97 protein-coding genes, 2 tRNA genes, 1 rRNA gene, 2 pseudogenes, 2 riboswitches and 1 other annotated feature are annotated in these 102,621 nt (G+C 41.2%); of the genes and pseudogenes, 70 read left to right on the forward strand and 32 right to left on the reverse strand.

What is annotated here, in order from left to right:
* The 8 genes from rrf to tsaD form a co-directional block, all read left to right on the forward strand.
* A 5S ribosomal RNA gene (gene rrf / locus ACTJKA_RS14785) occupies nt 1–96 on the forward strand; the annotation flags it as partial.
* Nucleotides 97–113: 17 nt separating this feature from the next.
* Nucleotides 114–190 (forward strand) — tRNA-Met (locus tag ACTJKA_RS14790).
* 49 nt (nt 191–239) lie between these two features.
* Nucleotides 240–316: transfer RNA gene (locus ACTJKA_RS14795), tRNA-Asp, on the forward strand.
* A 278-nt stretch (nt 317–594) separates the two neighbouring features.
* Entirely contained in the window at nt 595–1,572 is a 978-nt protein-coding gene (gene thiL, locus ACTJKA_RS14800; RefSeq protein WP_035703481.1) for a thiamine-phosphate kinase, read from the forward strand.
* Between the two features lie 12 nt (nt 1,573–1,584).
* Nucleotides 1,585–2,061: a tRNA (adenosine(37)-N6)-threonylcarbamoyltransferase complex ATPase subunit type 1 TsaE gene (gene tsaE, locus ACTJKA_RS14805; RefSeq protein ID WP_007496038.1), complete on the forward strand. Its 477-nt coding sequence runs from the start codon at nt 1,585–1,587 to the stop codon at nt 2,059–2,061.
* Entirely contained in the window at nt 2,042–2,731 is a 690-nt protein-coding gene (gene tsaB, locus ACTJKA_RS14810; RefSeq protein WP_144626126.1) for a tRNA (adenosine(37)-N6)-threonylcarbamoyltransferase complex dimerization subunit type 1 TsaB, read from the forward strand. Before tsaE ends, tsaB begins: the two co-directional genes overlap by 20 nt.
* A 25-nt stretch (nt 2,732–2,756) precedes the next feature.
* A complete protein-coding gene (gene rimI / locus ACTJKA_RS14815; protein WP_048002240.1) occupies nt 2,757–3,185 on the forward strand; it encodes a ribosomal protein S18-alanine N-acetyltransferase in 429 nt (142 codons plus the stop codon).
* On the forward strand, nt 3,178–4,206 hold the full coding sequence (gene tsaD / locus ACTJKA_RS14820; protein WP_017366705.1) for a tRNA (adenosine(37)-N6)-threonylcarbamoyltransferase complex transferase subunit TsaD: 1,029 nt from the start codon (nt 3,178–3,180) through the stop codon (nt 4,204–4,206). The genes rimI and tsaD overlap by 8 nt, the downstream gene beginning before the upstream one ends.
* 458 nt (nt 4,207–4,664) lie before the next feature.
* Here the strand turns inward: tsaD and ACTJKA_RS14825 are convergent, their stop codons facing one another.
* A complete protein-coding gene (locus ACTJKA_RS14825; RefSeq protein ID WP_322536252.1) occupies nt 4,665–6,587 on the reverse strand; it encodes an ABC-F family ATP-binding cassette domain-containing protein in 1,923 nt (640 codons plus the stop codon).
* Nucleotides 6,588–6,725: 138 nt separating this feature from the next.
* Between ACTJKA_RS14825 and moaC the strand changes: the two genes are divergently transcribed.
* From moaC to tatC, 4 genes are read left to right on the forward strand one after another with little or no spacing between them, the layout of a single operon-like run.
* Nucleotides 6,726–7,217, forward strand: coding sequence for a cyclic pyranopterin monophosphate synthase MoaC (gene moaC, locus ACTJKA_RS14830; RefSeq protein WP_026050052.1), 492 nt, complete (start codon nt 6,726–6,728; stop codon nt 7,215–7,217).
* A 15-nt stretch (nt 7,218–7,232) separates the two neighbouring features.
* A complete protein-coding gene (locus ACTJKA_RS14835) occupies nt 7,233–7,886 on the forward strand; it encodes a redox-sensing transcriptional repressor Rex (protein ID WP_008355687.1) in 654 nt (217 codons plus the stop codon).
* Nucleotides 7,887–7,913: 27 nt separating this feature from the next.
* Nucleotides 7,914–8,093 (forward strand): twin-arginine translocase TatA/TatE family subunit, encoded by a 180-nt coding sequence (locus ACTJKA_RS14840; protein ID WP_008344374.1) that lies wholly within the window; start codon nt 7,914–7,916, stop codon nt 8,091–8,093.
* A 6-nt stretch (nt 8,094–8,099) separates the two neighbouring features.
* On the forward strand, nt 8,100–8,864 hold the full coding sequence (tatC, locus tag ACTJKA_RS14845; RefSeq protein ID WP_096881072.1) for a twin-arginine translocase subunit TatC: 765 nt from the start codon (nt 8,100–8,102) through the stop codon (nt 8,862–8,864).
* Nucleotides 8,865–8,903: 39 nt separating this feature from the next.
* Here tatC and ACTJKA_RS14850 read toward each other — a convergent pair whose 3' ends face one another.
* From ACTJKA_RS14850 to ACTJKA_RS14860, 3 genes are read right to left on the reverse strand one after another with little or no spacing between them, the layout of a single operon-like run.
* The gene (locus ACTJKA_RS14850; RefSeq protein ID WP_008344370.1) at nt 8,904–9,530 is read right to left on the reverse strand and encodes an NUDIX hydrolase; all 627 of its coding nucleotides are present in this window, start codon (nt 9,528–9,530) and stop codon (nt 8,904–8,906) included.
* A gap of 57 nt (nt 9,531–9,587) precedes the next feature.
* A complete protein-coding gene (locus tag ACTJKA_RS14855; RefSeq protein ID WP_008344368.1) occupies nt 9,588–9,782 on the reverse strand; it encodes a YdiK family protein in 195 nt (64 codons plus the stop codon).
* On the reverse strand, nt 9,779–10,513 hold the full coding sequence (locus ACTJKA_RS14860) for a CPBP family intramembrane glutamic endopeptidase (RefSeq protein WP_008344365.1): 735 nt from the start codon (nt 10,511–10,513) through the stop codon (nt 9,779–9,781). The genes ACTJKA_RS14855 and ACTJKA_RS14860 overlap by 4 nt, the downstream gene beginning before the upstream one ends.
* A 229-nt stretch (nt 10,514–10,742) precedes the next feature.
* Between ACTJKA_RS14860 and groES the strand changes: the two genes are divergently transcribed.
* The 4 genes from groES to ACTJKA_RS14880 all read left to right on the forward strand — a co-directional run bounded on the left by groES (nt 10,743) and on the right by ACTJKA_RS14880 (nt 14,182).
* On the forward strand, nt 10,743–11,027 hold the full coding sequence (gene groES / locus ACTJKA_RS14865; protein ID WP_003214120.1) for a co-chaperone GroES: 285 nt from the start codon (nt 10,743–10,745) through the stop codon (nt 11,025–11,027).
* Nucleotides 11,028–11,083: 56 nt separating this feature from the next.
* Complete coding sequence (gene groL / locus ACTJKA_RS14870; protein WP_007496015.1) at nt 11,084–12,718, forward strand: chaperonin GroEL; 1,635 nt, start codon at nt 11,084–11,086, stop codon at nt 12,716–12,718.
* Between the two features lie 377 nt (nt 12,719–13,095).
* Nucleotides 13,096–13,548: a MarR family winged helix-turn-helix transcriptional regulator gene (locus tag ACTJKA_RS14875; RefSeq protein ID WP_440607823.1), complete on the forward strand. Its 453-nt coding sequence runs from the start codon at nt 13,096–13,098 to the stop codon at nt 13,546–13,548.
* Between the two features lie 22 nt (nt 13,549–13,570).
* Nucleotides 13,571–14,182, forward strand: a complete 612-nt coding sequence (locus ACTJKA_RS14880; RefSeq protein ID WP_008344362.1) for an FMN-binding negative transcriptional regulator — start codon at nt 13,571–13,573, stop codon at nt 14,180–14,182.
* Nucleotides 14,183–14,216: 34 nt separating this feature from the next.
* Here the strand turns inward: ACTJKA_RS14880 and ACTJKA_RS14885 are convergent, their stop codons facing one another.
* Nucleotides 14,217–15,095, reverse strand: a complete 879-nt coding sequence (locus tag ACTJKA_RS14885) for a D-alanyl-D-alanine carboxypeptidase family protein (protein WP_197197298.1) — start codon at nt 15,093–15,095, stop codon at nt 14,217–14,219.
* Nucleotides 15,096–15,302: 207 nt separating this feature from the next.
* Here ACTJKA_RS14885 and ACTJKA_RS14890 point away from each other — a divergent pair, with 207 nt between their 5' ends.
* The gene (locus tag ACTJKA_RS14890; protein WP_039170032.1) at nt 15,303–15,728 is read left to right on the forward strand and encodes a hypothetical protein; all 426 of its coding nucleotides are present in this window, start codon (nt 15,303–15,305) and stop codon (nt 15,726–15,728) included.
* 45 nt (nt 15,729–15,773) lie between these two features.
* Here ACTJKA_RS14890 and ACTJKA_RS14895 read toward each other — a convergent pair whose 3' ends face one another.
* The 3 genes from ACTJKA_RS14895 to ACTJKA_RS14905 all read right to left on the reverse strand — a co-directional run bounded on the left by ACTJKA_RS14895 (nt 15,774) and on the right by ACTJKA_RS14905 (nt 17,529).
* Complete coding sequence (locus ACTJKA_RS14895; protein ID WP_017366717.1) at nt 15,774–16,124, reverse strand: DUF4064 domain-containing protein; 351 nt, start codon at nt 16,122–16,124, stop codon at nt 15,774–15,776.
* Nucleotides 16,125–16,262: 138 nt separating this feature from the next.
* A complete protein-coding gene (locus tag ACTJKA_RS14900; protein WP_017366718.1) occupies nt 16,263–16,730 on the reverse strand; it encodes a hypothetical protein in 468 nt (155 codons plus the stop codon).
* A 124-nt stretch (nt 16,731–16,854) separates the two neighbouring features.
* Nucleotides 16,855–17,529 carry a hypothetical protein gene (locus ACTJKA_RS14905; RefSeq protein ID WP_048002244.1) on the reverse strand — a complete coding sequence of 225 codons (675 nt, stop codon included), beginning with the start codon at nt 17,527–17,529 and terminating at the stop codon, nt 16,855–16,857.
* A gap of 209 nt (nt 17,530–17,738) precedes the next feature.
* Here ACTJKA_RS14905 and ACTJKA_RS14910 point away from each other — a divergent pair, with 209 nt between their 5' ends.
* Together ACTJKA_RS14910 and ACTJKA_RS14915 are read left to right on the forward strand one after the other, a co-directional pair.
* On the forward strand, nt 17,739–18,107 hold the full coding sequence (locus ACTJKA_RS14910) for an RlpA-like double-psi beta-barrel domain-containing protein (RefSeq protein ID WP_003213878.1): 369 nt from the start codon (nt 17,739–17,741) through the stop codon (nt 18,105–18,107).
* Nucleotides 18,108–18,180: 73 nt separating this feature from the next.
* Nucleotides 18,181–19,230, forward strand: a complete 1,050-nt coding sequence (locus tag ACTJKA_RS14915; RefSeq protein ID WP_046526946.1) for a TolB family protein — start codon at nt 18,181–18,183, stop codon at nt 19,228–19,230.
* A 214-nt stretch (nt 19,231–19,444) separates the two neighbouring features.
* Here ACTJKA_RS14915 and ACTJKA_RS14920 read toward each other — a convergent pair whose 3' ends face one another.
* The 3 genes from ACTJKA_RS14920 to gabP all read right to left on the reverse strand — a co-directional run bounded on the left by ACTJKA_RS14920 (nt 19,445) and on the right by gabP (nt 23,098).
* The gene (locus ACTJKA_RS14920; protein WP_007496965.1) at nt 19,445–19,819 is read right to left on the reverse strand and encodes a carboxymuconolactone decarboxylase family protein; all 375 of its coding nucleotides are present in this window, start codon (nt 19,817–19,819) and stop codon (nt 19,445–19,447) included.
* Nucleotides 19,820–20,081: 262 nt separating this feature from the next.
* Complete coding sequence (locus ACTJKA_RS14925) at nt 20,082–21,611, reverse strand: multicopper oxidase family protein (protein ID WP_017359847.1); 1,530 nt, start codon at nt 21,609–21,611, stop codon at nt 20,082–20,084.
* Between the two features lie 98 nt (nt 21,612–21,709).
* Complete coding sequence (gene gabP, locus ACTJKA_RS14930; protein ID WP_008344350.1) at nt 21,710–23,098, reverse strand: GABA permease; 1,389 nt, start codon at nt 23,096–23,098, stop codon at nt 21,710–21,712.
* Between the two features lie 482 nt (nt 23,099–23,580).
* Between gabP and ACTJKA_RS14935 the strand changes: the two genes are divergently transcribed.
* From ACTJKA_RS14935 to guaA, 5 genes are all read left to right on the forward strand, one after another.
* A complete protein-coding gene (locus tag ACTJKA_RS14935; RefSeq protein WP_008344349.1) occupies nt 23,581–24,480 on the forward strand; it encodes a cation diffusion facilitator family transporter in 900 nt (299 codons plus the stop codon).
* A gap of 102 nt (nt 24,481–24,582) precedes the next feature.
* Nucleotides 24,583–25,545 (forward strand): AAA family ATPase, encoded by a 963-nt coding sequence (locus ACTJKA_RS14940; protein ID WP_041506686.1) that lies wholly within the window; start codon nt 24,583–24,585, stop codon nt 25,543–25,545.
* Nucleotides 25,542–26,732, forward strand: a complete 1,191-nt coding sequence (locus ACTJKA_RS14945; RefSeq protein WP_440607824.1) for a DUF58 domain-containing protein — start codon at nt 25,542–25,544, stop codon at nt 26,730–26,732. Before ACTJKA_RS14940 ends, ACTJKA_RS14945 begins: the two co-directional genes overlap by 4 nt.
* 11 nt (nt 26,733–26,743) lie before the next feature.
* The gene (locus ACTJKA_RS14950) at nt 26,744–28,942 is read left to right on the forward strand and encodes a transglutaminase TgpA family protein (RefSeq protein WP_440607825.1); all 2,199 of its coding nucleotides are present in this window, start codon (nt 26,744–26,746) and stop codon (nt 28,940–28,942) included.
* A 185-nt stretch (nt 28,943–29,127) separates the two neighbouring features.
* Nucleotides 29,128–30,669: a glutamine-hydrolyzing GMP synthase gene (gene guaA, locus ACTJKA_RS14955; protein WP_025206841.1), complete on the forward strand. Its 1,542-nt coding sequence runs from the start codon at nt 29,128–29,130 to the stop codon at nt 30,667–30,669.
* Between the two features lie 79 nt (nt 30,670–30,748).
* On the opposite strand, the gene ACTJKA_RS14960 is transcribed toward guaA, so the two are convergent.
* The 4 genes from ACTJKA_RS14960 to ACTJKA_RS14975 form a co-directional block, all read right to left on the reverse strand.
* A complete protein-coding gene (locus ACTJKA_RS14960) occupies nt 30,749–31,234 on the reverse strand; it encodes a YbaK/EbsC family protein (protein WP_144610705.1) in 486 nt (161 codons plus the stop codon).
* A gap of 15 nt (nt 31,235–31,249) precedes the next feature.
* Nucleotides 31,250–32,332, reverse strand: a complete 1,083-nt coding sequence (locus ACTJKA_RS14965) for a helix-turn-helix domain-containing protein (protein WP_116307550.1) — start codon at nt 32,330–32,332, stop codon at nt 31,250–31,252.
* Nucleotides 32,333–33,994, reverse strand: a complete 1,662-nt coding sequence (locus ACTJKA_RS14970; protein WP_025206844.1) for a 2-isopropylmalate synthase — start codon at nt 33,992–33,994, stop codon at nt 32,333–32,335.
* Nucleotides 33,995–34,049: 55 nt separating this feature from the next.
* Nucleotides 34,050–34,314: a binding site (T-box leader), on the reverse strand.
* A 347-nt stretch (nt 34,315–34,661) separates the two neighbouring features.
* On the reverse strand, nt 34,662–35,429 hold the full coding sequence (locus tag ACTJKA_RS14975) for a helix-turn-helix domain-containing protein (protein ID WP_225310541.1): 768 nt from the start codon (nt 35,427–35,429) through the stop codon (nt 34,662–34,664).
* A 101-nt stretch (nt 35,430–35,530) separates the two neighbouring features.
* On the opposite strand from ACTJKA_RS14975, the pseudogene ACTJKA_RS14980 reads away from it, so the two are divergent.
* The 4 genes and pseudogenes from ACTJKA_RS14980 to ACTJKA_RS14995 all read left to right on the forward strand — a co-directional run.
* Nucleotides 35,531–35,803, forward strand: a pseudogene (locus tag ACTJKA_RS14980) (GMP synthase (glutamine-hydrolyzing)); the annotation flags it as partial.
* A gap of 235 nt (nt 35,804–36,038) precedes the next feature.
* Complete coding sequence (locus tag ACTJKA_RS14985) at nt 36,039–37,055, forward strand: SIR2 family protein (RefSeq protein WP_205687773.1); 1,017 nt, start codon at nt 36,039–36,041, stop codon at nt 37,053–37,055.
* Nucleotides 37,042–38,925: an ATP-binding protein gene (locus ACTJKA_RS14990; RefSeq protein WP_135226963.1), complete on the forward strand. Its 1,884-nt coding sequence runs from the start codon at nt 37,042–37,044 to the stop codon at nt 38,923–38,925. The genes ACTJKA_RS14985 and ACTJKA_RS14990 overlap by 14 nt, the downstream gene beginning before the upstream one ends.
* Nucleotides 38,926–39,210: 285 nt before the next feature.
* Complete coding sequence (locus ACTJKA_RS14995; protein WP_135226964.1) at nt 39,211–39,801, forward strand: DUF6037 family protein; 591 nt, start codon at nt 39,211–39,213, stop codon at nt 39,799–39,801.
* Nucleotides 39,802–40,364: 563 nt separating this feature from the next.
* On the opposite strand, the gene ACTJKA_RS15000 is transcribed toward ACTJKA_RS14995, so the two are convergent.
* The 4 genes from ACTJKA_RS15000 to ACTJKA_RS15015 form a co-directional block, all read right to left on the reverse strand.
* Nucleotides 40,365–41,120, reverse strand: a complete 756-nt coding sequence (locus tag ACTJKA_RS15000; protein WP_052321114.1) for a CPBP family intramembrane glutamic endopeptidase — start codon at nt 41,118–41,120, stop codon at nt 40,365–40,367.
* Nucleotides 41,121–41,214: 94 nt separating this feature from the next.
* Nucleotides 41,215–41,625, reverse strand: a complete 411-nt coding sequence (locus ACTJKA_RS15005; protein ID WP_052321115.1) for a hypothetical protein — start codon at nt 41,623–41,625, stop codon at nt 41,215–41,217.
* Between the two features lie 5 nt (nt 41,626–41,630).
* Complete coding sequence (locus tag ACTJKA_RS15010) at nt 41,631–42,083, reverse strand: LytTR family DNA-binding domain-containing protein (protein WP_035391468.1); 453 nt, start codon at nt 42,081–42,083, stop codon at nt 41,631–41,633.
* A gap of 15 nt (nt 42,084–42,098) precedes the next feature.
* Nucleotides 42,099–42,674 (reverse strand): GNAT family N-acetyltransferase, encoded by a 576-nt coding sequence (locus ACTJKA_RS15015; protein ID WP_079919688.1) that lies wholly within the window; start codon nt 42,672–42,674, stop codon nt 42,099–42,101.
* 134 nt (nt 42,675–42,808) lie between these two features.
* Between ACTJKA_RS15015 and ACTJKA_RS15020 the strand changes: the two genes are divergently transcribed.
* Nucleotides 42,809–43,378 carry a hypothetical protein gene (locus tag ACTJKA_RS15020; protein WP_440607826.1) on the forward strand — a complete coding sequence of 190 codons (570 nt, stop codon included), beginning with the start codon at nt 42,809–42,811 and terminating at the stop codon, nt 43,376–43,378.
* 44 nt (nt 43,379–43,422) lie between these two features.
* On the opposite strand, the gene ACTJKA_RS15025 is transcribed toward ACTJKA_RS15020, so the two are convergent.
* Entirely contained in the window at nt 43,423–43,596 is a 174-nt protein-coding gene (locus ACTJKA_RS15025; RefSeq protein ID WP_050827016.1) for a hypothetical protein, read from the reverse strand.
* Nucleotides 43,597–43,775: 179 nt separating this feature from the next.
* Between ACTJKA_RS15025 and ACTJKA_RS15030 the strand changes: the two genes are divergently transcribed.
* Together ACTJKA_RS15030 and ACTJKA_RS15035 are read left to right on the forward strand one after the other, a co-directional pair.
* Nucleotides 43,776–44,321 (forward strand): sigma-70 family RNA polymerase sigma factor, encoded by a 546-nt coding sequence (locus tag ACTJKA_RS15030; RefSeq protein WP_440607827.1) that lies wholly within the window; start codon nt 43,776–43,778, stop codon nt 44,319–44,321.
* On the forward strand, nt 44,290–45,735 hold the full coding sequence (locus tag ACTJKA_RS15035) for a DUF4179 domain-containing protein (protein ID WP_052320603.1): 1,446 nt from the start codon (nt 44,290–44,292) through the stop codon (nt 45,733–45,735). The genes ACTJKA_RS15030 and ACTJKA_RS15035 overlap by 32 nt, the downstream gene beginning before the upstream one ends.
* Nucleotides 45,736–45,753: 18 nt before the next feature.
* Here ACTJKA_RS15035 and ACTJKA_RS15040 read toward each other — a convergent pair whose 3' ends face one another.
* Nucleotides 45,754–46,941 (reverse strand): MFS transporter, encoded by a 1,188-nt coding sequence (locus tag ACTJKA_RS15040; RefSeq protein ID WP_052320604.1) that lies wholly within the window; start codon nt 46,939–46,941, stop codon nt 45,754–45,756.
* A 100-nt stretch (nt 46,942–47,041) separates the two neighbouring features.
* Here ACTJKA_RS15040 and ACTJKA_RS15045 point away from each other — a divergent pair, with 100 nt between their 5' ends.
* From ACTJKA_RS15045 to ablB, 21 genes are all read left to right on the forward strand, one after another.
* Entirely contained in the window at nt 47,042–47,920 is an 879-nt protein-coding gene (locus tag ACTJKA_RS15045; protein ID WP_046342856.1) for a LysR family transcriptional regulator, read from the forward strand.
* A 126-nt stretch (nt 47,921–48,046) separates the two neighbouring features.
* Nucleotides 48,047–48,148, forward strand: a riboswitch (purine riboswitch).
* A 145-nt stretch (nt 48,149–48,293) separates the two neighbouring features.
* Nucleotides 48,294–49,619 carry an NCS2 family permease gene (locus ACTJKA_RS15050; protein WP_035703624.1) on the forward strand — a complete coding sequence of 442 codons (1,326 nt, stop codon included), beginning with the start codon at nt 48,294–48,296 and terminating at the stop codon, nt 49,617–49,619.
* A gap of 206 nt (nt 49,620–49,825) precedes the next feature.
* On the forward strand, nt 49,826–49,987 hold the full coding sequence (locus ACTJKA_RS15055) for a hypothetical protein (protein ID WP_008344307.1): 162 nt from the start codon (nt 49,826–49,828) through the stop codon (nt 49,985–49,987).
* A gap of 18 nt (nt 49,988–50,005) precedes the next feature.
* Complete coding sequence (locus ACTJKA_RS15060; protein ID WP_008344304.1) at nt 50,006–50,188, forward strand: YezD family protein; 183 nt, start codon at nt 50,006–50,008, stop codon at nt 50,186–50,188.
* A 217-nt stretch (nt 50,189–50,405) separates the two neighbouring features.
* Nucleotides 50,406–51,203 (forward strand): hypothetical protein, encoded by a 798-nt coding sequence (locus tag ACTJKA_RS15065; protein WP_407968904.1) that lies wholly within the window; start codon nt 50,406–50,408, stop codon nt 51,201–51,203.
* Between the two features lie 304 nt (nt 51,204–51,507).
* The gene (locus ACTJKA_RS15070) at nt 51,508–52,062 is read left to right on the forward strand and encodes a DUF2179 domain-containing protein (protein ID WP_008344300.1); all 555 of its coding nucleotides are present in this window, start codon (nt 51,508–51,510) and stop codon (nt 52,060–52,062) included.
* Complete coding sequence (locus ACTJKA_RS15075; RefSeq protein ID WP_017359825.1) at nt 52,059–52,259, forward strand: NETI motif-containing protein; 201 nt, start codon at nt 52,059–52,061, stop codon at nt 52,257–52,259. Before ACTJKA_RS15070 ends, ACTJKA_RS15075 begins: the two co-directional genes overlap by 4 nt.
* A 79-nt stretch (nt 52,260–52,338) precedes the next feature.
* Nucleotides 52,339–52,440: riboswitch (purine riboswitch) on the forward strand.
* Nucleotides 52,441–52,609: 169 nt separating this feature from the next.
* Nucleotides 52,610–53,098 carry a 5-(carboxyamino)imidazole ribonucleotide mutase gene (purE, locus tag ACTJKA_RS15080; RefSeq protein ID WP_017359824.1) on the forward strand — a complete coding sequence of 163 codons (489 nt, stop codon included), beginning with the start codon at nt 52,610–52,612 and terminating at the stop codon, nt 53,096–53,098.
* Nucleotides 53,091–54,233 (forward strand): 5-(carboxyamino)imidazole ribonucleotide synthase, encoded by a 1,143-nt coding sequence (gene purK, locus ACTJKA_RS15085; RefSeq protein WP_025206860.1) that lies wholly within the window; start codon nt 53,091–53,093, stop codon nt 54,231–54,233. Before purE ends, purK begins: the two co-directional genes overlap by 8 nt.
* Nucleotides 54,230–55,525: an adenylosuccinate lyase gene (gene purB, locus ACTJKA_RS15090; RefSeq protein WP_148780533.1), complete on the forward strand. Its 1,296-nt coding sequence runs from the start codon at nt 54,230–54,232 to the stop codon at nt 55,523–55,525. The genes purK and purB overlap by 4 nt, the downstream gene beginning before the upstream one ends.
* Nucleotides 55,526–55,597: 72 nt before the next feature.
* On the forward strand, nt 55,598–56,320 hold the full coding sequence (gene purC / locus ACTJKA_RS15095; RefSeq protein ID WP_007496901.1) for a phosphoribosylaminoimidazolesuccinocarboxamide synthase: 723 nt from the start codon (nt 55,598–55,600) through the stop codon (nt 56,318–56,320).
* Nucleotides 56,313–56,567 carry a phosphoribosylformylglycinamidine synthase subunit PurS gene (gene purS / locus ACTJKA_RS15100; RefSeq protein ID WP_008344293.1) on the forward strand — a complete coding sequence of 85 codons (255 nt, stop codon included), beginning with the start codon at nt 56,313–56,315 and terminating at the stop codon, nt 56,565–56,567. The genes purC and purS overlap by 8 nt, the downstream gene beginning before the upstream one ends.
* Nucleotides 56,564–57,247 carry a phosphoribosylformylglycinamidine synthase subunit PurQ gene (purQ, locus tag ACTJKA_RS15105; protein ID WP_008344292.1) on the forward strand — a complete coding sequence of 228 codons (684 nt, stop codon included), beginning with the start codon at nt 56,564–56,566 and terminating at the stop codon, nt 57,245–57,247. Before purS ends, purQ begins: the two co-directional genes overlap by 4 nt.
* The gene (purL, locus tag ACTJKA_RS15110) at nt 57,231–59,462 is read left to right on the forward strand and encodes a phosphoribosylformylglycinamidine synthase subunit PurL (RefSeq protein WP_345912084.1); all 2,232 of its coding nucleotides are present in this window, start codon (nt 57,231–57,233) and stop codon (nt 59,460–59,462) included. The genes purQ and purL overlap by 17 nt, the downstream gene beginning before the upstream one ends.
* Nucleotides 59,438–60,868 (forward strand): amidophosphoribosyltransferase, encoded by a 1,431-nt coding sequence (purF, locus tag ACTJKA_RS15115; protein WP_039168587.1) that lies wholly within the window; start codon nt 59,438–59,440, stop codon nt 60,866–60,868. Before purL ends, purF begins: the two co-directional genes overlap by 25 nt.
* A 96-nt stretch (nt 60,869–60,964) precedes the next feature.
* Entirely contained in the window at nt 60,965–62,005 is a 1,041-nt protein-coding gene (purM, locus tag ACTJKA_RS15120) for a phosphoribosylformylglycinamidine cyclo-ligase (RefSeq protein ID WP_216099551.1), read from the forward strand.
* Entirely contained in the window at nt 62,002–62,571 is a 570-nt protein-coding gene (gene purN, locus ACTJKA_RS15125; protein WP_008344288.1) for a phosphoribosylglycinamide formyltransferase, read from the forward strand. Before purM ends, purN begins: the two co-directional genes overlap by 4 nt.
* Before the next feature lie 15 nt (nt 62,572–62,586).
* Nucleotides 62,587–64,125: a bifunctional phosphoribosylaminoimidazolecarboxamide formyltransferase/IMP cyclohydrolase gene (purH, locus tag ACTJKA_RS15130; RefSeq protein WP_008344287.1), complete on the forward strand. Its 1,539-nt coding sequence runs from the start codon at nt 62,587–62,589 to the stop codon at nt 64,123–64,125.
* A gap of 12 nt (nt 64,126–64,137) precedes the next feature.
* Complete coding sequence (purD, locus tag ACTJKA_RS15135) at nt 64,138–65,412, forward strand: phosphoribosylamine--glycine ligase (protein WP_249476479.1); 1,275 nt, start codon at nt 64,138–64,140, stop codon at nt 65,410–65,412.
* Nucleotides 65,413–65,532: 120 nt separating this feature from the next.
* Nucleotides 65,533–65,727 carry a hypothetical protein gene (locus ACTJKA_RS15140; protein ID WP_035703540.1) on the forward strand — a complete coding sequence of 65 codons (195 nt, stop codon included), beginning with the start codon at nt 65,533–65,535 and terminating at the stop codon, nt 65,725–65,727.
* Nucleotides 65,728–65,742: 15 nt separating this feature from the next.
* A complete protein-coding gene (gene ablB / locus ACTJKA_RS15145; protein WP_345912085.1) occupies nt 65,743–66,588 on the forward strand; it encodes a putative beta-lysine N-acetyltransferase in 846 nt (281 codons plus the stop codon).
* Here the strand turns inward: ablB and ACTJKA_RS15150 are convergent.
* Entirely contained in the window at nt 66,583–68,241 is a 1,659-nt protein-coding gene (locus ACTJKA_RS15150) for a PucR family transcriptional regulator (RefSeq protein WP_165378775.1), read from the reverse strand. The two genes, ablB and ACTJKA_RS15150, sit on opposite strands and share 6 nt — an antisense overlap.
* 191 nt (nt 68,242–68,432) lie before the next feature.
* On the opposite strand from ACTJKA_RS15150, the gene ACTJKA_RS15155 reads away from it, so the two are divergent.
* The 4 genes from ACTJKA_RS15155 to ACTJKA_RS15170 are packed head-to-tail and all read left to right on the forward strand — an operon-like array spanning nt 68,433 to nt 72,417.
* Nucleotides 68,433–69,797 (forward strand): aspartate aminotransferase family protein, encoded by a 1,365-nt coding sequence (locus ACTJKA_RS15155; RefSeq protein WP_326110569.1) that lies wholly within the window; start codon nt 68,433–68,435, stop codon nt 69,795–69,797.
* Nucleotides 69,798–69,809: 12 nt separating this feature from the next.
* Entirely contained in the window at nt 69,810–70,496 is a 687-nt protein-coding gene (locus tag ACTJKA_RS15160) for a CoA transferase subunit A (protein WP_008344277.1), read from the forward strand.
* Nucleotides 70,472–71,137 (forward strand): 3-oxoacid CoA-transferase subunit B, encoded by a 666-nt coding sequence (locus tag ACTJKA_RS15165; RefSeq protein ID WP_025206868.1) that lies wholly within the window; start codon nt 70,472–70,474, stop codon nt 71,135–71,137. The genes ACTJKA_RS15160 and ACTJKA_RS15165 overlap by 25 nt, the downstream gene beginning before the upstream one ends.
* A gap of 14 nt (nt 71,138–71,151) precedes the next feature.
* Entirely contained in the window at nt 71,152–72,417 is a 1,266-nt protein-coding gene (locus ACTJKA_RS15170) for a peptidase (protein WP_440607828.1), read from the forward strand.
* Between the two features lie 227 nt (nt 72,418–72,644).
* On the opposite strand, the gene ACTJKA_RS15175 is transcribed toward ACTJKA_RS15170, so the two are convergent.
* Nucleotides 72,645–72,866 (reverse strand): YgaP family membrane protein, encoded by a 222-nt coding sequence (locus ACTJKA_RS15175; protein WP_008344274.1) that lies wholly within the window; start codon nt 72,864–72,866, stop codon nt 72,645–72,647.
* 125 nt (nt 72,867–72,991) lie between these two features.
* On the opposite strand from ACTJKA_RS15175, the gene ACTJKA_RS15180 reads away from it, so the two are divergent.
* Nucleotides 72,992–74,734 (forward strand): adenine deaminase C-terminal domain-containing protein, encoded by a 1,743-nt coding sequence (locus ACTJKA_RS15180; protein WP_268390440.1) that lies wholly within the window; start codon nt 72,992–72,994, stop codon nt 74,732–74,734.
* Nucleotides 74,735–75,265: 531 nt separating this feature from the next.
* Complete coding sequence (locus ACTJKA_RS15185) at nt 75,266–75,580, forward strand: YerC/YecD family TrpR-related protein (protein ID WP_007496879.1); 315 nt, start codon at nt 75,266–75,268, stop codon at nt 75,578–75,580.
* A 64-nt stretch (nt 75,581–75,644) separates the two neighbouring features.
* Here ACTJKA_RS15185 and ACTJKA_RS15190 read toward each other — a convergent pair whose 3' ends face one another.
* A complete protein-coding gene (locus ACTJKA_RS15190) occupies nt 75,645–76,175 on the reverse strand; it encodes a DUF3916 domain-containing protein (RefSeq protein WP_265154400.1) in 531 nt (176 codons plus the stop codon).
* 93 nt (nt 76,176–76,268) lie between these two features.
* Complete coding sequence (locus ACTJKA_RS15195) at nt 76,269–77,849, reverse strand: FMN-binding glutamate synthase family protein (protein ID WP_265154399.1); 1,581 nt, start codon at nt 77,847–77,849, stop codon at nt 76,269–76,271.
* Between the two features lie 139 nt (nt 77,850–77,988).
* Here ACTJKA_RS15195 and ACTJKA_RS15200 point away from each other — a divergent pair, with 139 nt between their 5' ends.
* On the forward strand, nt 77,989–78,219 hold the full coding sequence (locus ACTJKA_RS15200; RefSeq protein WP_265154398.1) for a hypothetical protein: 231 nt from the start codon (nt 77,989–77,991) through the stop codon (nt 78,217–78,219).
* Nucleotide 78,220: 1 nt separating this feature from the next.
* Here ACTJKA_RS15200 and ACTJKA_RS15205 read toward each other — a convergent pair whose 3' ends face one another.
* Nucleotides 78,221–78,622 carry a DUF2283 domain-containing protein gene (locus tag ACTJKA_RS15205; RefSeq protein WP_234898371.1) on the reverse strand — a complete coding sequence of 134 codons (402 nt, stop codon included), beginning with the start codon at nt 78,620–78,622 and terminating at the stop codon, nt 78,221–78,223.
* A 252-nt stretch (nt 78,623–78,874) separates the two neighbouring features.
* On the opposite strand from ACTJKA_RS15205, the gene ACTJKA_RS15210 reads away from it, so the two are divergent.
* From ACTJKA_RS15210 to ACTJKA_RS15230, 5 genes are all read left to right on the forward strand, one after another.
* A complete protein-coding gene (locus ACTJKA_RS15210) occupies nt 78,875–79,567 on the forward strand; it encodes a heptaprenylglyceryl phosphate synthase (RefSeq protein WP_008344257.1) in 693 nt (230 codons plus the stop codon).
* A 57-nt stretch (nt 79,568–79,624) separates the two neighbouring features.
* The gene (gene pcrA, locus ACTJKA_RS15215) at nt 79,625–81,847 is read left to right on the forward strand and encodes a DNA helicase PcrA (protein WP_017366764.1); all 2,223 of its coding nucleotides are present in this window, start codon (nt 79,625–79,627) and stop codon (nt 81,845–81,847) included.
* 44 nt (nt 81,848–81,891) lie between these two features.
* A complete protein-coding gene (ligA, locus tag ACTJKA_RS15220; RefSeq protein ID WP_017366765.1) occupies nt 81,892–83,898 on the forward strand; it encodes an NAD-dependent DNA ligase LigA in 2,007 nt (668 codons plus the stop codon).
* Between the two features lie 15 nt (nt 83,899–83,913).
* A complete protein-coding gene (locus ACTJKA_RS15225) occupies nt 83,914–85,101 on the forward strand; it encodes a CamS family sex pheromone protein (RefSeq protein ID WP_008344253.1) in 1,188 nt (395 codons plus the stop codon).
* Nucleotides 85,102–85,264: 163 nt separating this feature from the next.
* Nucleotides 85,265–86,272: a phosphotransferase enzyme family protein gene (locus tag ACTJKA_RS15230; protein ID WP_046527516.1), complete on the forward strand. Its 1,008-nt coding sequence runs from the start codon at nt 85,265–85,267 to the stop codon at nt 86,270–86,272.
* Between the two features lie 44 nt (nt 86,273–86,316).
* On the opposite strand, the gene ACTJKA_RS15235 is transcribed toward ACTJKA_RS15230, so the two are convergent.
* Both ACTJKA_RS15235 and putP read right to left on the reverse strand, forming a co-directional pair.
* Nucleotides 86,317–87,009, reverse strand: a complete 693-nt coding sequence (locus tag ACTJKA_RS15235; RefSeq protein ID WP_008344247.1) for an MgtC/SapB family protein — start codon at nt 87,007–87,009, stop codon at nt 86,317–86,319.
* Nucleotides 87,010–87,177: 168 nt separating this feature from the next.
* The gene (gene putP, locus ACTJKA_RS15240; RefSeq protein ID WP_017359800.1) at nt 87,178–88,659 is read right to left on the reverse strand and encodes a sodium/proline symporter PutP; all 1,482 of its coding nucleotides are present in this window, start codon (nt 88,657–88,659) and stop codon (nt 87,178–87,180) included.
* Between the two features lie 413 nt (nt 88,660–89,072).
* Between putP and gatC the strand changes: the two genes are divergently transcribed.
* From gatC to gatB, 3 genes are read left to right on the forward strand one after another with little or no spacing between them, the layout of a single operon-like run.
* Nucleotides 89,073–89,363: an Asp-tRNA(Asn)/Glu-tRNA(Gln) amidotransferase subunit GatC gene (gatC, locus tag ACTJKA_RS15245; RefSeq protein ID WP_003213898.1), complete on the forward strand. Its 291-nt coding sequence runs from the start codon at nt 89,073–89,075 to the stop codon at nt 89,361–89,363.
* A gap of 14 nt (nt 89,364–89,377) precedes the next feature.
* Nucleotides 89,378–90,835, forward strand: a complete 1,458-nt coding sequence (gatA, locus tag ACTJKA_RS15250; RefSeq protein WP_007496857.1) for an Asp-tRNA(Asn)/Glu-tRNA(Gln) amidotransferase subunit GatA — start codon at nt 89,378–89,380, stop codon at nt 90,833–90,835.
* A 13-nt stretch (nt 90,836–90,848) separates the two neighbouring features.
* A complete protein-coding gene (gene gatB / locus ACTJKA_RS15255) occupies nt 90,849–92,279 on the forward strand; it encodes an Asp-tRNA(Asn)/Glu-tRNA(Gln) amidotransferase subunit GatB (RefSeq protein WP_007496855.1) in 1,431 nt (476 codons plus the stop codon).
* A 182-nt stretch (nt 92,280–92,461) separates the two neighbouring features.
* On the opposite strand, the gene ACTJKA_RS15260 is transcribed toward gatB, so the two are convergent.
* The gene (locus ACTJKA_RS15260) at nt 92,462–93,307 is read right to left on the reverse strand and encodes a TetR/AcrR family transcriptional regulator (protein ID WP_345912087.1); all 846 of its coding nucleotides are present in this window, start codon (nt 93,305–93,307) and stop codon (nt 92,462–92,464) included.
* A 131-nt stretch (nt 93,308–93,438) separates the two neighbouring features.
* Here ACTJKA_RS15260 and ACTJKA_RS15265 point away from each other — a divergent pair, with 131 nt between their 5' ends.
* The gene (locus ACTJKA_RS15265) at nt 93,439–96,648 is read left to right on the forward strand and encodes an efflux RND transporter permease subunit (RefSeq protein ID WP_098680483.1); all 3,210 of its coding nucleotides are present in this window, start codon (nt 93,439–93,441) and stop codon (nt 96,646–96,648) included.
* A gap of 227 nt (nt 96,649–96,875) precedes the next feature.
* Here ACTJKA_RS15265 and ACTJKA_RS15270 read toward each other — a convergent pair whose 3' ends face one another.
* Nucleotides 96,876–97,829 (reverse strand): nucleoside hydrolase, encoded by a 954-nt coding sequence (locus tag ACTJKA_RS15270; protein WP_098680482.1) that lies wholly within the window; start codon nt 97,827–97,829, stop codon nt 96,876–96,878.
* 181 nt (nt 97,830–98,010) lie between these two features.
* Between ACTJKA_RS15270 and ACTJKA_RS15275 the strand changes: the two genes are divergently transcribed.
* Both ACTJKA_RS15275 and rlmD read left to right on the forward strand, forming a co-directional pair.
* Nucleotides 98,011–98,919 (forward strand): diacylglycerol kinase, encoded by a 909-nt coding sequence (locus tag ACTJKA_RS15275; protein WP_007496845.1) that lies wholly within the window; start codon nt 98,011–98,013, stop codon nt 98,917–98,919.
* A gap of 61 nt (nt 98,920–98,980) precedes the next feature.
* Entirely contained in the window at nt 98,981–100,354 is a 1,374-nt protein-coding gene (rlmD, locus tag ACTJKA_RS15280) for a 23S rRNA (uracil(1939)-C(5))-methyltransferase RlmD (protein WP_440607829.1), read from the forward strand.
* A gap of 298 nt (nt 100,355–100,652) precedes the next feature.
* Here rlmD and ACTJKA_RS15285 read toward each other — a convergent pair whose 3' ends face one another.
* Complete coding sequence (locus ACTJKA_RS15285; RefSeq protein ID WP_035703576.1) at nt 100,653–100,988, reverse strand: hypothetical protein; 336 nt, start codon at nt 100,986–100,988, stop codon at nt 100,653–100,655.
* Nucleotides 100,989–101,013: 25 nt separating this feature from the next.
* A pseudogene (locus ACTJKA_RS15290) lies at nt 101,014–102,571 on the reverse strand (T7SS effector LXG polymorphic toxin).
* Between the last annotated feature and the right edge of the window lie 50 nt (nt 102,572–102,621).

Genomic DNA, 102,621 nt, shown 5'->3' on the forward strand with positions numbered 1-102,621 from the left:
GGTCACACCCGTTCCCATACCGAACACGGAAGTTAAGCTCTTCAGCGCCGATGGTAGTTGGGGGTTTCCCCCTGTGAGAGTAGGACGCCGCCAAGCTTGTCATTTTATATCGTCGCGGGGTGGAGCAGTTCGGTAGCTCGTCGGGCTCATAACCCGAAGGTCGCAGGTTCAAATCCTGCCCCCGCAACCAAATTATTTTACCTATTAAGTAGCGAGTGCTCATTGAGTACAGCCAAAATGGTCCGGTAGTTCAGTTGGTTAGAATGCCTGCCTGTCACGCAGGAGGTCGCGGGTTCGAGTCCCGTCCGGACCGCCATTTTTATGACTTGTAAACGAAAACGTATAGTTTCGTTTTTTTTTATGTCTTTTTCTTTCAATAAGTATCCTAGATGCAATGAAACTCCTTGTGTTTGGCTACACTAAATGTGATAAGAAAAGATCATGACTTCAATAAACAACGCCTGGTTTTTTTATACCAGGCTTTCTTTATATCGTTTTTAGTTGGAACCGAGGCTCATATTCGCTACACTAATACTAACTGTGTCTGACATCATGTTTGCTCAATCAGTTGATTGTATGAAGGGGCTGTCTTTTATGGATGAATTTGATCTTATTCGCCGAATTACACCAAAAGAAACGCATCAGCGTTCTTTGGTCATGGGCATCGGTGATGATGCTAGTGTTTATCAACCTCATTCACATTGTGAAGAGGTCGTTTGTGTTGATACAATGGTAGAGCATGTCCATTTTCGATTTGATTTTTCCACACCCTTTGAGGTTGGATTTAAAGCGCTGGCAGTGAATATCAGTGATATTGCAGCCATGGGAGGAACCCCTAAGTATTATCTTGTATCAATTGCGATCCCGCCTCATGGGGATGAAGCAATTGTTGCAGCTTTTTACGAGGGAATGAAAGCATTGGCTGACAGATATCATATGGATTTAATCGGTGGAGATACAGTAGCCACCCGCAGTGACTTTGTCATCACAGTAACGGTCATTGGTGAGATTCCAAAGGGAACAGCCTGTTACCGTCATAGTGCTCAGACAGGAGACGTTGTCTTTGTCACAGGTGAACTAGGTTCATCAGCTGCTGGGCTATCCCTTTTAATGAATGAAGTAAATGCTGCACATTCGATTGACACTGCTTTTTTTCTAGAGCGACACAAAATGCCGCAGCCGCATATTGCTGCTGGCCTTATTTGTTCAAGCTTCCCCCGGGTGACCTTGAATGATGTAAGTGACGGATTAGCGAGTGAGTTAAACGAAATAGCGGAAGCGAGTCGTGTGACTATTGAAATTGAAGCTGATCAGCTCCCAAAACATCCACATCTACCGTTGTTACATAAAGAATGGCTTGAATGGGTCTTGTTCGGTGGAGAGGATTTTGTCTTAACTGGTACGATCCCTGAAACGGATTGGAAGCGATTTGAGACGCAATGTAAAAAAGAACACATTCAGGTCACGCGTATTGGACAAGTCAAAGATGATCGAGCGTCCAGCGTTATTTTAAAAGACCATGATCAACAAACAATTTTAATGAAAAAAGGATATAATCATTTTAAGAAATGAGGTGACTCCACCATGAAGTTAACGTGGACAACAAAAGGTGCGGATGAGACGAAACGAATTGCTGCTGCCTTGGCTACACTTGTGATGCCCGGCGATGTCTTAACATTAGAAGGAGACTTAGGCGCAGGTAAAACGACTTTTTCAAAAGGTTTTGCAGAAGGCTTAGGTATTACCCGTATCGTCAACAGCCCTACTTTTACAATTATTAAAGAATATACGGATGGCAGACTGCCACTTTATCATATGGATGTGTATCGTATGGAAGATGCGGAAGAAGATATTGGACTGGGCGAATATTTTGAGGGGGAAGGTGTATGTTTGGTTGAATGGGCACATCTCATTGAACCTCAATTGCCTTCATCGTATTTAAAAATTGAAATGCTGAGAACAGAACGTGAAGAAGAACGTCATCTTACGTTTTATGCAAAAGGGGAGCGCTATGAGGCCCTTTGTAAGGAGATGAAAGACATTGACCATACTGGCAATTGATACGTCAAACCATACACTCGGAATAGCTCTTGTCCGTGATGACACTGTGGTTGGGGAAAGTATTACGTACTTAAAGAAGAATCATTCAGTACGTGCAATGCCGACAGTTGAAGCACTGATGAAAGAATGCGGCGTAGCACCGAGCGAATTAAGCAAAATTGTTGTAGCCAAAGGGCCCGGTTCTTACACTGGCGTTAGAATCGGTGTGACCATTGCAAAAACACTTGCTTGGACGCTGTCTATTCCGATAGCTGCTGTTTCAAGTTTAGAGACGCTGGCGGCAAATGCTCGATATTTTGATGGAATGATTTCTCCTATATTTGATGCAAGAAGAGGACAAGTTTATACAGGGTTATATACATTTGAAGGTGGAAAGATAAAAGAAGTGAAACCAGATCAAAATATCCTGCTCACTGATTGGCTTCAAGAGCTGAAAAAGGAAGGGAACCCTGTTTTATTTCTTGGACATGATGTGCATCTTCATCAAGAGAATATACTCTCCATACTTGGAGAAACCGCCGTTTTAGCAGACGAGGCATTTCACAACCCAAGACCTTCAGTGCTCGCATTTTTGGGGGCAGACCGCCCTGCTGAAGATGTCCATCAGCTTGTTCCTAATTATATTCGTTTGGCAGAAGCGGAAGTGAAATGGCTTGAAGGACAAAAATAATCTCAACACAGTAGAGATGCGAAGAATGACAGTAGAGGACATCCCAAAGGTATATACGATTGAAGTGCATTCATTTACAGCGCCTTGGAAAAAAGAGTCGTTTGTCTATGAAATTCTCCATAACCAATACAGCCATTATTTCCTCATTGAAGAAGATGGTCAGCCTGTTGGGTATTGCGGCGTTTGGATTGTCATGGATGATGCACAAATTACGAATATTGCGATTCTCCCTGAGCACCGGGGAAAAGGATACGGGGAAGCGCTGCTTCGATATGTCATGGAATTTTGCAAAGAAAAAAAGACAGATCATCTTTCACTAGAAGTGCGGGTATCAAATACGCCAGCACAATCCCTTTATGAAAAGCTAGGTTTTAAACCAGCTTCTATTCGAAAGAATTATTATACGGATAACGGGGAAGATGCATTAGTCATGTGGGTGAAGATAAATGAGTGAAAAAAAAGATCGATTCATATTAGGTATAGAAACAAGCTGTGACGAAACAGCTGCGTCCATTGTGAAAAATGGGAAAGAGATCGTAGCGAATGTTGTCGCCTCACAAATAGAAAGCCATAAACGATTTGGCGGCGTGGTACCAGAAATCGCTTCAAGGCATCATGTGGAACAAATGACGATCGTATTAGAAGAAGTCATGACGCAGGCCAATATGACCTTTCAGGATTTAGATGCCATTGCTGTGACAGAAGGTCCAGGCTTAGTTGGTGCACTTTTGATAGGTGTCAATGCAGCCAAAGCACTGAGTTTCGCACATCAAATTCCGCTTGTAGGTGTTCATCATATTGCTGGACACATTTATGCGAACCAGCTCGTTGGTGAACTGGTGTTTCCTTGTTTAGCTCTAGTCGTCTCTGGTGGGCATACTGAGCTTGTTTTGATGAAAGAGCATGGGTCTTTTGAGGTTATTGGTGAAACGTTGGATGATGCGGCTGGAGAAGCGTATGACAAAGTAGCTCGGACAATGGGTCTGCCATATCCAGGGGGACCTCACATTGATCGATTGGCACATGAAGGGGAGCCAACGATTAAGCTTCCTCGAGCATGGCTTGAAGAAGGATCCTATCATTTTAGCTTTAGCGGTTTAAAATCAGCGGTCATCAACACATTACACAATGCGTCTCAAAAGGGTGAAACCATTGCGCCAGAGGATTTGGCTGCAAGTTTCCAAGAAAGCGTGATTGAGGTGCTGGTTGGAAAGACATTAAAAGCGGCTGAATCGTATGGTGTGAAACAAGTCGTTCTAGCTGGCGGGGTTGCTGCCAATAAAGGTCTTAGAGAAGCCCTTACTTCAGCATTTGCGAAGCTACCTGAAGTGAATGTCATGATTCCGCCATTGTCTCTTTGTACAGACAATGCAGCCATGATTGCTGCTGCGGGAACCATTGCATTTGAAAAGGGAATAAGAGGCGACATGGCAATGAACGGTCAACCTGGACTGCCGCTTGTTTCCTATGAATAAGAACTCCTGTGGATATAGAGGAGTTTCAGCGTGTAGACAAACCCTCGCATTCGGTGTCAGTCCTGCGTGCTGGTGCTCACGACTATCAAATTCGCTCCGCGCCACTACTCGTCCTTCCTAGACTGCAATCACGCTGAAAAGAAGACAAAGGGCTAAAATAAAGTTCATTTTAGCCCTTTGGCAATAATTTGGAACTCCTGTGGATATACGGGAGTTTTTTCTATTGAAATGAAAGCGATTTATTCACATGTAAACGTTATATATCCACAATTGTTAGAAAATTCGTTTTAAAATGAAGAGAATGTGTATAAATGTGATCTTTTATGTGGATATGTGATTAAAATACTGTGGATAAAGTGGATAACTTTAAAATATTTAAGAATAATCAAGATGTTATTGTGGGTATCATTGTGGATAAAGATTCTCACCTTAAAAAAGAGCACCCGTTAGGGCACTCTTTATGCATCTGATAGATCTTCCCATTCCGCAAAAAGTGATTCCATCTCTTGATTGAGCGCATCATTTTCTGTTTGAATGGCTTGTACCTTCTCGTGATCTTGGAAAATAGCAGGATCACATAGAAGCTCTTCGTTTTCACCGAGCTTGTCTTCGATGACAGCGATACGCTCTTCAATTTCTTCAATTCGGCGCTGCTTTTGTCTTTCTTTCTTTTTGAGTTCTTTCTCTTCTGCATAGGAAAGTTTTGCTGTTTCTACTGGTTTTTCTGCTTGTTTTTTATGCGTCTCCTGAGTTTGGAGTGCTTCAAGCTCTAATTGTTCGTTTTTCTTTTCAAGATAATAGTCGTAGTCACCGAGGTATTCTTTTGTTTCATTTGGTGACAACTCGAGAACTTTTGTTGCCAAGCGATTGATAAAGTAACGGTCATGCGAAACAAACAAGATGGTGCCTGGATAATCAATTAGTGCATTCTCTAATATTTCCTTACTGTCTAAATCAAGATGGTTCGTCGGTTCATCGAGAATGAGGAAATTGGCTTTTTGGAGCATCAGCTTTGCCAGTGCAAGTCGTGCTTTTTCTCCACCACTTAAAGCATGTACAGGCTTTAAGACGTCATCACCTGAAAAAAGGAAGTTTCCTAAACAAGTCCGAATGTCTTTTTCAGTCATATGGGGATAATCATCCCAAAGTTCATTTAACACTTTCTTGGAGGATGTCAGCTTGGCTTGTTCCTGATCATAGTAGCCAATCGTCACATGAGAACCAAAGCTGATATCGCCTTTTACTGGTTTTAACGTATCCGTTAAGGTTTTTAAAAGAGTTGATTTCCCGATACCGTTAGGACCGATGAGTGCCACGCTATCTTCACGTTTAATATGAAAAGATAGGGAAGAGAGGAGCGGCGTTTTTTTATCGTAACTAATATCGAGATCATGCACCTTCAGCACGTCATTTCCGCTTTGCCTCATAATATCGAAATGGAAGTTTGCGGATTTTTCATCTCCTAACGGCTTATCTAAACGATCCATCCGTTCCAGCTGTTTCCGTCTACTTTGAGCACGCTTTGTGGTGGATGCTCTTGCTAAGTTGCGATCCACGAAATCTTGAAGCTTCGAAATTTCTTCTTGTTGTTTTTCATACAGCTTCATATCACGCTCTAGCTGCTCAGCTTTTTGGTCAAGATACTTACTATAGTTCCCTGCGAACTTTTTCATCGCTGTTCTCGACACTTCATATACATGGTTCACGACTTTGTCTAAGAAGTATCGGTCATGGGAAACGATGAGGATGGCTCCTGTATAATTTTGCAAATACTGCTCAAGCCATGATAAGGTATCAATATCTAGATGGTTGGTTGGCTCATCCAAAATCAAGAGTTCTGGTTTCATTAATAATAGCTTTCCAAGCGCTAGACGTGTTTTCTGACCGCCGCTTAAGGATTGGACGGTTGTATGGTCTTCAAAATGACTAAAGCCGAGTCCGTGTAAAATGGAGCGGACATCCGCTTCATATTGGTAGCCGCCTTGATCTTTAAATGCTTGCTGCAGCCTGTCATAGGTTTTCATTAGAGAATCTAATTCTGTTCCTGTGGAAGAAGCCATTTTCTCTTCTATGGTTCTCATCTCTTGTTCCATTTCTTTTAAATGATCGAAAACGGATAGTAGTTCGTCTTTTAGCGTACGTGTAGACGTCACATCTGTATGCTGTGCTAGATATCCAATGGATAGGTCTTTCGGTTTGATGATCTCACCTTGTTCGTAAGACATTTGACCGGCAATGATTTTTAAAAGCGTGGATTTTCCTGCACCGTTACGACCGACAATGGCAATACGATCCCTCGCTTTGACTTCCAATTTTATATTCGTTAAAACGGTATCAGCGCCAAACGATTTGGACAGCTGATTCACTTGTAGAATCATCATGTAACTTCACCTCTGCTATAATATGTTAAGTGTAGCTTATCAGCAGTAAACCGGCAAATCTTACATACGGCTGCCATGGTCAAATGAAAGACAGATAGGAAAAAATAGTGTATGATTTGAGTGAGGGAGCGTTGAAAGATGAGTCAATTTAGCCACTTTAACGAACAAGGAAGAGCAAAGATGGTCGACATTAGTGACAAATCGTCTACAGTGAGAACTGCCGTTGCTGTTTCAAGCGTTCGTATGATAAAAGAAGTATTTCATCAAATACAAAAGCATGACATTGGAAAAGGGGATGTACTATCTGTCGCACAGGTAGCTGGCATTATGGCAGCAAAGCAAACGTCCAGCATCATTCCAATGTGTCATCCGCTTGCATTAAAAGGTGTCGATATCTCCTTTGATTGGGAGGAAGACGGAAATGCGTACATTCTGAACATACAAGTACAGGTGAAAACAAAAGGAAGTACGGGTGTGGAGATGGAAGCGCTCACTTCTGCCTCAGTATGTGCACTGACCGTTTATGACATGTGCAAAGCAATAGACAAAGGGATGATCATCGGCCCGACCTATCTAGTAGAAAAAACAGGCGGGAAAAACGGTGATTTTCACAGAGCATCTGATATTTAAGTTGGAGGATCTTATATGAATATAGACCAGTCAAAAATTCCACAAGCGACAGCCAAACGTTTGCCGCTTTACTACCGTTTTTTAAAAAATCTGCATGCATCAGGAAAACAAAGGGTGTCATCGGCAGAGCTTAGTGATGCAGTCAAAGTGGATTCTGCCACGATTCGCCGAGATTTTTCTTACTTTGGTGCACTTGGGAAGAAAGGGTATGGCTATAATGTCGATTACCTCTTGACCTTCTTTAGAAAGACCCTTGACCAAGATGAAATGACGAATGTCATGCTCATCGGTGTCGGGAATTTAGGGACTGCTTTTTTACACTATAATTTCATTAAAAATAATAATACAAAAATTTCAATGGCTTTTGACGTCAATGAGAGTAAAATAGGAAGTGAGATAGGCGGCGTGCCTGTCTATGATTTGGATAAGCTTGAAGAGCATGTGCAAGAGGTAGGAGATATTCCTGTTGCGATTTTGACAGTGCCTGCCGTAGCAGCTCAATCCATTACAGATCGTTTGATTGCCCTTGGCATCAAAGGAATCCTTAACTTTACGCCGGCTCGATTGAATGTGCCGGAACACATTCGAATTCATCATATAGATTTGGCGGTTGAACTTCAGTCTCTTGTGTATTTCTTAAAGCATTATTCTGTTACACAGGAGGACTGACGAAAAGGGGTAAAGGGGGTGGAGCAAATGGGTCCGATCGGTCCTGGAAGTTTGGTTCTGATTGCGGTTGTTGCGCTCATTATTTTTGGGCCGAAAAAGCTTCCTGAATTAGGAAGAGCAGCAGGAGATACATTACGTGAATTCAAAAATGCCACAAAAGGTTTAGCTGATGATCAGGAAGAAAAAAAGAAAAAAGAAGATCAGTAGAATAGGATGAGCTTCATGAATGTCAAAGATATGCCGCTTATGGAGCATATTGTGGAACTGCGAAAACGTTTAGTGATCATTGCGATGTTTTTTGTCACCTTTATGGTGGCAGGTTTTTTTCTCGCTAAGCCGGTCATTGTGTATTTACAAAATACCGATGAAGCGGCCACACTGACATTGAACGCATTTAAGCTCACAGATCCACTGTACGTGTTTATGCAGTTCGCTTTTGTCATCGCTCTTGTTTTGACGTGTCCCGTGATTTTATATCAGCTTTGGGCGTTTGTGAGTCCTGGCTTATATGAAAAAGAAAGAAAGGTGACACTTGCTTATATTCCGATTGCACTGCTTTTATTTTTGAGCGGTGTGGCTTTCTCTTATTTTATTTTGTTTCCATTTGTCGTCGATTTTATGATACGGATGTCAAATGATTTACATGTGGAGCAAGTGATTGGGATTCATGAGTATTTTACATTTCTGATGCAGTTAACACTTCCATTTGGCTTTTTGTTTCAGATGCCTGTCGTGTTGATGTTTCTCACAAGACTTGGCATCATCACACCGATGTTTTTATCAAAGATACGGAAGTATGCCTATTTTGTCCTCCTTGTCATTGCCGCACTGATTACACCGCCAGAGCTCGTTTCTCACCTCATGGTTACCTTGCCAATGCTCGTTTTGTATGAAGTGAGTATTGTCATTTCAAGAGTGACCTATCGCAAAATGCAGCAAACAGAGACAGAGGAGAAAGAAAATGATGTTGTCTCATAAAAAAGCATCGTGATCCTAATAGGGGTCACGATGCTTTTTCTATTGTGAAAGAAATTGATTGATTGCTTGAAAGAGATGCTCATAATACGCAGGTTCATGCGGGACAAAATCATGTACACGGACCTCTCTCTTTTCCTCACATCGCTTGCCGTCTGCATCCACTTCAAAGCCCTCGATGTTCATTTTTTCGCATTCTCTACTTAAAAGCTGCTGTGCATCCATCAGCCTTGCTCTATAAAGTCCAGCAACTTCTTCTTTCTGTAGATGGACATCCATGTGCTCTTTTTGATCCATATAAAGATACACATGGCAAAACTCACGATCGGTAAACGATGGCATATGGATTTCATCTTTAATGACACCAGCAAAGGTAAGGTTCTCAAACGAGATGGAGAGACCAAGCTCTTCTTCGACTTCTCTGATGCCATCAGAAGGCTGTTCATCTGCGAGAAGGTGGCCTGCTGCTGTGATATCAAATAGAGAAGGGAAATCCTTTTTGGAGGGACTCCTCAGCTGAAAATAGAGAAACACTGTGTCATCTTCCTTTTTTAAAAGCCAGAAATGAAAGGTTTCATGCCAAAGGCCCTCAGCATGGATATCAGATCGAGCGGCTGTACCAATCGTTTCATGCTGATTGTTCATGATGTTCAGTTTTTCGTGTTCCATGAAAACATGACCTCCATAAAAAAACCATTTTCCAAACGGCGGAAAATGGTTTCTGCTTTATTTTTGCTGCTGTTTTTTCATTTTGACAGAAAAAGCAAACATTTTTAACGCGATATTAATATTATAGGCCGCAAACACCATCAGCAAAATGCTGTAAAATGACCACATGTCACCTGGATTTTGAATGGCCATATAGGTGAACGCCACACCTACGGCAAAATAAATAACGCCCCATACGACAGGGTTTCTCATGAGAAAAAGCCTCCAATAATCATTTGCATTGTTTGAGATTGTTCTTCAATCATTTTTCTTACTGGCTCAATCTGCACAAGGATAACGAGCGAATTCATCAGCATATGAGCACCGATTGGCACAATGATTCGTTTTGTTTTCGCATATAAAAAGGCAAAGGTAAAGCCCATTGCGGTATAGAGCAAGATATGTGGGAAATCATTGTGTACAGCAGCAAAAACCACTGAACTGACAAGTGCGCCAATGAAAAAATTCGTTTTTTCATAAACCACACCAAAAATGATTTTTCGAAAAATGATTTCTTCTAATATCGGTCCAATCAGAGCGATGACGATTACAAGCCATGGAACTGCATCCATAATGGCTAAAATGTTTTGAGTATTTTCGGATTCTCGGCTAATGCCAAATGCATATTGTTCAATCGCCCCCGCAATGGATTGTGCAAAGAGGGAAAGAAAGAAACCGCCAATGATCCAAGCGATTGCCGCGCCGACTGAAGCCGGTGCTTCATTTCGAAGTGAAGCTTTTGGCACAGTCCGAAGAATGAGCAGAATAATGATTAATCCGATACAGAAGCTAATGATTGTCCATGTTCCTGACAATTTAGAGAGCTCTGCTTGTGTCATCGGTGTCTGAATGTAACCTAACCACTTCATGATGAACACATACGGAAACGCAGAAACCTGCACCAATATATACGTTAAGATGATGTACCAATATTGTTTTTTCAAGTAACGAAAACCCCTTTACTAAAAGAACTAGATTTATTGTAACACAAGTCTTCTTTTTCGTTGAAAAGGAAAGAATTTGAGTTGAAAAAAGATCATGAAAGCGTAAAAATTTTTAAAGGTTTTTACTTGAAATTGCAGAAGACATTCTTTATTATAATAAATGTGTTAGCACTCGTTGATGATGAGTGCTAAAAAAGACTACATATAAAAATTGAGGAGGTTGTTTCTTATGTTAAAGCCATTAGGCGATCGCGTAATCATTGAACTCGTTGAATCTGAGGAAAAAACCGCTAGCGGTATTGTCTTACCGGATTCTGCAAAAGAAAAACCGCAAGAGGGTAAAATTGTTGCAGCAGGTTCAGGTCGTGTACTTGAAAGTGGTGAGCGCGTTGCGTTAGAAGTAAACACAGGCGACCGCATTATCTTCTCAAAATATGCAGGCACTGAAGTGAAATATGAAGGAAAAGAATATTTAATCCTTCGTGAAAGCGACATTTTAGCTGTTATTGGTTAATCACATAAACAAAGATTGAGATATATTTCTAAAAAGACTGAGGAGGTTTCGTTATTATGGCAAAAGATATTAAGTTCAGTGAAGAAGCACGTCGTGCGATGTTACGTGGTGTAGATGCACTTGCAGATGCTGTAAAAGTAACTTTAGGACCTAAAGGACGTAACGTGGTTCTTGAGAAAAAATTCGGTTCTCCACTTATCACAAATGATGGTGTAACGATTGCAAAAGAAATCGAATTAGAAGATGCATTTGAAAACATGGGTGCAAAACTTGTGGCTGAAGTTGCAAGCAAAACAAACGATGTAGCTGGTGACGGTACAACGACTGCAACAGTTCTAGCTCAAGCGATGATCCGTGAAGGTCTTAAAAACGTAACAGCTGGTGCAAACCCTGTTGGCGTGCGTAAAGGGATCGAAGAAGCAGTGAAAGTAGCACTTGAAGGCTTGCATGAGATTTCTAAACCAATCGAAGGTAAAGAATCAATTGCTCAAGTTGCGTCTATTTCTGCAGCAGATGAAGAAGTCGGCAGCCTAATTGCTGAAGCGATGGAGCGTGTAGGAAACGACGGCGTCATCACAATTGAAGAATCTAAAGGTTTCACAACTGAGCTTGAAGTGGTTGAAGGAATGCAGTTTGACCGTGGATACGCTTCACCATACATGGTAACTGATTCTGATAAGATGGAAGCGGTTCTTGAAAATCCTTACATTTTAATCACTGATAAAAAGATCACAAACATTCAAGAAATCCTTCCTGTACTTGAGCAAGTCGTACAACAAGGAAAACCATTATTGATCATTGCTGAAGATGTAGAAGGCGAAGCACTTGCAACACTTGTTGTGAACAAACTTCGTGGAACATTCAACGCAGTGGCAGTAAAAGCACCTGGATTCGGTGATCGTCGTAAAGCAATGCTTGAAGACATCTCTGTTCTAACTGGCGGAGAACTCATCACTGAAGACCTAGGACTTGACCTGAAATCAACTGAAATTGGTCAGCTTGGCCGTGCGTCTAAAGTGGTTGTTACAAAAGAAAACACAACCATCGTAGAAGGCTCAGGAGATTCTGCTCAAATCGCAGCACGTGTGAACCAAATCCGTGCGCAAGTAGAAGAAACCACTTCTGAATTCGATAAAGAAAAATTACAAGAACGTCTTGCAAAACTAGCTGGCGGCGTTGCTGTCATCAAAGTTGGTGCTGCAACTGAAACAGAACTAAAAGAACGTAAACTACGCATCGAGGATGCACTGAACTCAACTCGTGCAGCAGTTGAAGAAGGTATCGTATCTGGTGGTGGTACAGCACTTGTGAATGTATACAACAAAGTCGCTTCCATCGAAGCTGATGGTGACGTTCAAACAGGTGTGAACATCGTTCTACGTTCTCTTGAAGAGCCAATTCGTCAAATCGCTCACAACGCAGGTCTTGAAGGATCAGTCATCGTTGAGCGCTTGAAAAACGAAGAAATTGGCGTAGGCTTCAACGCAGCAACAAACGAATGGGTAAACATGATCGAAAAAGGAATCGTTGACCCAACAAAAGTCACTCGTTCTGCACTTCAAAACGCAGCTTCTGTAGCAGCTATGCTTCTTACAACTGAAGCAGTCGTAGCTGACAAACCAGAAGAAGGCGGCTCAGGCGGCGGAATGCCGGATATGGGCGGAATGGGCGGAATGGGTGGTATGATGTAACACCCTTCGAAAACCCCTTGAAATATAGGGGTTTTTGTTTTGTCTATTTTTTGGTTAAGAGCGTTAAATGAATTGAAACCTTCACCGCTTTACATCCGTTAACTAAAGAGACAGTGATTTTTTTGGTTTTATCTAACATAAAGAGATGATTTTCAAAAGAAAAGCGGTGATCATATGGGCTTTACGACTTGGGTGGCGATTATTGTTGCGCTGGCGGTCGTGTTTGGATTGTTTGGATCGAAGAGGCGTGATAAATAAAGAAAGAGTTGAAAACCCACTTTCAATTAAGAAGTGGGTTTTTTGTTGTAAATACAACATTAATCAATTATACTAACTTTAGTTATTTGTTGTAAATGCAATAAAAGGAGTCGAGGTATATGAAAGAAATTTTGCGGGAGATCGGCGTGATTGCTCGCGCGCTTGATTCCATTAGTAATATTGAATTTAAAGAGTATGATTTAACGAAGGGGCAGTATTTGTATCTTGTGCGTATTTGTGAGGAGCCTGGCATCATTCAGGAAAAACTAGCGGAAATGATTAAGGTGGATCGAACTACGGCTGCTCGGGCTATTCAAAAATTAGAGTTACATGAATTTATTGAGAAGAAACATGACTCAGCGAATAAAAAAATCAAGAAATTGTTTCCAACTGAGAAAGGAAAAGCCGTCTATCCAATGATCAAACGAGAACATGATCATTCAAATCGGGTAGCGCTGGATGGATTTTCTGAAGAGGAAGCGGAACAGATTTATGAGTATCTTCTAAGGGTGCGAAAGAATATCGAAAAAGATTGGGAAGATGTGAAAAAAGGCAAAAAGAGAAGCTACTAATTAAATAAGGGGGGAAGGGAACATGCATGTACCATCATTTTTTCAAGTGAAAGATATGGAGAAAATCAAATCATTTATTCAATCACATTCATTTGCTACAGTTGTGACGACAACGAATGAAAAGCCCATTGCGACACATATTCCAGTGAGTTTTCATCAAATTGGCAATTCGTATGTGATCTCAGGGCATATGGCGATTGGAAATCCTCAGTGGAAAACGTTTGAAGAGAACGAGAAGGTGCTCGTCATTTTTCAAGGGCCGCATGCCTACATATCCTCTTCATGGTATGAGAAAGAAGCCGTACCGACGTGGAATTATCAAGCTGTACATGTATATGGAAAGGCTGCACTGCTCGAAAAATCAGAACTGGTCAAGGAATTAACAGCGATGCTGGAGACATATGAAAGTCATAGAGATCAGCCAGTGTTATGGGATACGTTGTCTGAGGAACTGTTAGAGAAACAAATGAAAGGGATTGTGGGCTTCAAAATCATCATTGATGAAGTTCAAGCTGCTTTTAAGTTAAGCCAAAATCGCCATGAAAGAGATTATGCTCGCATTATTGAACAGTTGGAAGCAGAGGGTGAAGTGGAAATGGCGGCTGCGATGAAAAAAAGAGAAGAGAATATATGAAAAAGCACTCTGAAGAAAAAGAGTGCTTTTGTTGTTATCCTTTTATGTTTAAATATTCTTCAAGGGTTTTACCGCTCTTATTTACTTTTTTCGCATTGGTTGATCCGAGGTATCTGAGGTGCCATGGTTCATATTGATAGCCTGTCACTTTTTCTTTACCTTTCGGATAACGGATGATAAAACCAAATTCATGGGCATGTTTGGCCAGCCATTTCGCTTCTTTTGTATTGGCAAAAGAATCTTCAGCCCAATGTTTTGAATTGGCACCGCCGATATCAAAAGCAAGGCCGGTTTGATGTTCGGAATAGCCTGGTCTTGCGCTAAATCGAGCTGCTTGTTTTTTGCCATGAGAGGCGACGTAATTGTTGTACAAGACACGCTGACGGTCGTATGAACGGAAGGTGCTAAAAGCGGTGAGTCGGATGTTTGCTTTTTTTGCTTTCGCGATCATAGCGTTTACTGCTTTTCTCGCTTGTTTGTTTTCTCCGGGATTGTATGAAGATGGGAGTCTATGTTTCTTATTCACAACCAATATCCCTTTTACATACGTACCTGGCGTTTTAGTGGAAGGAGCAGCATATGAAGCTGGTGAGCTTTTGCCTGCTTTTTTGATATATTGAGAGCTGACGTAACCCGTCTTTCCTTTATACTTTGTTTGAATCCATGAACCATTCTTTTTAAGATAAGGAATCCTTTTCCCTTTTGGAATGGTCAATATCACTGAATATTTTGTTCCAGGTCCCTTGCGAAGATGAACATTCGCTGTTGTCACGTATTTCGGTGCGGCTGCTTTTGCGACTGGTGTCGCATGAGTCATGTGTAAAAAGGGCAGCTGGACAGGAAAGATTCCAAGCCCAAGTACGAGAACCACACTGACAATAATTCCTTTGATCCACGGGTATTTCATCTTCATTTCTCTCATCCCTTTCAATCTACTAACATATACATATATTGAGATAGATTGAAATAAAGTGCAATGGTTTTTTTATGTCAATTGAGATTGAATCATATCATTTGGTTCTTTTTTTGTTTAAAATTACATAAAAAAATCCACTATTTCCATAAAAAATCAGATGAATTCCTTATAATAAAAGTATCTGAGAACGGGGAGTGAGTCGAGATGGACCAAAACGTGCTGCAAATGGATCAAGACAGATCAGAGAATGAATTCGCGGTTCTTAATATATCTTCTAAAGAGATTGGTGCTCTATCAAAGGGAGCAGCGGAGCAGATTTTACAAACGGGAGATACGGACCGTATTCATCAGCTGATGTACGTTCCGATTGAAAAGAAAGAAGATTTGAATTGGCTGATCCAATGTGTTGGGGAGGCGCTAAAGAATGAAGTTGGTGATGACGTTGCACTAGAAGTAGCTGATTTGCTCTATTTCTTTGTCATTCCGTATTATGGGAAGTATATGTTGAAAGATCGTCATTTGTATGAGGATATCGATCATTTGCTGGTACGATTAGCATCTAGAGCTCACTCGGATATTGACACGCTGATTGATATCATAAGAGAAGATTTAAATGAAAATATACAATAAAAGAAGCTTGTAGAGCGACCCTCTACAAGCTTTTTTATATCAACTTTATTCAGCAGGAACTGTTTTGACAGGCTCTTTTCTAAACACACCCATGCATCCTGCGATGATGATTAATACAGCTGGAAGGATAAAGAACACAAAAATAGAAATAATACCGCCTACAGCAGAAACTAATAATAAAATGCCACCAAGCTTTGCTTTTTTCTTCACGATAACAGATGCCACAATCGCAAGAATAGAGAAAAGCATCGCTGACCAGCCTAATCCTGTGAATTGACTCGTACCTGATTCATTAAATGCGGCATCTAGTCCTCCAAAAGCAAGTGCAAACATTGCACCGAAAAATCCCAAAATACCTCCAATTAAGCCTAAAACAAATTCTGTCGTTCTTTTCATGATACTTTCCTCCGATATGTAAATAAGAATTATTGGTACTTAAGAACCAACACAATCTTACTCATCGGCATTCTTTTCACAATATTAATAGTTTTGTTAAAAAAAACAAGAAAATCCATAAAGAATTTTCTTGTCCAATTACTGGGCTCTCTCCCAGGTAATCTTTGTTTCATTTGTTGTTTTCTTTCCTTTTGCCAGTACTTTTCCGTTTTCTTGTTTCACGGTGATGTTTAGGTCATAAAAGGAGTAGAGGGCGCCGAGGCTGTCATTTTCCGGTTTATGCAGGTTGTTTTCCTTTTCAGTGGATGCACCAATAGCTAGTGTTTTGGCAAAGTTCAAACCAATGACTTCAGCGTAATCACTATTGGTCTCAGATGAAGCCGTCACGTTTAAGGAAATGACTTTTTTCTTTTGATCAACGGTGATCGCTGTGTCTTTTACGAGCTTAGACTGCTCCATGACCTCTTTCGTTTCATTTTGAATGCGTTCATTAATCGTTGGAAGTGCCGTAGATTCTGTTTTTTCTTCTTTTGCCGTATTTGAGCAAGCTGCTAGGATAGAGAAGGTTGCAACAAGACTCATGAAAACAAGTAGACTTTTTCTCACGTTCTTTCTCCTTTGTTCTTCAAAGTATGTATGCTTATGTTACCACGAATTGATGTTTTGATTAAAAGAGAAGTGTTGATAAGCTGTGAACAATCAAAAGCACCCAAAGGTGGGTGCTCATGTTTTATTGTGCTGAAAGGGTTGTACTAAGTGGAACAGAAGAAATGACCGTGAATTTTGGAGCCGGAGCACCAGATTCTAGATTTTTGCGTAAAAGAGATGATTTGACGGTGCCGTCCCATTTTTTATAGACACTTCCAGATGTATTTGCACGAAGCTGTACATTAGAGAAACTTGCTTGCGAGTAGCTGTTTGTTCCATTATCCTGTACGCCGTGTACCATTTTGACAACATCAAGGTTTTTCAGACGGCTAGGGTTGTAAACAGGCTGCTTATAGCGCAGTTTCCCGTTGACGTATAGTGACACTGTGCCATCACCATTGTTGATGAGCTTTAAGTTGACACGTGCACCATCTTTAATACTTGAATCGTATTCACTGTTCCAATATTGACTGCCGCCTTGGGAGCCGGTGCCCAGGAATACCTTATAGCCAGAAGCTGTTTTTGAAATCCCGCTTTCAACAACGGCAGAACCGAGACCAAGATACCAGTCGGCATAGCCATTTTTAATGGTTGCTGTTTTTGGCAGCACAATATCAGCCGTGATACCTGACCATTTGGCTTCATCCGTTTGTGTCACGATGGCGCCGTGACGAGGACCAGCCGCAGAGGCAGGAATACTTGAAAGCATCAAAACGAAGGTCAAACTTACACTCAAAACGATGAACCACTTTTTCATGAAAATTCCTCCTTATCTTTGATTCATTTCTATTATATAAAACGAAAGGGGAGGTCTACTTACGATGTTCTGGCTGTTTTTGGTGAAATTTATGAACAAAATCGGTCATTAAGTGGTCAACTTGTATTCGAATTGTAATGTGACTGTAAAATAACTGGGTGCATCTTCATGTATAATAGGGTCAGAAACCAAATACGGAGGATTTTTTAATGAATAAAAAGCTTATCGCGACAATCGTAACAGTAGCTAGTTTATTTTTAGCGTTTAGTTTCTCACATGGAGCAAGTGCAAAAAAAGTAAGCGGCAATATTACATGGTATAATGGTGTCGGTAAAAAAGGCGCAGATGGAAAAAAACTCGGTCATTGGGATGCAGCAACGAAAATGGGATTTGACGTACCGAAAAAAGGTACAAAACTAAGAGTGACAACAAAAGCGAAACCACATAAAGTGATTACAGTATATAAATATGATGTAGGTAGAATGCCAAACGCAGTATTAGACGTAAGTCCGAAAGCATTCAAAGCACTTGGGTATAAAACAAGTAAAGGTGTCGTCAAAGGGCATTACACTTATTAATACATAGGCATGCAAAGAAGCGGGAAAAGTTCATTTTCTGGCTTCTTTTCTTGTGGAGAGGGTCTGAAAATCAATGAAAAAATCAACATGGTGGATCGTCACAGTGATTGGAGTCGCAGCAATTGCGGCCGTCATCTTCTTCATGATGAAGCCGGGGCAAGAGGCAAAACATGCAGGAAAAGTGAAAACAAATCAAGATGCAAAAGACGAATTGCTTGTTTCATTTACGGATCAAAAGTTAAACAATACTTATTACTTGCATGACAAGGCGCTTCATACAGAGAAACTGACAGCATATCCTTCAATTGCTTATGATCAGGCAAAACAGCTTTTATACTACACGTATACAGATGAAGACACACAAAAAGTAAGTATACGGGAATTGAATGTGAAAACGGATAAAGAAAAAACGCTCTTTACGAGTGACGATTCAATCGACAGTATGAGACTTTCTGGTGACGGAAAACAGTTATATTTAAGGTATAACAAGGATTCAGGTGAGCAATTTTATGTAGCGTCTTTTGATTTGAAAACACAGAAAGTGAAAGTGTTATATCCAGAAAAAAGTGATGATGATACGGTGAGTTCTTTTGCTTATGATCCAGCATCAAATCTGTTGGCCATTCAGCATTATTCGTTAAAAGAGGATTATAAAAAGACGGATGAGGCAAATGAAAAAGGAATGGATCCTGAACCAACGACCATGAAGATTACCCTACAAACAGGTGAGAAGGGAAAGCGAATTGCACGTATTTCTCAAACCATCAATGATATTTCTTTTTCACCAGATCATAAAAAACTTATTTATACAGAAGTGAAGGTTCGAAATGAAAAAGAAGTATCATCTATTAAGGTGATGGATGTAGATACAGGAAAAGCGAAGACACTCGTTAAAAACAGCCAAGATGTGCGTATTTTAAGTGCTGCCCAGCCGCAATTTTCTGCGGATGGTACATCTGTTTATTTCTTAGGTGTTGCAAAGAACGCAAAGGAATTAAAGGATGACACAGGACGAAAGGCGAAGGTCAGAACCATTTTTGAATATGATATTAAGAAGAAAACAGTAGAAACCGCTTGGGAGAAAGAAGGCGGGATTGTTAACAATTTCACTGTCAATCGGTAAAAGGTGCGCGTTCAGTTATTTCATATAACTGGACGTTTTTTTATTTTGTCATGGGATGTGTTGGTGAAAAATGCGGATTTGTGAAATCAACATCACTTTTTAAGCAAGGAAATGAGTGGTATTTTGATATTTTGCTACTGTGACAGAATCAGCGTAAGAGAGTAAAGTAAGTGGAAATAAAAAAACGAGAGGACAGAAGACTTCTCGTTTTCTCTTATTTATTGTTTTCATCTAGTAAGTTTTGAAAAATAAACAAGGCATTAATGGAATGAGGGAATCCCGCAACCTTTGTACAGTGCTTAATGATCTCCATAATCTCTATAACAGAGAGCCCGATATGTAATGCTTGTACAAAATGAGCTTTTAACTCTTCATCACAATCACCTTTTGCAATGAGAGCCGATAATGTGCTGATGGCCTTCTGTTTTTCATCTAATATGAAGTGATTGAATTCTTTTTGTTCACCGAGTTCAATTGTTAGTTGTTCAATGTTTGATCGAATGCTCTCGTTTTCATGAATTGAAAGCTTCTCCCTGTTACCTGCCACTGTTTCTTGCTTGACCTGGCAAGTCTCTTTTTCTTCATTCAAATTGAACTCCTCCGTTTTTTATGACGATTTTCTATTTGTTTGTGCATGGTTTCTTAAGTGCCTTTTGATAGAGGTAATGGGTATATAGTAGTATTATCGGTTTACTTCGTCAACTTTTTAAGTGTGTAATGTTCAAAAAAATGCCATTCATGCGATACATTGTTCGTTTTTTCTCATGGAGATTGAAAAGAAAATAGAGGGCTAATATATAGAAGCTGTTAGCCCTTTTCATATTACGCAATTAAGAGAGGTTTCACATTTACTAAATGATATCCATCGGCCGCATCATGTCATAATCCTCGTGTTCTAAAATGTGACAATGCCACACATATCGTCCGCTATATGGGACAAACCGAGCGATGATGCGAATGACTTCACCGGCATGCGCCTGAATTGTATCCTTGTAGCCTTGTTCATGCAAAGGAGGCGCCTCATTTGGTCCTGTGTACACGATTTCACCTGTTGATTGATAGATGTCTGTATCGAATGGTCTTCTATCAATCACTCGAAATTGAACAAGATGTAAATGAATAGGGTGTGTACCTCTTGTTGGATTGACGATGTTCCACACCTCTACACTGCCAAGTCGAGGATTTTCTGTGACAGGATCATTCCAAAACTGGTTATCTAGTAATAAAATCGGGCGCCCATATTTATCTTGTGTGCCAGTAAGGGTCAGCGTTCGCTCGTTATCAGCTCGGCTCGGCCGGAGCGGTGGCAGTGGTTTGAAGATCGGACGTAATGTTTTAGCTGCTCTTCCTTTGAGCGGACGAGTGACTTTAAATTGCATAATGTTCGCATCTGTTTCTGGATTGACATCCTGACCGCAGCCTGCCGTATTTTTTAAAACAATCGTTTTGTTTTCGTAAGCTGAGAAATCGATGATGACATCAAAACGTTCAGCAGGTGCAATGCTAAAAGATTGGTGATGAACAGGTCTTGGCAAAAAGCCGCCATCAGATCCAATTTGTAAGATTGTGGCGTCGTTATCTAGATGAAGCTCGTAAGTTCTTGTATTGGATGCGTTTAAGATACGAAAACGATATTTTCGCGGCTCTACTTCTAAATACGGCCATACTTTTCCATTGACTAAAATCGTTTCCCCGCAAAAAAATGGCACGATAGAGGGATCTGGAAGGTCACTATCTTCTGGTGTGTTATTTGGTCTACTTGGGTAAAACAGTGCGCCATCCTCCTGAAACGTCCGGTCCATGATCATTAAAGGGATATCATATTCATCTTTTGGTAATTCGAGCGATTTTTCAAATGCATCTGAGATCAAATAAAAGCCAGCTAATCCGGCGTATACATTTAATCGTGTCAATGCCATGGCATGATCGTGATACCACAATGTGCATGCTTGCTGGTGATTAGGGTATTCGTAAACCTCTCGTTCAAAGAAGGGACCGGTTGCTTCAAAGTCTCGCGAAAACCAAGCCTCTGGATAACCGTCACTGCTTGCAGGTGTCACGCCCCCATGCAGGTGAACGACTGTTTTGACTTCGGGTTCATCATGATGTCCAGCGTGAATGGTATGATCGACAGGCAGGAAGTGTTTCAGCGGCAATTTGTTCATCCATTTCACTTTGACCTTTTCATTTCGATTCGCTTTAATGGTTGGACCAGGCAAACTGCCATTATAGGTCCATAGCTTGGTTGGGGGCAGATCTCTATGAACTTTTAGGAACACCTCCTCCATAGCGATTTCATAATATGTTTGTCTTGGGTTTTTTTTGACGGGCTCTGCGACTTCTGGAATTGGCAGCTCGTCAACAAACTTTTCTAGGTTCATGTTGACTAATCCTCACTTAAAATCAATTTGATACATTATAAGTGCGGACATCAAAATAGGTGAATAAAATAAAAAAAACCCGCTTTTCAGCGGGAGAATTAAGGGTGTTTATTTTCAAGCGCTGCACTTGCAGGCACTTTTTTGTTTGGTTTAAAGATGAAGTAGGCGACTAGTACACTGATGGTAATGATGCTTGTCAGTATGAGCTGAGGTCTCATTGATTCGATAAACAGCATAGAGGCCAAGATGGCGCAGATGACCAAAATGGTAAAGTACGTAAGGTATGGGAACAGCCACATTTTGATTTTGAGTTGTTCAGGATTTTCTTTTTCAATTTTACGACGCATTCTTAATTGTGAAACGGCAATGACCAAGTAGACAAGAAGTGCAATGGCACCAGAGGCATTGACTAGAAATAGAAAGATTGTTTCAGGGTAAAAGTAGTTCATCATGACGGCAATATAGGAAAAGAAGGTACCAGCGACTGTAGCTGCTACAGGGACACCGCGTTTGCTGATTTTCATAAAACGTTTTGGTGCTTCGCCTCTTTCTGCTAATGAATAAAGCATTCTGGACGTTGTGTATAGACCGGAGTTTAAACAAGAAAGAACGGCTGTTAAAACAATGACGTTCATGACTTGAGCGGCTGATGGGACACCGATGTATTCTAATACTGCAACGAACGGGCTTGTTAAAATATTCGCTGAATTCCATGGGAGTAACGTGACAACGACGGCGATCGACCCGACGTAGAAAACAATAATACGCCATACAACTGAACGGGTAGCTGTTGTCACAGATTTGACAGGGTCTGCTGATTCACCTGCGGCAATTGCCACAATCTCGGTTCCCATGAATGAAAAGATGACAACGACAATCCCGAGGAGCACAGAGCCGAACCCGTTTGGAAGGAAACCGCCATTCCCCGTTAAATTGGCAAGACCTGCAGTATGATGACCGCCAAAACCAAAGATAAATGCAAAACCAATGAGTAGGAATAAAATAATGCTGACGACTTTAATCAATGAAAACCAATATTCAAATTCGCCAAAAGATTTAACAGAAAAGATATTTGTCAAGGTTAAGAGGATTGTGAGGATAAGACTTGTGAGCCAAACAGGTGCATCTCCATACCAATATTGAATAATGGCAGCACCGGCAATGGCTTCGATGGCGATGACGATGACCCAGAAGAACCAGTAAAGCCAGCCGATTGTAAATCCGGCCCACGGGCCGATGGCGTCGCTCGCATATTGTGAGAAAGAGCCGCTTGTCGGATAGGCACAGGCCATTTCTCCAAGCATTCTCATAATAAAGATGACCAGAAGTCCGGCAAATGAATAGGAAAGAATCGATCCAGGCCCTGCAGAATGAATGACAGCACCACTACCAACAAATAGCCCTGCCCCAATGACCCCGGCAATGGAGATCATTGAAATATGTCTTGTCTTAAGGTTTTTTTGAAGACCGTTTGTCATGTTGGACATTTCTTTACCTCCAAACATTTCTCTTTTATTCGAGAGTTTGTTTTTAGAATATTTTAAATTTTATCATACTGAATTGTCATTCAGCATTGGACAGGTTATCAAACTGACATTTCAAACCTCTTAACATGATGTTAAAAAGTATAAAGGATTTGAGAGATTATGTTCCCTTATTTTCCTCTGCCCATTCTTAAAAATAGCATAAGAAGGAAGAAAGAAAAGTTGTGTTTTAAAATAAAACTATTCTGACAATTGTGTGGTAGAGTGATTTTGTTCTTTTTCATTTTTCGGGGTGGTTTTGAAAAACGTTGATGGGAGTAGGTCTTGAGGTCAATTGACCTTATAAAAATAAGTTTGCTTAGGTCAACACATTTCTATGTATCCTATTTTGCTGATTCAAGCGAATCATGTTGCTGTAGACCCACACGGGCTTGGCTTTGTAAGATAAATATAGAAAAGTAATGTGTGAGGAGGCGCTGTTCGGTATGGAGCGCTACAACGAATTAAGACAAGGTGAAACAGGTGCTTGGGTCAGCATTATAGCCTATGTGATCTTATCTGCTGTCAAACTGATCATTGGGTATGTGTTTCATTCAGAAGCCCTTTCCGCAGATGGCTTGAATAATACGACAGATATCATTGCTTCGCTTGCCGTATTAATTGGGCTGCGTATTTCTCAGAAGCCACCTGATGAGGATCATCCATACGGTCATTTTAGAGCTGAAAATATTGCGTCACTTGTGGCTTCCTTTATTATGATGCTTGTCGGGCTTCAGGTTTTGCTGAGTGCAGGCCAGTCGCTTTTCTCATCAGAGCATCAAACGCCTGATATGATTGCAGCTTGGACGGCAGCAGGAAGTGCTGTTGTGATGTATGGCGTGTATATGTATAACCGTAAACTGTCTAAACGAATTAATAGCCAGGCGCTATATGCCGCAGCGGCTGATAATAAATCAGATGCTTATGTGAGTATCGGGACGTTTGTCGGAATTATCGCCTCTCAATTTCAGCTGGCGTGGGTTGATACGCTTGCTGCGTTTGTGATTGGCTTAATTATCTGTAAAACGGCGTGGGAGATTTTCAGAGATGCGTCTCATTCGTTAACGGACGGTTTTCATATAAAAGATATGTCTAAATATAAAGAGACGATTGAAGCGACACCAGGAGTGGGCGATTTGAAAGACATTAAAGCTCGTTATCTTGGAAGCACCGTCCATGTGGATGTGGTCGTTGAAGTAGAACCGCATTTAAACATCGCAGAAAGCCATGATATTGCAGATGAAATTGAACGCAGAATGAAGCAAGAACATGATATTCTACACTCTCATGTTCATATGGAACCAGCAAGTGAGCCTAAAGAGGAGCAGAAGTCTTTTCCATCGTGAGAAGGCTTCTTTTTTCTACGTGTTGATGTTTCATGCAAATGCGTGTTGTATGGTAAAGTTAGACTATATGAAAATTGACGGAACCGTGATAGGAGGATCAGGATGGCATTTGATGAACCGATGCATTCAGATTTACAAAAAATCGTAGATAACATCAATAAAGTGATGGTAGGGAAAAAAGATATTGCGATATTAAGCCTTGTTGCGATTTTGGCGAAGGGGCATGTGCTATTAGAGGATGTGCCTGGCGTTGGGAAGACCATGATGGTTCGTGCTCTGGCAAAATCCATTGGGTGTGAGTTTAAGCGAATTCAATTTACGCCTGACCTTTTGCCTTCAGATGTAACAGGTGTGTCGATTTATAATAAAAAGACAAACGAGTTTGAATTTAGACAAGGACCGATTATGGGGCAGATTATTTTGGCTGATGAAATCAACCGAACCTCTCCTAAAACACAATCAGCCCTTCTTGAAGCGATGGAAGAAGGCAGTGTCACAGTGGACGGAGAAACGATGCCGCTGGCAGATCCTTTCTTTGTGATGGCAACGCAAAATCCAGTGGAGTATGAGGGAACCTATCCACTTCCAGAAGCGCAAATGGACCGCTTCTTATTTAAGCTACAGATGGGGTATCCAACCATGCTGGAGGAGCTTGAGGTGCTGAATTTGCAGGAGAAACAATCGCCAATTGACACGCTTCAGGCAGTCATGACAAAAGATCATATCCATGCTTTGCAGCAAGCGGTTCAGACCGTACATGTGGATGCGTCGATTAAAGAATATATTGTCGAAATCGCCCAAGCGACGCGAAATCATCCGTCTGTCTATTTAGGCGTGAGCCCAAGGGGTTCAATTGCATTGATGAAAGCGGCTCAGGCGTATGCGCTGTTGAACAGGCGGGATTATGTGATTCCTGATGATGTACAGTATTTGGCGCCTTACACATTGCCGCATCGCATGATTTTGACATCAGAAGCAACATATGAAGGGAAGAAGGCGGAGACACTGCTGCGACAGATGATTGAGCAAATTGGCGTACCAGTTCAAAAGTCGATGACTCAATGAAGTCACGTGACCGTTTCGCTTTTTCACTATGGTTAAGGGTGTTTATGCTCCTTCTCCTCACAGTAGCAGCCTTTTGCTATGCCATGTTTCAGGGCGGATTTGTGAGCTGGTTCCTTTTTTATGCATTTTCACCATATGCTTTGTATGCTTTGTTGTTTGCCCTTGTTCCACTTCGTGCAACAGCCAAAAGGACATTACAGCATACCCGCTTAAAGGCAGGGGATGTGCTGTCTGTTGACCTTGAAATCAAGCGGACGAATCTATTTCCGTACGTGTACGTCATACTTGAGGATGACCCGCCGGATACCTTCCATTTACAGGAACAGATTGAAATGAAGCGAATGATCTTTCCCTGGTTTCGGAAAACGTGGCGATTTTCGTATCAATTAAATGATATTGTGCGGGGAGAGCATCAATTGACGGCGGTTAGAATCAAAACGGGTGATATGTTTGGGTTTGTTGAAAAAGAAGTGATTCTTCCACTAGAGAAAACATTGCTTGTGTATCCGAAAATGTTGGATATTCCGGTTGAATCTGCTGCATCGGTGAATGAAAATGGAGGCAAAGCGGTGCACTCTTGGTTAAATGAACCGACAAATGTGACGACAGGTGTGCGTGAATACCAGCAAGGAGACCGTTTCGCTTGGGTGGACTGGAAGACAACAGCTAGAAGAGGTCAGCTTATGACGAAGGAGTTTGAACAGAATCAGACAAAGGATCTGGTGGTGTTTGCTGATTTTACAGATGAAGCCGCTTTTGAAACGATTGTGTCTATGGCCGCATCGGTTCTGCAAACGGCTGTGAAAAAAGGGGTGCCGGTAGGCCTTGTCCCGCTTGGGGATCAGCACTTATTTCGAGTGGATCAAGGAGAGTGGCATTTACAGGACATGCTCTACTATTTAACAAAGGTGCAGTATCAGCCTTCTCGTGCAACTGATTATCAATCATTAACATCGAGTGAGCACCAGCAGACAGGTAAGTATGTGGTGACAGGTCATCTGCAAGAAGAGCTTGCTACCATTTTACTTGGGAATCGAAATAGAAATAACATCACCGTTCTTTTAGTGAAGAGAGCCGTTGATCGATTGACGGCAAAAGAAAAACAGCTTGTGGACCGGCTTAAAGCTTCTGGGATACACACGACCCTTTTATTTGAGGACCGGCTGCACGAAAGAACTGTGAGGTGACAAACATTTATATGCATCAGCGGCAAAGCCGTTTTGAGTTGTTCATCTATTATGCTGTCGCATTTCTGCTGCTTTGGGAGTGGCTTCGTCCGCTTCAAGATTTTACAGAGACGAGTCATACGTCTTATTTCATCATTTTTATAGGGCTTACGTGTTTGTTTACGTTCTTTCGATTGAAGTGGTATGTGACGTTTCCTATTTGTGCTGGATTGATCTTGCTCGCATTATATTTGATTTTTTATCAATCAGAGCCAAGTTATCTGCCTGCGCTGTTTGCTGATATTCAAGATAATATTTCTTTGATGAGCATGGGCATGTGGAGTGACATGTATCCGTCTTTCCGCACATTGTTGTTCTATATTTTGCTTTGGCTGCTTGTTTATTTGCTCCATTATTGGGTTGTGTATCAGCAGCGTATCTTTTTCTTTTTACTGATGACGATTGTATATGTCACGATTCTTGATACGTTTACGCCTTATGATGCGACTTTTGCAATCGTTCGAATTATGGTATTTGGCTTTTGTTTGCTTGGCCTGCTCTATTTCGACCGGCTTCGTTCGGCTGAAGGTGTGCGGGTGTCACAGAAAGCGCGTTTCAATTGGTTCTTACCCATGCTGGCGCTTGTCCTTGTATCAGCATCACTCGGTGCTTCTTTGCCAAAATCTGATCCGAAATGGCCTGACCCTGTCCCGTTTTTTAAAGCGGTCACGAATCAAGATGGTTCCACCGGGCAGAATAAGGTGGGATATAGTGCGGATGATTCGTCGCTTGGGGGACCGTTTAGTGAGGATCGTACACCGGTATTTAAATGGAGCGGAAAAGAGCCGTCTTATTTTCGTGTAGAAACAAAAAGTATTTACACGGGGAAAGGCTGGGAGGATGCTTCAAATGATACGAAACCTACTCGGTTAAAAGGGAATGATGTGCCGAACCGGTGGTTTACCAATCGCGTGAAAACAGAGGAGCATGAAACGAGAGTCGATATGGAATCAAATTATCGATTTAATCATGCTGTTTATCCGATTGGTACGGTTATGCTGACGCCAATGGAAAACATTCCACTGCAAATGATGGGCAAAACGGAGAAAATTGTCCCGTCTACTCAAAACCCGCCCAAAAATTTAGGGAACTATCGAGTCAGCTTCTTATCACCTACATTTATCCTAGAGGACTTACAGCGAATCAAAGTGCCAACCAAGCAGCAAGTGAACCAGCAGGTCGGACGTGAATACTTACAGCTCCCATCCTCGCTGCCAGAGCGTGTGAAAACATTGGCGAACAGCTTAACGGAAACGAAGGATAATATGTATGATAAAGCAAAAGCGATTGAGGATTATTTAGGATCTGCGAAGTTTTCATATGAAACCCAAAATGTCGCTGTGCCTGGGCGTAACGAAGACTATGTGGATCAGTTCTTATTTGACACAATGATTGGCTATTGTGATAACTTTTCAACCTCGATGATTGTCATGCTTCGCTCGATTGGAATTCCGGCGAGATGGGTGAAAGGGTACACGTCAGGTCAGTTATATGAAACACAAATGGATGGAAACAATGTGTATGAAGTGACCAATAACAATGCGCATTCATGGGTAGAGGTGTATTTTCCAAACCGTGGCTGGGTGACATTCGAACCGACAAAAGGGTTCACGAACCCAGAGACATTTACGAATGAAACCACGGCTAACAACGACCAAACAGATGATCAACAGGATGAAAAAGATCAGCCCGCATCTGATCAACAAGAAAACGAGCAGACACAACAGCCGCAGCAACAAGAACCAGAACAGGCGGCAAAACAAGAGGAACAAGCAGCTAAAGCAAAGCCAAGTATGATTCATGTTGGTTCAATCTTGGGCTACGCAGCAGGTGCAATTGTCTTTCTTGGAATTATAGGCTGGATGCTTTACCGGTTCAGAGCAAGATGGCTGCCAATCTTTATTGTGAGAAAGGTAAAACGTCTGCCAGATGAGGAAGCTTTTTTCTACGCATATGCTGCTCTATTAAAACAGCTAAAGCGCAGAGGGATCGATAAAAAGCCAGGCATGACGCTAAGAGAATTTGCTTCTTTGATCGATGACAAGGAAGGGAATCATCACATGTCTGAACTAACGCAGTTCTATGAGCGGGCGCTCTACAGGCGAGAAGATGCCTCGGCGCTTTGGCGGCAGTCGGTGAAGTTATGGGAAAATTTAATAAACAGGAGATAGTCTTGACCCCGTACCTTCCTGTTGTTAGAATAGGTGAATATTAAAACCTTCTAAAATACATGAAATTGAAGCGTTCGGATGTGAGTCTGGGCGCTTCAAAAGCGTGATTTACACTGAGAGCAGGTTTTCTCCTCTCATTTTTTCTGTGCGTTTATAAAAACTATATTGGACATAGAGGTGACACCATGACAAATTTAGTAAATGAAATGATTTTGGTTCTCGATTTCGGTAGTCAGTACAATCAGCTGATCACTCGCCGTATTCGTGAATTTGGTGTGTACAGTGAGCTTCATCCGCACACTTTAACTGCTGAAGAAATTAAAGAAATGGCGCCGAAAGGAATCATCCTTTCTGGTGGACCAAACAGTGTATATGATGAAGGATCTTTCCGTTGTGACGAAAAGATTTTTGATCTAGGCATTCCAGTTCTAGGCATTTGCTACGGCATGCAGCTGATGACTCACTATTTAGGTGGGAAAGTAGAAGCGGCAAGCCAGCGTGAATATGGAAAAGCAGACATTCATATTAACGGAACACCTGCTTTATTCAAAGACCTTCCAACGGATCAAGTCGTTTGGATGAGCCATGGTGACCTTGTCGTTGAAGTACCAGAAGGCTTTACAGTTGATGCAACAAGTGCACATTGTCCAAACTCAGCGATGAGCTTAGCTGAGAAGAATTTCTATGGCGTTCAGTTCCACCCAGAGGTACGTCACTCTGAGTACGGAAATGATCTATTGAAGAACTTTGTCTTCGGCGTATGTGAGTGCGATGGCAAATGGTCAATGGAGAACTTCATTGAAATCGAAATGCAGAAAATCCGTGAAACAGTAGGCGACAAACAAGTATTGTGCGCACTAAGCGGCGGTGTAGATTCATCTGTTGTGGCGGTATTGATCCACAAAGCCATCGGCGATCAGCTGACATGTATTTTCGTTGACCACGGTCTTCTTCGCAAAGGCGAAGCAGAAGGGGTAATGAAAACATTTAGCGAAGGTTTCAACATGAACGTGATTAAAGTAGATGCGAAAGATCGCTTCTTAAACAAGCTAAAAGGTGTGTCTGATCCTGAGCAAAAACGTAAAATCATCGGTAACGAATTCATTTATGTATTCGATGACGAATCGGACAAGCTAAAAGGAATCGACTACTTAGCACAAGGAACTCTTTACACTGACATCATTGAGAGTGGAACAGCAACGGCACAAACAATCAAATCTCACCACAACGTTGGCGGTCTTCCAGAAGACATGCAGTTTGAATTGATTGAGCCACTTAATACGCTATTCAAGGATGAAGTCCGTGCTCTAGGATCAGAGCTAGGTATTCCAGACGATATCGTATGGAGACAGCCATTCCCAGGTCCAGGACTAGGAATCCGTGTACTAGGTGAAATTTCTGAAGAAAAACTAGAAATCGTCCGTGAATCGGATGCGATTCTACGCGAAGAAATTGCCAACTTCGGCCTTGAGCGCGACATCTGGCAATACTTCACGGTCCTCCCAGACATCCGCAGCGTAGGTGTCATGGGTGACGCAAGAACATACGATTACACAATCGGTATCCGTGCTGTTACATCTATTGACGGTATGACAAGTGACTGGGCAAGAATCCCTTGGGATGTACTTGAAAAGATCTCGACTCGTATCGTGAATGAAGTGAAGCATATTAACCGTGTGGTGTATGATATTACGAGTAAGCCTCCTGCTACGATTGAGTGGGAGTAGTTATAATAGAGCTAGAAACCTTTGTGTATCAAGGGTTTCTAGCTCTTTTTTATGTTAAATTGCACTTTTTCCTTCCGTTTTATTGTGTGAATTCATCATTCCATCCCTTACACACATCAATCCATTGTGTATAACCGGAGTGTTTTTCTAATTGTTTGATTGTTAGTTCAATAGCACTGTTACTGCTCCCGCAGGCTGGATAGACTGTCTCAAAACGTTTGAGTGACATATCTAAATAAACAGTAACGCCATTCTTTATAGCAAAAGGACATACTCCACCAATTTCATGACCGATCAAGTCAACAACCTCATGAGGAGGCAGCATTTTCGCTTTTGTTTTAAAATATTCTTTGAATTTTTTGTTATCAACTTTTGCATCACCAGAGGTCACAACTAAAATAGCTTGTCCATTTACTAGAAAGGAGAGTGTCTTTGCGATTCTTTCAGGTTCGCAGCCCAATGCAGAAGCAGCCAAGTCTACGGTTGCGCTAGATATTGAAAATTCCTGAATTCGAGTATCCATTTCATATTGTTTAAAATAATCTTTTACTTTCTTGATTGACATGATGATGTCTCCTTTTTATTCGTGTTGATTTGAAGTTTGCTCGACTTTATTATTTAAACGATATTGATGTGGTGTTAGATGATACTTTTTCTTAAATAAACGAATGAAATGCTCTACATTTTGATAACCAACGGCTCCCGCAATATCATCTATTTGTAATTCACTACCGGTTATCATTTCGCAGGCTTTTTCCAATCTTATTTCTTGTCGAATCTCACGAAATGATTTGCCGAGTTTACGAGCTATATATCTAGACAGATAAGATTGTGAAAGGTTAAATTCCTCTGCCATCTTCTGGATTGTTATATGCTCACAACATTGCTGAATATATTGAAGCATTTGAATCATACGTATATCACTATATGGTTTGACCTGAATGACGTTCATATGACTTGGTTTGAATCTTAATAAAAGACATAATAATATCTCAAACAAATTATTCATAATCAACTGGTATCCAGGAAACCGATTGTGATTTTCTGTAAATAGATGCAGAGAGCAGTCTAGCAAATTTTTATCCAAGTGACTATGGAAAATAAGAATATGTTTATTTTCTTTTATATACAATGCATTCAAAAAGAACTCTGAAATGACATGATTTCCTTTTAACATTTTAAAAAACACTTTTTGAAAAGTACTTTTGCGGATCATGATTTGGATTGCGATTGTATTCTCCATTACAAGTGGCTTGTGTATTGTGTCAGGTGGAATAAAGGCAATATCTCCTGATTTCAAAACGATTTTTTTATCTTCCACTTCTACATACATCTCATTTTCCAGAACATAAATCATCTCAAAGAAATCATGGATAGCCGACAATTGAGGCATAAAACGGCTATACTTTCTCACTTCGATATCTTTCTCCTGACCTAACCACATGGTATCCTCTTTTTCAAATTCGTTCTGCCCTCTTAGCAAAAATTCTTCTATATATATTTGCTTTTGCATGAAATTGTTTTGATCATAATCCTTCAAAAATAATTGCAATGATTGATTGTCATGCTTTTTCTGTTGGTATTGTTGATAAAAGATTTCTTGCTCGTTATATTTTCTTAAATATTGCATCGCTTCATGTTTTTCAAGTGTATCTGTTTCCATCTACATCCAAACCTCTAGTTTATTTACTGCAACCACCAGGGCCTTTACTGTTGCTTCTATAATATCTTTATCGATTCCAGCACCCCAATGCATTTTTCCTTGATTTGAAATACCAATCTGCGCACAGGCTTTTGCTTGAGAATCGTTGCCCAAAGAATTCTGTTCATAGACTTCCAAATCATACTCGAGATGAAAATGTGCTTTTAACGCGTTACTGATTGCATCTAAACTTCCAGTGCCAGTTCCTTGTATGTCAATTTGTTGATGATCTCTCAGCAAAGTTAAGGTGACTTCTTGCTTCTCTCCTTTATGAAATTGATAATCGATCAGCTGGAAATGAGGGTGAAAATCAACATACTGCTCTTTAAAAACATGATATATTTCTTCGACAGACAATTCCCTATTTGTCTGATCAGATACTTTCTTCGCTGCATATCCCATGGCTTCATTCATTTGATAAGGAAGTTGAATGCCATAATTTGTTTCTAATATATAGCCTATGCCGCCTTTTCCAGACTGGCTATTGATTCGAATCACATCCGTTTGATAATTCCTCCCCAAGTCAACTGGATCTACTGGGATATACGGAACGTCCCATTTATCAACATGATGTTCCTTTCTATATTTCATACCTTTAGATATCGCATCTTGATGTGACCCTGAGAATGCGGTGAAAACCATCTCACCAGAATATGGCTGTCTCTCATGAACAGTGATTTTTGTTAGTTTTTCATATTTTTTACGAATCGCTTCTAGGTTATTGAAATTCAATTGTGGATCATAACCTTGTGAGTACATATTCATTGCCAAGGTAATCAAGTCTACGTTCCCTGTACGTTCACCGATACCAAATAATGTCCCTTCGACTCTTTCTGCGCCAGCTAGCACACCAAATTCTGCATCACTCACCCCAGACCCGCGGTCATTATGAGGGTGAACAGATAATGTCACACTGTCTCGGTAAGACAGATTTTTGTGTATATACTCAATCTGACTTGCAAAGATATGAGGCATTGAATATTCAACTGTTGTCGGAATATTGATGATCGCTTTGTGATGTGGTGTCGGTTTCCAAATATCTAAAACACTATTACAAATATCTAACGCGTAATCCACTTCTGTTCCTGGAAAGCTTTCAGGACTATATTGAAAATAAATATCACTTTCTGTTTTTTCGGCCAGTTCTTTTACTAAAATAGCGCCATCAATGGCAATTTGTTTAATTTCATCTTTTGTTTTCTTAAATACTTGTCTGCGCTGCGCTTCTGAAGTCGAATTATATAAATGAACAATCGCTTTCGGTACCCCCTTAATGGCTTCGAAGGTTCGGCGGATAATATGCTCTCTCGCTTGCGTGATCACCATAATCGTGACATCGTCTGGAATCATATGACGATCAATCAGTGTCCGTAATAGCTTAAACTCCGTATCATTAGCAGCTGGAAATGCGATTTCAATTTCTTTAAAACCGATCTCTACTAGTAACTGAAACATGTCCAATTTTTCTTCTAAGTTCATAGGAATAGGTAATGCTTGATTTCCATCCCGTAAGTCCACACTGCACCATATCGGAGCACGTTCTAATGTTTCTTTCTTCACCCAATCATAAGTAAGGTTCGGTGGCAGAAAGTATTTCTTTTCGTATTTTTTGTGGTTAAACATCATCGATTCCTCCTGTAAATGGAAATAAAAAAAGCCTATCATCTCCAAGATTGAACTTGGAGACGAAAGACTTCTTCTTACGCGGTACCACCCCTGTTTCATGATAACTTTACATTATCATGCCCTTATTCGGATACAGATTGTTATATCTTATATCCTTCCCGTATAACGGTGGGGTGCCGACCTTAACTACATCAATCCTTTTCATTTCACTAAGGCTACTCTAAGGTGAGTTCCCTGCCTTTATGTTATTGCTTCTCATCAACCAGCAACTTTCTGACAACATTTCGGCAAGTAATATTCCTTATCATCGCATTCTCATTTTTCTGATTTTTTCTATTATATCAAGATGACAAAAAAGTGATAGTGGTAGGGATATCTTTTTTAATTGATTTTTTTTGTCCTGTGGGTGTCTGATCTTTATTTTACTTCTGTTTTAAAGTGGTATCCTCTTCCTTAAATAAAAATCCAAGGCCACAAATAAAGGTGAGTGAATTCAAAGCGAACAATAAAATCACACCAATTTTTTTCATGGCAATTAACCTCCTCTTCACTTCAGCCTGTTAGCCTTCAAAATTTAAATTCACTGGTTCATCCTCTAAATGATCCACAGTATTTTGTTCTGTCACTGGCACACTTTCATCTACCGTTTTAAAACTAAGTTCGTCTATCCAAATGTGACTGTGCCTTGTAGCAATATGCCAAACGCAATGACTTCACTTTTTACTACACTAAAATGATTCCATCCATTTGTTCCTGTAATGGTTCGGTTCATCATATTGTCTAACGCAAGAATTTTACCTGAAGAATGGCCGATTCTTATCCATAAACCAGCTGAGCTTTTCACATCATCGCTTTTAACAAAAGCCGAAAATTGAAGCCGTTCTCCTTGATAACGATCAGACTTAATTTGCTGCATCAATGTTGCGAAACCTCCAGTTTTTTCATCTTTTGATTTCAAATAAGCGGAGTTAGTCCCACTGTGTACAATTCTGTCAACCAAACCTGTTTCATAATCAGTTGGTGTTTCTCCCGTCATAATCCAGCCAGTAGGTGTGTTCTTATTTGCAACCATATTCGTTACCTCCTTATCAATGACATTCCTTAGTAATCTCCGATAACGTGCGGATGACATGTCATATATCTTCTTAAAGGCTCTAGTGAAGGATTCCTGTGAACTAAATCGAAACTGCAACGCGATTTCAATCGCCCGTTGGTCATTATGAATTAAATCCTTCGCCGCTTGGGTTATTCGACGTTCCCGTATATAATCCACAACTGACTTCTCAATCACTTTCTTGAAAATACGGTGAAAATGAAATCTAGAATAACTAGCGTGTTTCGCTAGAGTTTGAAGATGTAAATCCTCTTTCAGGTGCTGTTCAATATAATTTAATGTGTCTTGAATCGTTTTCTCATGTTCTTGATAGGACAATCGAGCACCTACTTGCCTTACGAGTTTAGTATAGCGGAAATGCTTTTTAGGAAACTTCACTTTTTGTGCTATGTTGCGATTGTAGAATGTATCTTTTAGTCCTAGGTATCCGTGTACTGGTTGAAATTTCTGTAGAAAAGTTAGAAATCGTCCGGGAATTGGATGCAATTCTACGTAAAGGAATTTCCTTAGATTCGGTCTTGGATGACGCAAGAACATACTAACTACACAATTGGCCTCCGCGCTGTATGACGAGTGACTGGGCAAGAGTATCCTTGAAGAAGTGCTTGAGAGATACCAAATTCGTATCGTCAAGGAAGCATGATAACCGCGGGGTATATGATATAACGAGTAAGACCTGCGCGATAGAGTAGAAGTAAGATGGTAACTTAAATGATATTTAATGGAGATTTGTGAGTTTAAAGGTGATTTTCCAAATATAAATTTGTTATCTATGAATTTCCAACCAAATTTCAATATTATGTGAAGATCATCTGTGTAAGTTTTGTAATTTTTATCATAAAAATATTCTGCAACGTAAGTTCATTTTTTGTGAAGTGTTGTATAATTGTAGTAATCTGGTAATCAGTAGTCGAGTAGGAGGGCAATATGGTTGACGAACGGATGAGTAATAACAATGATGAATTAGTAAAAACACTTAGAAAAATGGCTATTACAAAGCAGTTAAATTTTTTAATTGGTTCAGGTAACTCCTTACCTGCTATACCTTTAATGGGAATGATTGATGAGAAAGATTATGAAAAAAGAAATGAAAAATTAAAACAAAAAGTTAAAGCAGTAAGTAAAGATTTATTAAATAATGTTGAAGAATGTAGCGAAATATCTATTACATTGAATAATTATATAAATTTTCTTTCAACCATAATAGATATACTTAACATGTCAAATTCAAGGCAAACTTCTCGTACAGCAAATCTTTTTACGACAAACTATGATTTATTCATTGAGAAAGCTTTTGACAAAGTACTAAAAAATTATAGATTTGTGGTTAATGATGGTGCTAGTGGTTACTTTGAAAGAGAACTTGATGGCTCTAATTATAATCGAACTGTATCGTATAAGGGATTAAACGATAATTATACAAATGAAATACCATCACTTACACTAATAAAACCTCATGGTTCTATGAATTGGGAAATAAATAATGATTCAGTGTATATTAGAAATAGTGTTGTTGATAATCCACTTATTGTAAAACCCACAGGTTATGAAGAACAAGAGACGTTTTATAATAATCATTTTCATGAGATGCTTAGGGTTTTTCAGTTAGAGCTAGATAAGCCACAAGCAGTTTTATTTGTAATTGGATTTTCTTTTCAAGATAAGCATATTGCAAAGATGGTTAAAAGAGCTATTCAAAACCCAGAATTAATGGTGTATGTTTTTGGGTTCAGTGATAATGATAGAGCAACCTTTTTATCAAATTTAGGATGGCAGGGTGAACGAAGTAATTTTACTATTTTAACTCCTGAAAATTTCTGTGATGAATATAAAACAAAAAACATAATTAATGATGAAGAGATCTGGCACAGTTTTAACTTAATAAATTTAACTGATCTATTTTCTGGTATAAGGTTGGAGGACTTAAAAGATGGAAAGTCCTAAGAAAAAATTAGGAGTAATTACTTCTGTTGATAGTGATGTATCACAAGTTGGAATGTACAGCATGTCAAATGACGCAGAATTCATTTGGTATGGTGAAATATTGGCAGGACCAAAAATTGGAGCTTATCTTACTATTAATCAAAATGAGATTAAAATAATAGTAACTGTTTCAAATGAGAAAGTAATTGATCAACAAAACTCAATAAAAAGTACTGAATTTGATAACAGATATTCTAAAAATTCAATAAATAGAATTGTTTCTGTGAAAACTAAAGGAGTCATTGAAGATGGGAAATTTCAAGTAACAAGTCAATACGTACCCATGATTGGTAATGAGGTCTCTCTCACTAGTATAGAAGAGTTGAAAATTATTTATGGAATTGAAAATAATGAATCAACAATTAAAATTGGAAAATCAATTTTAGAAAATCAACCAATTCAATTATCAATTAATAAGTTTTTTGCTTCTCACATAGGTATATTTGGGAACACAGGAAGTGGAAAGTCTAATAGTTTGCATAAATTATATTTGGAGCTGTTTAGATCGAAATTTTATAATCAAATGATAAATAAATCTCAATTCTTTGTAATTGATTTTAATGGAGAATATTCATCATCAAAAATTGATGGAGCTACTCAAAAAGGGGTTTTTGGTGTTGATGAAGAAGACAAAGAAATCTTTGAAATTAATACTCGGAATCTGTGCGAAGGGAGAAAATTACCAGTTAAAAAGAAGTACCTTTTTGATGCAGACATTCTATCAATCCTTTTTGATGCAAGACCGGCTACACAAGTACCTTTTCTAAGAAGTTCGATAACCAGATTTAATGAAGTTTCTCATGAGACCAATTTTTGTTTTGGTGTATATGCAACAGGAACTCTTAAGAAGATATTAACATCTGGCAAGTCTGCTAATCAGGATAGTTTGCAAGACTGGATAGACACAGCAAAAAACTATTTGCAAGACTCCTCGCTGTTTTCAGAATTAGACCAAATTGTACAATATAATACTGGGGATTATAGTATTCCCTCATTAAAAATCTGGTTCAATAGTGGTTCCGAAGAGGGAATTTCGCAAGATTCTCTTAATAGATCAAAAATTCATGCAATATCTGAAAGTCTTACTATGTGTTTTAGGCGTATGGAAATTACACCACTAAACCAATTGAAAATATTTTTAGAATTTCAGCGGGTCCATCGAACTGCTTGGGGTAAAGTAAATCGTGAACATTTAAATCCGTTGTTTAGCCGAATCAATTCATCTTTTCAGAGTCTTGAGAAAGTTATTGAAGTAAAAGATGAGGCTATCGACGATTATAAAATGATAAATATTATTTCACTTGTCCATGCAAATCAAGAAATCACTCGTTTAATCCCTATGCTATTATCTAAAATGATATATGATGAGCAAAAAAAAATAGTTTCGGGAAACAGTGTTAATCAAACTAAACACTTAATTATTGATGAAGCTCATAACATTTTAAATTCTGAGTATAAGAATAATGGAGATGACTGGCAAGATTATAGATTAACTATTTTTGAAGAAATTATTAAAGAAGGGAGAAAGTTTGGTTTTTACTTAACTTTATCCAGTCAGAGGCCCGCAGATATTTCACCCACGATTCTTTCACAAACACATAATTATTTGATTCATCGTTTAGTGAATGAGAAAGATTTAAGAATGCTTGAGAACACTATGCCTACACTTGATAAAAGTTCGTATCAGATGATTCCTAGTCTAGGACAAGGTGAAGCGATTATAACAGGTAATGCTATGCAAGTTCCTGTATTCGTAAAAGTTGATAAAGAGAAATCACTCCGGCCAGCTAGTGATGATATCAAGCTTACTAATTTGTGGATTGAAACGTAAAATAGTATAAAGTTGTAGTAAAGATGAAATATAGCAGATAAAAGAATATACTAAAAATTTATCTACAGAGTATAATTTAATTTTAGACATTATAATTCAATTTATGCCCTATGTGACAAAAAATATAAAATTGTGGTGCTTTGGCCAAGTCAATTCCTTCAATATAAGGAATTGGCTTTTTCGGTTTTTGGTGCTCAGTCCAAATATATGCAAATGAAACCTTTCAAGGAATTAAAACGTAAAAATATAAACGTAATGATTTTAATAAAATAGGAGGTAGACTGTTTGGAATTAAATAACTTGAAATTACTTTATAAGGATATGAAAATTAAAAATATTGATCGATCTAAATTTGAATTCTTTTTTAAGGGAGTACTATTCAAATGCCTTTTTCTTGTTGATAAATCCCCATTTAAATTAATATTAGCAGCTAGAGGAAAGAATTTTTATTTAGAATTTGAAGTTAAACATGGTTTTAAAGTTAACTCTTACATAGAAAAAGATAAGTATTATCGATTATGTGAGATATTAGGTTTAAAGAGAGATGATAATAATAAATTTAGCACTAATGCTTTTCTAAATCATATTAATGACAGAGTTCCTCATAATATATCAGAAAATGATCGTCTTGTTCCCGCAGATATTGCTCCCTATCGAAAAATTGCTGAAGAAGAAAATAAAATTTATTTTTTAAAATGGATTCCTCATGATGGTATTAAATCTAACGCCAAACCTGAAAATTTAGAGAAAACAAGATTGTTAATTGGAGAAGAAGCTTATCGAACGTGTAAAGAAAGGAACATAAGTAGTGGCTGGACAGACAATCCTAAGTACGCAGGTAAATCAATGAGAGACTTCCCTAAAAATAAATCGTAAATTAAAAAAAGGCGATGATACTACGCCTTTTTTAATGATTTTTAACTTAGATGCAAAATAAAATATAAACATCTAGTTTGAGTTAAACTAAGGTTTTGACGAGAATAGATCAATTACAGAGATAATGTGTTATTTGAAATCGAGTGCTTTGGAATAAGTTTATCACATAAAGCAAAATCTAACCCTGAGATTAATATATTTCAGACTATTTTTATCTCTCCATAGTAGCTTTTTTGTTCTTTTAACCTTATAGAGTTCCTTGAAACACTTGCGACTATTCAGATTTTTTCCAACGTATCTCTACCTATATCATCTAAATTAGATGTGAATTAAGTGGTTTATTTATGGCCTGTTTAACTCATAAAGAATAGATAAAAGCGATACATAGGAAAAGGCGTTATATATCATTTCTGTCACTAGTTTCAAGTAACATCTAATAATTTATTCTATTATATTTACTAATAATCAAATACAGAATTACTAGAAGGTCATCATATCTATTATATAAATCTTTGAGTGAAATAATTTTGTGAAAGTAAGCCGTATCAATTCTTTTCTCCTGCTTACTGCATTCGATCATTGTAGAAAATAAATTTATTGACGATGGTTCGCATTTTTAATCTTCTCCACAACACCACCGCAAGAACAAGCAAAATGACACATTGAACCGAAAGTAAAAGCATTTGCATTCCGACAGGCGTTTGCCCATTTGTCATTTGATCCACGATATTATGAACGGCATGCCATAAGATCACCCATTGCAGGCTGTTTGTGAGTGCCACGATTTCAGCTGCAACGAATCCAAATAAAAAGGCGAATAAGATTTGTGCCACTGTTAATGTGATGCTTTTTCCGCTTAGTAGATTCGCAGCATGACCAAGGCCGAATAGTACGGCGGAGCCCCATATGGCAGTGCGCAAGTTGATTTGTTTTAAATATTGAAACAGAATGCCTCGAAAGATTCCTTCTTCAAAAAGACCGACACACACCATGAAGAAACAAAGTGCTAGAAAGGAAGAAAGGGTTAGATCCTTATTTAATCCAGCAATAAACGGAATGGCCTCGATGATCAGGATCGGAAATATCCACATACCGAGAGAGCCTTTTCGAAAACCTATTTCTTTCAAGTGAAAACGACTTTTTTGAATAATGAATAGAAGTAAAAGACACCCAGCTAGCATGGCGCAGCCATTGATGAGATAGATGGTCATCGGGTCGGTGACTTCTTTGATGGATAAATAGACACCTGCACTTGTTGGGATGATTAAAGAAAAGAGCAGTAGAAGTACTGATTTTCGAATGATTGTGATTGGTTTCATTGTTGATTCCCCCTCTAATGTCAGAGTAGTGGAATCATGCAGAAGTCACAATGAAATCTTCCTAACATGTCAATATTTAGCCCTAAGATGCATATTAAGATGTTGTTCGTTTCTTTCGCTGCTGTAAAAGATCGCTGATTTCCTCAGCGGTTGCTTGATCTTTTTTATACAATAGGTACTTGATCACAAAGAATAAAGCCATGACCACAAGGAAATTCACGATAAACGAAAGGGGGCTGATTTGACCGCTCACAATAATGATGGTGGTCATAATCATACACATCACAAGGACGATATATAGAATTTGTTGAAAAAGAATCCGTTGATGGCTGTATGTTTGTTTTGGGTATAGCAAGAAGGTCAGGGCGCTTGAAAAAAAGGAATTGAACATGATGGCTTGTAAAATATAGATGGGCATCGTTCCAAACGTGAAACAGTAAATCAATACGAGTGCAGTAAAGATTATACAAAATGTGATCAAAAGATTTGTGATATAACGTTTCATCCTGTTCACTTCCTTCGTAACCCAAGTTTCTCTTTTAATGATTGGATATAAAAACGTGAAATCATCACCTTTTCCTCATTTGTAAGCTTTGCTTCAAAACGACCGCTTGTTTTAGGAGAAATAGCGGCAATAGAATCTATATTTAGAATCATCGATTTTGAAATCCTGACATAATCGTGCGCTTCAAGCTGTTTTTCAAGTTCAAATAACTTTTCCTTTAAGAGAAACACTCCATCTGACGTATACAAGAACGATCTTTTATCAACGCTTTCTATATATAAAATGTCGTGATAATAGACCTTTTTCACTCTTTCTTTCGTGGGTTCTTGTGCTAAGAAATAGGGAGCTGACTGCTCCACTTGCTGGACAAGTTTTTCAATCGCTGGATTGAGTTCATAAATGTGAAAAGAAACATACTCTGGTTGCGGCTTTTGGATGAAATGAATATCCGTTTTCATTTGTTTCTCCTCTGTTTAATAGGATTTTTCGTAATCTCTCTTCAAAATCGAATACATATACACATCATCGAATCCCTTCTGACCTAATTCATACTCTCTTAATAAACCCTCTTGTACAAAATGTATCTTCTCCAATAATTGAACAGAGGACGTATTAGCTGGATCAATGATCGCTTCAATCCGATTCAAGTTCATCTCCTGAAATCCATACCGCAACACCGCAGTAATCGCTTCATTCATGATGCCTTTTCTCCAATGATCATGGTGTAATTCATAGCCAATTTCCGTACGGCGGTGCTGTTTTTCTAGATTGAGAAAGCCGCAGCTGCCGATGATGGTAGGGTTATCTTTTAAAGAAATTCCCCAGCGGATGCCTGTTTGTTTTTTGTAGATATTGTCATACCACTTGATTTCTCCTTTTGTGTCTTCGATGGTTTCATGTGCATCAATGCCCATATAGCGGCACACGGTTTCATTGGATAAGTAGAAGTGCATATCCTCGGCATCTGCGATCGTTGCTTGTTTTAAGATCAGTCTTTCGGTCTGTATCGTTGGAAATGATTGTGGAAATATCAGTTTATGTCTAGTCATATGTATCTCCTATAGTTTATTTTATTTAAATTATACCTGTATTGGCACAATTTGTGGACTGCTCTGATATAATATGAATTTATCATTGGGGTAATCATGTACATTCGAATTTTACAAAAAAGAGGATAAAAAAAATGGGCATTTTTCTGATCATGATTTGTATCATGATGATCACCGTATCTTTAATGATTTATTTATTTAAAAAAGGTGCCATTCGTTCTAAGGTGTTAGTGATAATAGGTTCTGTTTTAGGTGGAGCCATACTAGTTGTCTGGATAGCAATGTTTTTTAATTTTCACTCTATCACTTTAACAGATGAATCGATAGGTCATTTTAAGATCGGTCAAACATTTAAGGGAGATCATCAGTTTGTTGAGAATTCTCAATTCTCTCATCAAAAACAGACGGTCTACATGGAAAAAGAAAATGAAGATTTTGTCGTATCAGTTGATCAGTATCATCGAGTAACATCTATTTACAATCAGTCAAAACAGAAAAATCTTCAAACATCTAAGGGAGTTAAAATAGGAGAAGATTATTCATCTGTGATACAAACATATGGAGAGCAATTCAAGAAGCTCTGGTTTGTCGAAGGGTATAGCAAAGGTATACAATATCAAGATCAATCAAACGGTATCATTCTAGAGTTCTTTTTCAATGACAATAAACTAGCACTCATTGAACTTCGTAGTAAGCGGGAGTGAAATAGTAGAAAGTAAAAACGAGCATTCTATTGAAGTGCTCGTCTTTATGTTGTTTTTTCATAACATGCCTTACAATAAAAAACCCCTTCATTTCTCAGCCAAGCCTTCACCTCTGTCATCCCTCGTCTCTTTGGATAGACCAGCTTAACGTACACTTCTTCGTTACCTTCTATTTTTTTCTGACAGCTAGCACACGTGGGTTCTTCAAATAAAAACAATCAATATCCTCCTCTTTGTAGATATTTCTTCCATTATATCGAAAGTTCAATACGATCTTTGCGGCCTATCCTTCACTTTCTCTATTTTTGTCCGACATATGTTGAGTAAAAGAAATTTCTGTTTGTTGAAACCGTTTGTGAGAAAGTGTGCTCTAACAGGTGTAGGAGGTGTGGATGAGATGAAGCAAGTGCGTCTAATTAAAAAAGCACAAAAAGGGAATGTCCCGGCATTTGAGACATTAATGCTGATGTATCAAGAGCGTTTATATAAAACGGCTTTTCTCTATACAAGAAATAAAGAGGATTCGTTAGATGCTGTTCAGGAGACGGTCATGAAAGCATTTAAACATTTATATGGATTAAAAGAACCGGCTTATTTTTCTACATGGCTGACTAGGATTTTGATTCATACGATTTTTGCGATGAAGAAAAAGCAGCAAGATGTTGTTCCGTTTGAACAGCATCATGAGAGCGTTGAGCGGCATGATTTTTTGGAAGACAAGCTCGATTTAAAAAATGCACTAGATGTATTAGATGAGCAATATCAGCTCGTGATTCAGCTATTTTATTTTCAAGATTATTCGATTTCAATGATTTCTGAACAGATGGGTGTGCCCGAAGGAACGGTCAAAACTCATTTGTATCGAGCAAGAAAGTTATTAAAGCAAACATTGGAGAAGGAGGAGAGTGTCGATGGAACGAAAAGAAATGAAAAAGCTTTATGAAGAGATTGATGTACCAAAAGTTGAATTGACCTCTGCAATTCGTCAAGCAATGGGAGATGTGAAAGCGGAAAAGAAAAGACGGTGGTTCACATGGAATTGGAGAACGCCAATATATTCTGCCATCGTACTAATCGTTCTTTATTTTTCATCAGGCTTCCTTTTTCCTTCTCTTAATACAGCGATGGCTCGAGTGCCATTGGTTGGACAGTTATATATGATGTTTCACGATAAAGTAGGAATGTCTCTTTTTCAGAGTGAGTTGGTGAAGCATGTGAATGAGGGGGCTGAATCAAGAGGGGTTACTGTGAAAGTAAACAGTGTGTATTATGATGCAGGGCGGCTTGTTTATACGTTTACTGTGGAGAATTTTCATACAAAAGAAGATTTTATACCGATCAAGATTGATTCAGATCAAATCAATGAAAATTTTCAACCCAATATAGATAGTCCCGAGTTGAAAAAATTAAAAGATGGTCGATATGCTGGACGAATGGAATTCTTTACAAATGGACAGACGATTAAACAAGGTCAAAAAGCACAACTCGTGATTTCGAAAATTGGAGATATTGTAGGGAATTGGCGCTTTGAGTTGCCTGTGGTTAAGCAAAAAACCACCTTATTAGCAGGACAAAAAGAAGTATCTATTTTAAATGGACGTTATCAAGTGAAAGATATCAAGGTGGAAAATGGAGTGAATTCCTCTGTGATTCAATATGCGATTGATTACAATGGTGTCGCAAAAGATGATAAGATTTTAATAGATAGAATGAGAGATAATTTAGGAAATAAGTACAGACTGGAGACTGGGACAAGATTTGAGGAAAAACAACTTTCAAACAAAAAAACTAGGATAAATCATATGACAATCTTAAATCAGCCAATCGATCCAAAGGCAACAGAACTAACATTTTTCACTGCTTTATGGGTAGAACATGAAGAAAGTAAAATCATTCCCCTCCAGACGAAGCTGCCTATTCAGTTCCAGACAAAGCATTATGGGATTGGGATTAAAATTAATAAAATTGAGCAAAAAGGCCGTTCTGTGATAGTAGATTATCAATTTACTGGAGTAGGCCAGAAAGAATTAGATGAAGGTGTGATGAAGAATGCAGGGGAATGGATAGGATTAGGTGATGTTGAAAAGATGAAATCATGGCCAGACCCTGAAGTAAATTATGAAAATGGATATTATTTGAAGGCGAACGATGCAAAGGTGACCAATCTACAGACAGCTTCTATGCAATCCACCTTTGATTTTGATGTGAAGGAGTTAGAAAAACTATCGTTAAACCATTTTTCATTTAAGGATTATGGGCTTTATCTTAATTTGTCAGATCTGAATCTGTTGGCACCGAAAAAAGAAATATCCGTAACCATTCCAGTCAAAAAAGAAACTTCAAAAGCTAGTCAATAAATAAAAGAGCGAACATGATTACACATGTTCGCTTTTTGTCTGTTGTTCCGCCAGTCGATGACGGTTGAACGAATACCTGATCAACATCAACGCAGCAAAACTAGCTAACCCGCCAATCCAACTTAAATTCGTTACATTTGTATACTGTATAATCACACCGCCAATAGACGATCCAAGCATCATGCCGATATTCATAATTGCTGTATTAAAGCTCAGCACGGTTTCTGATGTTTCGGGTTTTAGGGAGATGAGATAAAATTGCTTGGCTGGTGTTGTTGTCCATGTGGCGGTGCCCCAAATGGCGAGCGTGATGAAGACGCCAACTACTGAAAATTGTGTAAAGGATAATGCAAAGAGCATGAGCATCTGAACCGTGATGCTGATTGAAATGGTTCGGTTTGGTCCCCATTGATCGACAGCGTATCCACCAAAGCGCGAGCCAATAAAAGCGGAGATGCCTAAGACAAGCAAGGCAATGCTTGTCAGTTCAAGTGTAAATCCGGATGTCTGTCGCAATAATGGCGAAATGTAAGCAAATACCATCGTGTACCCTAAAATCCAAAAGGCTGTCGTGGCTAATCCGCTTAACACCCTACGGTCTTGAAGAATTTGAATTTGCTGTTTGAATGGTACATGGGAATGTCCCTCCATAGGCGGTAATAATCGATACAGAAGAAACAAGAGACAAGCGGTCCCTAATGCAATGATGAGAAAAATGGCATGCCAATCTACATATCCTGCTAAAAATGTTCCAATCGGTACACCGAGTACTAGTGAAACTGTAAATCCAGTGATCACCGTGGCCATCGCACTCCCCTTTTTTTCTGGCGGGGCGAGCTGCGCTGCGTAATTTGTTGCGAGCACAATATATAAGCCGCCACTCATGGCCATGATGACCCGCGAGAGCATGAGCAGCATAAAGTGATGGCTAAAAAAGGCGAGCACATTCCCTGCTATAAACATGGAAATTGCCGATAAAAGAACCTTTTTTCGATTCAATTTTGATGTGGCCATGACTAAAAAGAGGGCACCCACGGCATAAAAAAGAGAATAGATGGTGATGAGCTGTCCCGCAACCGGGATGGAGATGCGCAGATCGTCAGAAATGATGTCCAGTATGCCTGATACGACGAATTCTGAAGTGCCTGTGACGAAAGAACCGACGGCTAAAAGAAATATGAGCAATGGATAAGATGTACTTTTCATTTTGAACCCTTCCTTTATGTTGAAACGTTGTATTTATTTTAAATTCCGTGCTAACATAAGTAAAATTGATGTTTTTCATGAAAGGGATGAGTGAATACTCATGAGCTTTGTTCGATTCGAGACGATGGCTAAGGTGGTCGAGCTAGGCAGTTTTACTGCTGCAGCTGAAGCATTAAATATGACACAGTCTGCCGTGAGTCATGCGGTGGCAAGTTTAGAGACGGAGTGGGGCGTGTCTTTATTCGTGCGTGACCGAAAAAAGGGCATCACGCTGACAGATACCGGTGAAACCCTTCTTCCGCATATAAGAGAAGTGCTAAATCGAGTAGAGAAAATTCAGCAGGAAATTGCGCTCACCAAAAATATTGAATCTGGCTTGATTCGGATTGGAACTTTTGCCAGTGCATCCGCTTGTTTATTGCCAAAGCTACTTGTGAGCTATCAGAAAAAGCATCCAAAGATTGAATTTAAATTCTATGAGGGGACATATGAAGAAATATTGGAGTGGCTCGATTCTGGCATTATTGATGTTGGGTTTGTTGTAAAAGGTAAAGCGGATGAAGCGTTTGATCTATTGCCACTTATGAAAGATAAAATGGTGGTCGCCTATCACGAAAATCATCGTTTTAAGCAGCAGCCAATTGTAGACATGGAAGAATTAGCAGATGAACCATTTATTATGCCAACTGGCATGTATCAATCCCATGTAGAGGATATTTTTTCAGAGGCGCAAATCAAGCCGTCTATTTTATTTGAAGTGCATGATTGTACGACCATTGCCCGCATGGTTGGTGAAGGACTTGGTGTGACGATAGGTCCTGAGTTATTCCTAAAAACGCAGCAACTTGTGCAGATCAGTCATCTGAATGTATCGCATCATCGTGAGGTGGCGCTTGCCTGTCCATCGCTCACGCAAGCTTCTCCTGCTGTGAAGGCATTTTTCGATGTAGCAGAAACGGTTTTTGCCAGAATTCAGTGATGGGTGTATAAAGAACTAGATGTGATTTTCCAAATTCGTGTAATAAGACGAATGAAGCGGACATTTCTTTGAAAAATGTTCGCTTTTTGTATTGTGTTTTAAAAATGAAGTTGGTACAATAGACACAGAAATCAAATAGATAGAAGTCGTATAATGGCGGGGATATGGCCCGCAAGTTTCTACCAAGCTACCGTAAATGGCTTGACTACGTCAATTCACACTCGTTTGATATAAATCATGCATTGTTCTTGTTTGATGTCACGGTCTGAATTCACATTGTAGTCAAGCGTCCCAAAAACTGTTGGGGCGTTTTTTATTTGACTTGTGAATGGGGCAGACTAAAGCAAAAGGACATGAAGGGAGTCAGTTGGCTTTGAAACAGTTTTTTCAGTTTGATGAGTTAGGTACGAATTATCGCAGAGAGATCATCGGCGGTTTAACGACATTTTTGTCGATGGCTTACATCTTGTTTGTCAATCCGATCACACTTGCTTTAGTAGCAGTACCGGATTTTCCAGATAAATTACGAATTGATCAGGGGGCTGTCTTTACAGCTACAGCGTTAGCTTCTGCGGCAGGTTGTTTCCTGATGGGATTGATCGCCAGGTACCCGATTGCAATTGCACCAGGTATGGGACTGAATGCGTTCTTCGCTTTCTCAGTTGTTCTTGGTATGGGAATCTCCTGGCAGGCAGCACTTTCCGGTGTGTTTGTGTCAGGATTGATTTTCGTTGCTCTTTCTTTAACAGGTTTTCGTGAAAAAATCATTAATGCCATTCCATCTGAGCTGAAGCTGGCGGTTGGTGCAGGGATTGGTTTGTTCATTACATTTGTAGGGCTTCAAGGCTCTGGCATTATTGCCAATAACGATAATACGCTTGTATCGATCGGGAATATTCATAGTGGTCCTGTCCTATTAACGGTATTTGGAATCGTTGTGACTGTCATTTTAATGGTTCTTCGTGTGAATGCAGGTGTCTTCATTGGGATGCTTGTGACAGCTATTGCTGGGATGATCCTTGGTCTTGTGCCAGTTCCATCTCAAATTGTAGATAGCATTCCAAGCTTGTCTCCAACCTTTGGTCAAGCCTTGATTCACTTGCCAGACATCTTCTCCATTCAAATGCTTGTGGTTATTTTAACGTTCCTATTCGTTGGATTCTTTGATACAGCTGGTACACTTGTGGCTGTGGCGACACAAGCTGGTTTAATGAAAAATAATGAGCTGCCGCGTGCAGGAAAAGCGCTTCTGGCGGATTCTTCTTCTATCGTCGTCGGTTCTGTTCTTGGTACATCAACGACGACGTCTTATGTTGAATCAAGTTCAGGTGTTGCTGCGGGTGCCCGCTCTGGTTTTGCAGCTGTCGTGACAGGTATTTTCTTCTTACTTGCGATGTTCTTCTCGCCGCTTTTATCTGTCGTGACACCGAATGTAACAGCACCTGCTTTAATCATTGTCGGTGCACTGATGGTAGCACCTCTTGCAAAGATCGCATGGGATCGTTTTGAAATTGCGGTACCGGCCTTCTTAACCATGATTATGATGCCACTCACATATAGTATTGCGACAGGGATTGCAATTGGTTTCATTTTCTACCCGATCACCATGATCTTTAAAGGAAAAGCAAAAGAAGTGCATCCAATTATGTACGGCCTGTTTGTCATCTTTATTCTATATTTTGCTTTCTTAAATCATTAATGGTTTGTCTGAAACAGCAGCTCATGGAGGCTGCTGTTTTTTGTAGGGAAATTTTAAAAACATAGTTGACTTATAGGAATTATGTGTTTATGATAAAAAGACATAATTCGCTGATTGGATCACCAAAGGCGCTTTGATTTCCTTTTTTCTATAGAAGGGTTCAGAGTGCCTTTTTTCTTGCATTCATCATAACGGGAGGGGATGACTTGTCACGCTGGCTTAGGCAGGTGATTGAGCGGAAAAAGCAGGTATTGATTGAGCAGCTCCTTTTATGGGGGCATGAAGAAAAACATGAAGCGCTCATGCATTATACGATTCATGAGCTGGAAAATGAGGTTCTCTATTTAAAAGAGCGCAAGCAAAATTAGTGGGATGGGGGATGAGCGATGGATGAACAAAAGCTGAATTTTATTTTATCTGCCTTAAAAGGGATTGAATACGGGTCGGTGGTGATCACCATTCATAATGGACAAATTACACAAGTCGATACGACAGAAAAGACTCGTTTCCCGGCACACCAGGAGAATCTTCGGATTCAGAAAGCAAAGCAGGGGCGCTATCGTTCATGAAAAGTGATGAAAGATGATGAAAAGCTGATCCAGTCATCAGCTTTTTTGTTTTGTCTTATTTTCTCTCCATTTAAAACCTCTTCATTCTTTTATCCGTCTATTCGTATGAACGTCAAGGAATCTTGACTGAATAGAGAGACTCCGCTACTTTAATAGGAGTCATTCGGACAGGTCACTTGAGCCTGTGCGGATTGTCTGAGATAGGAGTTGATATGGGATGTTAGAGAAAGATCAAGAGCAGGTCACATCTGAAACGAAAAACGAAAACGAAGAGCCATCAATAGATCAAGAAACGAGGCAGTCCCGCCTCAGCCGCAGTGCTGCAAAACGAGGAAGAACGGCTAAGCCAGCTGATGAAGAGCGTTCAGCAATTCAGCGCATTGCAAGAGGTGTAGGAGGTGCGTTTAAGCGCTATGGCTCATATGGGCTCGCGATGTTAAAATCACCGAGTCGTGCGATCCATCAAGCGGACACTTTACGCATGAAGTACGCCTGGATTTCAATTGTGTTGTTCAGTGTGTTTTTTGCTTTAGGCAACTACGTTCAATTAAAGGCGTCAAAGACCCGTTTATTAGGTTTTGGTATTCATTATTCTTTTGGTGACGCCTTTTTAAAGGTAGCGGTCTTTACACTCATTTTGTTGACACTGATGATGCTGACGGTTTGGGTGCTCGGTAAGTACATGCTGAAAGGAAACATCTCGCTGAAAGAAGTGATCATGAAGTTCGGTGCCGTGCTTGTGCCGGTTTTGGTTTTATCTATCCTTTGGCTTGTATTTGCCATGCTGAATATTCCATATGTAACGGTGATTTTATCCGTCATGATGTTTTTCGGTCTTCAGCTGATTGCCATTGTGCTCTTCCGCTCCATTCAATCAGATCAAGATGCTGTACGGGGAGACTTGATGTATGCCGGCTGGGTCTTTTTGTTGATTGAGCTCGTCATCATTGCCCTTTTATGGGGCATTGTCGGAGAGTATTTGATCCCATCACTTGTTCCAGTTCGGTTTGGATAAAACACGTTTCAGCGTGTACTCGGTCTTTTTAAAATTCAAAGGCCTTCTATCACGCTGAAAAAAGACAAAGGGTTAAAATAAAGTATATTTTAGCCCTTTATCAACCATCTAAAGCCTCCTTTTGAAAAAGGAGGTTTTTCATGTTGAGAAGAGGAAAAAACGGGTAAACTCTTGGTAACAAAGACCACCCCTTGTTGTCGAAAGATATATGTGTTTTTCTCGCGCAAATTTGATTGTATCAAGGTTTGTTCTCTAGTAGAATATGGGGTGCTTTATTTGATTTTTAGTGCAGGGGGTTCGAATCGTGCTTCAACAACTTTTATCCAATGCGTTCACCATGGTTTTGATTATTTTAGTGATTAACATTGTCTATGTCTCTTTTTCCACTATGCGTTTAATTTTAACAATGAAAGGCAGAAGGTATGCAGCCGCTTTTGCTGGTACTGTCGAGATGCTGATTTATGTCATTGGTTTGAGTATCGTATTAGATAACTTAGATCAAGTACAAAATGTCATTGCGTATGCGCTAGGTTATGGAATTGGAATCATTGTCGGGATGAAAATTGAAGAGAAGCTGGCACTTGGCTACATTACTGTGAACGTGATTACAAAAGAAATCGATCTAGATCTCCCAAAACAATTGAGAGAAAAAGGATATGGCGTCACCAACTGGGTAGTAGGAGGTCTTGAAGGAGACCGGTCAGCGATGCAAATTTTAACACCGAGAAAATATGAACTGCAATTATATGAAACGATTAAAACGCTTGATTCAAAGGCGTTTATCATTTCGTATGAGCCCAAAACGATTCATGGCGGCTTCTGGGTGAAGGCTGTGAAGAAAAGGAGAATTAAAGAATGACCGCAAAACCAAAGAAAAAGAAATTCTACGTGGAAGACAACATGACGATTGAACAAGTGTTGTCCCAGATGGCAGAGGAAGGCTACTCACCTGTCCGACGAATGGAGGAGCCCATCTTTCAGGAAAAGAAGGAAAATGGGTCGATTCAGATCATTCCGATTGGGAAAAAAATCGTATTTGAGGGAAAAATACTCTAAATCCGAACATTAAAACGACGACTTCATAGATTGTTCGATAAATCCGTTGACATCATGAACATCCGTTGTTAAGATAAACATGAAATCAAAACACGAGCCTCATATAATCTTGGGAATATGGCCCATAAGTTTCTACCCAGTTACCGTAAATGACTGGACTATGCAGGATAGTGAACAAAACTGACATGGCGTTTTAAAAGCGAACAGCGCTTACCATGGCCCGGTTTGTGTTGCTTCCTAACAATGCAATACAAACCGGGCCTTTTTGTTCGGCGTTTGACAAGCTACTTAGGTTTGGGAAGCGTGTCAAACGGTACAAAATCGAATAATAGCTTAAAGGTGGGGACAAAATGAAGCCGCTTGTAGGTGTCATCATGGGAAGTACATCTGATTGGGAAACAATGAAACATGCGTGCGATATCTTAGAGGAATTAAACATTCCGTATGAAAAACAGGTTGTATCCGCACATCGGACACCTGATTTGATGTTTGAATATGCGACTGAAGCAAGAGGTAAAGGACTCAAGGTCATTATTGCCGGTGCTGGAGGCGCAGCACATTTACCGGGGATGGTCGCAGCAAAAACGACACTGCCGGTCATTGGTGTGCCCGTACAATCAAAAGCATTAAACGGGCTGGATTCCTTATTATCCATCGTTCAAATGCCAGGCGGTGTACCTGTTGCCACAGTGGCAATCGGCAAAGCCGGTGCAACAAATGCAGGGCTTCTAGCTGCACAAATGATTTCAGCATTCGATGAAGCCGTTGCAGCACGCCTTGAAGAAAGAAGAGAGCAAACAAAACAAACTGTATTAGAAAGCAGTGATCAGCTTGGCTAAGCAGACCATTTTTCCAAACGCAACCATTGGTATCATCGGCGGCGGACAGCTTGGCAGATACATGGCCGTCAGTGCAAAGCAAATGGGCTACCGGGCAGCAGTCCTTGACCCTGTCACACTTTCTCCTTGTGGACAGGTTGCTGATACAGAAATCACAGCCGCATACAGTGACCTTGAAGCGATCAGGCAGCTGGCGGACATCAGCGATGTGGTCACATATGAATTTGAAAATATTGATTATGATGCACTCAATCAGCTGAAGGAAGAGGCGTATTTACCGCAAGGAAGCGAACTCCTTCTTTTAACCCAAAACCGTGAAACGGAGAAAAAAGGGATTGTAGATGCAGGCTGTGAAGTCGCCCCTTATCGCATCGTTCATGATGAGAAGGAGCTGAAAGATGCAGTAAATGCGCTTGGTTTGCCAGCTGTGCTGAAAACATGCAGAGGCGGTTACGACGGTAAAGGACAGTACGTCATCAAAGAGAAGGATCAGCTTCATGAAGCGGCTGCACTTCTTACGCATGGAACGTGCATTTTAGAAAGCTGGGTTCCTTTCCAAATGGAACTGTCCGTGATTGTGACGCGGTCTGTTCATGGGGAAATTGCGACATTCCCAGTCGCTGAGAACATTCATAAGCACAATATTTTATTCCAAAGCATCGTGCCTGCACGGGTAGATGGCAGCATTCAGGAGAAAGCAAAAGAGCTGGCAACAACGCTTGCTGAAAAGCTAGGGCTGGTCGGTACGCTTGCTGTTGAACTGTTCCTGACAAATGAAGGGAAGCTGCTCGTCAATGAACTGGCACCGCGCCCGCATAACTCTGGACATTACACATTGGATTTATGTGAGACGAGTCAGTTTGAACAGCACATTCGCGCCATATGCGGTTTGCCGCTTGGCGGAACAGCTCTTTTATCAGAGGGTATGATGGTGAATTTGCTGGGCGATGAAGTGGACATCCCAAAAGAACATCCTGAGCTTTTAAAGGAAGCGAAGCTTTATCTATATGGCAAACATGAAGTAAAAGCCGGCCGCAAAATGGGGCATATGACATTTATGAAACAGCTTGATGATGAATGGATGGCAAACATCACAAAGATATGGACTGAAAGAGATGGAGGAAACGGGAAATGATCGAACGTTACGCACGACCAGAAATGTCAGCAATCTGGACAGAGGAAAACAAATTTAATGCATGGCTTGAAGTAGAAATTCTCGCTTGTGAAGCTTGGGCAGAACTTGGCGTCATTCCGAAAGAAGACGTTGTGACTATGCGTAAGAATGCAAGCTTTGATATTGATCGTATTCTAGAGATTGAACAAGACACGCGCCACGACGTGGTTGCCTTTACGCGTGCTGTATCTGAATCTCTAGGAGAAGAAAGAAAGTGGGTTCATTACGGGTTAACATCTACAGACGTAGTGGATACGGCGCTTTCATATCTATTAAAACAGGCGAACGATATTTTGCTCAAGGACATTGAGAGATTTGTTGACATACTAAAAGAAAAAGCAAAAGAGCACAAATATACCGTCATGATGGGCCGTACACACGGTGTACACGCTGAACCGACAACATTTGGCCTAAAGCTTGGTCTTTGGTACGAGGAAATGAAGCGTAACTTAGAACGTTTTAAACAAGCAAAAGCCGGCATCGAATACGGCAAAATCTCTGGTGCTGTTGGCACATATGCGAACATCGACCCGTTTGTTGAGCAATATGTATGTGAGAAACTTGGCATCAAAGCTGCACCAATTTCAACCCAAACCTTGCAGCGTGACCGTCATGCAGATTACATGGCAACCCTTGCTTTAGTTGCAACAAGCATTGAGAAATTTGCTGTTGAAATTCGTGGTCTTCAAAAGAGTGAAACGCGTGAAGTAGAAGAATTCTTTGCAAAAGGACAAAAGGGATCATCAGCGATGCCGCATAAACGAAACCCAATCGGTTCTGAAAATATGACGGGAATTGCTCGCGTCATCCGTGGTTATATGCTGACTGCTTATGAAAATGTACCACTTTGGCATGAGCGTGATATTTCTCATTCATCTGCTGAACGCATCATTTTACCAGATGCAACGATTGCACTGAACTATATGCTGAACCGTTTCTCTAATATTGTGAAGAACTTGACGGTCTTCCCTGAGAATATGAAACGCAACATGGACCGCACACTTGGCTTGATCTACTCTCAGCGTGTTCTGCTTGCACTCATTGATACAGGTATGGCACGTGAAGAAGCATATGACACGGTTCAGCCAAAGGCGATGGAAGCTTGGGAGAAACAAGTACCATTCCGTACATTAGTAGAAGCAGAAGAGAAAATCACTTCACGCTTAACACCTGAACAAATCGCTGACTGCTTCGATTACAACTATCACTTGAAAAATGTCGATATGATTTTCGAACGTCTAGGTCTTGCGTAAGAAATGGGCCGCCTGCTAGTCAGGCGCCTAATCCTGAAAATTGCCAACATTCAAATTAGGAGGCCAATCTGAATGACTGTGAAACAAGAACTTCTCTACGAAGGCAAAGCGAAAAGAATCTATCAGACCGATGACGAGCATATTTTATATGTTGAATATAAAGACTCAGCTACAGCATTTAACGGTGAAAAGAAAGCGGAAATTGAAGGCAAAGGCAGACTGAATAACGAAATTTCCAGCTTGATTTTTCAAATGCTACATGAGAAAGGAATCAACAATCACTTTGTGAAACGCCTATCTGAAACAGAACAGCTCATTCAAAAGGTAGACATCGTACCGCTTGAAGTCGTTGTGCGAAACGTGGTGGCAGGCAGTATGTCAAAACGTCTTGGGATTCCAGAGGGAACGAAACTGGACACACCTTTGATCGAGTTTTACTACAAAGATGATGCACTCGGCGATCCGCTCATTACAGAAGATCATATTCGCATTTTACATGCAGCGACACCTGAACAGGTCGAGGAAATGAAACAAATCACAAGACAAGTGAATGAAGAATTGAAGCAAATCTTCTCAGATTGCCATGTGAATTTAATTGATTTCAAGCTTGAATTCGGAATAGATCACGAGAATCGTATTTTGCTAGCTGATGAGATTTCACCTGATACGTGCAGGCTTTGGGACAAAGATACAAACGAAAAGCTTGATAAAGACGTGTTCAGACGAAACCTGGGCGGCTTAACAAATGCATACGAAGAAATTTTCAAAAGACTTGGAGGCCATAAACATGTATAAAGTGAAAATTTTTGTCAGCTTAAAAGAGAGCGTTCTTGATCCACAAGGAAGTGCCGTGCAGCACGCTTTGCACAGCATGTCTTATCAGGAAGTAAAGGATGTCCGTATCGGGAAATATATGGAGCTAGTCATTGAGAAATCAGAACGTGACTTAGATACAGTGGTCAAAGAAATGTGTGAAAAATTGCTTGCCAACACGGTGATTGAAGATTACCGCTATGAGGTGGAGGAGGTTGTCGCACAGTGAAGTTTGCAGTGATCGTCTTGCCTGGCTCTAACTGTGATATCGATATGTATCATGCGATTCAAGATGAGTTAGGTGAACAAGTTGAATATGTATGGCACGACGAAACGAGTCTTGATGGTTTTGACGGTGTACTCGTACCAGGCGGTTTCTCTTATGGGGATTACTTAAGATGCGGTGCGATTGCTCGTTTTTCTAACATCATGCCGGCTGTGAAAAAAGCAGCTGCGGAAGGAAAACCTGTTCTTGGTGTTTGTAACGGGTTCCAAATTCTTCAGGAGCTTGGCATTTTGCCAGGTGCAATGAGACGGAATAAAGATCTAAAATTTATCTGTCGTCCAGTTGAACTCATTGTAGAGAACAACGAAACGCAATTTACAAGCGGTTATCAAAAAGGTGAATCGATTACGATTCCTGTAGCACACGGAGAAGGCAACTTCTACTGTGACGAAGACACGTTAGCGAAGCTGATTGAACGAGGCCAAATCGCTTTCACTTACGGTGACGATATTAATGGCAGTGTGAATCGAATTGCAGGTGTAACGAATGAACAGGGCAATGTACTCGGCATGATGCCGCACCCTGAGCGCGCAGTTGATTCATTACTAGGCAGCGCAGACGGACTTAAATTGTTTCAATCTATCGTGAAAAATTGGAGGGACACTCATGTCACTACTGCTTGAACCAAGTCACAAGCAAATTAAAGAAGAGAAATTGTATCAGCAAATGGGATTGAGTGATGAAGAATTCGCTTTAATCGAATCCATTATTGGCAGGCTGCCAAACTACACAGAAACGGGTATCTTTTCTGTCATGTGGTCAGAGCATTGTAGTTATAAAAACTCAAAGCCTGTTTTAAGCAAATTCCCGACAAAAGGAGAGCATGTTCTTCAAGGTCCTGGGGAAGGCGCTGGAATCGTTGATATTGGAGACAACCAAGCGGTTGTATTTAAAATCGAATCACATAACCATCCATCTGCAATTGAACCGTATCAAGGAGCGGCAACAGGTGTTGGCGGAATCATCCGTGATGTATTCTCCATGGGTGCTCGTCCAATTGCGGTATTAAACTCTCTTCGTTTTGGTGAACTGACTTCACCGCGCGTGAAGTACTTGTTTGAAGAAGTAGTGGCAGGGATTGCAGGCTATGGAAACTGTATCGGTATTCCAACAGTCGGCGGAGAAGTTCATTTTGATCAAAGCTATGAAGGCAACCCGCTCGTTAACGCGATGTGTGTAGGGTTAATCAACCACGAAGACATCAAGAAAGGGCAGGCAAAAGGTGTTGGCAATACGGTCATGTACGTTGGTGCTAAAACGGGACGTGACGGGATTCACGGTGCAACATTTGCGTCTGAAGAATTTTCTGATGAATCAGAAGAAAAACGTTCAGCGGTTCAAGTCGGCGATCCGTTCATGGAAAAGCTTTTGCTTGAAGCATGTCTTGAAGTCATCAAAAATGATGCGCTTGTGGGCATTCAAGATATGGGAGCGGCTGGCTTAACTAGCTCAAGTGCAGAGATGGCAAGTAAAGCCGGTTCAGGTATCGAAATGAACCTAGACCTGATCCCTCAGCGTGAAACAGGCATGTCAGCGTATGAAATGATGCTGTCTGAATCCCAAGAGAGAATGCTGTTGGTCATTGAAAAAGGCCGTGAACAAGAAATCATTGATATTTTTGAAAAATACGATCTTGAAGCAGTCTCAGTCGGTCATGTGACAGATGATAAAATGCTTCGTTTACTCCATCAAGGAGAAGTAGTGTGTGAGCTTCCAGTTGATGCACTTGCAGAAGAAGCACCGGTTTATCACAAGCCGTCAAGTGAGCCTGCATACTATCGTGAGTTTTTAGAAACAAAAGTGGAAGCTCCAGCGATCACAGATGCAGCAGATACATTGAAACAGCTGTTAAAGCAGCCAACGATTGCGAGTAAAGAATGGGTTTACGATCAATACGACTATATGGTTCGTACAAACACTGTCGTTGCACCTGGCTCTGATGCGGGCGTGCTCAGAATCCGTGGGACGAAAAAAGCTCTTGCGATGACAACAGATTGTAACGCACGTTATCTCTACCTTGATCCAGAAGTTGGCGGGAAAATCGCCGTCGCAGAAGCAGCACGTAACATTGTCTGCTCAGGCGCTCGTCCGCTTGCAGTAACAGATAACTTGAACTTCGGTAACCCGGAGAAACCAGAAATCTTCTGGCAGATTGAAAAGTCTGCTGACGGCATTAGCGAAGCTTGCCGTACATTAAGCACACCGGTCATCGGCGGTAACGTTTCTTTATATAACGAGTCAAATGGAACGGCCATTTACCCAACGCCAGTTATTGGCATGGTTGGTTTGATTGAAGATACAGCTCATATTACGACTCAATCGTTCCAACAGGCAGGCGATGTGATTTTCGTCATTGGTGAAACGAAGGAAGAATTCGCAGGCAGTGAGCTTCAAAAAATGACAGAAGGCCGTATCTACGGAAAAGCACCCGAAATTGATTTGGATGTAGAACTGGCGCGTCAAGAAGCCCTTTTAGCAGCGATTCAAAACGGACTTGTTCAGTCAGCACATGATGTGTCTGAAGGCGGTCTTGGTGTAGCTCTAGCTGAAAGTACATTTGGAACAGATGGTCTTGGCGCTGATATCCAGCTCGATCTAAACAGCGCTGCATCACTATTCAGTGAATCACAGTCACGTTTTGTCGTCACAGTGAAACCAGAAAACCGCGAAGCGTTTGCTGAGGCTGTGCAAGATGCAAAAGAAGTCGGAACGGTCACAAATGATGGTGTATTCACTGTCAAAAATCAAGAAGGACAACAATGGATTCATGCGGCAGTCAACGAGCTTGAACGCGCATGGAAAGGAGCGATCCCATGCTTGCTGAAATCAGAGGCTTAAACGAAGAATGTGGCGTCTTTGGGGTTTGGGGACACGAAGAAGCCCCGCAAATCACCTATTACGGATTGCATAGCCTTCAGCACCGAGGACAAGAAGGTGCAGGAATTATTGCAACAGACGGTGAAAACCTGACGTCACACAAAGGCCTTGGACTGATTACGGAAGTGTTCCAAAATGGTGAGCTTAAGGATTTAAAGGGAAAAGGTGCGATCGGACACGTTCGGTATGCGACAGCAGGCGGAGGCGGCTTTGAGAATGTGCAACCCCTCTTCTTCCGCTCACAAAACAATGGCAGCCTTGCCCTTGCTCATAATGGAAACTTGGTCAATGCAACGCAATTAAAACAGCAGCTAGAGAACCAAGGAAGTATTTTTCAAACGTCTTCTGATACCGAAGTGCTCGCTCACTTAATTAAGCGTAGCGGATATATGGATTTGAAGGATCAAATCAAAAATGCTCTGTCTATGCTAAAAGGGGCTTATGCTTTCTTAATCATGACGGAAACAGAAATGATCGTAGCGCTTGATCCGAACGGATTACGCCCACTTTCACTTGGTATGCTTGGGGATGCTTATGTTGTCGCTTCTGAAACATGTGCTTTTGATGTCGTCGGTGCTACCTATTTACGAGATGTAGAGCCTGGCGAAATGCTGATCATTAATGATGACGGCTTAAAATCTGAGCGTTTCTCGATGAACATTAACCGCAGCATGTGCAGCATGGAATACATTTATTTCTCAAGACCGGACAGCAATATCAATGGCATCAACGTGCATAGTGCGAGAAAGAATCTTGGCAAGAAGCTTGCAGAAGAAGCACATGTCGAAGCAGATGTCGTGACAGGTGTGCCAGACTCCAGTATTTCTGCAGCGATTGGTTATGCCGAAGCAACAGGTATTCCATATGAGCTAGGTTTAATTAAAAACCGATATGTCGGCCGGACATTTATTCAGCCGTCTCAAGCATTGCGTGAGCAGGGCGTGCGAATGAAGCTGTCTGCTGTGCGCGGGGTGGTCGAAGGCAAACGTGTCGTCATGGTGGATGATTCCATCGTACGCGGAACAACAAGCCGCCGAATTGTGACGATGCTAAGAGAAGCAGGTGCGACGGAAGTGCATGTACGCATTAGTTCACCGCCAATCGCTCATCCGTGTTTTTATGGAATTGATACGTCTACACACGAAGAGCTGATTGCGTCATCTCATTCAGTGGAAGAAATTAGACAGGAGATCGGTGCAGACACCATTGCATTTTTATCTGTAGACGGTTTAATGGACGGGATTGGCAGAAAGTATGATGATCCGCAGCGCGGTCAGTGTTTAGCATGCTTTACTGGAAAATACCCGACCGAAATTTATGAAGATACTGTCCTTCCTCATGTGAAGGAAACAGTCCTGACGAAATAATCGAATAATGGAGCAGCAGTCAACGTGATTTGATATGCTGCTCTTTCATTCTGCCGAAAATACATGGAAGACAAGCAGATAAAAGGAGTGAATGGGATGTCAGAAGCATATAAAAACGCCGGTGTCGACATCGAAGCAGGATACGAAGCCGTTAAACGAATGAAAACACACGTAGAACGTACAAAAAGAGCAGGTGTCATGGGGGCTCTAGGCGGATTTGGCGGGATGTTTGATTTATCTGAACTGCCATATAAAAAGCCCGTACTTGTCTCAGGAACAGATGGTGTTGGTACGAAATTAAAGCTCGCTTTTTTAATGGATCAACACGATACGATCGGTGTAGATGCTGTTGCTATGTGTGTGAACGATGTACTTGCACAAGGGGCAGAGCCGCTCTTTTTCTTAGATTACTTAGCAGTTGGAAAAGCAGATCCTTTGAAAATTGAATCCATCGTCAAAGGTGTAGCTGACGGATGCGAGCAGTCTGGCTCAGCGCTTGTCGGCGGAGAGACAGCAGAAATGCCGGGTCTTTACACAGAAGAAGAATATGATATTGCCGGGTTTTCTGTAGGTGTCGTTGAAAAGGATGAAATCGTCACAGGAGAGAACATCAAGGAAGGGCATTTGCTGATTGGACTCAGCTCTAGCGGAATTCATAGCAATGGCTATTCTCTTGTACGAAAAGTATTGCTTGAAGATGCGGGTCTAGATCTTCACCAAACATATGAACCTTTTACAAGACCACTTGGAGAAGAGCTGCTTGAACCGACGAAGATTTATGTCAAGCCTGTTCTTAAACAAGTGAAAGCTGGCAAGGTTGACGGTATGGCACATGTGACAGGTGGCGGCTTTATTGAGAATTTACCACGTATGCTGCCTGAAGGACTTGGCGTTGAGATTGATAACGGCTCATGGCCAGTTCCGCCTATTTTCTCCTTTATCCAAGAAAAAGGGCAATTAAAAGCAGAAGACATGTTCAATGTATTTAATATGGGCATCGGCTTTGTCTTAGCTGTCAAAGAGGACAATCTTGTAGATGTGATCAGCGGACTGGAACAAGACGGAGAGAAAGCCTTCCTTATCGGACGAGTTCAAAAAGGAGAAGGCGTCACTTTCGGTGGTGGAAGCCTCTCATGAAAAAGTTTGCGATCTTCGCCTCTGGAAGCGGGACAAATTTTCAAGCCATTATTGATACGTTAAAAGAAGAACAGTGGCCGGCAAAAGCCGCCATTGTGATCTGTGATAAACCGGGTGCGAAGGTGCTGGAGCGGGCAGAGAAAGAGGGCATTCCGTCTTTTTCTTTTACGCCGAAGGCTTTCCCAAGTAAAGCCGCTTTTGAGCAAACCATCATTGAACAGCTGAAACTGCATGAAGTGGAATGGATTTTCCTCGCTGGGTATATGCGACTGATCGGCCCGACATTGCTTGATGCATTTAGAGGGAAAATCGTGAATATCCACCCTTCTTTACTGCCAGCATTTCCTGGACTCGATGCGATTGGACAAGCCTATCAAGCAGGAGTCAAAGTGGCTGGCATCACGGTTCATTATGTCGACGAAGGCATGGATACCGGCCCGATTATTGATCAAGCAGCCATTCATATTGAACAAGGGGAAGACCTTGAATCCATTGAAAAAAGAATGCATGAATTAGAACACACACTATATCCAAAAGTGATCAAATCACTTTTAGAATTATCTTAATGAGGTGACAAAGGCATGACGATCAAACGCGCATTAATCAGTGTTTCCGATAAAACAAATCTTGTACCTTTTGTGAAAGAACTAACAGAACTTGGCGTTGAAGTGATTTCAACTGGTGGTACACACAAACTTCTTCAAGAGAACGGCATTGATGTCATTGGTATTTCTGAAGTGACTGGCTTCCCAGAAATCATGGACGGACGACTCAAAACGCTTCATCCGAACATTCACGGTGGACTGTTAGCAGTGAGAGAAAACGATGAGCATATGGCACAGATTGAAAAGCACGGCATTCAGCCGATTGATCTTGTCGTTGTGAATCTATATCCATTCAAAGAGACCATTTCCAAAGACGATGTCACGTATGAAGAAGCGATTGAAAACATTGATATTGGCGGTCCGGGTATGCTTCGTGCTGCTTCTAAAAACCATCAGGACGTCACGGTGATTGTGGACCCGCGTGATTATGATTCTGTCGTTCAACAAATCAAAGAAGGCGGCGTCTCACTAGAGAAAAAACGTGAGCTTGCAGCAAAAGTATTCCGTCATACAGCTGCTTACGATGCCCTGATTGCGGATTACTTAACGAACTTTGTTGGCGAAACAGAGCCAGAACAGTTCACAGTCACATTTGAGAAAAAGCAATCTCTTCGTTATGGAGAAAACCCGCACCAAGCGGCGACTTTCTATGAAAATGCGCTTCCAAGCAAAGGCTCTTTAGCTACTGCAACACAATTACATGGAAAAGAACTTTCCTATAACAACATCAAAGATGCAGATGCAGCACTTCAAATTGTACGTGAATTTACGGAGCCAGCGGCTGTGGCTGTAAAGCATATGAACCCATGTGGTGTTGGGACAGGGGAAACGATTGCAGAAGCATTTGATCGTGCATTTAAAGCAGATGAAACATCTATTTTCGGCGGCATTGTGGCGCTTAATCGTGAAGTAGACAAGCAAACGGCTGAGGTACTCCATACGATTTTCTTAGAAATCGTCATCGCACCATCGTTTAGCCAAGAAGCACTTGACGTGTTAACAGCGAAAAAGAACCTTCGTCTACTAACATTAGATGTAGAAGCAGATCTTGGGAAAAAAGAAAAGCAGCTCACAAGTGTTCATGGTGGATTGCTCGTTCAGGATATCGACACATACGGCTTAGAGGAAGCAACGATCTCTATTCCAACGAAAAGAGAACCGACTGAAGACGAATGGAAAGACTTAAAGCTCGCTTGGAAAGTCGTCAAGCATGTGAAATCAAATGCCATCGTTCTAGCGAAGGATCAAATGACAGCAGGTATTGGTGCTGGTCAAATGAACCGTGTTGGCTCGGCTAACATTGCGATTGAGCAAGCAGGTGAAAAGGCAAAAGGCAGTGCACTAGGTTCTGATGCATTTTTCCCAATGGGCGATACAGTGGAAGCTGCTGCAAAGGCAGGCGTTACAGCGATCATCCAGCCAGGTGGTTCCATTCGTGATGAAGAATCAATCCAAAAAGCAGATGAATACGGCATCGCCATGGTCTTCACTGGCGTTAGACATTTCAAACATTAAGGGGATGACAGTGTGAACGTATTAATTATCGGCAGAGGCGGAAGAGAGCATACCATCGCATGGAAAGTGAATCAAAGCGAACTTGTCAGCCAAGTATTTGTCGCACCCGGCAATGATGGAATGACAGACGCTGCGAAGCTTGTCCCAATCGACGAGGGCGATCATGAGGCGTTAATTCGTTTTGCAAAAGACAATAACATCGGTTTAACAATTGTCGGTCCAGAGGTTCCATTAATTGCAGGTGTCGTCGATGCATTTGAAGAAGCAGGACTCAAGGTATTTGGACCGAATGCAAAAGCCGCAGTCATTGAAGGCTCAAAAGAATTTGCAAAAGACTTAATGAAAAATTATGAGATCCCGACAGCCGCTTACGCCACTTTTACATCGTTTGAAGAAGCGAAGGCATATGTGGAAGAAAAGGGTGCCCCAATTGTCATTAAAGCAGATGGGCTTGCCGCAGGAAAAGGCGTGACAGTGGCAATGACGCTTGAAGAGGCAATCAACTGCCTCCATGACTTTTTAGAGGATGAAAAGTTTGGCGATGCGAGTGCATCGGTTGTCATTGAAGAATTTTTAACAGGTGAAGAGTTTTCTCTGATGGCCTTTGTCAATGGAGAAAAAGTGTATCCGATGGTGATCGCACAGGATCATAAACGGGCATTTGAAGATGACAAAGGACCAAACACCGGCGGGATGGGCGCTTATTCACCGGTTCCACAAATTTCTGATGAAATCGTACAAAAAGCGGTGGAAGACGTCGTCAAACCAGCAGCTCGCGCGATGGTGCAGGAAGAGCGTTCGTTTACAGGCATTTTATATGCAGGCTTAATGCTGACACCAGAAGGCTCAAAGGTCATTGAGTTCAATGCACGCTTTGGCGACCCTGAAACGCAAGTAGTGCTCCCTCGTCTTGAATCAGATCTAGTCCAAGTATTCCTCGATATTCTGGACGGAAAAGATGTGGACTTGCAGTGGAAAGACACAGCTGCTGTCAGTGTCGTTCTTGCATCAGAAGGATACCCGGAAGACTACGCAAAAGGCACACCAATCGGTGCTTTGCAAACAACGGTCTCTGATGTCGTCACCTTCCATGCAGGAACGAAAAAGGAAAACGATCAATTCGTCACAAATGGCGGCCGTGTAGCAAATGTGACCGCATTTGACGACACATTTGAAGCAGCAAGATCAAGAGTGTATGAAGCGGTTGAAGAAATCATTCAGCCAGGTTTATTTTATCGCCGTGACATTGGCGCCCGTGCGCTGAAGGCAGCGGGGAAAAACGTTTAATCAAAACACCTTTCTATCTGACGAGATGGAAAGGTGTTTTTTCTTCTTCTGTTCATAGGAGGGATGCGGGCAGATGATGAAGAAGTAGTATGGGATCACGAATAGATTTGGGGAGGCAACATGGAAATCAAAGCATTTATCATCTTTGCAAACGTCATGCTTGTTTTATATCTCATAACTATAAATAACATCATGGTGACTGCCATTAAGCAGAATAAATTGAAAAAAGGCGTAGCCATTAGTTATATGATCCTATCCATTTTTTCTGGCATTGCTATTTCTTCATTTTTAATTTGGAAGTTTTTCATTAGCTAAGAGGGGAATGAGTGTATGGTGCAATTGAAGAAACTTGCAAACGAGCGTTTTTCTGCTTTGATCTGTATGGATCCATTCAATGAGCGAATTCGTTTGGATGACTATAGTGGCAGGGTGCAGGATGTGATTCAGTCCGTGCTTCAGGAAGCGGCGGAATGCAAGGCGTCTAAGGTCATTGTAAAAGTAAGGCGTGAGCATATGCCTCTTTTTTTAGAAAAAGGCTTTCGGCTTGAAGGGGTGTTTTCTCATTATTTTCTCGGAAGTGATGCATACGGCATGTCGCTCTTTCTGACCGAAGATCGAATGAACAGCCCATTTTGGCTGAAGGAAGATGAAATCGTTGCTTCTATTCAAGAAAAGCCGATTAAAAAAGACCAAGGCGTGTGGCAAGATGAGTATGTGATGAGGAAAGCCGGTCCAGAGGATGTGCACAAGCTGGCAGCGCTCTATGATACGGTCTTTGAAACGTATCCCACGCCAATGAACGAGCCAGATTACATCCAAAAGGTAATGGAGGAAGGTACGGTTTTTTATGCCGTTGAACATGACAGTCAACTTGTAAGTGCCGCATCCGCTGAAATCAATGTGCCGTATGGTCATGCAGAATTAACAGATTGTGCAACCCTTCCCACATACAGAAAACTAGGATTCATGCATCATTTGATTCTAGCCCTCGAACAAGAGCTTCAATCCATGCACATTTATGTCTTTTATTCTCTTGCCCGTGCACTGTCCTATGGAATGAATCAAGTATTTTATCAGCTCGGGTATACATACACCGGACGCTTTCAAAACAACTGCTATATTTTTGACAAAATTGAAGATATGAATCTCTGGGTCAAAACGCCAAATGAATCATGAGATGGTTCTCATCTGATCAAGCAGACCAGATAGGCGGTACGCCATGATACTCAGCTGCAGCTTCATCCGATCATCAGTGGATTTGAGGCTGCAGCCTGTTCTCGTTTCAATTTGTTTCAACCGGTAGCTTAACGTATGCCGGTGAATAAACAATTCCCCCGCTGACTTTTGAATATTTTCATTATGTGCCAAATACACTTCGAGTGTATGAATGAGGTCAGCTCCTTGTTTTTTTGTATAAAGCAGCGGGCTTAACAGCTCCACATAAAAGTCATGCAAATTCATTCCGGCTTCGTTCATTTCAAGCAGCATCCCATATAGACCGAGCTTCTGATAATGAATGATGCTGTCATCTGTTTTCAAAAGAGGAAGAAGCCTTGCTGCATATTGGGCTTCTTTTGCACTTTTAGCAAAGAGACTGATCTGGTCGTAGGCTCTTCCAATGCCAATCACAATGGGATGGACGGGGAAAAAATAAGACCAAGTACTGCAGCATTCTTCTGATGCGCGATACCAATTTGTTTCTTGATACGTGCTTTTCCCTGCGGGTGTCAAGACGAAAATGGAATCAAGCCTTGCCTTTAATAAAAAAGGAATTTGTCTGCGTTCAAAAATGGATGTGAGCAATTGGGATAGGCGCTGCACCATTTGATGGTCGAGCTGTGTGTGCTGATGCTGAAATTGAAAGTAGATGACGACTTGTTCTTCGCTCATATCATATTGCAGCTTTCTTGCTTGTTCGATGACATAGCTTTCTTCTGTGTATTGCTGCTGCAACATATCATCCAATAAATGCCCCTGCATTTGGTTTTCTGTATCTTGAATGGCTTTTTGTTTCAACCATTCAATCGCATACACCGCACCGGCATGCTCAATGGCGATGGCATCGAGATGGTGCCACGTCTCTTTTTTCTTTAACGCCACAATGAACCCGAAAATATCCCCCATTGCAATCACAGGGCATGCGGCTAGAACAAACGCACCATATGTGTCATAGACGAGCCGGCCTTTTTCCTCTGCCTGTTTGAGCAGAGAAGAGGTTTCAATCGGTTCGTCATCTGTTAGAAAGCCAAAAGCAGGAGAATAGGTCACTTCGTCTGTTTCGAGATGAGCTGCTGTTTGGTGCAAAAACACATCCAGCACCACGATATTTGCTGCTGTGAGATGTGCCAGTTCATCCGTAATTTGCGTGACATTTTTATTGCTCACATTTAAATGGGTCAGTCTTTGATGAATCGCGGAAGAATATTTGAGCTGATGGAGCTGACTGCTGACGATTTGTTCTAGAACGGCTTTTGTGATGTCTGAAAAATTGACATGGGGCGGAATCTCGATGAGCGGAATACCGCTATTTTCGGCGGCTTCAATGAGTGATGCGGGAATTTCCGTTAAGTACACGCCTTTATAAATGGCAATGGCTGAAAGACGATGAGATTGAATCAATTTTTCAAGCCGGATGCGTCTTTCTTTATTTTCTGTCAGTCCAAATCCAGTTGTAACAAGTAATTCTCCTTCGGAAAGTCTAGACGTGTCCTCAATAATTTCCACAATGGTCACCCACTGGATAAGCCGATCCAGTCCATTTTCTCCAGCAAGCAGTTTGGTTTCTTTCATCATATCGAGCGAGAGTGCATCTTTGACGAGAATCGCCATAGACTCATGACCTCCTTTTGAACACTCTTATACACCATGTATAAAAAACACGCGTGAAATTCGGGCAAATGGCGAATGGAGGATGACTGCCCTCTTGATTAAGCTAATCTTATACCAAGTATACAAAATTTTCTTACGATTCATGTGAAAAGAAAAGTGCAGCTGCTGACAAGAGAGGGAGGAATGACAAAGTGGAGACCCGGGATTACTTAATCAAACCGATGTTAAATCAGCAATATCCTGTGGCTGTGAGAGGAGAGGGGATTTATTTATATGATCGGGACGGAAAAAAATATATAGACGGCTCATCAGGGGCAGTCACGGCAAGTATTGGACATGGTATACAAGACATTATTGATGCGATGACGGAGCAAGCGAACAAGGTGAGCTTTACGTACAGGTCACAATTTACGAATGAACCAGCGGAAGAACTAGCGTATGAATTGAGTACACTTTGCCCAGGTGATCTGAACTGGTCTTTTTTTGTAGGGAGCGGTTCAGAGGCAACGGAGACCGCTATGAAAATGGCGATACAGCATTGGCAGGAGCAGGGGAAGACGGAAAAAAATCATATCATCTCAAGGTGGATGAGTTACCACGGTATTACATTAGGGGCGCTGTCAATGTCAGGTCATATTGCAAGGAGAGAGCGCTTTGAACCACTGCTTGAAAAGCATCCAGTGCTGTCTCCGCCCTATAGCTACCGGTCATGGCTGCCAAAGGAAGACAGCAAGCAGGTCGAGTGGTATGTTCAGGAATTTAAGACCGTCATTCAGCGTATAGGAAAAGAGAGGATCGCCGCATTGATTGCTGAACCGATTGTTGGCGCAGCGGGAGCGGCGCTCCTGCCGCCAGACGGTTATTTCGAAGCAATGAAGCGTGTCTGTGAAGAAAACGACATTTTAATGATCGCAGATGAGGTCATGACGGGCTTTGGACGAACTGGGAAAATGTTTGCGATGGAACACTGGGGCACGGTACCAGATATCATGGTTCTTGGAAAGGGCATGAGCGCAGGTTATTCTCCAATTGCAGCAGTTGTCTCAACGGATCGTGTGATGGCACCGATTATCAGCGGCTCCGGCTCTGTCATGGCAGGGCACACATATAGTGCCAATCCGCTTTCAGCAGCCGTTTCATTAGCGGTCATTCGATATATGAAAAAGCATCAGCTTCCCGAACGGGCTGAACTTTCCGGGCGATATCTGATGAATGCTTTAAAAGATTTGCAAGTCAATCATTCCATCATAGGAGATGTGAGAGGGAAGGGATTGCTGATTGGCATTGAGTTTGTCGCAGATCGTTTATCCAAAACGCCATTTCCTGCACATGCTCAGATAACCAATCTCGTCGTTGAAACGGCAAAACAAAATGGACTGCTTGTGTATCCAGCAAGCGCTGGAGAGGATGGAGTCGGAGGCGCAGCAGTTATGATCGCACCGCCGCTTTCCATCACACAGCAGGAAATGGATGAACTCATTGATTTATTCGGGCAGACCATCACACAAGTCGAACAAGAAGTAATCAATCGAGGGTTTTTCCCATCTGCTATGTAAGGAGGAACGAACATGAACAAAACTGTGGGTTTGGATGAAGTGATGACGCGATTAAAAGATGGCATGACCATCATGTTTGGCGGATTTGGCGGCGTGGGTTCACCACCATCGTTGATTGATGCCATTTTGGAAGCAAATATTCAAGATCTGACATTGATCGGAAATGATGCAGGTTTCCCGCAAATTGGTGTGGGCAGGCTCATCACAGAAGGAAGAGTGAAAAAAATCATCGCCTCTCATATCGGCTCAAATCCCATTGCCGGACAGAAAATGCAGGCTGGTACATTAGACGTTCATTTTTACCCGCAGGGCATTCTTGCAGAAAAAATCAGAGCAGGCGGAATGGGGCTGGCGGGCATTGTGACAGATGTTGGGATGGATAGCCTGAATCTCGATGAGAAACAATTGGTTGAGCTGAATGGGAAGAATTATATGTTAGAGCCTGCGCTCACAGCGGATATTGCCATCGTCAATGCCTACAAAGCAGATGAAGTGGGAAACCTGATTTTTGATAAAAGCGCACGGAATACAAACCCGATTGTGGCGATGGCAGGAGACTGGACCATAGCGGAGGCAGAAGAAATTGTGGCAGCGGGGCAGCTCGATCCAGAAGAAATCGTGACGCCAGGCGTATTTGTGAATCAAATCGTGCAATCAAAAGGAGTGAACTGGACATGGGCATGGGAGACATCGATTTAAGACACCGCATTGCCAAAAGAGCAGCACAAGAAATTGAAGATGGCATGATTGTGAATCTTGGGATCGGCATTCCGACCCTAGCAGCAGACTACATTCCATCACATTACGAGGTGTGGCTGCATGCAGAAAACGGCATTATGGGGGCAGGAGCCTCGCCTCTGCAAGGGGAAGAAGATCCGAATTTGTGCAATGCCGGTGGTTTTCCCATTACGTTAACAAAGGGCGGCTCGTACATGGACAGTACGACTGCTTTTGGCATCATCCGAAAAGGAATGCTGGATATGACGATTTTGGGTGCACTTGAAGTAAGCAGCCAAGGGGATCTTGCCAATTGGATTGTACCGGGGAAAAGAGTACCGGGTATGGGCGGAGCGATTGAGCTGGCGCAAAAAGCGAAAAAAGTGGTAGTGGTGATGAGCCATCTGGATAAACACGGTCGATCTAAAGTGAAAACGGCTTGTACATTGCCATTAACCGCTAAAGCGTGTGTCGATTTGATTATTACGGATATGGCGGTCATTGAGGTCAAGTCTCAGCTGCTCATTTTACGTGAAGTCATGCCGCCATTTCAGCCGGAAGATGTCATCAGGGCGACTGAAGCGCCATTAATTTTAGCGCCTGATGTCAAATCTGTTGTGTAGAAAGGATGAACGACTTGCAGCCAATGACACGTATCAGAAACTGGATGAAAGAGCATCAGGATGAAGCCATTACGCTTCTTCAGCAAATGGTGCAATGTGACAGCACCCAAGGAAATGAAGAAGAGGTTCAGCAGATCGTGGCCAATAAACTGTCCGCCATTGGCTTTGATGTAGACGTTTGGGAAATTGGCGGCGATGAATTACTAGAGCATCCTTATTTTTATTCCCCGCGCCGATCTTTTCAAGGGAGTCCCAACGTTGCTGGGCGATTGAAAGGAAAAGGTGGCGGCAAATCAATTTTATTAAACGGGCACGTAGATGTGGTTCCGGCAGGAGATAAGAATCAATGGACATATCCGCCTTACAGCGGGCATATCATAAACGGGAGACTTTATGGACGCGGGGCAACAGATATGAAAGGTGGAAACGTTTCTTTACTCTTTGCGCTTGAGGCACTGCATACGCTTCAGATTCCCCTGAAAGGAGATGTGGTGTTTCATAGTGTCGTCGAAGAGGAAAGCGGCGGAGCAGGCACACTTGCAGCAATATTGAAAGGGTACACAGCGGATGCTGCCATCATTCCAGAGCCAAGTCATATGAACATTTTTCCGATTCAGCAAGGATCAAAGTGGTTCAGGCTGCATATTAAAGGAAGGGCAGCTCATGGCGGAACAAGGTATCACGGTGTTTCGGCTATTGAAAAGAGCACGGTGGTCCTTTCTCATATAGCGGCACTAGAAAAAGAAAGAAATCAGCGAGTGACGGAGCCGTTGTTTCAGCATATCCCGATTCCAATTCCAATCAACATTGGGAAAATTCAAGGCGGTGATTGGCCGTCCTCTGTCGCAGATCTTGTCACAATGGAAGGCAGGCTTGGTGTGATGCCAGGTGAGACAGTTGAGCAGGCAGAGAAGGAATTAGAAAATTGGATGACTGGACTCGCTGAAAAGGATGATTGGTTTCAAGAACATCCTGTGGAGGTGGAGTGGTTTGGTGCGAGATGGCTTCCAGGGTCCATCGACTCTGATCACCCGCTTTTAGGTCTATTGAAAGAACAATATGAAGAGGTCATGCAGCACCCGCCAAAGGTGGAAGCCGCCCCTTGGGGGACAGACGGCGGATTACTGTCACAAGCAGCGGATATCCCAATCATTGTGTTTGGGCCTGGAACGACGGAGCTTGCCCATTTCCCGAATGAATCTATTGAGATCAAACATGTGATTGAAGCAGCAGAAATCATTGCTGGTACGTTGGTCAAATGGTGCGAAGCAGAGGAATGATTCACACACAAAAAAAGAAGGCTGTCTACTCAGCCTTCTCCAGCGTGCAGATAAACCCTCGCATTCGTTGTCAGGTCTGTGCGCCGGTGCTCACGAATGTAACATTCGCTCCGCTCCGGTGCTCGCCCTTCCTAGACTTCAAAGGTTTTCATGTCACGCTGAAAGGAAGACAAAGAGCTAAAATAAAATTCATTTTAGCTCTTTGTCAACAATCTGAAGAAGGCTGTCTACTCAGCCTTCTCTTTATGTGTATTCTGCTGTTCACACATATAGGTCACTGGACAAAAACGAAGAATACCAGAACCCAATTTTAATCCGCCGAGCATGATGCCAAAAAGCAGCATTTTACTCCAAGGTTTTCGAGCATATAAGGATCCAGCTACAGTACATATCGTCATTCCGCAGGCAATTCTCATGAGCGCTTCCATTAAGCCAAGATTAGGTTTCATTGCAAGTGATTCTCCTTTTTTAAATTATTTTAAGTGTGATTTCAAGAAATTGTAACGTTTCATTAATGCGTAACGTGTTTCGTTATGTTACGATAGGGCTAATACAAATGAAGGAGAGTATGTGAATGTCCGAACGTACTTTTAATTGGAGAAACAATGACATCCGCACACAAATCGATGTAGTCGACTCAAAAATAGTTCCAACACTCCTTTTAACGAATGGACTCGTGCTAAACCCGTTTTTGAAGCAATGGGTGAAGGCAAATATTTGGATACATGATGATCGAATTGTTTATGTCGGAGCAGAGCTTCCTCAAAATAAATCAGCTAAACGTGTGATTGATTGTGAAGGTAAATACATTGTGCCGGGGTATATTGAACCTCACGCGCATCCGTTCCATATTTATAATCCCCAATCACTTGCAGAATATGTGTCTCAATTTGGCACAACAACGATGGTCAGCGATAACTTATTTCTTCTTTTGCAAAGCAATGAAAAGAAAGCGCTTTCCACTCTATGTGAATTAAAAAAGCAGCCATTTCAGTACTTCTGGTGGTCCAGATACGATCTTCAAACCGAGGTCAGGTATGAAGATGAGATGCTGCCTATTAACTATCGGAAAGAATGGATTGATCATCCCGACGTCCTTCAAGGCGGCGAATTAACGAGCTGGCCAAGATTAATGGACGGTGATGATCTCATTTTATATTGCATGCAAGAAACGAAGAAGCAGAGAAAACGAATTGAAGGGCATTTCCCTGGGGCTTCTGAGAAAACGCTAACAAAAATGAAGCTGTTTGGAGCGGACAGTGATCATGAAGCAATGAATGCAGACGATGTGCTCAAACGCTTGTCTCTAGGTTATCATGTGTCCTTGCGTCATTCTTCCATCCGCCCAGATTTAGTGAACATTTTAAGGGAATTGCATGAGCGTGACTTTAGGCACTACGATCACTTTTTCTATACAACAGATGGATCAGCGCCTCACTTTTATGAAGAAGGCATGATCAATCGTCTCATTTCCATTGCCCTTGAAGAAGGCGTGCCTACTATTGATGCGTACAATATGGCCACTTTTAACATTGCGAAATACTATCAAATTGATGACTTATTAGGCGTGGTCGGTCCTGGCCGATTGGCTTCTTTGAATATTTTAGATGATCCGATGAATCCAAATCCAGAAACGGTGATTTCTAAAGGGGTAATCCTGAAATTAGAGGGGGAGAACCAGCATCAATTCCAAGAGACAAAATGGGAAAATGGCGGGCTTGAACCATTAGATTTAAGCTATGACCTGACAATGAGTGACTTGCAATTCTCAATGCCGCTTGGTGTCAAAATGCGAAATTCTGTCATCATGGAGCCCTATACAGTGGAGATTGATAACTCTGTCAATCAGCTGTCCTGTGACCATGATCAAAACTTCTTCAGCCTGATTGATCGAAAAGGCGAGTGGCGCGTGAACACAATGTTAAAAGGATTTGCAAACACGGTGCAAGGGTTTGTCAGCTCATTTTCAACCACTGGTGACATTTTAGTGATTGGGAAAAATAAAGATGATATGATGCTTGCTCATAAGCGAATGAAAGAAATTGGCGGAGGAATCGTGCTCACAGAAAACGGAAAGATTTTGCATGAAATCCCGCTGCAATTATCAGGCTGTGCATCAGCTGAACCGTTTGAAACGGTTCTTCAGCAGGAGCAAACGTTACGAGAGCTACTCATTGAGCGAGGGTATCCATTTGACTGCCCGATTGATACACTTGTCTTTTTCCAAAGCACACACTTGCCGTATATTCGAGTGACACCAAGAGGAATATTTGATGTCATGAAAAAAACTGTACTCTTTCCGTCTATAATGCGTTAAAATATAACAGAGTGGAGCTGTATCATATTTGCTAGATTTCTGACCGCTGTTATAGGGCAGGAGTAAGCAAGAGATCTCTTCGCTGCTAGATATGGTGACAAAGCATAGGGCTTTGACATGACGAATGAAGTGCCCAATTGTAAAATGAATCTGTCGGTTACGCTGGCCGACCAACATATTTTGAATAATTAAGCAAGGCGGGGCGCAGGTTTGTCGTCTCGCCAAGCTTTCTACACATACTGTTTTTTAGGGAAAGACTTAACAGAGCAGAAGTGTTCTAGATATTGGAGGCAAACAAGTTTGTCAGATTGTCGCACAAGGAATATGACAAAACTTGTCGAATTTGTTTACGATAAAGAAGCTTCGGCTTACGAAAGAACCTGATGGCATTTTCAGCGTAGAACCAAACCTGTCATGATTCGTTCAAAGCTCATTGCTGAGGTTGAAAAAAATGAGTCAGGAAAGATACCGCTTTCTCGGAAAAGTCAGTGCGGAGCGGTGTGCCAATAGTAAAGGAGAAGATGTATAAAGATGCAAATTGATAAATTAAGGGGCAAAAGCTTAGATCAGCTATTCAACTCCATCTTATCCCTTAAAGACCTGGAAGAATGTTATCGATTTTTTGATGATTTGTGCACCATCAATGAAATCCAATCTTTATCACAGCGTCTTGAAGTAGCGCGTATGCTTCGCGAGGGAAATACGTATCATAAAATTGAGACGGAAACAGGTGCAAGTACAGCCACTATCTCACGTGTCAAACGCTGCTTGAACTACGGAAATGATGCCTATACAATGGCACTTGACCGCGTAGCAGAGCAACAAGCAACGGACGAAACAAAATAAAGCAGCTTTTACTGCAAATATTCTTTATGATTTGTCGTTTTGAAGTTGAACAAAAAAAGCCATTTCATTTGAAATGGCTCTTTTTGATATCATCAAGTTCTCCCATAAACCATCGTTCACCTTCATAGGACACTTCATCGTCATCAGTGATTACTTCCTTAAAACCGATGGTTCGCATATTTTGCGGAACAGATAAATCCCATTCTTTTTGAATATTTCTCTGATCAGAAAGGGGAAGCCATGTCTGATACTCATCTTGTCTGTTGAAGAAATCTTTCACATAAGAATCCCCTTTAAACACAATGATCTGTGAATGCCATAATCCAGGCAGATCGACTGCGACCACGACACGATATATGTCCCCGTCGTTTGGTTTCAAATCAATGAGATGCTCAGCTCTATTCAATAGAGTTTGAATGCATAGACGTTTGATCTTTTTCGGTGTTCTGTTGGACGTCATAAAATCATAAGCCGCTGGTAAAGGCAGGTGCCAGTAGTCAGAAACATTCGCCGGAAACGACTGCGTATTTGCGTTCATTTCTTTTATGATCTGTTGAGTCTTTCGTTTCATACCGCGGACCTTTTTTTCACGCATACTCTTTCTCCTTATCAAAGATCTATTAAGTTCTTTATACGTGATTGAGCAAGAATGTCAACGAAAAAAGGTGCGGAAACGCACCTTTTTAAACTAGACAGACTGCTCTGTGCCTGAGAACATAGGGACTTCACTTGTCTGGCCGTTTTCTTGTCTAAAAATAATATGTTTTTCGTTAAAATGAATAGGTGATTCAATTCCAGCTGCTGCGCATAAATTAAACAAACCTTCTCTAAGGGACAGGATATAATTGCAGACGCGGTATTTCTTTTCTTCAATGGATAAACCTTTTTGCAGCTTTGGATCTGTGGTGGCAACCCCAACAGGGCATTTATTCGTGTGGCATACTTGCGCCCGAATACAGCCAACCGAGAACATCAATCCTCGTGCGATATTTACAAAATCCGCTCCCATGGAAAGGGCAATGGCGATTTTATCAGGGGAGAGAAGTTTACCAGACGCAAACAGCTTGAGTTGATCTCGAACCCCGTATTTCTTCAAAATTTGATGGACTATCGGCAGTGCGGTGAAAATGGGCAGGCCGGCGGAATCAGCCAGTTCATGAAAGGAAGCACCTGTGCCACCTTCTCCGCCATCCACTGTAATGAAATCAGGATGTTTTCCGCTTTTTTTCATATAGAGAGCAAGCTCCTCGATATCTTCTTTATGTCCAACAACTAGCTTGATTCCAACTGGTTTTCCGCCGATGTTTCGCAGTTGTTCAATAAAATCAAGCATGTCAGGAATGGAGTGAAACATCTCGAACCGGTTCGGACTGTCAATGGATTGGTGTGGCGGCAGTTTACGGATTTGGGCAATTTCCTCTGTGACTTTTTCACCATCAATGTGTCCCCCGCGTGTTTTCGCCCCTTGTGCCAGCTTGAGTTCAAAGGCTTTTACCTCATCATGTTCACTTTTTTTCTTAAACTCTTCAAACGAAAATGCGCCATCCTCCGTTCGAACCCCAAATAAACCAGGCCCAATCTGGCAAATGATATCGGCGCCCCCTTTGAGATGGTAAGGCGAAAGCCCGCCTTCACCTGTGTTCATCCATGTGCCGCCAGCCATTTTTAAGCCGGAGGATAGAGCCGTAATCGCCCGGTCGCCTAAGGAGCCGTAGCTCATGGCTGATTGACCGATTAATCCTTTGACGCGGAAGGGTTTTTGGCACGTATGTTCACCAATGATTTGTACATCTTCTTCATGGAGATAATAAGGTTTTGCTTCTACCTCTTTTGTATGTTCACTTCTTCTCAGTAAATTGTCTTGATCGATCTGATACACTTTTGTTTGGATTTTTTCAGATTGATCGATGCGTAACTCATCTCGCTGCTTTGGAAATAGGACGTTGCGAATATAGTAACCAGGCTTGTCAAAATCACGTTTTGATCCAAAGCCCATTGTCCGGCTTTTGTACTTCCCAGACATGACAGCTTGCTCGTATTCTCTTCTTGAGAAAGGAAGCTCCTCTCGATCATTTAGAAACAGATATTGACGAAGCTCAGGTCCTATTTTTTCAAAAATAAACCGTAGCTTTCCAATGACCGGATAATTTCGTAGGACAGAATGCTCTTCCTGTTTTTCATCTCGCATCCAAATCCAGATGAATAAAATGATTGGTATGATGAAAAAAATCACTAATAATGCGCCAATGACAATGAAAGTTGTTGTCACGAAAATCCCCTCTTTTCTCTATCATTACTGTTGTTATTCCACTTTTCATTGAAAGAGAAACCACTTCAACAGATTGTGACGTTTAGAAATGAAAAGGCGGGGTAACTTACAAATAAGATCATAAGGGGAGGGAACATACATGAATAAGCGTCCGAATGCGTATGTAATTGCAGGATTAGGGGTTGGTGGTGCAGTGTTATTAGCAGTGAAAAATAAACAGCATCTCAAAAAATGGGCAAGCATGTTCCGCTCAGATGAAAAGGTTCCTGAAAAAGCTGGTCACCCTGATCCGTTAGATATTCAAGACAACAAGATGGTCGATGAAGGGGCCATGACATCTGTTCATTATTTTAATGAAGTGAGACAATAGTTTAGAAAAACCGTTTTGACCATTCAAAACGGTTTTTTCTTGTCTTTTTTTTGATGTGATATCGAAGAGGATCGACAAGCGTAAAACCGATCAACCCTTCGTGATCAGGCGTCGAGAAAAGAAATTCAATGCCTGATAAATGATAGGTTGAGAGAACTTCTTGATCCGTAAAACGTAACGAAAGCTCGTCCTCATAAACGGGTGTGTGCTTCAAAACCTCGGCTTCTTCTGCAAATAACTCCAGCCCAGCCACTCGGCCCTCTTTGTCGATGTCTACGTTCACACATTCATTCACGTCTAATTCAATGGTTTCTTTGATTGTCCCGATTCGAGGCGGGATGAGATAGATATATCCAATGCCGATCGTTTGATCATATGTGATGGTTCTTTTCAAATCATTCACCTGCTTGGTCGATAGTAAAATGTTCCTTTCATGTATAATATCATGTGATGAGATGAAGTAGCTCTCATTTCAGTTCAGCATCGATCTATTTATCTCCCTCAGCGCCTCTTGAATCATTCACCTCGCCTAAAATGAAAATCGACTATTTTCAAAAGAATGAAACTTTTAGCTGAAGGAGGTTACCCATTTTTTGCGGTGTCTGATTTTGTTATAATATTTAAATGGAATGAAACGAATGGAGGAACGTTTTTCATGTATGATGTTACCGAGTGGAAGCATGTCTTTAAACTCGATCCAAATAAAGAGATTTCCGATGAACAACTTGAAGCGATTTGTGAATCCGGTACGGATGCCATTTTAATTGGCGGCAGTGACAATGTGACAGAAGACAACGTGCTGCAACTGATGTCAAAGGTGCGCCGCTTTCTTGTGCCATGTGTCCTTGAAATCTCGACACATGAGATGATTGTGCCTGGCTTTGACCTGTATTTTATCCCCACTGTGTTAAACAGCGCTCATCCTGATTGGATTGTTGGTCTGCATAAGGATGCGATGAAGGAATACGGTGATTTGATGTCAATGGAAGAGATTGTGCCGGAAGGATATGTCATCTTAAACGAAGAGTGTAAAGCGGCTAAGCTGACAGAGGCAAATACGGCACTGGATATAGATGACGTAAGGGCTTATGCGAGAGTGGCAGAGCACTTGATGAAACTGCCCATCTTCTATTTAGAATACAGCGGAACGCTTGGAGATATAGAGCTTGTGAAAGAAACAAAAGCAGTGCTACATGAAACGGTTCTATTTTATGGCGGCGGTATTGAAAGCGAAGAGCAGGCGAAAGACTTTGCACAGCACGCAGACGTTGTCGTCGTGGGAAACGTCATTTATGACAATTTTAAAGAAGCGTTAAAGACAGTCGACGCAGTGAAAAAGTCATCATAGTCAAACAAGACGAAACGGGTTAAAATAGAACATAAGTTCGAATTGGCGGTGAATGAAATGAATGAAATATCGAATCATCTATTAGAAGGGCTGAATGACGCGCAGAAAGAAGCGGTCAAAGCAACAGACGGGCCGCTGCTACTGATGGCAGGAGCAGGTAGTGGAAAAACACGAGTGCTCACGCATCGAATTGCGTATTTAATGGCAGAAAAGCATGTGGCACCGTGGAATATTTTAGCGATTACCTTTACAAATAAAGCAGCAAGAGAAATGCGTGAGCGTGTACAAGCCATTTTAGGGCCTGGTGCGGATGACATTTGGATTTCTACGTTCCACAGCATGTGTGTACGCATTTTACGACGCGATATTGACCGTATTGGTGTGAATCGCAACTTTTCTATATTAGACACATCTGACCAGCTTTCAGTCATTAAAAACATTTTAAAAGAACGAAATATCGATCCTAAAAAGTTTGATCCACGTAGCATTTTAGGTTCAATCAGTAGTGCAAAAAACGAACTCATTGACGCAGAGGAATACGCAAAAACAGCCGGTGACTTTTACGATCAAGTCGTGAGCGATGTCTACACAGATTATCAAAAACGATTACTCAAAAACCAATCACTCGATTTTGATGATCTTATTATGATGACGATTCGTCTGTTTGAGCGAATTCCTGAAGTATTAGAACACTATCAGCGAAAATTCCAATACATTCATGTCGACGAGTATCAGGATACAAACAGAGCGCAGTACATGCTTGTGAAACTGCTCGCGCAGCGTTTTCAAAATATATGTGTGGTCGGTGACTCGGATCAGTCTATCTATCGCTGGCGTGGAGCGGATATTACAAACATTCTTTCCTTTGAAAAAGATTATCCGTCCAGTGAAGTGATCTTGCTTGAGCAAAATTACAGATCGACCAAACGTATTCTGAATGCCGCAAACACGGTGATTCAAAACAATTCAAACCGTAAGCCGAAAAATCTTTGGACAGAAAATGATGAAGGAGCGAAGATTGCCTATTACCGTGCGGATAATGAATTCGGTGAAGGTCAATTTGTCGCTGGAAAGATTCGTCAGCTTCATCAGAGCGGCAAGCGTAAATTATCTGATTTTGCGATCCTCTATCGAACGAACGCTCAGTCACGTGTCATAGAGGAAACGTTAATGAAGGCGAACATTCAATACAACATCGTCGGCGGCACGAAGTTCTATGACAGAAAAGAGATCAAGGACATTTTGGCATACTTACGCCTTGTGGCAAATCCAGATGACGATATTAGTTTTGCGCGCATTGTCAACGTACCAAAGCGTGGAATTGGGGCGACTTCTGTTGATAAAATTGCCGCATACGCAGAAATGAATGATCTCTCTATGTTTGAAGCACTTGGTCAGGTGGATTTCATTGGACTCAGTGCAAGAGCTGCCAATGCACTTGATGAATTCAAACAGCTCATTGATCAAATGACAAATATGCAGGATTATTTATCTGTCACAGAATTAACGGAAGAGATCCTAGAGAAAACAGGCTACCGTGAAGCACTGAAGATCGAAAAAACGATTGAAGCACAAAGCCGTTTAGAAAATATTGACGAGTTTCTATCGGTCACTAAAAACTTTGAAGAACAAAATGAAGATAAATCACTTGTCACCTTCCTGACAGACCTCGCCCTCGTCGCAGACATTGATAAGCTGGATGAGGCTGAGGAAGAAGATCAGGATGCGGTCATTTTAATGACGCTTCACGCCGCAAAAGGGCTGGAATTCCCCGTTGTGTTCTTAATGGGCATGGAGGAAGGCGTCTTCCCGCACAGCCGTTCATTAATGGAAGATGCCGAGATGGAAGAAGAGCGCCGTCTTGCTTATGTAGGGATCACACGGGCCGAAGAAGAGCTTTATTTATCAAGTGCGAAGATGAGAACGTTATTCGGCCGGACGAACATGAATCTGGAATCACGATTTATCAGAGAAATACCAGCTGATTTATTGGACAACCTAAATGAGAAAAAAGAAACGAAAACACCGTTTGGCCAAACGAGAGAAAGACCGCAAAGACGAGGGCCTGTCTCACGTCCCCAAACGCAAACCATTCAAAACACAGGCGGCGGCAGCATTGGCTGGGCTGTCGGTGATAAAGCCGCTCATAAAAAATGGGGCGTTGGCACGGTTGTGAGTGTAAAAGGTAGTGGAGATAGTACAGAGCTTGATATTGCCTTCCCAAGCCCTACAGGCATTAAGCGTCTCCTTGCCGCCTTTGCGCCAATCGAAAAGCAATAAACTGATAGGACTGACAAAACGGATGAAGTGAAAGGAAGAAGCAGATGGATAAAGAAGCAGCGAAACGCCGGATCGAGGAACTACACCAGATTTTGAATCAATACAACTACGAATATCACACACTGGATCGTCCAAGTGTTCCTGACGCTGAATATGATGCGCGGATGCGTGAGCTGATCTCTCTGGAGGAAGAATACCCTGATTTAAAAGCAGCGGATTCACCCTCGCAAAGAGTAGGCGGTGCTGTTTTAGACGCCTTCCAAAAAGTACGTCACGGCACACCGATGCTCAGTCTCGGCAATGCGTTTCATGAACAGGACCTTCTTGATTTTGACCGCCGGGTTCGTCAAGCAGTCGGTGACGACGTCGCTTACAATGTCGAGCTGAAAATTGACGGACTCGCTGTTTCTCTCCGTTATGAAAATGGCGTGTTTGTCCGGGGTGCCACGCGGGGTGATGGGACAACAGGTGAGGATATAACCGAGAACCTCAAAACCATTCGTTCCATCCCGCTCAAAATCAATCGGCCTCTGTCGATTGAAGTGAGAGGCGAGGCATTTATGCCAAAACCTTCTTTTGAAGCCCTTAACGAAAAAAGATTACAAAACGAAGAAGAGCCGTTTGCGAACCCGCGTAATGCGGCTGCTGGCTCACTTCGTCAGCTCGATACGAAAATTGCAGCGAAACGAAACCTTGATATCTTCGTCTACAGTATAGCGGAGCTTGATGAAATTGGTGTTAATACGCAAAGCGCAGGACTTGATCTTCTCGATGAGCTTGGCTTTAAAACGAACAAAGAAAGACGGATGTGCCAAACCATTGAAGAAGTGATCGACCTCATTGAAACACTGAAAACAAAGCGTGCTGATTTCTCATACGAAATCGATGGCATTGTCATTAAAGTCAATTCATTGGCACAGCAAGAAGAACTAGGCTTCACAGCAAAAAGTCCACGCTGGGCTGTTGCGTACAAATTTCCGGCCGAAGAAGTCGTGACGAAGCTGATTGATATTGAACTAAGTGTGGGGCGTACTGGCGTCATCACCCCAACAGCGATTCTTGAGCCTGTAAAAGTGGCAGGGACGACAGTACAGCGTGCTTCTCTTCATAATGAAGATTTGATCAAAGAGAAGGATATCCGCCTTTTTGATCAAGTGATTGTCAAAAAAGCGGGCGATATTATCCCAGAGGTTGCAGGGGTTCTTGTTGATCAGCGAACAGGAGAAGAAGAGCCGTTTCACATGCCGACTGAATGTCCAGAGTGTCATAGTGAGCTGGTCAGAATTGAAGGAGAAGTGGCGCTTCGGTGCATCAATCCACAATGCCCCGCCCAAATACGTGAAGGACTCATTCACTTTGTGTCTCGTAATGCGATGAATATTGATGGGCTAGGCGAGCGAGTCATTACACAACTTTTCAAAGAACAGCTTGTCTCTCGTGTATCAGACCTTTACCGTTTAACAAAAGAAGAGTTGATTCAGCTAGAACGAATGGGCGAGAAATCAGTCGATAACTTACTGCGTTCGATCGAGCAATCGAAAGAAAACTCTCTTGAACGTTTATTGTTTGGACTTGGTATTCGATTTATTGGTTCTAAAGCAGCGAAGACATTGGCCATGCACTTTGAGGATATCGATCAGTTAAAACAAGCAACGAAAGAACAATTACTTGAAGTAGATGAAATTGGTGAAAAAATGGCCGATGCAGTCGTCACGTACTTTGAGAAAGAAGAAATACTTGATTTGCTAAATGAACTAAAAGAACTTGGGGTCAATATGACCTACACAGGGCCAAAACCCGTGAAAGTAGAAGAAAGTGATTCCTACTTTGCAGGAAAAACGATTGTGCTGACGGGGAAATTAGAAGAAATGTCTCGTAATGATGCAAAGGCAGCGATCGAAGCATTAGGCGGCAAGTTAGCAGGTAGTGTAAGTAAAAAAACAGACTTAGTCATTGCCGGCGAAGCAGCTGGAAGTAAGCTGACAAAGGCAGAAGAACTCAATATTGAAATCTGGGACGAAGCCAAAATGCTCGAGGAGCTAAAGAAATAAGAGGAGTGTTTTCTATTGAAAAAGTTGCTATTGCTGCTGACAATGCTCACACTGGTATTGTCAGCGTGTGCACCTTTTGGGGGAAAGGATGAGGAAGAGGTCACACAAAAAACGGATGAAACGAAAGAAACAGCGATCATCCCAATGTACAACATCTCTGATTCCTATTACAAAATGGTGCTGCCGTTTAAACAAGGAGCGGCAAGAGGACTAACTGCAGAGCGTCTCAATACACGCTTAGACATTGATGAATTTGAAACAGGACTCATGCGCCTGGCAACAGAATCATTCAATACAAACGACTATCTGTTCCAAGAAGGACAGCATTTAGATGAAGATACTGTTCTCAGCTGGCTTGCCCGCAAAAAAACAGGCAGTGATCTGAAAAAAGCTGAAAAAGAAGACAAAGACTTTAAGAACTTAGGTTTAAACCCTGCTCTTCCAAACTCAGGTTCAACAAAGTCAAAAAATGAAAATAGTCCAATCTACTTAGCTTCCATGCTAGAACATAATTACTTAATCAGAAAAGATAAAAATAGCTTACAGCTTGGTGGGGTTGTCATCGGTCTTGCGCTTAACTCTGTCTATTATTATCGCGAAAATATCGGAGATCCTCAGCAAGAGGTGACCATCGATTCATCGAAGAATTCAAAGAAACTTTTAGCAGAGGGCGAAAAAATTGCGGAACAAGTCATTAAACGACTTCGTCAAATGGACGGACTGCAAAAAGTCCCAGTCATGATTGCTCTTTATAAACAAGCACCAAAATCATCTATTGTTCCAGGAAACTTCATCGCTAAAACTGATGTAAAAGCAGGATCAGCTGATATTGGCAGTTGGGATACGATTAAAGAAGAGAATGTCTTCTTCCCTTCAGATAATGCTAAGAGCAGCTACAAAGATGATTCAGAGCGATTTGACCGCTTCAAGACAAAGGTAGAAGACTACTTCCCGAATTACACAGGTGTGGTAGGCAAAGGTTTCTATAAAAACGGGAACTTGCAAAAAATGAAAGTAGAAATTCCAATGCAATTCTACGGAAAAACAGAAGTCGTGGCATTCACGCAATACTTAACAGGTGAAGTCATGGATTACTATAAGAGCACCAATATAGAAATCAACATCACCTCTTCTGATCAGCAAGAAGCCCTCATCACAAAAAATGCTGAAGATAAAGAACCAACGGTCCATATATATGACTAAATAAAAACCGCCTTTTGGCGGTTTTTTATTTCTAATTAGAGGAATCTTTCAACTTTTGTCAAAGTATGTGAGGAAATCAAAAGGAAAGGCAGGTATGTTGATGCTCGTATAAATGCTGATTACCGTCATGTATAAGTAAAAAGACGATAAAAGGAGAATCAGCATGCATAAAGAAGTAAAAGCACGATACGATGAACAAATGGTCTTAAAGAAAGCGGCTCTACTCTATCATTTTCAGCCAGAACAGGTCACATTTCTAGCCGATGCAGAAAATTATGTGTATGAATATACGGATGAAAAAGGGTCGAGTTATATATTGAAAATCACCCATACCATTCGCCGATCCCGCACATATATTCTAGGAGAAATGGACTGGATTCGGTATTTATCTCAACATGGAATCTCAGTAGCTAAACCGGTTTTATCCGCAAGAGGAAAAGATGTTGAAGCGATTCCCGATCAAGCAGGAGGCGCTTTTTTGCTGAGAGTGTACGAAAAGGCGCCCGGCAGAAAAGTGACCGAAGCAGATTGGAATGGACAGTTGTTTCAAGCGTTAGGAGCCTATACAGGGCGTATGCATCAAACGACTAAACAATATCAAGTGAAAGATCCTCGCTATAAGCGTCAAGAGTGGTATGAGGAGGAGCAATTAAAGCTTGAAACGTATATTCCTTCTGATCAAACGGTTGTGTTGCAGAGAAAAGACGAACTGATGCAAAAGCTTCACCAGCTCCGAATATCCAAGGATGTCTATGGACTGGTGCATGCGGATTTACATCACGGGAACTTCCATTATCATCAGGGAGAAATCATTGCATTTGATTTTGATGATTGTGGGTATCACTGGTTTATCAATGATATAAGCATTTTGCTATACAACGTTCTTTGGTATCCGGTGATTCCGTATGAGGATAAAGCTGAATTTACGGGTGAATTTATGAGCCATTTTCTCAAAGGCTATCGACAGGAGAATGAGCTTGATGACGCATGGTTGGCGACAATACCAGATTTCCTTATGCTGCGTCATATGCTTATTTATGGGCTTTTACATCAAGCATTTGATCTCCGAACACTAAGCGCTGACGAAAGTGCCATGCTGGCGCGTTTTCGAAAGGAGATTGAGGACAAAACCCCAATTACGCCTTTTGACTTTCATCAGCTAACAACATAAATCAAAAGCCCCTTGCTGTTTCACATAGCAAGGGGCTTTTTATCCTACACCGTATCACACTTCACACCAACAACGCCTTCTAAATCTTTAATATCAAAGTACACATCGGTTGTATAGCGGTCTTTATGTACGCGAACACGTACTTCCATGATCGGATAGTCTTTTTCCTTTAAATCATCAATACGTACAGAATGAATACGAATATTGAGTGCTTTCATTTCTTTTAAAATCTCTGTCATACGGTTTCGATCAGAAAGTGACATTCTGATGCGGATTTCTTTTTCCTGTAACCGAATGGGTCCAATCCGCTGGAAGAGCCAAGGTAAAAATTCCACACTGACAAGAATAAAGAAAAGACTGAGGAAGGCTTCTTTATAAAAACCTGCACCTGTTGCAACCCCAAGTCCTGCTGCTCCCCAAATCATCGCAGATGTCGTAAGACCTGAGATGACATCATTGCTTTTGCGAAGAATCACACCTGCTCCAATAAAACCAACACCAGATATAATTTGCGCCGGTAACCTGAGTGGGTCCATTTGAAGCTTAGAGACTCGAGGGAAATTGTAGGCTGCATCAATGCTGATGATGGTTAATACGCAGGAGCTGACAGCAATGACAATACACGTTTTCAGCCCAAGCGGCTTTTTCTTAAGTTCGCGTTCAAGACCGATGATCAAACCGATTAAGGTGGCAACGGCTAATTTTAAGACCGTATCCCATTCAATTGTCCAAAACATGCGTATCGCTCCTTTCACTTCATGTACGTTTCACATCATGTATATGATCTTCTCACAGCCCATATGGCTGCACAACTTCTATTTTATTCAGAAACGGGAGAAAGAAAAGCATTTTATTTAAAAATAAAGAGAGTCATCCGCATAATGCAGATGACTCCTCATTTCTGGTTATTTTGTTTCTTCTTCGAGATGGTCTTCCATTTTGTTAAATAGCTGCTTTGATGCTTTTGTCGGTTTACTTGTCATTAAGCTCACAACAATTGCGGCTAAGCCACTTAACGTAAAGCCAGGAATCATTTCATAGATACCTGTTGAATGGTTGAGACCTGTCGTGATCCATGTAAGAACCACAACGGCACCCACAATCATTCCGACAAGTGCACCGTGATGATTCATTCGTTTCCAGTATAGGCAAAGCAAGATGACTGGACCGAATGAAGAACCAAATCCTGCCCAAGCATAACCGACGAGGTCAAGAATGGTGTCGCTTGGGTTTAGAGATAGACAAAGAGCAATAATCGCAACAACGAGTACAGACATACGACCAATCATCACAAGCTCTTTATCTGAGGCTTTCTTTCTAAAAAACGTTCTGTATAAATCCTCTGTCATGGCACTTGCTGTCACAAGCAGCTGAGAAGAAATTGAACTCATAATGGCTGCTAAAATGGCAGAAAGTAAGAATCCAGTAATGTAAGGATGGAACAATACTTTAGAAAAGACGATAAAGATCGTTTCAGGATCAGCAAGGTTCATACCCGTTTCATGTACGTATGCGACACCAACTAAACCAACAGATAGTGAACCAATAACAGAGATAATCATCCAGCTCATTCCGATTCGGCGTGCTGGTTTTAAATCTTTTACGGACGTAATCGCCATAAAACGTACGATAATATGAGGCTGTCCAAAGTAACCTAATCCCCAAGCGAGGAAGGAAATAATGCCAATGACGCTCGTTCCTCTAAAAATATCAAGCAATTTAGGGTCAATCTGTTGAATATCATTGAATGTGGCAACAGGTCCACCTAATTGAGTAAAGGCAACGATCGGCACGAGCACTAATGCTAAAAACATAATAGCTCCTTGGACAAAGTCCGTTAAGCTCACTGCTAGAAATCCACCGAACAGTGTATACAAAATCACGATACTTGATGTCAATATCAGACCAAACATGTAGTGAGCACCGAATGCTGACTCAAATAAACGTCCGCCTGATACCATCCCAGATGATGTATACAACGTAAAGAAGATTAAAATGATGACGGCTGAAACTGCTTTTAATAAAGCAGATGATCCTTTGAATCGTTTGTCAAAGAAATCAGGAATCGTAATGGCATCATCAGCAATTTCTGTATAAGAACGTAAACGAGGTGCAAGAATTAAATAGTTCAAATAAGCACCGACAATTAAACCAATTGCAAGCCAGGTTGTCGATAAACCTGTTTTATACATTTCACCTGGTACACCCATCAGCATCCAACCACTCATATCCGCAGCACCTGCTGATAGAGCTGTAACGAATGGACCAAGACCTCGTCCACCAAGCATATAATCATTTAAATCATGTGTTTTCCTAAACGCATACCAACCAATGGCAAGCATCCCGATAAAATAGATAGATAAGGAAATCGTAACTTCAATACTCATTTTGTTTTCTCACCTTTTTCGTATTAATTTGACATCACCTCAATCAAAATATACAGAAGTGCTAGACAGAAATGACATTTCACTCTGCTATGGTTACTTAACCTATCAGAGTATTCCCAAGTGATCAACCTTCTTAAACATCTTTATCTTTAAGAAAAAATGCACGGATCGGTGATAAGCTTCTATATGTATGCGTTTACAAAAATAAACTAAAGTAAAAATTTTCTGAAAAATAAAAAGTCACCTTGATGAATATTTTAGACACTGGCTGCATCACAATGACATATTAGTGGACAAAGCCTTTCTAGACGTCCTCGTAAAGTTGCTTTAGAACAGTAAAATTTGATATGATAAAGTGTATATGACTTATGATCATGACCACGAACACGTATCATTTTTGGAGGTGAACCTGCATGTCAAGAATTTCAATAGAAGAAGTAAAGCATGTTGCGCATTTGGCACGGCTTGCGATTACAGAAGAAGAAGCTGAGATGTTTACAGAACAGCTTGATAGCATCATTTCATTTGCAGAGCAGTTAAACGAGGTAGATACGGAAAACGTTGAACCAACAACACATGTATTAAAAATGAAAAACGTCATGAGAGAAGATGTTCCGAATAAAGGTCTTTCCATTGAGGCAGTCATCAAAAACGCGCCTGATCATAAAGACGGCTATATTCGTGTGCCATCAATTTTGGACTAAAGGAGGCCTGAGGCATGTCACTGTTTGACCACAAAATTTCTGAATTAAAAGAGCTTTTACATAAAAAGGAACTATCTGTTTCTGATCTAGTGGACGAGTCTTACAAACGAATCCATGAAGTAGACGGGAAAGTACAAGCATTCCTAGCGCTGGACGAAGAGAAAGCACGTGCGTACGCAAAGGAATTGGACGAGGCCGTTGGTGAAAAGGACGAGCTTGGTCTATTGTTCGGTATGCCGATCGGTGTCAAAGATAACATCGTGACGAAAGATTTACGTACAACGGCATCAAGTAAAATCTTGCAAAACTTCGATCCTATTTACGATGCAACCGTTGTGAACCGCTTAAGAGAAGCGGAAGCTGTCACAATCGGTAAATTAAACATGGACGAATTTGCGATGGGATCTTCTACGGAGAACTCAGGCTTCAAAGCAACGAAGAACCCGTGGAATTTAAATACAGTTCCAGGTGGGTCAAGTGGTGGCTCAGCAGCATCTGTTGCAGCTGGAGAAGTACCATTCTCTCTTGGATCAGATACAGGCGGCTCCATTCGCCAGCCGGCATCATTCTGTGGTGTTGTTGGTCTTAAACCAACGTATGGCCGTGTATCTAGATACGGTTTAATCGCATTTGCTTCATCATTAGATCAAATTGGGCCGATTACGCGTAATGTTGAGGACAATGCATATGTTCTTCAAGCGATTTCTGGTGTTGATCAAATGGACGCAACGAGTGCAAATGTCGATGTCCCAGATTTTCTTTCTTCATTAACTGGCGACATCAAAGGATTGAAAATTGCTGTGCCAAAAGAATATCTTGGCGAAGGTGTTGGCGAAGAAGCAAAAGAGTCTGTTCTTCAAGCGTTGAAAGTATTAGAAGGACTTGGTGCGACATGGGAAGAAGTGTCTCTTCCGCATTCTAAATATGCGCTTGCGACTTACTACTTGCTTTCATCTTCAGAAGCATCTGCAAACCTTGCGCGTTTTGACGGTATTCGCTATGGCTACCGTACAGACAATGCAGACAACCTGATTGATTTATATAAAAATACCCGTTCTGAAGGCTTTGGAGACGAAGTCAAACGCCGCATCATGCTTGGCACATTCGCTCTAAGCTCAGGATATTACGATGCATACTATAAAAAGGCACAAAAAGTCCGTACGCTGATCAAAAAAGACTTTGAAGATGTTTTCGAAAAGTATGATGTCATTGTAGGACCAACAACACCAACTCCGGCATTTAACATTGGTGAAAAGACAAGCGATCCACTGACGATGTATGCAAACGATATTTTAACGATCCCTGTTAACCTTGCAGGCGTTCCAGGAATCAGTGTGCCTTGTGGATTTGCAAATGGTCTTCCGTTAGGACTGCAAATCATCGGTAAACACTTTGATGAAGGAACCGTTTACCGCGTGGCTCACGCTTTCGAACAAGCAACAGATCATCATAAAGCAAAACCTGAACTGTAAGGGGTGAATCAGAATGAACTTTGAAACGGTAATTGGACTTGAAGTCCACGTAGAGCTCAAAACACAATCAAAAATTTTCTCAAGCTCACCGACGCCTTTTGGTGCGGCTGCCAATACGCAAACAAGTGTCATCGATCTTGGTTATCCTGGCGTACTGCCTGTGCTGAACAAAGAAGCGGTGAACTTTGCGATGAAAGCAGCAATGGCACTGAACTGTGAGATTGCAACTGATACAAAATTTGACCGTAAAAACTATTTCTATCCTGATAACCCAAAGGCGTATCAAATTTCTCAATTTGATAAACCGATCGGTGAAAACGGCTGGATTGAAATTGAAGTAGACGGCAAGACAAAACGAATTGGTATTACACGTCTTCATTTGGAAGAGGATGCAGGAAAACTGACGCACACAGGCGACGGTTATTCACTCGTCGATTTCAACCGTCAAGGTACACCACTTGTTGAAATCGTATCTGAGCCTGACATTCGTACGCCAGAAGAAGCGTATGCTTACTTAGAAAAATTAAAATCCATTATTCAATATACAGGCGTTTCTGACTGTAAGATGGAAGAAGGCTCACTACGTTGTGATGCCAACATTTCTCTTCGTCCAATCGGTCGTGAAGAGTTTGGAACGAAAACAGAGCTGAAGAACTTAAACTCATTTGCTTTCGTCCAAAAAGGTCTTGAGTTTGAAGAAAAACGTCAAGAGCAAGTATTGCTTTCTGGCGGCTTGATCGAACAAGAAACTCGCCGCTATGACGAGGCGTCTAAAAAGACGATCCTCATGCGTGTCAAAGAAGGCTCTGATGATTACCGCTACTTCCCAGAACCAGATTTGGTGGAGCTGTATATTGATGACGAGTGGAAAGAACGCGTAAGAGCATCCATTCCAGAGCTTCCAGACGAGCGCCGCAAACGCTACATTGATGAACTTGGACTTCCAGCCTATGACGCAATGGTACTGACGCTGACAAAAGAAATGTCTGATTTCTTTGAAGCGACCATTTCAGAAGGTGCTGAAGCGAAGCAAGCATCAAACTGGCTCATGGGTGAAGTATCTGCGTACTTAAACTCGGCTCAAAAAGAGCTGGAAGATACGAAGCTAACGCCGCAAGGACTGGCTGGCATGATCAAGCTTATCGAAAAAGGAACGATTTCTTCTAAGATTGCCAAAAAGGTATTCAAAGAACTTATCGAAAATGGGGGCGACGCAGAAACAATCGTCAAAGAAAAAGGACTTGTCCAAATTTCTGACGAAGGTGCACTGCTCAAACTTGTCACAGAAGCTCTTGATAACAATCCGCAATCCATTGAAGACTTCAAAAATGGAAAAGACCGCGCGATTGGTTTCTTAGTCGGACAAATCATGAAAGCATCGAAGGGCCAAGCAAACCCACCGATGGTCAACAAGATTCTTCTTGAAGAAATCAAAAAACGATAAATCGCAAAAACCGCCTCTTCATTGAGGCGGTTTTTTTGTTGATGGATATGACAGGGTCTTATCACAGATTCAGACCACCGCCGTATATCAATTCATTGGTTCTTTTTTTATAATGAAGCATAAGCTTTAGCACATATTCGAAGGGGATAAAGGTGAACTAAAGTGAACATTGCCACGTATTGTCATTGGAGGAATAGCTTCAATTGTTCCACAGTTCTTTGGACAGCGGAGTTCTCACACGTTTCTAAATTTGTTAGCATCCCTTGAATGACCGGCTTGCGAGGCTCATCTTTGGCCAATTCTTCTTCAATAACTTCAATGGATACAAGGGTATCATCCGAAAGCAGATGCTCAGATTTTAACAATCGAAGCTCTTCTTGAAGAGTAGCGGCATTTGGCACTTCGTCATCCCAAATGTTTTGCTTTAGAATCGGCTTCGCATGAGAACGGAGAAGCCCATGCACCAAATCATCAAATCGGTCGAGAATAAAGGATGAGAGCTGATCACATGATAATTGCATCTGATCTTGTAAAAGCAGTACTTGCACATAAGATTGGATGATTCCTTGAATCATGACTGACAGGTCAGTTATATATGGTTCGATCTCCTGTCCATACGTGGTCAAAATAGAAATTTGGATTTCATCATTCATCTGCTTTTTAACCGTTTTGGAATACTTTTTAATTTGCTGATTTTCCGGAATAATGTTCTCGCTGAGGATCAAAATGATAAAATCCTTGTTCTCAGCAAAGTGCTGGAACTGTTCAGCGATTTGTTTCTGAAAGATATCTCTAGGCGCAAGATGCTGATTTTCTTTTCGAATCTTTTCAATACTTTGCATAGATGTGTCGATATAATATTCAAACGCTCTGTTGAAAAGCTGTTCTTTTGATTTGAAATGCAAATAAAATGCACCTTTAGAAATTCCGCATTCATCTGCAATTTCCTGAATGGTCGTAGAAGAAAAACCTTTTTTCGCAAACAACTGAATGCTTGCTTTAATGATTTTTTCTTTTTTTTCGTTCATGAAATAAGGCCCCTTCAGCTTTAGAATGTTACGTCAAACGCAAGTGAAATGGTTGACGGCATTGTATATCACCGTTTATTATGATATAGAATGACCAGTCAGTCAATACATAAAGGAAAATGGAGGACATAATGAATTCGATCATCAATTTTGTATTAAAGAACAAGTTCGCTGTATGGCTCATGACGATTATCGTAACAGTTGCTGGTCTATATGCCGGATTGAATATGAAACAAGAATCAATCCCGAATATCAACACTCCAGTCATTACGGTTTCTACAACGTATCCTGGCGCAACGCCGGACGAAGTATCAGATAAGGTGACAGACCCAATTGAGAAGTCGATACAAAACCTCAATGGGGTGAATGTGGTCACTTCTAATTCTTTTGAAAATGCCTCATCGATTCAAATCGAGTACGATTACAATAAAGATATGGATGAAGCAAAGAAGGAAATTGAAGATGCCATTAGCAATATCAATTTTCCAGAAAATGCAGAAAAACCAAAAATCACACGTTTTAGCATCAATGCGATTCCAATCTTAGCTCTAAGTGTCTCCGGTGATAAAGAATCATTACAAGACCTGACACAAAAAGTGGAAAATGATCTTATTCCTTCTCTTCAAAGCTTAGAGGGTGTCTCGTCTGTCGAAGCTTCTGGACAACAAATCAAAGAAGTAGAATTTTCTTTTAAACAAAAGAAATTGAAGGAATATGGTTTAGATGAAGAAACTGTCCAAAACATGATCAAAGGCTCTGATGTCAATGTACCTTTAGGGTTATACACATTTGGCAACAAGCAAAAATCAGTCGTAGTGGATGGCAATATTTTAAGTGTTAAAGATTTGAAAAACATGCGAATTCCTGTCACACCAAGTGCAAGCGCAGGAGCTGGTGCATCTGCTAGCGGCTCAGAAAATGCAGGTGCTCAAGGTACCGATCAGCAGGCTGGAAGTGCAAGTCAGCAGCAAGCAGCAGCTCAGCAACAAACAGGTGCAGGTGCAGCAAGCGGTCAATCGGTAGAACTGCCGACGATCAAACTTTCTGAGATAGCAGATATTAAAGTCGTGAAAGATGCAGAATCAATTTCTAGAACGAACGGAAAAGACAGTATCGGTTTGCAAATTGTCAAAGGCTCTGATGCCAACACAGTGAGTGTAGCAGAAGCAGTCACAAAAGAACTTGATACATTCAAAAAAGACAATAAAGGAATCAAAGTCAGCACGACATATGATCAAGCAGAGCCGATTAAAGAATCTGTCAGCACAATGCTGAACAAGGCGATCATCGGAGCAATCTTTGCGATCATTATCATCATGTTGTTCCTTCGAGATATCAAATCAACATTAATTTCGGTCATCTCCATTCCGTTATCCCTGTTGATTGCTGTTTTATTATTAAATCAGCTCGATATCACATTAAATATCATGACACTTGGTGCCATGACAGTCGCCATTGGACGTGTTGTCGATGACTCGATTGTCGTCATAGAAAACATCTATCGACGAATGGCGTTAAAAGATGAACCGTTAAAAGGTAAAGCACTCGTTAGAGAAGCCACAAAAGAAATGTTTATTCCGATTATGTCTTCGACGATTGTCACAATTGCGGTATTCTTGCCATTAGCGCTAGTGGGTGGAATGATTGGTGAATTATTCATCCCATTTGCATTAACCATTGTGTTTGCTCTAATGGCTTCACTACTTGTTGCCATTACAATCGTTCCAATGATGGCTCACAGCCTATTTAAAAAGAACCTGTATGGCAAAGCGAAAAAGGTAAAAGAACACAAACCAAGCAAACTTGCTGGTGGTTATAGACGTGTACTCAATTGGACATTGAACCATAAATGGATCACGTCAGGAATTGCGATTTTGATGCTGGTCGGAAGCTTATTCCTCGCACCACTTGTCGGTGTCAGCTTCTTACCACAGGAAGCAGAAAAAACGGCAATGGTGACATACACGCCAGAGCCTGGACAAACGAGAGAACAAGCCGTTGCTGAAACGAAAAAGGCAGAAGATTACTTAATGAAACGTGATCATGTCAATACGGTTCAATATTCATTAGGCTCTTCAAATGCAATGACAGCAAGTGTTGGCGGAAACTCTAACGGTGCATTATTCTTCGTACAATACGACGAGGACACACCGAACTTTGATAAAGAAAAAGATCGTATGGTTAAAGCCCTTCAAGACAAAACGTCTAAAGGGGAATGGAAATCACAAGACTTCTCATCTGCTGGCGCAAGCAATACAGTGACGTACTATGTGTACGGTGACAAAGCAAGTGATATTGAAGGCACAGTCAAAGATGTCGAGAACATTTTAAAAGATGAGAAGAACTTGAAAAACGTCAGCACAAGCTTATCTGAGAAGTATGACGAATATACGTTTAATGCAGATCAAGAAAAACTGGCGAAACTAGGCTTAACCGCTTCACAAATCGCACAGGCGATCGCTCCTCAAAGTAATGAAACAACGTTGACGAAAGTAACAGAGGACGGCAAAGAACTAGATGTGAAGCTTCAAACGGAAAAAGATGAATACAAGAGTAAAAAAGATCTAGAGAATAAAAAGATCACAACACCAACAGGACAACAAGTCCGAATTGGCGATGTGGTGAAAGTGAAAGATGGCACAACAGCAAACACTGTAACAAAGCGTGATGGGAAGATTTACGCTGAAGTATCTGGTGACATGACAACAGACGACGTATCAAGTGTGACACAAGATGTCCAGAAGAAAGTTGACAAGCTTGATTTAAAATCTGGCGTTACGATTGATACAGGCGGTGTAAGTGCGGATATTGAGGAATCCTTTACACAGCTAGGACTCGCAATGCTTGCAGCGATTGCGATTGTATACCTCGTTCTCGTCATTACATTTGGCGGAGGTCTTGCACCATTTGCGATTCTGTTCTCACTTCCATTTACGGTTATTGGGGCACTCGTTGGATTGTTTGTAGCGAAAGAAACCATCAGTTTAAATGCCATGATTGGATTGCTGATGCTAATCGGAATCGTTGTAACAAATGCCATTGTCTTGATTGACCGAGTGATTCATAAAGAAAAAGAAGGTCTTTCAACAAGAGAAGCTTTACTTGAAGCAGGTACAACAAGATTACGCCCAATCTTAATGACGGCACTTGCGACAATTGGTGCATTGCTGCCACTCGCATTAGGTTTTGAAGGCGGAAGTCAGATCGTATCAAAAGGACTTGGCGTCACCGTTATTGGCGGTTTAACAAGTTCTACACTTCTCACATTGGTCATCGTGCCAATCGTGTATGAAATCTTAAGCAAGTTTAGACGTAAGAAAAAGTACGCTGAAGAAGAGTAAGAGGAAGCCCCGCTAATGAGCGGGGCTTCAGCGTGTAGACAAACACTCGCATTCTTTGTCAATCCTGCGTTCCGGTGCTCACGAATGTCAAATTCGCTCCGCGCCGGTACTCGTCCTTCCTAGGGCTGCAAAGGTTTTCTATCACGTTGAAAAGAAGACACAGGGCTAAAAAAGTATAATTTAGTCCTTTGTCAACAATCTGAGCCCCGCTAATAAGCGGGGCTTTTTTATGATGAAATCTGACAAACCGCTTTTCTCATCAGCTCTTCAAAGGCCTCGAAAAAGGCATCCCGATCGACGTGGTCAATGACTTGAATCAATTTTCCATCTGGATGTTCTTCGGTACGTCCTTGTTTTGGTGTTTCGGTATAAACAATTGCATTCATTTCTTTTGAACGGGTAAATGAGGTAGATGCAAGAGTGATCGTTGTCAGCACATCCCATAAGTAGTAAGTCGAGTTCGTTTCGTGATGAATGAGAGGCGGACAAAAGGCATAACATTGTCCAATAAAGTCAATCCCGATGTGAGAGCGAAGGGAAGCCCAGCGTTGACGGACATCGAGTGTGAGCGGGACTTGATTCGTGCTTTCCAGTGCGACCATTTCAATTGGAAAACGCTCTTGAAATACGGTGCTCACAGCATAAGGGTCCCAAAAAGCATTCCATTCTGCTGTTCCATCATGCTCGGGTTCTTCGACATTGCCTTTTTCAAGGAATGTGCCGCCCATCCACACCAGTTTCTCAATTTTATTTGAGATGGAAGGATCTTCTTCTAAGGCGCGTGCAAGGTCTGTGAGCGGTCCTGTAAAGAGCAGCGTAACAGGTTCAGTTGACTTTTTCACCGTTTCAATCAGGTGAAGATGTGCAGGAAGCTTAGATACTTTTGTATCAACAGCACCTTTTTCGTTTAAAATCGGCAGGGCATCTACATAAAAGGCATGCATACGCCATTCCTTTGGAAATGGATTCACACCTCTAGAATTGGAAGCGGCTACTTCAATCTCATATGGGCTAAATCGATCAATAATTTTCTGAGAAGCGCTCAGCGCAGGCTCTAAATAACAATCAGCAGGAATCACAGACGTCCCGATCACTTTCAGGTGTTCCATTTGAAGAAGCAGAAATAAGGACACGAGATCATCAACACCGCCGTCATGATTGAAATAGACAGGCTTTTTCATAGCATTCCATCCTTTTCATCGTTTTCCTTTATCTTATCAGAATGCTGATCTGCTGAGGGAAACGTACCGTGAGATTTCAAATATTAGGGGGTTGTTCTGTTGCCATTTTCAAATCTCATAGTATAATTAAAGGTTGTTAGTGGTGAAAATAGATTGCATAATGATAATAGGATGATGATGAATGAAACGTGCTCGAATTATATACAATCCGACATCTGGACGTGAACTCTTTAAGAAGAATTTACCGCAGGTTTTGCAAAAATTTGAACAGGCTGGCTATGAAACATCTTGTCATGCGACGACATGTGCAGGAGATGCAACACAAGCAGCCGAAAAAGCCGCACAGAGAGACTTTGATTTAATTGTAGCAGCTGGTGGAGACGGCACGATTAATGAAGTCGTCAACGGATTAGCGCCGCTTGAAAAAAGACCAAAATTAGGAATCATTCCAGTTGGAACGACCAATGACTTCGCAAGAGCACTTGGCATTCCAAGAGAAGATATTTTAAAAGCGACAGATGCCATCATTGATGGTGTAGCAAAGCCGCTTGATATTGGTAAAGTGAATGGACAGTATTTCATTAATATTGCGGGAGGCGGCCGATTAACAGAGCTGACCTATGAAGTGCCTAGTAAGCTGAAAACCATGCTAGGACAACTTGCGTATTATTTGAAAGGCATGGAGATGCTTCCTTCCATTCGCCCGACAGAAGTCGAAATTGAATATGACGGCAAATTGTTTCATGGAGAAATCATGCTGTTTCTTGTTTCACTAACAAACTCAGTAGGCGGCTTTGAAAAGCTGGCACCAGATTCTATTTTAGATGACGGTATGTTTGACCTGATTATTTTAAAGAAGGTTAACCTAGCAGAAGCCATTCGAGTGGTCAGTCTTGCACTTCGAGGCGAGCATATTCATGATAATAATGTCATCTACGCAAAAGCGAATCGCGTAAAGGTAGATGTAAAAGATAAAATGCAATTGAATTTAGATGGTGAATACGGCGGCATGCTGCCAGGTGAATTTGAAAACCTGTATCGCCATATTGAATTTATTGTGCCAAAAGCAACAGCTGAAAAAATAGGGTGAAGACTGAACTTGGTTCCTTATGGCGGCCAAGTTTTTCTTTGCAAATGAGGTGATAAAATTGGTGAAAATGAAACCGCCTGTTGAAAAGAATGAATACTACAATGTAACCTTCGAAGACTTAACGCATGAAGGTGCAGGTGTAGCGAAAATTGAGGGTTTCCCTGTGTTTGTACCGAATGCCCTTCCTGACGAACAAGGGAAAATCAAAGTCACACGTGTCAAAAAAGGATTTGCTTTTGGACGACTCATGGAGCTGACAAAGGAAAGTCAGCACAGGCAAGATGCGCCATGTCCTATCTATAAGCAGTGCGGAGGCTGTCAAATTCAGCACATGAGCTATGAAGGCCAGCTGCTTTTTAAACAGAAACAAGTAAAGGACGTATTGGAGCGGATCGGCAAGCTTGATATGAGCCGTGTAAAAGTTCATCCTGTACTCGGCATGGAAGACCCTTGGAATTACCGAAACAAAGCACAAGTACCAGTTGGCGAACGGGAAGGCGGACTTGTTGCAGGATTTTATCAGCAGCGTACCCATGAAATCATTGATATGGAAAAATGCTTGATCCAGCAATCAGAAAATGACGAAGTGGTACAGGCAGTAAAAGACATCTGCAATGCGTTTGGCATCAAAGCATATAACGAAGAGCGGCACAAAGGCTGGCTGCGTCATGTCATGGTTCGCTACGGCATTGCAACAGGTGAAATGATGGTTGTGTTTGTCACAAGAACGGCTGATTTTCCGCAAAAGCAACAGGTGATTGAGCAGATTATAGCACGCTTCCCGCATGTTCGGTCAATTGTACAAAACGTGAATTCTAAGAAGACAAATGTCATTTTCGGAGACGAAACAACCGTTTTATGGGGCGAAGAATACATTTATGACACGATTGGCGACATCAAATTTGCTATTTCACCCCGCTCGTTTTATCAAGTGAATCCAACTCAAACAAAGGTGCTTTACGACAAAGCGCTTGAATATGCCGAGCTGCAAGGAAAAGAAACCGTGATCGATGCGTATTGCGGAATCGGTACGATTTCCTTATTTCTCGCACAAAAAGCAGGCAGAGTATATGGCGTGGAAATTGTGCCAGAAGCGATTGAAGATGCAAAACGCAACGCTGACTTAAACGGAATCAACAACGTTGAATTCGCAGTCGGCGAAGCAGAAACCGTTATCCCAAACTGGTACAAAGAAGGCATCAAAGCAGATACGCTAGTGGTTGATCCGCCAAGAAAAGGCTGTGACGAAGCACTGCTTGATACGATTTTAAAGATGAAACCAAACCGTGTTGTATATGTGTCCTGTAATCCTGGGACGCTTGCTCGTGATTTGCGTATTCTTGAAGATGGTGGGTATGTGACGGAGGAAGTGCAGCCTGTGGATATGTTTCCGCATACGAGTCATGTGGAGTGCGTGGCGTCTTTATATAAATAAGGGTTTAAGAGTGTACAAGTTACGATTTATAACAAAATTAAAGAAAAAACAGCAGACCGCGGGAAATGCAAGAAATTTTGACAGAAAACCTTTTTATTGATCGAAAAGAGATGATGCGCTGATCAAATAAGAATATTTCCTTGATTTGTTGGCCGAGGGGCATGCGAAAGGAATTACGATAAATAGCCGTTGGATTTAAAAAGGTATCTTCAAATAAAACAAAGTTTACGAAATATGTTCAGTTAAAACAAAAGAAAGCTCTTCTTTATTAGAGGGGCTTTCTTTTGTTATCCGTCTGTTATTTATCATTGTCCAAATCCCATATTTTTTGACCATCCGGTAAATATACTGCTGTTGGTGGATCGTTATAAAGGGAAATTTCAGTAAAAGCATTACCTTCTTTCAGCCATTCATAAACAATACCACAATTATTGGTAGGATTAGCTAATATTTTATTCGCTTTAAATCCAGCAGCATGGTATTCCGTGTAATTTACATCGTCATCTTCTAATCCATTGTCTGTTTCATAAACAGTATCTAGTTTACCGATAATTCTAAAACCATTTTCCCATTCTAGTATCATATCACTTTTTTCAAAATCTATTAATGTTCTAATTAATGAATCGTATCCCATGTATATCCCCTTCTGATAATGATTTTTATGGTCTCGCTGGTACTATGTGAGCTCCATCTTTTCCGTAATGTATCAATCCGTTAGTAGTTTAATCCGTTAGTAGTTTCTAGATACGTTTTGGATTTGTGATCATAGTATTTTCCTATTACTTGACCAAAATTTATTCTTTCTCTATTTTTAGTGAACATATCACCTTTTCCTGCAAATTTATCTAGTAATTCTTGTGCCTTTTTATTGTCTCCATAGAATATACTCTTGGTTTTACCATTCGCAACTTCTTGCTTATAGTTAGGTGCATCAGGAATATGTTTCTCTTGAGCGCCTGGTTTTACTTTTGCCGGGAACCCATTTACTTCACGATACGGACCTTTTGGTACGGAGTGTTTGCCGAAGGAAGGTGTTTTGACAATCTTCTTGGCTACTTTCTCTCCTTTCATGATTTTAAATACGTATTTTCCAACTTTAGCGATTTTAGCTACGGGTATCATGTACAAGCTTGATACTAGACGGTCCATGTCAGCGACTTTGTCACCTGATACAGGGTCTCTCCCTGTTATGATTCGAATTGCATCATTTATTCCTGTAAATTCAACCGCTGTATTTAAGATTTTTGGGGTTTGTTTTAAGTCGGAAATCTTTGTGATGCTCTCAATATTCACTTTGTTTTGGTCCGTTATTCGTAACCGATAGAGCATTCCATCTCGAATAACGTCAACTATTTTGGCATTTGCGAAGTCAATCTTTTCATCTGTATTATATACTTTTCCATTTACGAACACGGCGTCTTGATTAATTTTATTAGAGGGTTTCCTATTTACAACCGTATCCACATTCGATCGCTCTTTATCATTCAGCTTATTCAGCATGATCGCCATTGGATTTCCATCGGGATTGTCTATTTTTTTATTCAATTCGTTTAGGTTACTGCTGATCTTTTTGTCTTCCTTATCTTTGAGAATGGACCCTTTTTGATAGGTGGTGATCCCGATTTTTGCACCAGTGAACATTGTGCCTAGAGTGTCTATGTATTCTTTCATTGTTTGTATGGAGTTCTTGGTTTCATTCAAAGCACTGGCTTGTTCTCTGTCAAAGGCATGGAGCGTACCGATGGTTTTTGAGATGTTCATCCAGGCTTTTTGGTAACTGACTTGAAAAGCAGACTCGTCCACAATTGGTAAATGAATAATATGGCTGACTTTGCCGATGGCACTGCTCACATCTGACATGATATCAGATACAGCTGTTTCGGCATTTTTTAAACCTTGATCAAGCTCATGCTCGAGAAATGCTTGTGAGATAAAGCCATTTTCATTTGATTTAAATGCGTGAAGTGCATTCTGTACCTTTTGGAGTACGGAGGTGTATTCTCCAATCGTGACTTGAAAGAATTGCAAGAAAGGGATATGGCACTCTGAGTAAAACGCTCGAATCGCTTCTCCAGCTTCCCCCTTTAGTGCGCCATCCAATGAAATGATTCGATTGATTTGGCTTTCAAGGGATTTGATATGTAGTGATTGTTGTTTTAACTGTGTCAGTGTTTGATCAATTGCATGGTGCAAAGTTTTAACATCTAACGTTTTCATGGTATTCTCCTTTAATGCTTGGTCGCAATCAATAGAGATTTTACCATTAT

The sequence above is a fragment of the Bacillus sp. 22190 genome (genome assembly GCF_052045575.1).
GTDB classification, from domain to species: Bacteria; Bacillota; Bacilli; order Bacillales; family Bacillaceae; genus Bacillus; species Bacillus altitudinis.

Excerpts from the sequence above, each read along its gene's own strand:
- thiL (WP_035703481.1), top strand. The coding sequence starts at position 595 with ATGGATGAATTTGATCTTATTCGCCGAATTACACCAAAAGAAACGCAT.
- tsaE (WP_007496038.1), top strand. The coding sequence starts at position 1,585 with ATGAAGTTAACGTGGACAACAAAAGGTGCGGATGAGACGAAACGAATT.
- rimI (WP_048002240.1), top strand. The coding sequence starts at position 2,757 with ATGACAGTAGAGGACATCCCAAAGGTATATACGATTGAAGTGCATTCA.
- tsaD (WP_017366705.1), top strand. The coding sequence starts at position 3,178 with ATGAGTGAAAAAAAAGATCGATTCATATTAGGTATAGAAACAAGCTGT.
- ACTJKA_RS14825 (WP_322536252.1), bottom strand. The coding sequence starts at position 6,587 with ATGATGATTCTACAAGTGAATCAGCTGTCCAAATCGTTTGGCGCTGAT.
- moaC (WP_026050052.1), top strand. The coding sequence starts at position 6,726 with ATGAGTCAATTTAGCCACTTTAACGAACAAGGAAGAGCAAAGATGGTC.
- ACTJKA_RS14835 (WP_008355687.1), top strand. The coding sequence starts at position 7,233 with ATGAATATAGACCAGTCAAAAATTCCACAAGCGACAGCCAAACGTTTG.
- ACTJKA_RS14840 (WP_008344374.1), top strand. The coding sequence starts at position 7,914 with ATGGGTCCGATCGGTCCTGGAAGTTTGGTTCTGATTGCGGTTGTTGCG.
- tatC (WP_096881072.1), top strand. The coding sequence starts at position 8,100 with ATGAGCTTCATGAATGTCAAAGATATGCCGCTTATGGAGCATATTGTG.
- ACTJKA_RS14850 (WP_008344370.1), bottom strand. The coding sequence starts at position 9,530 with ATGGAACACGAAAAACTGAACATCATGAACAATCAGCATGAAACGATT.
- ACTJKA_RS14855 (WP_008344368.1), bottom strand. The coding sequence starts at position 9,782 with ATGAGAAACCCTGTCGTATGGGGCGTTATTTATTTTGCCGTAGGTGTG.
- groES (WP_003214120.1), top strand. The coding sequence starts at position 10,743 with ATGTTAAAGCCATTAGGCGATCGCGTAATCATTGAACTCGTTGAATCT.
- groL (WP_007496015.1), top strand. The coding sequence starts at position 11,084 with ATGGCAAAAGATATTAAGTTCAGTGAAGAAGCACGTCGTGCGATGTTA.
- ACTJKA_RS14875 (WP_440607823.1), top strand. The coding sequence starts at position 13,096 with ATGAAAGAAATTTTGCGGGAGATCGGCGTGATTGCTCGCGCGCTTGAT.
- ACTJKA_RS14880 (WP_008344362.1), top strand. The coding sequence starts at position 13,571 with ATGCATGTACCATCATTTTTTCAAGTGAAAGATATGGAGAAAATCAAA.
- ACTJKA_RS14885 (WP_197197298.1), bottom strand. The coding sequence starts at position 15,095 with ATGAAGATGAAATACCCGTGGATCAAAGGAATTATTGTCAGTGTGGTT.
- ACTJKA_RS14890 (WP_039170032.1), top strand. The coding sequence starts at position 15,303 with ATGGACCAAAACGTGCTGCAAATGGATCAAGACAGATCAGAGAATGAA.
- ACTJKA_RS14895 (WP_017366717.1), bottom strand. The coding sequence starts at position 16,124 with ATGAAAAGAACGACAGAATTTGTTTTAGGCTTAATTGGAGGTATTTTG.
- ACTJKA_RS14905 (WP_048002244.1), bottom strand. The coding sequence starts at position 17,529 with ATGAAAAAGTGGTTCATCGTTTTGAGTGTAAGTTTGACCTTCGTTTTG.
- ACTJKA_RS14910 (WP_003213878.1), top strand. The coding sequence starts at position 17,739 with ATGAATAAAAAGCTTATCGCGACAATCGTAACAGTAGCTAGTTTATTT.
- ACTJKA_RS14915 (WP_046526946.1), top strand. The coding sequence starts at position 18,181 with ATGAAAAAATCAACATGGTGGATCGTCACAGTGATTGGAGTCGCAGCA.
- ACTJKA_RS14925 (WP_017359847.1), bottom strand. The coding sequence starts at position 21,611 with ATGAACCTAGAAAAGTTTGTTGACGAGCTGCCAATTCCAGAAGTCGCA.
- gabP (WP_008344350.1), bottom strand. The coding sequence starts at position 23,098 with ATGTCCAACATGACAAACGGTCTTCAAAAAAACCTTAAGACAAGACAT.
- ACTJKA_RS14935 (WP_008344349.1), top strand. The coding sequence starts at position 23,581 with ATGGAGCGCTACAACGAATTAAGACAAGGTGAAACAGGTGCTTGGGTC.
- ACTJKA_RS14940 (WP_041506686.1), top strand. The coding sequence starts at position 24,583 with ATGGCATTTGATGAACCGATGCATTCAGATTTACAAAAAATCGTAGAT.
- ACTJKA_RS14945 (WP_440607824.1), top strand. The coding sequence starts at position 25,542 with ATGAAGTCACGTGACCGTTTCGCTTTTTCACTATGGTTAAGGGTGTTT.
- ACTJKA_RS14950 (WP_440607825.1), top strand. The coding sequence starts at position 26,744 with ATGCATCAGCGGCAAAGCCGTTTTGAGTTGTTCATCTATTATGCTGTC.
- guaA (WP_025206841.1), top strand. The coding sequence starts at position 29,128 with ATGACAAATTTAGTAAATGAAATGATTTTGGTTCTCGATTTCGGTAGT.
- ACTJKA_RS14960 (WP_144610705.1), bottom strand. The coding sequence starts at position 31,234 with ATGTCAATCAAGAAAGTAAAAGATTATTTTAAACAATATGAAATGGAT.
- ACTJKA_RS14965 (WP_116307550.1), bottom strand. The coding sequence starts at position 32,332 with ATGGAAACAGATACACTTGAAAAACATGAAGCGATGCAATATTTAAGA.
- ACTJKA_RS14970 (WP_025206844.1), bottom strand. The coding sequence starts at position 33,994 with ATGTTTAACCACAAAAAATACGAAAAGAAATACTTTCTGCCACCGAAC.
- ACTJKA_RS14985 (WP_205687773.1), top strand. The coding sequence starts at position 36,039 with ATGGTTGACGAACGGATGAGTAATAACAATGATGAATTAGTAAAAACA.
- ACTJKA_RS14990 (WP_135226963.1), top strand. The coding sequence starts at position 37,042 with ATGGAAAGTCCTAAGAAAAAATTAGGAGTAATTACTTCTGTTGATAGT.
- ACTJKA_RS15000 (WP_052321114.1), bottom strand. The coding sequence starts at position 41,120 with ATGAAACCAATCACAATCATTCGAAAATCAGTACTTCTACTGCTCTTT.
- ACTJKA_RS15005 (WP_052321115.1), bottom strand. The coding sequence starts at position 41,625 with ATGAAACGTTATATCACAAATCTTTTGATCACATTTTGTATAATCTTT.
- ACTJKA_RS15010 (WP_035391468.1), bottom strand. The coding sequence starts at position 42,083 with ATGAAAACGGATATTCATTTCATCCAAAAGCCGCAACCAGAGTATGTT.
- ACTJKA_RS15015 (WP_079919688.1), bottom strand. The coding sequence starts at position 42,674 with ATGACTAGACATAAACTGATATTTCCACAATCATTTCCAACGATACAG.
- ACTJKA_RS15020 (WP_440607826.1), top strand. The coding sequence starts at position 42,809 with ATGGGCATTTTTCTGATCATGATTTGTATCATGATGATCACCGTATCT.
- ACTJKA_RS15030 (WP_440607827.1), top strand. The coding sequence starts at position 43,776 with ATGAAGCAAGTGCGTCTAATTAAAAAAGCACAAAAAGGGAATGTCCCG.
- ACTJKA_RS15035 (WP_052320603.1), top strand. The coding sequence starts at position 44,290 with ATGGAACGAAAAGAAATGAAAAAGCTTTATGAAGAGATTGATGTACCA.
- ACTJKA_RS15040 (WP_052320604.1), bottom strand. The coding sequence starts at position 46,941 with ATGAAAAGTACATCTTATCCATTGCTCATATTTCTTTTAGCCGTCGGT.
- ACTJKA_RS15045 (WP_046342856.1), top strand. The coding sequence starts at position 47,042 with ATGAGCTTTGTTCGATTCGAGACGATGGCTAAGGTGGTCGAGCTAGGC.
- ACTJKA_RS15060 (WP_008344304.1), top strand. The coding sequence starts at position 50,006 with ATGGATGAACAAAAGCTGAATTTTATTTTATCTGCCTTAAAAGGGATT.
- ACTJKA_RS15065 (WP_407968904.1), top strand. The coding sequence starts at position 50,406 with ATGTTAGAGAAAGATCAAGAGCAGGTCACATCTGAAACGAAAAACGAA.
- ACTJKA_RS15075 (WP_017359825.1), top strand. The coding sequence starts at position 52,059 with ATGACCGCAAAACCAAAGAAAAAGAAATTCTACGTGGAAGACAACATG.
- purE (WP_017359824.1), top strand. The coding sequence starts at position 52,610 with ATGAAGCCGCTTGTAGGTGTCATCATGGGAAGTACATCTGATTGGGAA.
- purB (WP_148780533.1), top strand. The coding sequence starts at position 54,230 with ATGATCGAACGTTACGCACGACCAGAAATGTCAGCAATCTGGACAGAG.
- purC (WP_007496901.1), top strand. The coding sequence starts at position 55,598 with ATGACTGTGAAACAAGAACTTCTCTACGAAGGCAAAGCGAAAAGAATC.
- purS (WP_008344293.1), top strand. The coding sequence starts at position 56,313 with ATGTATAAAGTGAAAATTTTTGTCAGCTTAAAAGAGAGCGTTCTTGAT.
- purL (WP_345912084.1), top strand. The coding sequence starts at position 57,231 with ATGTCACTACTGCTTGAACCAAGTCACAAGCAAATTAAAGAAGAGAAA.
- purF (WP_039168587.1), top strand. The coding sequence starts at position 59,438 with ATGCTTGCTGAAATCAGAGGCTTAAACGAAGAATGTGGCGTCTTTGGG.
- purM (WP_216099551.1), top strand. The coding sequence starts at position 60,965 with ATGTCAGAAGCATATAAAAACGCCGGTGTCGACATCGAAGCAGGATAC.
- purN (WP_008344288.1), top strand. The coding sequence starts at position 62,002 with ATGAAAAAGTTTGCGATCTTCGCCTCTGGAAGCGGGACAAATTTTCAA.
- purH (WP_008344287.1), top strand. The coding sequence starts at position 62,587 with ATGACGATCAAACGCGCATTAATCAGTGTTTCCGATAAAACAAATCTT.
- ACTJKA_RS15140 (WP_035703540.1), top strand. The coding sequence starts at position 65,533 with ATGGAAATCAAAGCATTTATCATCTTTGCAAACGTCATGCTTGTTTTA.
- ablB (WP_345912085.1), top strand. The coding sequence starts at position 65,743 with ATGGTGCAATTGAAGAAACTTGCAAACGAGCGTTTTTCTGCTTTGATC.
- ACTJKA_RS15150 (WP_165378775.1), bottom strand. The coding sequence starts at position 68,241 with ATGGCGATTCTCGTCAAAGATGCACTCTCGCTCGATATGATGAAAGAA.
- ACTJKA_RS15160 (WP_008344277.1), top strand. The coding sequence starts at position 69,810 with ATGAACAAAACTGTGGGTTTGGATGAAGTGATGACGCGATTAAAAGAT.
- ACTJKA_RS15165 (WP_025206868.1), top strand. The coding sequence starts at position 70,472 with ATGGGCATGGGAGACATCGATTTAAGACACCGCATTGCCAAAAGAGCA.
- ACTJKA_RS15175 (WP_008344274.1), bottom strand. The coding sequence starts at position 72,866 with ATGAAACCTAATCTTGGCTTAATGGAAGCGCTCATGAGAATTGCCTGC.
- ACTJKA_RS15180 (WP_268390440.1), top strand. The coding sequence starts at position 72,992 with ATGTCCGAACGTACTTTTAATTGGAGAAACAATGACATCCGCACACAA.
- ACTJKA_RS15185 (WP_007496879.1), top strand. The coding sequence starts at position 75,266 with ATGCAAATTGATAAATTAAGGGGCAAAAGCTTAGATCAGCTATTCAAC.
- ACTJKA_RS15190 (WP_265154400.1), bottom strand. The coding sequence starts at position 76,175 with ATGCGTGAAAAAAAGGTCCGCGGTATGAAACGAAAGACTCAACAGATC.
- ACTJKA_RS15200 (WP_265154398.1), top strand. The coding sequence starts at position 77,989 with ATGAATAAGCGTCCGAATGCGTATGTAATTGCAGGATTAGGGGTTGGT.
- ACTJKA_RS15210 (WP_008344257.1), top strand. The coding sequence starts at position 78,875 with ATGTATGATGTTACCGAGTGGAAGCATGTCTTTAAACTCGATCCAAAT.
- pcrA (WP_017366764.1), top strand. The coding sequence starts at position 79,625 with ATGAATGAAATATCGAATCATCTATTAGAAGGGCTGAATGACGCGCAG.
- ligA (WP_017366765.1), top strand. The coding sequence starts at position 81,892 with ATGGATAAAGAAGCAGCGAAACGCCGGATCGAGGAACTACACCAGATT.
- ACTJKA_RS15230 (WP_046527516.1), top strand. The coding sequence starts at position 85,265 with ATGCATAAAGAAGTAAAAGCACGATACGATGAACAAATGGTCTTAAAG.
- ACTJKA_RS15235 (WP_008344247.1), bottom strand. The coding sequence starts at position 87,009 with ATGTTTTGGACAATTGAATGGGATACGGTCTTAAAATTAGCCGTTGCC.
- putP (WP_017359800.1), bottom strand. The coding sequence starts at position 88,659 with ATGAGTATTGAAGTTACGATTTCCTTATCTATCTATTTTATCGGGATG.
- gatC (WP_003213898.1), top strand. The coding sequence starts at position 89,073 with ATGTCAAGAATTTCAATAGAAGAAGTAAAGCATGTTGCGCATTTGGCA.
- gatA (WP_007496857.1), top strand. The coding sequence starts at position 89,378 with ATGTCACTGTTTGACCACAAAATTTCTGAATTAAAAGAGCTTTTACAT.
- gatB (WP_007496855.1), top strand. The coding sequence starts at position 90,849 with ATGAACTTTGAAACGGTAATTGGACTTGAAGTCCACGTAGAGCTCAAA.
- ACTJKA_RS15260 (WP_345912087.1), bottom strand. The coding sequence starts at position 93,307 with ATGAACGAAAAAAAAGAAAAAATCATTAAAGCAAGCATTCAGTTGTTT.
- ACTJKA_RS15265 (WP_098680483.1), top strand. The coding sequence starts at position 93,439 with ATGAATTCGATCATCAATTTTGTATTAAAGAACAAGTTCGCTGTATGG.
- ACTJKA_RS15270 (WP_098680482.1), bottom strand. The coding sequence starts at position 97,829 with ATGAAAAAGCCTGTCTATTTCAATCATGACGGCGGTGTTGATGATCTC.
- ACTJKA_RS15275 (WP_007496845.1), top strand. The coding sequence starts at position 98,011 with ATGAAACGTGCTCGAATTATATACAATCCGACATCTGGACGTGAACTC.
- ACTJKA_RS15285 (WP_035703576.1), bottom strand. The coding sequence starts at position 100,988 with ATGGGATACGATTCATTAATTAGAACATTAATAGATTTTGAAAAAAGT.